At 69.9% G+C, this 114,260-nt stretch carries 98 protein-coding genes and 1 pseudogene (2 of these 99 cut by a window edge); 50 read left to right on the top strand and 49 right to left on the bottom strand.

The window, feature by feature from the left end; all coding sequences use genetic code 11:
- Window positions 1-100 (top strand): IS3 family transposase gene (locus CIK81_RS08060; RefSeq protein ID WP_241963872.1) (it extends 1,147 nt beyond the left edge of the window). Within the gene, window positions 1-100 belong to an annotated coding region that runs on past the window's edge; the region does not span the whole gene.
- Window positions 101-117: 17 nt separating this feature from the next.
- Here the strand turns inward: CIK81_RS08060 and CIK81_RS08065 are convergent.
- Window positions 118-279: pseudogene (locus CIK81_RS08065) on the bottom strand (TetR/AcrR family transcriptional regulator); the annotation flags it as partial.
- 181 nt (window positions 280-460) lie between these two features.
- Window positions 461-1,123, bottom strand: a complete 663-nt coding sequence (locus CIK81_RS08070) for a FadR/GntR family transcriptional regulator (protein ID WP_114306582.1) — start codon at window positions 1,121-1,123, stop codon at window positions 461-463.
- Window positions 1,124-1,325: 202 nt separating this feature from the next.
- Between CIK81_RS08070 and CIK81_RS08075 the strand changes: the two genes are divergently transcribed.
- Both CIK81_RS08075 and CIK81_RS08080 read left to right on the top strand, forming a co-directional pair.
- Window positions 1,326-1,715 carry a hypothetical protein gene (locus CIK81_RS08075; protein ID WP_096166865.1) on the top strand — a complete coding sequence of 130 codons (390 nt, stop codon included), beginning with the start codon at window positions 1,326-1,328 and terminating at the stop codon, window positions 1,713-1,715.
- Between the two features lie 307 nt (window positions 1,716-2,022).
- Complete coding sequence (locus tag CIK81_RS08080; protein WP_096166864.1) at window positions 2,023-2,988, top strand: RluA family pseudouridine synthase; 966 nt, start codon at window positions 2,023-2,025, stop codon at window positions 2,986-2,988.
- A 41-nt stretch (window positions 2,989-3,029) separates the two neighbouring features.
- Here the strand turns inward: CIK81_RS08080 and CIK81_RS08085 are convergent, their stop codons facing one another.
- The 5 genes from CIK81_RS08085 to CIK81_RS08105 form a co-directional block, all read right to left on the bottom strand.
- Window positions 3,030-3,404 (bottom strand): hypothetical protein, encoded by a 375-nt coding sequence (locus CIK81_RS08085; RefSeq protein WP_141393748.1) that lies wholly within the window; start codon window positions 3,402-3,404, stop codon window positions 3,030-3,032.
- Between the two features lie 71 nt (window positions 3,405-3,475).
- On the bottom strand, window positions 3,476-3,817 hold the full coding sequence (locus CIK81_RS08090) for a DUF6204 family protein (protein ID WP_096166862.1): 342 nt from the start codon (window positions 3,815-3,817) through the stop codon (window positions 3,476-3,478).
- Window positions 3,817-4,446, bottom strand: a complete 630-nt coding sequence (locus tag CIK81_RS08095; RefSeq protein WP_096166861.1) for a TetR/AcrR family transcriptional regulator — start codon at window positions 4,444-4,446, stop codon at window positions 3,817-3,819. Before CIK81_RS08095 ends, CIK81_RS08090 begins: the two co-directional genes overlap by 1 nt.
- Window positions 4,447-4,618: 172 nt before the next feature.
- Complete coding sequence (locus tag CIK81_RS08100; protein WP_114355605.1) at window positions 4,619-6,253, bottom strand: alkaline phosphatase; 1,635 nt, start codon at window positions 6,251-6,253, stop codon at window positions 4,619-4,621.
- Between the two features lie 137 nt (window positions 6,254-6,390).
- Window positions 6,391-6,630, bottom strand: a complete 240-nt coding sequence (locus tag CIK81_RS08105) for a PspC domain-containing protein (RefSeq protein WP_096166859.1) — start codon at window positions 6,628-6,630, stop codon at window positions 6,391-6,393.
- A 330-nt stretch (window positions 6,631-6,960) separates the two neighbouring features.
- Here CIK81_RS08105 and CIK81_RS18730 point away from each other — a divergent pair, with 330 nt between their 5' ends.
- Window positions 6,961-7,092, top strand: a complete 132-nt coding sequence (locus CIK81_RS18730; protein WP_255411060.1) for a hypothetical protein — start codon at window positions 6,961-6,963, stop codon at window positions 7,090-7,092.
- 118 nt (window positions 7,093-7,210) lie between these two features.
- Window positions 7,211-7,963, top strand: a complete 753-nt coding sequence (locus tag CIK81_RS08110; protein ID WP_096166858.1) for a phosphatase PAP2 family protein — start codon at window positions 7,211-7,213, stop codon at window positions 7,961-7,963.
- Window positions 7,964-8,033: 70 nt separating this feature from the next.
- Here CIK81_RS08110 and CIK81_RS08115 read toward each other — a convergent pair whose 3' ends face one another.
- The gene (locus CIK81_RS08115) at window positions 8,034-8,459 is read right to left on the bottom strand and encodes a VOC family protein (RefSeq protein ID WP_114355606.1); all 426 of its coding nucleotides are present in this window, start codon (window positions 8,457-8,459) and stop codon (window positions 8,034-8,036) included.
- Between the two features lie 532 nt (window positions 8,460-8,991).
- Between CIK81_RS08115 and CIK81_RS08120 the strand changes: the two genes are divergently transcribed.
- The 6 genes from CIK81_RS08120 (at window position 8,992) to CIK81_RS08145 (ending at window position 17,721) form a co-directional block, all read left to right on the top strand.
- A complete protein-coding gene (locus CIK81_RS08120; RefSeq protein ID WP_114355607.1) occupies window positions 8,992-11,904 on the top strand; it encodes a LamG-like jellyroll fold domain-containing protein in 2,913 nt (970 codons plus the stop codon).
- Window positions 11,905-12,332: 428 nt separating this feature from the next.
- Entirely contained in the window at window positions 12,333-13,331 is a 999-nt protein-coding gene (locus tag CIK81_RS08125; RefSeq protein ID WP_114355608.1) for a LacI family DNA-binding transcriptional regulator, read from the top strand.
- An 80-nt stretch (window positions 13,332-13,411) separates the two neighbouring features.
- Window positions 13,412-14,644 (top strand): extracellular solute-binding protein, encoded by a 1,233-nt coding sequence (locus CIK81_RS08130; RefSeq protein ID WP_096164442.1) that lies wholly within the window; start codon window positions 13,412-13,414, stop codon window positions 14,642-14,644.
- 49 nt (window positions 14,645-14,693) lie between these two features.
- Window positions 14,694-15,833 (top strand): ABC transporter ATP-binding protein, encoded by a 1,140-nt coding sequence (locus CIK81_RS08135; RefSeq protein ID WP_114306506.1) that lies wholly within the window; start codon window positions 14,694-14,696, stop codon window positions 15,831-15,833.
- A complete protein-coding gene (locus CIK81_RS08140) occupies window positions 15,830-16,765 on the top strand; it encodes an ABC transporter permease (RefSeq protein ID WP_114307186.1) in 936 nt (311 codons plus the stop codon). The genes CIK81_RS08135 and CIK81_RS08140 overlap by 4 nt, the downstream gene beginning before the upstream one ends.
- Entirely contained in the window at window positions 16,765-17,721 is a 957-nt protein-coding gene (locus tag CIK81_RS08145) for an ABC transporter permease (protein WP_241964076.1), read from the top strand. The genes CIK81_RS08140 and CIK81_RS08145 overlap by 1 nt, the downstream gene beginning before the upstream one ends.
- A 96-nt stretch (window positions 17,722-17,817) precedes the next feature.
- Here CIK81_RS08145 and CIK81_RS08150 read toward each other — a convergent pair whose 3' ends face one another.
- The 4 genes from CIK81_RS08150 to CIK81_RS08165 all read right to left on the bottom strand — a co-directional run bounded on the left by CIK81_RS08150 (window position 17,818) and on the right by CIK81_RS08165 (window position 20,691).
- Window positions 17,818-18,615: a VOC family protein gene (locus CIK81_RS08150; protein ID WP_096197996.1), complete on the bottom strand. Its 798-nt coding sequence runs from the start codon at window positions 18,613-18,615 to the stop codon at window positions 17,818-17,820.
- Between the two features lie 246 nt (window positions 18,616-18,861).
- Entirely contained in the window at window positions 18,862-19,623 is a 762-nt protein-coding gene (locus tag CIK81_RS08155; RefSeq protein WP_241964077.1) for a helix-turn-helix transcriptional regulator, read from the bottom strand.
- A 21-nt stretch (window positions 19,624-19,644) separates the two neighbouring features.
- Complete coding sequence (gene arfB, locus CIK81_RS08160) at window positions 19,645-20,085, bottom strand: alternative ribosome rescue aminoacyl-tRNA hydrolase ArfB (RefSeq protein ID WP_096197995.1); 441 nt, start codon at window positions 20,083-20,085, stop codon at window positions 19,645-19,647.
- Window positions 20,086-20,115: 30 nt separating this feature from the next.
- Window positions 20,116-20,691 (bottom strand): 1-acyl-sn-glycerol-3-phosphate acyltransferase, encoded by a 576-nt coding sequence (locus CIK81_RS08165; RefSeq protein ID WP_114307185.1) that lies wholly within the window; start codon window positions 20,689-20,691, stop codon window positions 20,116-20,118.
- A gap of 414 nt (window positions 20,692-21,105) precedes the next feature.
- Between CIK81_RS08165 and CIK81_RS08170 the strand changes: the two genes are divergently transcribed.
- The 6 genes from CIK81_RS08170 (at window position 21,106) to betC (ending at window position 30,286) form a co-directional block, all read left to right on the top strand.
- Window positions 21,106-21,420 carry a 4a-hydroxytetrahydrobiopterin dehydratase gene (locus CIK81_RS08170; protein ID WP_096197993.1) on the top strand — a complete coding sequence of 105 codons (315 nt, stop codon included), beginning with the start codon at window positions 21,106-21,108 and terminating at the stop codon, window positions 21,418-21,420.
- A 62-nt stretch (window positions 21,421-21,482) separates the two neighbouring features.
- On the top strand, window positions 21,483-23,150 hold the full coding sequence (locus CIK81_RS08175) for an ABC-F family ATP-binding cassette domain-containing protein (protein ID WP_096197992.1): 1,668 nt from the start codon (window positions 21,483-21,485) through the stop codon (window positions 23,148-23,150).
- Window positions 23,151-23,374: 224 nt separating this feature from the next.
- A complete protein-coding gene (locus CIK81_RS08180) occupies window positions 23,375-24,367 on the top strand; it encodes a TAXI family TRAP transporter solute-binding subunit (RefSeq protein WP_096164450.1) in 993 nt (330 codons plus the stop codon).
- Window position 24,368: 1 nt separating this feature from the next.
- Window positions 24,369-26,369: a TRAP transporter permease gene (locus CIK81_RS08185; RefSeq protein WP_096164451.1), complete on the top strand. Its 2,001-nt coding sequence runs from the start codon at window positions 24,369-24,371 to the stop codon at window positions 26,367-26,369.
- A gap of 250 nt (window positions 26,370-26,619) precedes the next feature.
- Complete coding sequence (locus CIK81_RS08190) at window positions 26,620-28,641, top strand: BCCT family transporter (RefSeq protein WP_114355609.1); 2,022 nt, start codon at window positions 26,620-26,622, stop codon at window positions 28,639-28,641.
- Window positions 28,642-28,723: 82 nt separating this feature from the next.
- Complete coding sequence (gene betC, locus CIK81_RS08195) at window positions 28,724-30,286, top strand: choline-sulfatase (RefSeq protein ID WP_114329433.1); 1,563 nt, start codon at window positions 28,724-28,726, stop codon at window positions 30,284-30,286.
- Between the two features lie 208 nt (window positions 30,287-30,494).
- Here betC and CIK81_RS08200 read toward each other — a convergent pair whose 3' ends face one another.
- A complete protein-coding gene (locus tag CIK81_RS08200; protein ID WP_096164454.1) occupies window positions 30,495-31,376 on the bottom strand; it encodes an SDR family oxidoreductase in 882 nt (293 codons plus the stop codon).
- A gap of 122 nt (window positions 31,377-31,498) precedes the next feature.
- Between CIK81_RS08200 and CIK81_RS08205 the strand changes: the two genes are divergently transcribed.
- On the top strand, window positions 31,499-32,413 hold the full coding sequence (locus tag CIK81_RS08205; protein ID WP_096164455.1) for an NADP-dependent oxidoreductase: 915 nt from the start codon (window positions 31,499-31,501) through the stop codon (window positions 32,411-32,413).
- A gap of 137 nt (window positions 32,414-32,550) precedes the next feature.
- On the opposite strand, the gene CIK81_RS08210 is transcribed toward CIK81_RS08205, so the two are convergent.
- From CIK81_RS08210 to betT, 3 genes are read right to left on the bottom strand one after another with little or no spacing between them, the layout of a single operon-like run.
- Window positions 32,551-34,143 (bottom strand): GMC family oxidoreductase, encoded by a 1,593-nt coding sequence (locus CIK81_RS08210; RefSeq protein WP_096164456.1) that lies wholly within the window; start codon window positions 34,141-34,143, stop codon window positions 32,551-32,553.
- 46 nt (window positions 34,144-34,189) lie between these two features.
- Window positions 34,190-35,674, bottom strand: a complete 1,485-nt coding sequence (locus tag CIK81_RS08215) for an aldehyde dehydrogenase family protein (protein WP_114355610.1) — start codon at window positions 35,672-35,674, stop codon at window positions 34,190-34,192.
- Window positions 35,667-37,919 carry a choline BCCT transporter BetT gene (gene betT / locus CIK81_RS08220; RefSeq protein WP_096164458.1) on the bottom strand — a complete coding sequence of 751 codons (2,253 nt, stop codon included), beginning with the start codon at window positions 37,917-37,919 and terminating at the stop codon, window positions 35,667-35,669. The genes CIK81_RS08215 and betT overlap by 8 nt, the downstream gene beginning before the upstream one ends.
- A gap of 375 nt (window positions 37,920-38,294) precedes the next feature.
- Between betT and CIK81_RS08225 the strand changes: the two genes are divergently transcribed.
- The 4 genes from CIK81_RS08225 (at window position 38,295) to CIK81_RS08240 (ending at window position 40,875) form a co-directional block, all read left to right on the top strand.
- Complete coding sequence (locus CIK81_RS08225; RefSeq protein ID WP_241964078.1) at window positions 38,295-39,359, top strand: tellurite resistance/C4-dicarboxylate transporter family protein; 1,065 nt, start codon at window positions 38,295-38,297, stop codon at window positions 39,357-39,359.
- Window positions 39,360-39,549: 190 nt separating this feature from the next.
- Window positions 39,550-40,227: an endonuclease gene (locus tag CIK81_RS08230; protein ID WP_114355611.1), complete on the top strand. Its 678-nt coding sequence runs from the start codon at window positions 39,550-39,552 to the stop codon at window positions 40,225-40,227.
- 181 nt (window positions 40,228-40,408) lie between these two features.
- On the top strand, window positions 40,409-40,618 hold the full coding sequence (locus tag CIK81_RS08235; RefSeq protein WP_217990148.1) for a DUF3072 domain-containing protein: 210 nt from the start codon (window positions 40,409-40,411) through the stop codon (window positions 40,616-40,618).
- A 38-nt stretch (window positions 40,619-40,656) separates the two neighbouring features.
- Window positions 40,657-40,875, top strand: a complete 219-nt coding sequence (locus CIK81_RS08240; RefSeq protein ID WP_096164461.1) for a DUF2945 domain-containing protein — start codon at window positions 40,657-40,659, stop codon at window positions 40,873-40,875.
- A gap of 66 nt (window positions 40,876-40,941) precedes the next feature.
- Here CIK81_RS08240 and CIK81_RS08245 read toward each other — a convergent pair whose 3' ends face one another.
- From CIK81_RS08245 to CIK81_RS08255, 3 genes are all read right to left on the bottom strand, one after another.
- Window positions 40,942-41,262 carry a putative quinol monooxygenase gene (locus CIK81_RS08245; protein ID WP_096164490.1) on the bottom strand — a complete coding sequence of 107 codons (321 nt, stop codon included), beginning with the start codon at window positions 41,260-41,262 and terminating at the stop codon, window positions 40,942-40,944.
- A 195-nt stretch (window positions 41,263-41,457) separates the two neighbouring features.
- Window positions 41,458-42,978 carry an MDR family MFS transporter gene (locus CIK81_RS08250; RefSeq protein ID WP_114307183.1) on the bottom strand — a complete coding sequence of 507 codons (1,521 nt, stop codon included), beginning with the start codon at window positions 42,976-42,978 and terminating at the stop codon, window positions 41,458-41,460.
- A 46-nt stretch (window positions 42,979-43,024) separates the two neighbouring features.
- Window positions 43,025-43,810, bottom strand: a complete 786-nt coding sequence (locus CIK81_RS08255) for a SurA N-terminal domain-containing protein (RefSeq protein ID WP_096164463.1) — start codon at window positions 43,808-43,810, stop codon at window positions 43,025-43,027.
- Window positions 43,811-43,951: 141 nt separating this feature from the next.
- Here CIK81_RS08255 and CIK81_RS18005 point away from each other — a divergent pair, with 141 nt between their 5' ends.
- A complete protein-coding gene (locus CIK81_RS18005; protein ID WP_141393695.1) occupies window positions 43,952-44,371 on the top strand; it encodes a hypothetical protein in 420 nt (139 codons plus the stop codon).
- A gap of 130 nt (window positions 44,372-44,501) precedes the next feature.
- Here CIK81_RS18005 and CIK81_RS08265 read toward each other — a convergent pair whose 3' ends face one another.
- The 15 genes from CIK81_RS08265 to CIK81_RS08335 all read right to left on the bottom strand — a co-directional run bounded on the left by CIK81_RS08265 (window position 44,502) and on the right by CIK81_RS08335 (window position 62,958).
- Window positions 44,502-45,350 carry a sugar phosphate isomerase/epimerase gene (locus CIK81_RS08265; protein ID WP_096164465.1) on the bottom strand — a complete coding sequence of 283 codons (849 nt, stop codon included), beginning with the start codon at window positions 45,348-45,350 and terminating at the stop codon, window positions 44,502-44,504.
- A 186-nt stretch (window positions 45,351-45,536) separates the two neighbouring features.
- Window positions 45,537-46,718, bottom strand: a complete 1,182-nt coding sequence (locus CIK81_RS08270; protein ID WP_096164466.1) for a Gfo/Idh/MocA family protein — start codon at window positions 46,716-46,718, stop codon at window positions 45,537-45,539.
- Between the two features lie 183 nt (window positions 46,719-46,901).
- Entirely contained in the window at window positions 46,902-48,371 is a 1,470-nt protein-coding gene (locus tag CIK81_RS08275; protein WP_114355613.1) for an MFS transporter, read from the bottom strand.
- 615 nt (window positions 48,372-48,986) lie between these two features.
- Complete coding sequence (locus tag CIK81_RS08280; protein WP_096164468.1) at window positions 48,987-49,997, bottom strand: transglycosylase family protein; 1,011 nt, start codon at window positions 49,995-49,997, stop codon at window positions 48,987-48,989.
- A gap of 306 nt (window positions 49,998-50,303) precedes the next feature.
- Window positions 50,304-51,212: a macrolide 2'-phosphotransferase gene (locus CIK81_RS08285; RefSeq protein ID WP_096164469.1), complete on the bottom strand. Its 909-nt coding sequence runs from the start codon at window positions 51,210-51,212 to the stop codon at window positions 50,304-50,306.
- A gap of 290 nt (window positions 51,213-51,502) precedes the next feature.
- Entirely contained in the window at window positions 51,503-52,885 is a 1,383-nt protein-coding gene (locus CIK81_RS08290) for a TerC family protein (RefSeq protein ID WP_096164470.1), read from the bottom strand.
- A gap of 275 nt (window positions 52,886-53,160) precedes the next feature.
- A complete protein-coding gene (locus CIK81_RS08295) occupies window positions 53,161-53,487 on the bottom strand; it encodes a plasmid stabilization protein (RefSeq protein WP_096164471.1) in 327 nt (108 codons plus the stop codon).
- Window positions 53,488-53,611: 124 nt separating this feature from the next.
- Window positions 53,612-54,718, bottom strand: a complete 1,107-nt coding sequence (locus CIK81_RS08300) for a Vms1/Ankzf1 family peptidyl-tRNA hydrolase (RefSeq protein WP_096164472.1) — start codon at window positions 54,716-54,718, stop codon at window positions 53,612-53,614.
- A 246-nt stretch (window positions 54,719-54,964) separates the two neighbouring features.
- Window positions 54,965-55,921, bottom strand: a complete 957-nt coding sequence (locus CIK81_RS08305; RefSeq protein ID WP_096164473.1) for a RimK family alpha-L-glutamate ligase — start codon at window positions 55,919-55,921, stop codon at window positions 54,965-54,967.
- Window positions 55,922-56,096: 175 nt separating this feature from the next.
- Window positions 56,097-56,918, bottom strand: a complete 822-nt coding sequence (locus tag CIK81_RS08310; protein ID WP_096164474.1) for an ABC transporter ATP-binding protein — start codon at window positions 56,916-56,918, stop codon at window positions 56,097-56,099.
- Entirely contained in the window at window positions 56,915-58,030 is a 1,116-nt protein-coding gene (locus CIK81_RS08315) for an iron chelate uptake ABC transporter family permease subunit (RefSeq protein ID WP_096164475.1), read from the bottom strand. Before CIK81_RS08315 ends, CIK81_RS08310 begins: the two co-directional genes overlap by 4 nt.
- Window positions 58,027-59,073: an iron ABC transporter permease gene (locus CIK81_RS08320; RefSeq protein ID WP_096197001.1), complete on the bottom strand. Its 1,047-nt coding sequence runs from the start codon at window positions 59,071-59,073 to the stop codon at window positions 58,027-58,029. Before CIK81_RS08320 ends, CIK81_RS08315 begins: the two co-directional genes overlap by 4 nt.
- 33 nt (window positions 59,074-59,106) lie before the next feature.
- Complete coding sequence (locus CIK81_RS08325; RefSeq protein ID WP_096164477.1) at window positions 59,107-60,144, bottom strand: iron-siderophore ABC transporter substrate-binding protein; 1,038 nt, start codon at window positions 60,142-60,144, stop codon at window positions 59,107-59,109.
- Window positions 60,145-60,443: 299 nt separating this feature from the next.
- Window positions 60,444-61,424, bottom strand: coding sequence for an AraC family transcriptional regulator (locus CIK81_RS08330; RefSeq protein ID WP_096164478.1), 981 nt, complete (start codon window positions 61,422-61,424; stop codon window positions 60,444-60,446).
- A gap of 160 nt (window positions 61,425-61,584) precedes the next feature.
- A complete protein-coding gene (locus CIK81_RS08335) occupies window positions 61,585-62,958 on the bottom strand; it encodes an NtaA/DmoA family FMN-dependent monooxygenase (RefSeq protein WP_096164491.1) in 1,374 nt (457 codons plus the stop codon).
- A gap of 191 nt (window positions 62,959-63,149) precedes the next feature.
- Here CIK81_RS08335 and CIK81_RS08340 point away from each other — a divergent pair, with 191 nt between their 5' ends.
- The 5 genes from CIK81_RS08340 to CIK81_RS08360 are packed head-to-tail and all read left to right on the top strand — an operon-like array spanning window position 63,150 to window position 69,726.
- Window positions 63,150-64,805, top strand: coding sequence for an ABC transporter substrate-binding protein (locus CIK81_RS08340; protein WP_241964079.1), 1,656 nt, complete (start codon window positions 63,150-63,152; stop codon window positions 64,803-64,805).
- A 1-nt stretch (window position 64,806) separates the two neighbouring features.
- A complete protein-coding gene (locus CIK81_RS08345; RefSeq protein ID WP_096164479.1) occupies window positions 64,807-65,928 on the top strand; it encodes an ABC transporter permease in 1,122 nt (373 codons plus the stop codon).
- Window positions 65,925-66,815, top strand: a complete 891-nt coding sequence (locus CIK81_RS08350) for an ABC transporter permease (protein WP_096197000.1) — start codon at window positions 65,925-65,927, stop codon at window positions 66,813-66,815. The genes CIK81_RS08345 and CIK81_RS08350 overlap by 4 nt, the downstream gene beginning before the upstream one ends.
- Window positions 66,812-68,434 (top strand): ABC transporter ATP-binding protein, encoded by a 1,623-nt coding sequence (locus CIK81_RS08355; protein ID WP_199586328.1) that lies wholly within the window; start codon window positions 66,812-66,814, stop codon window positions 68,432-68,434. Before CIK81_RS08350 ends, CIK81_RS08355 begins: the two co-directional genes overlap by 4 nt.
- Entirely contained in the window at window positions 68,431-69,726 is a 1,296-nt protein-coding gene (locus CIK81_RS08360) for an acyl-CoA dehydrogenase family protein (protein WP_096164481.1), read from the top strand. The genes CIK81_RS08355 and CIK81_RS08360 overlap by 4 nt, the downstream gene beginning before the upstream one ends.
- A 64-nt stretch (window positions 69,727-69,790) precedes the next feature.
- Here CIK81_RS08360 and CIK81_RS08365 read toward each other — a convergent pair whose 3' ends face one another.
- Complete coding sequence (locus tag CIK81_RS08365) at window positions 69,791-70,441, bottom strand: mismatch-specific DNA-glycosylase (protein WP_096196998.1); 651 nt, start codon at window positions 70,439-70,441, stop codon at window positions 69,791-69,793.
- Window positions 70,442-70,540: 99 nt separating this feature from the next.
- Between CIK81_RS08365 and CIK81_RS08370 the strand changes: the two genes are divergently transcribed.
- Entirely contained in the window at window positions 70,541-71,137 is a 597-nt protein-coding gene (locus CIK81_RS08370) for a thymidine kinase (protein WP_096196997.1), read from the top strand.
- A 245-nt stretch (window positions 71,138-71,382) separates the two neighbouring features.
- Window positions 71,383-74,862, top strand: a complete 3,480-nt coding sequence (locus CIK81_RS08375) for a GH92 family glycosyl hydrolase (protein ID WP_096196996.1) — start codon at window positions 71,383-71,385, stop codon at window positions 74,860-74,862.
- Window positions 74,863-75,131: 269 nt separating this feature from the next.
- Here CIK81_RS08375 and CIK81_RS08380 read toward each other — a convergent pair whose 3' ends face one another.
- From CIK81_RS08380 to CIK81_RS08395, 4 genes are all read right to left on the bottom strand, one after another.
- Window positions 75,132-75,956 (bottom strand): TIGR02206 family membrane protein, encoded by an 825-nt coding sequence (locus CIK81_RS08380; protein WP_241964080.1) that lies wholly within the window; start codon window positions 75,954-75,956, stop codon window positions 75,132-75,134.
- Between the two features lie 471 nt (window positions 75,957-76,427).
- A complete protein-coding gene (locus tag CIK81_RS08385; RefSeq protein ID WP_114355615.1) occupies window positions 76,428-78,545 on the bottom strand; it encodes a fructose-specific PTS transporter subunit EIIC in 2,118 nt (705 codons plus the stop codon).
- A gap of 64 nt (window positions 78,546-78,609) precedes the next feature.
- Window positions 78,610-79,566 (bottom strand): 1-phosphofructokinase family hexose kinase, encoded by a 957-nt coding sequence (locus CIK81_RS08390; protein ID WP_114355616.1) that lies wholly within the window; start codon window positions 79,564-79,566, stop codon window positions 78,610-78,612.
- Window positions 79,563-80,369: a DeoR/GlpR family DNA-binding transcription regulator gene (locus tag CIK81_RS08395; RefSeq protein WP_241964081.1), complete on the bottom strand. Its 807-nt coding sequence runs from the start codon at window positions 80,367-80,369 to the stop codon at window positions 79,563-79,565. The genes CIK81_RS08390 and CIK81_RS08395 overlap by 4 nt, the downstream gene beginning before the upstream one ends.
- 257 nt (window positions 80,370-80,626) lie before the next feature.
- Between CIK81_RS08395 and CIK81_RS08400 the strand changes: the two genes are divergently transcribed.
- Window positions 80,627-81,792, top strand: a protein-coding gene (locus CIK81_RS08400) for an IS3 family transposase (RefSeq protein WP_241963936.1) whose coding sequence is annotated in 2 segments (ribosomal slippage) — window positions 80,627-80,911 and window positions 80,914-81,792 — 1,164 coding nt in all. Because the reading frame shifts where the segments join, the coding sequence is not laid out codon by codon here.
- 182 nt (window positions 81,793-81,974) lie between these two features.
- Window positions 81,975-82,505 (top strand): phosphoribosyltransferase, encoded by a 531-nt coding sequence (locus tag CIK81_RS08405; protein WP_096165965.1) that lies wholly within the window; start codon window positions 81,975-81,977, stop codon window positions 82,503-82,505.
- A gap of 41 nt (window positions 82,506-82,546) precedes the next feature.
- Here the strand turns inward: CIK81_RS08405 and CIK81_RS08410 are convergent, their stop codons facing one another.
- Entirely contained in the window at window positions 82,547-84,118 is a 1,572-nt protein-coding gene (locus tag CIK81_RS08410; RefSeq protein ID WP_199586329.1) for a glycoside hydrolase family 10 protein, read from the bottom strand.
- Window positions 84,119-84,206: 88 nt separating this feature from the next.
- Window positions 84,207-85,304, bottom strand: a complete 1,098-nt coding sequence (locus tag CIK81_RS08415) for a DUF808 domain-containing protein (protein ID WP_096165963.1) — start codon at window positions 85,302-85,304, stop codon at window positions 84,207-84,209.
- Between the two features lie 236 nt (window positions 85,305-85,540).
- Between CIK81_RS08415 and CIK81_RS08420 the strand changes: the two genes are divergently transcribed.
- Together CIK81_RS08420 and CIK81_RS08425 are read left to right on the top strand one after the other, a co-directional pair.
- Entirely contained in the window at window positions 85,541-86,188 is a 648-nt protein-coding gene (locus CIK81_RS08420) for an NAD(P)-dependent oxidoreductase (RefSeq protein WP_096165962.1), read from the top strand.
- Window positions 86,189-86,556: 368 nt separating this feature from the next.
- On the top strand, window positions 86,557-87,735 hold the full coding sequence (locus tag CIK81_RS08425; RefSeq protein ID WP_241964082.1) for an MFS transporter: 1,179 nt from the start codon (window positions 86,557-86,559) through the stop codon (window positions 87,733-87,735).
- A 15-nt stretch (window positions 87,736-87,750) separates the two neighbouring features.
- On the opposite strand, the gene CIK81_RS08430 is transcribed toward CIK81_RS08425, so the two are convergent.
- Together CIK81_RS08430 and CIK81_RS08435 are read right to left on the bottom strand one after the other, a co-directional pair.
- On the bottom strand, window positions 87,751-88,065 hold the full coding sequence (locus CIK81_RS08430; protein WP_096165960.1) for an acylphosphatase: 315 nt from the start codon (window positions 88,063-88,065) through the stop codon (window positions 87,751-87,753).
- Window positions 88,065-90,542, bottom strand: a complete 2,478-nt coding sequence (locus CIK81_RS08435; RefSeq protein ID WP_096165959.1) for a phosphoketolase — start codon at window positions 90,540-90,542, stop codon at window positions 88,065-88,067. Before CIK81_RS08435 ends, CIK81_RS08430 begins: the two co-directional genes overlap by 1 nt.
- A 394-nt stretch (window positions 90,543-90,936) precedes the next feature.
- Between CIK81_RS08435 and CIK81_RS08440 the strand changes: the two genes are divergently transcribed.
- Window positions 90,937-91,722 carry a PepSY domain-containing protein gene (locus CIK81_RS08440; protein WP_114355617.1) on the top strand — a complete coding sequence of 262 codons (786 nt, stop codon included), beginning with the start codon at window positions 90,937-90,939 and terminating at the stop codon, window positions 91,720-91,722.
- Window positions 91,723-91,847: 125 nt separating this feature from the next.
- On the opposite strand, the gene CIK81_RS08445 is transcribed toward CIK81_RS08440, so the two are convergent.
- A complete protein-coding gene (locus tag CIK81_RS08445; RefSeq protein WP_096165957.1) occupies window positions 91,848-93,020 on the bottom strand; it encodes an amidohydrolase in 1,173 nt (390 codons plus the stop codon).
- Between the two features lie 85 nt (window positions 93,021-93,105).
- Here CIK81_RS08445 and CIK81_RS08450 point away from each other — a divergent pair, with 85 nt between their 5' ends.
- The 5 genes from CIK81_RS08450 to CIK81_RS08470 all read left to right on the top strand — a co-directional run bounded on the left by CIK81_RS08450 (window position 93,106) and on the right by CIK81_RS08470 (window position 96,445).
- Window positions 93,106-93,975, top strand: a complete 870-nt coding sequence (locus CIK81_RS08450) for a PPK2 family polyphosphate kinase (RefSeq protein ID WP_158541969.1) — start codon at window positions 93,106-93,108, stop codon at window positions 93,973-93,975.
- Window positions 93,976-94,134: 159 nt separating this feature from the next.
- Window positions 94,135-94,632, top strand: a complete 498-nt coding sequence (gene tpx / locus CIK81_RS08455; protein ID WP_096165956.1) for a thiol peroxidase — start codon at window positions 94,135-94,137, stop codon at window positions 94,630-94,632.
- 155 nt (window positions 94,633-94,787) lie between these two features.
- Window positions 94,788-95,168, top strand: a complete 381-nt coding sequence (locus CIK81_RS08460) for a DUF488 domain-containing protein (RefSeq protein ID WP_096165955.1) — start codon at window positions 94,788-94,790, stop codon at window positions 95,166-95,168.
- Window positions 95,169-95,247: 79 nt separating this feature from the next.
- Entirely contained in the window at window positions 95,248-95,484 is a 237-nt protein-coding gene (locus CIK81_RS08465) for a hypothetical protein (RefSeq protein WP_141393724.1), read from the top strand.
- A gap of 73 nt (window positions 95,485-95,557) precedes the next feature.
- Window positions 95,558-96,445 carry a sulfite exporter TauE/SafE family protein gene (locus CIK81_RS08470; protein ID WP_096165953.1) on the top strand — a complete coding sequence of 296 codons (888 nt, stop codon included), beginning with the start codon at window positions 95,558-95,560 and terminating at the stop codon, window positions 96,443-96,445.
- 157 nt (window positions 96,446-96,602) lie between these two features.
- On the opposite strand, the gene CIK81_RS08475 is transcribed toward CIK81_RS08470, so the two are convergent.
- The 4 genes from CIK81_RS08475 to CIK81_RS08490 all read right to left on the bottom strand — a co-directional run bounded on the left by CIK81_RS08475 (window position 96,603) and on the right by CIK81_RS08490 (window position 101,733).
- Complete coding sequence (locus CIK81_RS08475) at window positions 96,603-97,085, bottom strand: pyridoxamine 5'-phosphate oxidase family protein (protein ID WP_096165952.1); 483 nt, start codon at window positions 97,083-97,085, stop codon at window positions 96,603-96,605.
- A gap of 251 nt (window positions 97,086-97,336) precedes the next feature.
- Window positions 97,337-98,326: a DUF2382 domain-containing protein gene (locus tag CIK81_RS18755; protein ID WP_096165951.1), complete on the bottom strand. Its 990-nt coding sequence runs from the start codon at window positions 98,324-98,326 to the stop codon at window positions 97,337-97,339.
- A 250-nt stretch (window positions 98,327-98,576) separates the two neighbouring features.
- Window positions 98,577-99,365 carry an alpha/beta fold hydrolase gene (locus tag CIK81_RS08485; RefSeq protein WP_096165950.1) on the bottom strand — a complete coding sequence of 263 codons (789 nt, stop codon included), beginning with the start codon at window positions 99,363-99,365 and terminating at the stop codon, window positions 98,577-98,579.
- A 139-nt stretch (window positions 99,366-99,504) separates the two neighbouring features.
- Window positions 99,505-101,733: an NADP-dependent isocitrate dehydrogenase gene (locus CIK81_RS08490; protein ID WP_096165949.1), complete on the bottom strand. Its 2,229-nt coding sequence runs from the start codon at window positions 101,731-101,733 to the stop codon at window positions 99,505-99,507.
- A 370-nt stretch (window positions 101,734-102,103) separates the two neighbouring features.
- Between CIK81_RS08490 and CIK81_RS08495 the strand changes: the two genes are divergently transcribed.
- The 8 genes from CIK81_RS08495 (at window position 102,104) to CIK81_RS08530 (ending at window position 111,975) form a co-directional block, all read left to right on the top strand.
- On the top strand, window positions 102,104-102,658 hold the full coding sequence (locus tag CIK81_RS08495) for a bifunctional 2-polyprenyl-6-hydroxyphenol methylase/3-demethylubiquinol 3-O-methyltransferase UbiG (protein ID WP_096165948.1): 555 nt from the start codon (window positions 102,104-102,106) through the stop codon (window positions 102,656-102,658).
- Window positions 102,651-103,988: a histidinol dehydrogenase gene (gene hisD / locus CIK81_RS08500; protein ID WP_096165947.1), complete on the top strand. Its 1,338-nt coding sequence runs from the start codon at window positions 102,651-102,653 to the stop codon at window positions 103,986-103,988. The genes CIK81_RS08495 and hisD overlap by 8 nt, the downstream gene beginning before the upstream one ends.
- Window positions 103,989-104,272: 284 nt before the next feature.
- Complete coding sequence (locus CIK81_RS08505; RefSeq protein ID WP_096165946.1) at window positions 104,273-105,355, top strand: LacI family DNA-binding transcriptional regulator; 1,083 nt, start codon at window positions 104,273-104,275, stop codon at window positions 105,353-105,355.
- Entirely contained in the window at window positions 105,352-106,653 is a 1,302-nt protein-coding gene (locus CIK81_RS08510; protein ID WP_114305902.1) for a sugar ABC transporter substrate-binding protein, read from the top strand. Before CIK81_RS08505 ends, CIK81_RS08510 begins: the two co-directional genes overlap by 4 nt.
- 1 nt (window position 106,654) lies before the next feature.
- On the top strand, window positions 106,655-107,611 hold the full coding sequence (locus CIK81_RS08515) for a carbohydrate ABC transporter permease (protein WP_241964083.1): 957 nt from the start codon (window positions 106,655-106,657) through the stop codon (window positions 107,609-107,611).
- Complete coding sequence (locus CIK81_RS08520; protein ID WP_096165944.1) at window positions 107,611-108,429, top strand: carbohydrate ABC transporter permease; 819 nt, start codon at window positions 107,611-107,613, stop codon at window positions 108,427-108,429. Before CIK81_RS08515 ends, CIK81_RS08520 begins: the two co-directional genes overlap by 1 nt.
- Window positions 108,430-108,728: 299 nt before the next feature.
- Window positions 108,729-110,084 carry a glucoamylase family protein gene (locus CIK81_RS08525; protein WP_114355618.1) on the top strand — a complete coding sequence of 452 codons (1,356 nt, stop codon included), beginning with the start codon at window positions 108,729-108,731 and terminating at the stop codon, window positions 110,082-110,084.
- Window positions 110,071-111,975 carry a glycoside hydrolase family 3 protein gene (locus tag CIK81_RS08530; protein WP_241964084.1) on the top strand — a complete coding sequence of 635 codons (1,905 nt, stop codon included), beginning with the start codon at window positions 110,071-110,073 and terminating at the stop codon, window positions 111,973-111,975. The genes CIK81_RS08525 and CIK81_RS08530 overlap by 14 nt, the downstream gene beginning before the upstream one ends.
- Here CIK81_RS08530 and CIK81_RS08535 read toward each other — a convergent pair.
- On the bottom strand, window positions 111,938-112,348 hold the full coding sequence (locus CIK81_RS08535) for a DUF3054 domain-containing protein (protein ID WP_096165942.1): 411 nt from the start codon (window positions 112,346-112,348) through the stop codon (window positions 111,938-111,940). The genes CIK81_RS08530 and CIK81_RS08535 overlap by 38 nt on opposite strands.
- 159 nt (window positions 112,349-112,507) lie before the next feature.
- On the opposite strand from CIK81_RS08535, the gene CIK81_RS08540 reads away from it, so the two are divergent.
- Both CIK81_RS08540 and hisB read left to right on the top strand, forming a co-directional pair.
- Window positions 112,508-113,641, top strand: a complete 1,134-nt coding sequence (locus CIK81_RS08540; RefSeq protein WP_096165941.1) for a histidinol-phosphate transaminase — start codon at window positions 112,508-112,510, stop codon at window positions 113,639-113,641.
- A protein-coding gene (gene hisB, locus CIK81_RS08545; protein ID WP_114355619.1) for an imidazoleglycerol-phosphate dehydratase HisB crosses the window boundary here: on the top strand, window positions 113,638-114,260 show its 5' portion. Its footprint extends 4 nt past the window's final position; the window shows 623 of its 627 coding nt (coding positions 1-623); the start codon lies at window positions 113,638-113,640; its stop codon lies off the right edge, out of view. Before CIK81_RS08540 ends, hisB begins: the two co-directional genes overlap by 4 nt.

The following is a 114,260-nucleotide window of genomic DNA, read 5'->3' on the forward strand; positions in this document are numbered from 1 at the left end:
CGGCGAGATCGGAATGATCCCGCCCGTCGAGCTCGAGGACACCTACCATCACAACAACCCCGCACCGGCACCCGCCGACGCGGCACTTGCGAGCCTCTAACAAACCCGGGGCGATTCAAAGGCACTGACGAGATCCGCCTTGGAGGAGAAGTTGTTGTAGAGGCTCTTCCGTGCGACCCCGGCCTCAGCGGTGATCGTATCGATCCCCGTGGCGTGCACTCCGTCGGCGTAGAAGAGCCGTGCCGCGGCAGCAAGCAGCCGCTCTTTCGCAGTCCCCATACCTGTGCACCTCCGCAGTAGGCAGACCAGTCTACCTACCGGAGAAGCTGTCCGGGCGCAGGGTCGATCCTCCGCACCTGCGACGGGAGCGTGGGCCGGAACCCGGCTGCATACGAAGGGTCGGCGAACCAGCCTGGGCCCGGTCGTCTCGTCGGCCGGCGCCGGACCCTGTGGTCGTGTCCTACTCCATCTTCAGCGTGAGCAAGTGCGTTCTCGCCAGCGCTGATGCTGTCTGACCGTCGCGGTCGGCGATCGCCTCGAGGATGGCGGTGTGTGCGTGCTGATCGACGTCGCTCCCCAACGTGCCCCGCAGGCGCAGCAGCTCGATCATGGCTTGCCTGCTGCGCGGGGTGAAGCTGTCGAACAGGTCGACGATGAGCGGATTGTGCGATGCCGTCACGACAGCTCGATGGAACGCGATGTCAGCGTCGACGTGCGCGTCAATCTCAGTTCGCTGACTGTCACGCTCAGCTGCGGCATGCCTGATCGCGCGCAGCTCGACGGGAGAGCGTCGCTCGGCGGCGAGAGCGGCGGCTTCGACTTCGACCGCGATGCGGGCCTCGATCACCGAGTTGATGTCTGCCATGCGCAGCGCAACGCCCCAGTCCTCGACGATGTCGAGCGCATCGACGAAGACGCCGGCTCCTTGCCGGGTGGACAGCACCCCCTGTCCTGCGAGACGGCGGATGGCTTCGCGCACGGTCGATCTGCCGACTCCGAGCTGCGGGCCGAGCGTGCTCTCTCCGGGAAGCTTCGATCCCAGCGGCCACTCGCCCGCCCGAATCCGGTCGAGGAGCAGATCTGCCGCTTGCTCTGCGAGCGGGACGCGTGTCACCTGTGCCATGAACCCTCCACCGCGCTACTTGTCTGAGAAGTCGTGCAGAGCCTAGCTCATCTGTGCATGGGGGCATCGATGCGCGGCGGTGCCGACCGGGGAGGATGCGGATGGCTCGTCGCGACAGAAGCTGGTGCAGTTCAGGTTCACCGTGTAGACACCGTCCTGAACGCCAGGCCTGCGTCCTGGCAGCGCTCAGGGAGGTCTTCATATGTGCGATGAATCCGTCGTCCCCTCGTTCCAGCCGACCGACGAATGGCGCGAGGACTGGCCGTACGGTGTGTCGACGTCCGTGCAGGTCCTGGCGTCCGTCACCGGCCCGGCTGCGACTCGCGCGGTGCAGAGTTTCCTGAAGCCCCTCACGCACAACCCGGACGCCGATGTGCCCGACGGCGTCAGCCTCTACTACCAGGGTGGATTCACCGTGGAGTCCACGCCGCCGGCCGCTGGCGGCGCCTGGAAGATACTCCTGACCTCGGCCGGCGAGGACGGGTTCGACTCCCTCGAGAGTGCAGCGGACGACCTCACGGCAGCGCTGCGGGCGACGCCCGGCGAGGTGCAGCTCGCCTGGCACGAGTTGCCCGCCACCCAGGTGGACTGACCCGGGAAGCCACTCTCCGCCTGCGAGGGCAGCGCAGAGCGGTTCGCGCCATCGCCCGCATCGTCGGCCGGCACCTGCATCGTCGGCCGGCGCCATCGCCCGCATCGTCGGCCGGCACCTGCATCGTCGGCTGGCGCCGCGCCGAGGTGCGGGAATGTGGGCTACGGTGCCGTCGGAGTCGTCGGCACTGCGGCCCCACGTCGGGGCAGGGGTATGAGGTGGAGTGAGGGTGTCTGAGGCAGAGGGGCGTCCGGTGCGGGGACGTCAGGACGGGGTCGACGTGCGGCCCGCACAGCCTGGAGCTGCCGTGGCGCAGGAAGAAGCCACCGGGCAGGGAGGCGCCGGACGGAGCGAGCAGGCCCGCACGATCACCGTCGACAGCGAGCACGCCGGCCGACGGTTGGACAAGTTCTTGCGTTCGCGCCTCAAGGGCGTCCCGGCGGGATTGGTGTTCAAGCTCCTGCGCCAGGGAAGACTGCGCGTCAACGGGCGCAAAGAGCAGCAGGGGTACCGCCTGCAGACGGGCGATGTCATCGATGTCCCGGCGCTGCGGATCGACGACGCCGCCGTGCCGCGCGGCGCAGTCCCGGCATCGCTGATCGACCAGCTCCGGGGCACCGTTCTCCACGAGGACCAGGACCTCCTGATCATCGACAAGCCGGCCGGTGTGGCGGTCCATCGGGGCACCGACGTCTCTGCCGGGGTGATCGAAGCGTTCCGTCAGCTCCGACCCGGACTGCCCGCGCTGGAGCTCGGCCACCGATTGGACCGCGATACGTCGGGCGTGCTCGCCATGGCGAAGAGCCCGTCGGCGCTGCGGTATCTCCACACGCTCCTGCGCGAGCGGGAGGACGAGATCGAGCGCCACTACCTGGCCGTCGTCGCCGGGAGCTGGCCGTCCGACATCGAGGTCCTGGACGCACCGCTGCGGCGCGAGGACGCCCGTGTCGTCGCCGATGCAGATGGTCAGCGCGCCGAGACCCGTGTCTGCGTGAAGCAGCGCATCAGAGATCGAGCCACCCTCGTGGGCGTCCGCCTGCTGACCGGGCGGAAGCATCAGATCCGCGTCCACCTGCAGCACGCGGGGCACCCCATCGCGGGCGACGACCGCTACGGGGACCGTCGCTTCAACCATCAGGTGGCGAGACTCGGCGGAAGCGGGCTCCACCTGCATGCCGAGAAGCTCGTCATCCCCCGCGCCGACGGCACGGATCTCGTGGTCACAGCGCCGATGCCTCCGCGCTGGGAGCAGCTGCTGAAGGCCGGCCTGTGACCGACAGCCTCATCTGCAACGCGTCCTGGGGTCCGAGGTGGTCACAAGGGCTCGGCCACAGGGATGAGGAGCGTGCGCAGCTGTGCGATCTGTTCAGGCGGCAGACGTTCGAGAAGCCATTTCTCCGCGGCGTCGTCGGTGAGACTGATTGCGTCGTCGACGAGCGATCTTCCGCTGTGGGTCAGCTGGAAGTGACCCTCCTCCGTGCACTGAACCCATCCGAGCTTCTCCAGGGGACGGACTCTTCGAATTGTCTGCGATCGGGGTGAGCGCAAACGGTTCGCGAGTACCGCACGATCGATGCCCACGGAGCCGATTGCTGTGAGCGCCCGAAGGTCATCGATGGTGATGCCGATTCGGGACAGCTTGGCGTCCATGGCCGAAGCGATGGCGGCCTGTGCGTCCGTGAGCAGCATCGTGCTCTCGAACCCCCTCGACCTGCGTGCGCCCGAGGGATTCTCGTGATCGTGCTCCGGCGGTTCTGTCATCAGTATGAGTGCCCTTTCCTGAAGCGCATGTCGTCGACGCAAACGGCAGTGGTGTCGACGATTCGCCCTTGGTATCCACGGTTCTCCAGATCGGTGGCTGCGCTGTCCTCCACCTGGAGCCTGGCGAGGAGCTCTGCATCGACCGGGTTCGGTTCGTCGACGACGACTTCATACCGGAACTGATATCCGACGAGCTCCGGGCCGTACAGGAATGTGCCCTCCGGGCTGAAGCGCGCACTGAACATTCCGTGGTTGCCCTGTTCAGCCAGCAACCGCGTGCGCTGGTCCGATGTCAGGCCCATGAATCTGCCCCAGACGGTCATCCGATAGGTGCGTTCCATCAGCGATCATCCGTTCTCGTGGCTCGGTCAAATGTCGTGACGATCTCGTTGGCCGCCTCGTCCGCCGATGTCGGCAATGCGCCCGCCGTGAGGTGCGCCGCGACGGCATCCACCGTGGAGCGGAGCATGTAGGCCATGAGCCATGGGTCGAAGGCCCGCATCTCCTCGCGGCGTTGTCCGTCTTCGAACAGCTCGATGATGCCCCGGAGCGAGTCCTTCCCTCGGGAGTCGAAGCGGTCGAGGTCGAAGCGGCTCTGATAGCGCGCCACTGCGATCAATGCACTCGTCTGGAGTGGCTGGTCCGTGCAGAACTGCAGGTATGTGCGAATGTAGTCCTCGAGTCGTCTTCTGCTCGCGGCGGAGCTGGCCAGCACCGCATCGATCGACGGGCCGATCTTCGAGATGACGTTCAGTGCGACGGCTTCGGCGAGTTCCGCCTTGTCGGCGAAGTTGCTGTGGACTGCACCCCTGCTGTAGCCGGCATGCTCAGCCACTGTGCGGAGCGACGTATCGGAGACACCGAGCTGAGCGAACAGTTCGGTCGCGGCGTCGATCAGCCTGCTGCGCGTCACTTCTCGGCTTTCGTCGCGCGACATGCGGACTCGTGTCTGCGGGGTCTGGCTCATCATGCACTGGACGATACCACGTGGTATCTGGATGCCAAGTGGTATGTGCTGGGGTGTGGAGTGGCCCGTCGGGCAGTGGAGCTGATCGGACAGCTGGTAGCGGACCTCTCGCGGTCGTTCGTGTGATGTCCCCGGACCGCTGGCGCCCTAGGGCGTCGCGCCGCTCGGCGCGAGGTCAGCGCTGCGGCGTCAGGGTCCGGGTGTACTGCACGTCACCGTTGGCATCGATCAGCTCCACGGTGAACGACTCGCCCTGCGGGGCGATCTCGACCCGGCCGAAGAACTGGCCGGTGCCGTCGCGCGGGGAGCCCATCGCCGGGCCGGCCTTCTGGAAGTCCACCTCGGGCCCGAACGTCCCGTCCATCTCGTTGGGACCGAAGGAGCCGGAGTTGATCGGACCGGCCACGAACTCCCAGAACGGGTCGAAGTCCGTGAAGGCGGCCCGGTCGGGCGAGTAATGGTGAGCGGCGCAGTAGTGGACGTCGCCGGTCAGGAACACGACGTTCCGAGTCTTCTGCGCCTTGAGGCCCGAGAGCAGGCGGGCGAGCTCGAGCTCCCGCCCCAGTGGCGCGCCGTTCTCGGCGTTGGCGATCGACTCCTGGCCCTCCCCGTCGGGGACCACGATGCCCAGGGGGAGATCGGCGAGGATCACCTTCCAGGTGGCCTGGGACCTCCGCAGCCCCTTCAGCAGCCACTGCAGCTGCTCCTCGCCGAGCATCGGCGTCGACTGCTGCTCGAGGCCGTCGGTGTTCTCGCTCTTGTGCGTCCGCATGTCGAGCACGAACACGTCCAGGTCGGGACCGCGCTCGATCAGGCGGTAGATGCGCTCCGGCTCAAAGCCGCTGCTGGGCGACAGGGCGCGCACGTCGGCGATCGGCTGGTACTCCTGCCAGGCGCGTCGACCGCGAGCGGCGAGAGTGTTCACGTCACGGATCGTGTAGGCGTCGTCCTCGAGCACCTCGCCGGGCCACCAGTTGTTGGTGGTCTCGTGATCGTCCCAGGTGGCGATGACCGGCACCTCGGCGTACATCGCACGGATGTTGTCGTCCAGGAGGTTGTAGCTGTGGCGGCCGCGGAACTCCCGCAGGGTCTCGGCGACCTTCGCCACCTCCTCGGTCACCACGTTGCGCCACACGGCGCCGTCCGGCTCCTCCAGGGTCTCCGCGATAGGGCCGTCGGCGTAGATCGTGTCGCCGGCGTGGAGGAGGAAGTCCGGTGCGAGCGTGCGCATCGTCTCGTAGCCGAACATGCCGCCGACGTCGGGATTGATGCCGTACCCCTGGCCGGCGGTGTCCGCCGTCCACACGAAGGTCTGCGCGCCGTCGGAGCGCTTGCCGGGGGCCGTGCGGAAGCGCCCGGCGCCGACCTCGCTGCGTCGGCCGTGCTCGTCCTCGAAGAACAGTTCGGTCTCGAACGCCGTTCCGGCGGGCAGGCCCTCAGCACTGATCCGCGCCGTGAAGTCGGTGTCCGCGGCGGCCCACGGCCCGCGGAGGGAGATCGGCTGCCCGTCGGCGCCTGCTCCTCTTGCGCGGCGTCGGCCGCCGGTGGGGAGGCGCTCGCCGTCCGCATCGAGGGCGTGCAGCACGGCATAGAGGCGTCCCTCGCCGGAGGCGCGGGACCAGAGCACCGCGGAGCTCGAGGTGACGTCCCCGGTCTGCAGACCCGAAGGCAGGGTCAGGCGGGAGCCCGCGGGACCGGAGGGCGTGCCCGGTGCTGCGACCGCGGAGCCGGTGGGGAGTGATGTGGCCAGGGCTGCGGCGGCCGCGCCTTTCAGCACGGCCCGACGGTTCGGCGACGAGGAGATGTCCATCGCTCCAGTGAACGGCAGCCCCGTGACGAGCCGGTGGCGTCAGGATGACGGCAGGGAGACGAACCGGAGCCGGGTCGCTCGGACCCGGCGCGGTTCGGCGTGACCGAGCGCGCTGAACCTGTGGGCCTCCCGGTACGTCAGCTCCCGAGGACACGCTCCGCCGGGATGCTGCCGTCCTGCCAGGGAGTGAGGATCCAGACCGCCAGATATGCGCCGACGCCCAGCACCGGAAGCAAGAAGGAGGCCAGGACGAGTGCACGCACCAGCCACACGTTCAGCCCGAGCTTGTCGGCGATGCCTCCGGCGATGCCGCCGACGAGTCGCCGCGGTCCGCGTCGGAAGCCGAGGCCGCGGAGGGAATCAAAGAAGTTGTTCATGTCGGCCACAGTACGCAGGCGCGGCGGTCGCCGCAGTAGGGATGGCCCCAGGATCAGGATGAGGAGAACCGTAGAGATCCCCTGCACCACACAGGTCATCATCGTCGAGGCGCTGCGGTCCGTGCAGGAGGAGGGCTGGCTGTGACGGTCGACGAGCTGATCGAGCTGATCGAGCTGATCGAGCTGATCGAGCTGATCGAGCTGACGGAGCTGACTGGGCTGACCGAGCTGTCGGGGTCGTAGCCAGCGAGTCTGCGGGCACGTAGGGTCCCAGCATCTGGAGCGGCCGCACGGGCGCTCCGCGAGCGACACGGAGAAGGAGTGATCGACATGCTGAACTGGCTGATGCGACTCCGACGAGCGAGCGGGGATGCGAGGGCGGTGAGCCGCGGCCCGGAGGCGGTCGGCAAGCGCGCCGGCCGCCGCACCGCGCACGGGCTGCTGCGGCGGCTGCTCCGCTAGACCTCGGCAGGGGTCCGTGACACGGCCCGCAACGGGCGGCTCCTGAGGGCCGCCGTCGGCCGTGACCTACGGCGACTCCGCTGAACACATGGGCGTCGGAGACTAAGCTGAACACCCGATGGTCTCCGACGCCTCTGAACATCCCGAGCCCTCGATCGATGACACTCTCGATCGTGGTCGTATCAGCGCCCCGAACGTGACCTGGACCGGCCTGCTCACCTCGGCGCCGGCTCTAGCCGCAGGCCTGATCTTCGTCATCCTCATCGCGTCGGGCCCGATGGAGCGCTGGGACTACCTGCTCGCTCACCGCTGGCTGCGGAACTATCAGCCCGAACTGCTGTGGTTCGCCCAGAACGTCCTGGACCGTGTCGCCAGCCAGGCCATCTGCCTGCCTGTGCTCTGCGTGACAGCGATCGTCCTCGCCCGTAGGCGGAGGTCCTGGCGACCGATCAAGGTCGCTCTGCTCGCCGAGTTCGCCTTCCTCGCAGGCGTCGGCGGGATGAAGGTCGTCTTCGCCCGGCCCGTGACGTACTCCCGAGAGCCCGGTTTCTTCGAAGGCGGCCTGATCGACATGGGCGCCAAGGGCATCAGCTTCCCCTCCGGTCATGCGGCGGAGTCGATCCTCATCTTCGGTGCGGCCGTCTACCTGCTCGCCCACTACAGCGCGGCGTCCCCGCGACTCGTGCGCCGCCTGCGCTGGGTGGTCGCCCTGATCGCCCTGAACTCGGTGGTGGTCTCGTTCCTGCTGGGCTGGCACTGGATGAGCGACCTCCTCGGCGGCCTCCTCCTGGGCGGGTTGCTCCTGCGGCTCATCACCCGGTGGGACGAACGCGGACGTGAGCGGCAGGGCGATGCGGCCGTCGGTGCGTGAGCGGTCGGCGGTGCACGAAACTCGCTGAGGCGACCTGTGCGCCCACCGGGGCGGCGGGGCGGCGGGCGAGTCAGCCCAGCGGCTCGGCGAGCGCGACGATGATCCCCTCCGGGCCACGCAGATAGCAGAGCCGATATGCCTGCTCGTACTCCACGATCTCGCCGATCAGCTCCGCTCCGTGCTGGAGGAGCTGCGCGACGGACTCCTCGACGTCCTCGACCTCGAACATCACCGAGCGGTACCCGAGCCCGTGGGGCTCGTCCTTCGGGCGCTCGACGCCGACGGCGGCCGGAGTGGCGAACTGCGAGAGCTCGATCCTGCCCGTCCCATCGGGCATGGCGAGCATGGCGATCTCCGTGCGCATCCCGGGAAGTCCCGTGACGCGCTCGGCCCATCGTCCGCTCACCTCTGTGCGCCCTTCGAGCTCCATACCCAGCGCGGTGAAGAAGCGGGCCATCGCGTCGAGATCCTCGACGATGATTCCGACGTGGTCCATGCGTCTCATGCCCATGGCGCAGAACGTAGCACCGCGGGGGCTCCGAAGGCAGTACCGGCAGAGGCAGGGGCAGTGGCAGGGGGCGGCTGCCGTCGCCGCTTGACGGGACGGCCGCGGCGGCGGCGACCACAGCACGGTGAACGACCAGGGGAGCGCCAGCGGGGGCACGATGACGATTCGTGGAAGTTCTGGGGGAGTGCCGGGCAGATGACGGGCTGGGTACGGAGGGTCGCCTGCGCGCCATCTGCCCGCCCACGAAGGTTCGCATCCTCGGCACGCCACGGTGGTCCTGGCTCCATAGCGTCGTGCGCGGCCCGTCCACTCCTCACTCCTGGAGCCCCTATGTCCGCCACCTCCTGGCGTTCTGCCCCGCTCACCCTCGCCGTGGCCGTAGCCCTCGGCCTGACCCCCCACCCTCACCTCCGCCGCCCATGCCCTCCCCGCCCTCGCCATCTCCGCCCCCGCGCATCCGGCCGCCCCCACGGCCCGAGACGCCCTGCCGTCGGCCGCCGTCGAGGCGCCCGAACCCGACGTGCTCGACGTCGACATCGCCGATTCCGGTCTCCAGGAGCAGACCTCGGATCGCACCGTCACGCCGTTCGGCCCCGAGCCGACGATCGCCGAGGACCCTGCGCTCGGCCGCGAGGTCGCCTCGTACGACGGCACCGGCGCGACCCGGTACGACTTCGCCGACGGCTTCGAGCGCACCGCCCACGCCGTCACCCTCGAATGCACCGTCCGCTTCGACGACGGCCTCACCACCGGCACCGACGAGTCCACCGGCAACTTCTGCGGAGCCAAGGAGGCGGGCGGCTACTCGCTGACCGCCTACGGCTCGACCCTGAAGATGGTCGTGAACATCGAAGGGACCTACTACTCCGCAGGCACCGAGATCGACGAGGGAGTCTGGTACCACGTGACCGGGACCTGGGACGGCGAGACCGTCGCGCTGCACCTGAACGGCGAGAAGGTCGCTGAGACCCCGACGGAGGGATCGACGGTCACGCCGCCGACGGCCGCCGCTCGGCAGTTCTTCCTCGGTGCGGACACCAACAGCACCGGGTCCCCGCAGTTCCACGGCACCGTGTCCGTGGCCGATGCCGGCATCTACTCGCGCGCACTGACCGCGCAGGAGGTCACGGCCCGCTACGCCCGCAGCTTCGCGGACCGGTCGACCGAGCAGGTGTCGTTCACCCCGACGAGCCCTGCCGAGGGTTCCGAGCTGACCTCGCCCACCACGCTCGCGGGCACCCTGGAGAACCCTGAGCTGCTCGCCGCCCCACTCACCTACACCCTGGACGGCGCCGAGAGCGCGCTCGGGGACGAGGTGGGCCCCGGGCTGAGCGCCGGCGATCATGTCCTGGCGTGGTCCGGTCTGGACGCCTTCGGCGAGGAGATCACCGGGGAGATCACCTTCTCCTCGTCCTCGATCCCCGTCGGTGCCGGTGCCTCCCAGCGGCCCGGCGCTCGATCGGCCCAGCTGACCGCCACCGCGGACAGCCCCACCGGAGACGATCTGCGCACCACCTTCCTCGAGGGCGACCTCTCCTCTGCGACGGGCACCGAACAGGGCGTGATCACTCCCGCCGACATCGCCGACGACGGCTCCGTGCCCGGCGACGTCGAACTCCAGGACGCCGCCTCTGTCGAGGACCCGCTGGACCCCACCGATCGTGAGGAGCTCGAGAGCCCGGTCAGCCAGCAGGTGCCCGCCCTGCGCACCGAGATCCCGTTCACGCAGGCCGGACAGACCGTCCTGTGGCGAGGTCAGGTCGACCCCGCCCGCGAGGTGCGCCTGCTGCTGCTGAACGAGGAGACCGGAACGTACGAGCAGGTGGACGCCGCACGAGGCTCCTCGGACGCCGCGACCGAGCTCAGCGCTCCGGCCGCGGCGGAGCACGGAACCAGCGGCACGGTGCACGCCCTCGTGCTGGGCACCGATCCGTTCGCCGACGATCTCGACGAGCCGGTGCGCGACGGCTTCGAGGACCCGGACAGCTACGACTTCTCCCTCCTACACCTCACCGACACCCAGTACCTCTCCGAGGGCGCCACCGAACGGCCCAGCGCCGAGGAGCGGGAGGTCTGGGCAGACGCCTACGAGGACTCCTACCGCTGGGTCGCCGAGCACGGCGAGGAGCACAAGCTCGCCTATGTGGCCCACACCGGCGACATCATCGAGAACTGGAACACGAACAACGAGGACCGGGCCAAGGCCACCGAGGAGTTCGAATTCGCCTCCCGCACCCAGGAGATCCTCGAGGACACCGGGGTGGTCCACTCCGTCCTGCCGGGCAACCACGACAACCGCGGCGGCAACGACATCGGACAGGACAGCCTGTACAACGAGTACTTCGGGCCCGAGCGGTACGAGGCGCTCGCCGAGCAGCAGTCCTGGAAGGACGCCGGCGCCGAATATCACCCGTGGAAGCCAGGGGACAACGAGAACAGCTACACCCTGTTCAGCGCCGGCGGCCAGGACTTCATCGCGCTCAACCTCGGCTACCTGGTCACCGAGGAGGAGACAGCCTGGGCGAGCGACGTGCTCGACCAGTTCTCCGAGCGCAACGGCATCCTCCTCACCCACGCGTACAACAAGCCCAGCTCCGAGGAGGACGGCCGCGGCGGCTCGTTCTCCCAGGACGGCGCCATCATCCGCGAGCAGCTGCTCGAGAAGCACTCGAACGTCGCCCTGGTGCTGTCCGGCCATGAGCACGGCGTGAGCATCGGAGTGCGCACCGACGTCGGCGATCCCGGGAACAACGTGGTCGAGCTGCTGGCCGACTACCAGTTCTACGAGGTCGGATCGGACCAGCTGGGGCTGACCGAGACGGGCGGCTACGACCAGGACACCGGCCTGCGTTTCGGGGCGGCATTCTTCCGCCTGCTGCAGTTCGACCTCGACCGTGGAGAGGTCTCGGTCGACACGTACTCGCCGCATCTGGACGAGTTCGGTGCCACCGAATACGACACGAAGGACCGGTACAACGGGCATGAGGACGACTTCCGCCTGCCGGTCCAGTTCCAGGGCCGCACCACCGGCTTCACCACCGATGCGTTCCTCGGCCTCACCCCGAGCGACCGGGTGATCGACGAGCTCACCCATGCGTCCGGCGAGCAGGCGACAGCGATGTGGCGGGGCCTCAGCGCGGGCAGCCCGTACGGATGGTTCGCGGTCAGCCGTGACGAGTCCCGGGCCGTCGGCGCTCAGGAGCTGCGGACCCTTGCGCTGAAGGGCGAGGACGCCGAGGGCATCGTGCAGCTGGGCGCCTTCAGCACCTCCGCGAAGAAGCGCGCCACCCACCCTGCTGATGCTGATGCTGATGCTGATGCTGATGCTGATGCTGATGTCGACGAGGCCGACGCCGACGAGGCCGACGCCGACCTCGAGGCCGGCTCCGACGCTGACACGCGGAACGAGGAGGATCCCGAGAGCACCGAGTGACCCGAAGGGGTCCGCGTCGCAGCGATCGCGTCGGATCCAGCCGCCGGAACTGCACGGGGCCCGTCGTCCACTGGGGCGACGGGCTCCGTCGCGTCGGCCGACGGTCGGCCCTCGTCTGGTCTGCTCTCGTCTCGTCCGGCTTCGTCTCCTCTCATCTCGTCTCATCTGGTCTGCTCTCGTCTCGTGTGGATTCGTCGTGTCCGGCGTCGTCTCCTCCAGGCTCCTGGTCGTCCGCGAATGAAACGTGTTTCAGGAGTGATCTGTGCGTTCTCGATCCAGAAGGCGAGGACTGACCTGCAGGAACGGCGGCGCGGCGAGCGCTGCGAGAACCGATGCGTGAATGTGATTGACACCACGATGAAACGACTGCACTCTATGGTCATCGGCACCGAGGCCGATACCGGCGATCGAGTGCGAGGTGGGCGAGCATGCGCAGCAGCACCACGATCCGCGATGTCGCCGCCGCGGCAGAGGTCTCCATCTCGACGGTCTCCCGCACGATGGCGCATCCCGAGCTGGTCGCCTCCGGGACCCGTGAGCACGTGCTCGCCATCGCCCGCGATCTCCGGTACCGGCCGGCGCTCGGTCCGAGCACCGACAGGGCCCGCCCCGGGATGCTCGGCCTCGTCGTCCCCGATCTCGAGAACCCCTTCTTCGGCCTGATCGCCAAGGGCGTGCAGGCCCGCGCCCGATCCGCCGGGATGCTTGTGGTGGTCAGCGACATCGAGGAGGACGGCATGCTCGAGCGCACGATGCTCGAGTCGATCGCCTCCGGTGTGGACGGACTGATCCTGTGCTCGCCCCGCGGCGACGACGAGAACATCCTCGACGTCGCGCGGCGCGTGCCCACCGTCACCGCGAACCGCGAGGTCACCGGGGTTCCCAGCGTGATGTTCGACGAGGACCGCGGCATGACGTCCTCGCTGCGGCACCTGCAGGCGCTCGGCCACCGCCGCATCGCGTATGCGGGCGGCCCGCTGCAGTCCTGGACCCATCGCCGTCGCGCGCAGGCGGTCCATCGCTTCGCCGAGCAGGAGAGCGATGTCGGGCTGATCGACCTCGGCTCCTTCCAGCCCTACCTCAGCGGCGGCCTGGGCGCCGCCGATCAGGCGCTCGCCGCCGGCGTCACCGCGATCGTCGCCTTCAACGATCTGCTCGCCCTGGGCATCCTCGACCGGCTCGCGCAACGCGGCGTGCGGGTCCCGGAGGACATGAGCGTCACCGGGATCGACAACGTGTCCGCGGCGACGTACGTCCGCCCGCACCTGACCACGGTCGATGTCCCGCGTGTGCGCATGGGGCGCACCGCCGTCGACCTGCTGCTGTCGACCATGCACGACGGGGCGCCCGCCCCGTCCCCGATCCTCCCGGCCGAGCTGATCGTCCGGGATTCCACCGCTGTCGCACCGGTCGTCGTCGACCGGTGACCATCCCCGCGTCGGCCACGGCCTGCGCATCCGGCTCCCGCCACGCCGCAGTGACGGGACATCACCAGGAGGAACCCGTCATGCGCACCACCCTTCGCCCCACCCTCACCCGTCGCACCGCGACCGTCGGGCTCGTCGCCGTCGGCGCCGCCGCGGGTCTGGCCGCCTGCTCCGCCCCCGGCTCCGGCGGGGGAGAGTCCGACGACGCTCCGGACGAGGAGATCCCCGAGACCCCGTCCGAGGCCGTCGCGCTGAACATCTTCGACGTGGCCGGTGCCCAGAAGGAGCTCGGTCCGATGATCGAGAAGTGGGCCGAGGACCATCCGGAGATCGTCTCCTCGGTGAACTTCGAATCCGGCGACGCCCCGTCCCTCGTGGGCCAGATCAAGCCGCAGGTGGACAGCGGCCGTCTCGAGGTCGACCTGGTCCTGACCGGCAACGACGGTCTGTCCGCCGGGATCGGCTCGGACCTGTGGATCCCGCTGATCGACTCCTACGGGGACCGCCTCGGCAACCAGGACACCTACCTCGAGGCCGCCGCCTCGATGCAGGAGCTCGCCTCCGGCTACGGCATCGTGCTCTCCTACTACCCGTCGGGTCCGCTGCTGCAGTACAACCCCGACAAGGTCGACGAGGTCCCCACCACCCCCGAGGACCTGCTGGCCTGGGCGAAGGAGCACCCCGGTGAGTTCGGCTACGCCCGCCCCGCGAACTCCGGGCCCGGCCGCACCTTCCTCATGGGGCTGCCGTACATCCTCGGCGACTCGGATCCCAAGGACCCCGAGAACGGCTGGGAGAAGACCTGGGAGTACCTCAAGGATCTCGGCCAGTACGTCGACAACTACCCCAGCGGCACCGGTCAGGTCATCTCCAACATGGCCGACGGCAGCTGGAACATGATCCCGACGACCACCGGCTGGGACATCAACCCCCGGGCCACCGGGCAGCTTCCCGCCGAGTACGAGGCCGCCGCGTTCGACGAGTTCACCTGGGTCACCGACGCTCATTACGCCGTCATCCCGGTCGGCCAGAGCGCGGACAAGATCTCCGCCCTGCTCAACCTGCTCAACGGCATCCTCGAGCCCGAGTACAACGCGATGGCCTACGACGAGGGCTACTTCTACCCCGGCCCCGCCGTCGAGGGCGCCACCCTCGACCTCGCTCCCGAGGAGAGCCAGAAGGTCGTCGAGGAGTTCGGTCGCGACTGGTACGACGAGCTCATCGACTCCGCCCCGCAGGAGACCCCGCTCGAGCCGGACCTCATGGTCAAGGCCTTCGACCTCTGGGACCGCGAGGTCGGCAGCCAGGGCTGAGCGCGCATCCGCGACCGGACGACCACCGCAGAAGGAGAGGCGCGACGAGATGACCACGTCAGCCGAAGAGTTCGACACCATCCGCATCGAGAACGTGGGCAGGCGATTCGGGGGCACCACGGCCCTCCAGGGCTTCGACCTGACCGTGCAGCGCGGCGAGTTCATCGCCCTGCTGGGCCCCTCGGGCTGCGGCAAGTCCACCGCCCTGAACTGTCTGGCGGGGCTGCTCCCGCTCACCGACGGGTCGATCCACGTCGGCGATCAGCGAGTCGACGTGCTGCCCCCGGAGAAGCGCGACTTCGGGATGGTGTTCCAGAGCTACGCCCTGTTTCCGCACCTCACCGTGGAGAAGAACGTGGCGTTCGGTCTGCAGATGCGCGGGGTCTCCCGCAGCGAGACCGCCCGCCGGGTCGCCGAGGCACTGCGCCTGGTGCGCCTGGAGGACCAGGCCAAGAAGCTTCCCGGCCAGCTCTCCGGCGGCCAGCAGCAGCGCGTCGCGATCGCCCGCGCGGTCGTCATCGAGCCGCGCGTGGTGCTGATGGACGAGCCGCTGTCGAACCTCGACGCGAAGCTGCGGCTGGAGATGCGCACCGAGATCCGGCGCCTGCACCAGACGCTGGGTCTGACCACCGTCTACGTCACCCACGACCAGGAGGAGGCGCTGTCCCTGGCCGATCGCCTGGTGGTGCTGCGCGCGGGGCGCGTCCAGCAGATCGGCACCCCGCAGGAGCTGCACGACAACCCCGCGAACTGGCACGTCGCCGACTTCATGGGATACCGCAATCTGCTGGAGGCCACGGTCTCCGCGGACGCCGACGGACAGGGCCGGGTGCGGATCCGGGCCGACGACCTCGAGCTCGTCGGCACCGCGGTGAATCCCACCGCGGCAGGGGAGACGGTGCGATTGGCCGTGCGCCCCACCGACCTGGTCGTGCAGGCTTCGCAGAGCGCGGCGGCCTCCCCGGTCAACACCATCGCCGCCGACGTCGAGATCGTCGAGTACCAGGGGCGTGACTACGCGGTCGAGGTGCGCACCACCGGAGGACGCACCCTGCACGTGCGCTCCGACCACGCTCCCGAGGTGGGCACGAAGGTGCTGCTCACCGTCGATCCGTCGCGGGCGCTGGTCTATCAGGAGGATCTCGACACCGCGACGACCGTCGCCCATGACACGGCGGTGCCGGCATGACCGCCTCGGCGGTGGGCGGCACGAAGCAGACCCGCGGCACCGCCAGCCTGCGCCACCGTCTGGCCGACCGCGGCATCGACTCCCAGCTGCTGCTGATGGTGCCGGCGATCGTGTTCATCCTGGCGCTGTTCGTCTACCCCTTCGCCTACGGCTTCGGGCTCACGCTCCAGCCCACCGAGGACACGGTGGACACCTGGGGCGGTGGGATCCTGGCGAATTACGTGCGCTTCTTCGGCGATGCGTTCACGGTCGAATCGGTGTGGCTCACGGCGCGTCTGGCGATCCCCGCCGCGCTGTTCAACGTGCTGGTGTCGATCCCGCTGGCGATCAAGCTCAAGCCGAAGTTCCGGGGCAAGCAGCTGATCTCGACGCTGCTGGTCCTGCCGATCACCCTGGGCACGGTGCTCACCGCGCAGGGCCTGCTGATCTTCGCGGGCCGCCAGGGCTGGTTGAACCACACGCTGATGAACCTCGGGATCCTCGATCAGCCGCTGACGCTGGTGCACAACTACATCGGCGTGCTGCTGTCGCTGATCATCTCGGGATTCCCCTTCGCGTTCCTGCTGATCTCGTCGTACCTCTCGGGGATCGACCCGTCGCTGGACCGGGCGGCCCGCGCGCTCGGGGCGGGCTGGGCGCAGCGATTCCTGCGCATCACCCTGCCGCTGCTCGCGCCGGGGCTGGCGACCACGTTCATCCTCACCTTCGTGCTCGCCTTCAGCGTCTTCCCCTCGGCGACGCTCGTCGGCGACCCGAGCGGATCCACCCGTGTGCTCGCCGTGGTCGCGTACCGCTTCTTCGGTGAGCAGTTCGACTATCCGATGGCCTCGACCGTCGCGATCATGATGGGCCTGGCCGAGCTGGCCGTGGTCGCGACCGTGCTGCTGGGCCGTTCATTCCTGTACAAGGGCTCGACAGGGGGCAAGGGCTGATGACCATGCAGAACGTGGAGAGCGCTCCGCACGAGGACGCACCCACCACCACCGAGGTCGGGCCGCTCACCGCGCCGACCCCTCCGGCCCCGAATCCGGCGGCCGACCGCATCCCCGGCGACCGCGCGCTGTCCGCGCAGCCCAGCACCTGGGTGGCGTGGGCCGGCATCGCCGCCTTCCTGATCTTCCTGCTGGGAATCCTGATCAGCGTCGTCATCGACTCCTTCGGCACGGCCTGGTTCGCCAAGTGGCTGCCCGAGGAGTTCACGGCCGGCTGGTACTCGGAGGCCTGGTCCCGCTTCGAGCTGGGCCACGTCATCCTGGTCACGCTGGTCGTCGCGATCTCGGTGGTGGCGCTGTCGATCCTCATCGGGGTGCCCGCCTCCTACACGCTCGCCCGGCGCCAGTTCCCCTTCAAGAAGGCGGTCACGGCGCTGTTCCTGCTGCCGGTGATCATCCCGCCGATCACCTTCGGCATCCCGTTGGCGACCGTGATGTACAACTTCGGGCTGGGCCGCACGGTGCTCGCCGTGATCCTCGTGAACCTGGTGCCCTCGGTGCCGTTCGTGATCATCACGATGACCCCGTTCATCGAGCAGATCAATCCGGCGATCGAGAACGCCGCCCGCATGAGCGGAGCCCGGATGCGCCACGTGTTCGTGCGCATCCTGGGCCCGATCCTGGTGCCCGGGATCCTCGCTGCGGCGATCCTGGTGCTGGTGCGCACCGTGGGGATGTTCGAGCTGACGTACCTGGTCTCCGGACCGGGAACGGACACCCTCGTGGTCTCCATCTTCCGCGCGATGACATCGGCCGGCGGTTCGGAGCCGCGACCGCTGGTCTCGGCGATGGCGTTCCTGTACACCGCGATGATGCTGATCACCCTGATCATCGCGCTGCGCTTCGTGAACCCGACGCAGCTGGTCGCGCGCGTCAGCGCCGGGGACGACGACTGACGCACGGCAGGGGCGACTGACGCGCTGCGGGGACGGCTGACGCACGGCAGGGGCGCCCGGATGCCCGGGCGCCCCTGCCGTGCGTCGACGCGGAGTTCAGCCCTCCGGGACGGCCTCGCTCATCGCGCTGATCTGGAACGATGCTCCGCACGGATCGGCGATGGTCGCGATCCGTCCGAAGGGGGAGTCGACCGGACCGTCGAGCACGGTGCCGCCGAGCTCGGCCACCTTCGCCAGAGCCGGCTCGGAGGCCTCGACCCCGAAGTAGACGCGCCAGCCGGCGGCGGCCTCGGGCATCACCCCGGTCGCATCGCCCAGTCCCCAGCTGGCCTGCTCCCCGGGGCCGTTGGTCCAGTACCGGAACGAGGTGTCCTCCATGGGGTCGCTCATGGGTACGAGGTTCGCGTCGAACACCTCGGTGTAGAAGGCATCGGCCGTGTCGAACTGGTGTGTCATCAGCTCGAACCACACGGGGGATCCGGGGCCGCCGGTGAACTCGAAGCCCTGATTCGTTCCGGACTGCCACAGCCCAATGACCGCCCCGGTCGCATCGAGGGCGACGCACATCCTCCCGAAGTCGCTGAGCGAGTCCGGCGGCATCACGAGGGTCCCGCCGGCGGCGGTCACCTTCTGGGCGCGCGAGTCGACGTCGTCGACCTCGAGGAACACACCCCATTCGGCCTCGAGAGGCTTGCCCTCCGGGCAGGTCATCCCGGTGACGTCCATGAGGCCGCCGACGAGCGCGCCCTCCCGGCGGATCAGGTGGTAATGGTGGAAGTCCTCGCCGAGGTCCTCGAACTCCCAGTCGAACAGGCCTGCGTAGAAGGCCTTCGCGGCGGGCAGGTCGGTGACGCTGAGATCGGTCCAGGTGCTGGTGCCGGTGGTGCGGGTCATGTCTCCTCCTGAGATGGTGGGCTCGCGGGCCCGGGCTGCTGTCTCCACGCTAGGAGCCGGCGTCGGCGAAGGATTGTCCGATCGTGCGCACCTTGCTCGAGCCTCGAGCCCGGCGTGGCGGCGTGGCGGCGTGGCGGCGTGGTGACGAGCTGGCGTGCTCGGGTCATGCGTTCGTGCAGCTCGACAAGCTCTATGCATCGCGGACGGCTCTCTGCATCGTTGACGCCTGCGTGCATCGCTGACGGCTCAGCGCCTGCAGAGGCTCGGCAGCGCGGTCAGCAGCGGCGGCCGGGTCATCTCCGGGAGTGTGAAGCGCAGCGTGACCTGCTCGGGCTGCGTGAGCGGCAGGGGGTGGACGGCGACCATCGGGGCCGAGGGAGCCAGCTGGTCCCACGCATCGGCGTGCATCGGCACGGCGAAGCCCAGCAGGAAGGGCGCTCCCGGGCGTAGCGGCAGCTGCACCGTGGAGGAGCCGGAGATCAGCGTGCCCGAGTGCGGCAGCCCGATCGGCGCCGGATGCGGATACCAGCCCACCCAGATCGAGGCATCGCCGCGCGGGCTGAAGGCGGGCGGGAGCTCGATCTCCGCATGCACTGTCCCGGTCCCCGGCCGGAGCAGCGAGAAGGGCCGGGGAGGTGTGTCGCTGATGCGCTCAGCGAGGCGGCGCAGCTGGGCCGGAGGCACTCCGACGGTCTCCCGGAAGCGGCGGGTGAAGCTGGAGAGCGAGGTGAACCCGACGGCGGTCGCCACCTCGATCACCGCCTCGTCGTCGGTCAGCAGAAGGCGCTTCGCGGTATCGATCCGGAGGGCGGTGAGGTACTGGCCGGGCCCGATCCCGGCGTGCCGTGTGAACAGGCGCGAGAAGTGGAAGGGGCTGTATCCGGCGTGGTCGGCGAGATCGCTGACGCTGAGCTCCGCGGGCCGCTCCCGGGCGAGCGCGAGTGCGGAGGCCAGTGCAGGCTCCGTCGGGGGCGGCACGGGCATCGTCGGTGCAGTGAGCGGGGTCACACTCTGAGTGTACCGAGAGGGTCAGTCGATCCCGGGGCGCCGACGGTTCTGCTTGGTCTCGGAGCGACGCTTCTTCGAGGCCAGGCGCCGACGCTGGGAACCCCGGGTCGGCTTGGTGGGCCTGCGCACCACGGGAGGGGCGACCGCCTCGCGCAGGAGCGCGGCGAGCCGCTCGCGGGCGGCCACCCGGTTGCGTCGCTGGGAGCGGTGCTCCTCGGCGCTGATGATCAGCATCGTGCCTGCCAGGCGCGGGGCCAGGGCGGCCAGCACCCGGTTGCGCTGGGTGTCGTCCAGGGCCGTGGTGGTCGCCAGATCGAGGCTCAGCTGCACTTTGGAGTCGGTCGTGTTCACGCCCTGCCCGCCGGGCCCAGAGGAATGCGAGAACTGCTCGAGCAGCTCGGCGGTGGGCACGATCAGGCCTCCCGGTGCGCCGGGGCCAGGGCCCACCTGCAGATCCTCCATAGGACGAGTCTGCCGTACGGCATGAGGACCTCAGTCCTCCTCGCACTCCTCGCGCAGCCGGGGCTCGACCCGGCGCTCGGGGTGATGGCCGCTCTTGTCGGAGTAGAAGGCGCGGATGCGGTCCATGTCAGCGCTGATGTCCCCGGTGAGGGCGAACGTGGGGCCGAGGCCCGTGGTCATCGACGTGCGATCCACGAAGCCGAGGGTCACGGGCATCCCCGTCGCCCGGGCGATGCGGTAGAAGCCCGACTTCCAGCTCGTGTTGCCTTGGCGGGTGCCGTCCGGCGTGACGACGAGGCAGAAGGACTCCCCGGAGCGGATCCGGTCCACCACCTCGGTGACGACGCGGCTGGGATCGGCGCGGTCCACGGGGATGCCGCCCAGCGCGCGCATGAGCGGATTCCGCCATCCCGTGAACAGGGTGTGCTTCCCGAGCCATCGGAAGGTGATGCCCAGGCGCCAGGCGATGGCGAGCATGAACACGAAGTCCCAGTTCGAGGTGTGCGGGGCGCCGACCAGCACCGAGGGACGGGACGGCGCCGGCTCGGACGCCAGCCGCCATCGGCTGACCGTCCAGAACGCGCGAGCGAGGAGGCGGCGACACATGAGTGCAATGTAAGCCACAGCGGCCGCTCGAGCGTCATCGTCGGTGCGCTCGCCGTGACGCCAGGAACCGGCCGAGCGGTCAGGCCGGGTGCTCGGTGCCGTCGTCGGGCGTCTCGTCGCCGGTCTTCGTCGCGGTGCCGTCGTCCGTGGGCCGGGCATTGGGCAGGCAGCCCCCGAGATCGATGCTCTGCTGCAGCATCACGGGGGCGGCGAGGCCTTCGCCGCCGCAGGAATCGACGCGGTGCGCACCAAACAGCTCGTCATGGAAGCCGCGAAAGGGGCCGACGGGCCGGCGGGGAGTACGCAGCGCTGGGGCTGACGTGGGTCGGGGCCGAGGTGATGGATGCACCGCCCGGTCCGACGCGAACCGGGGCAAGGGTGGACCCACCACGGTTCCGGGAGCACGATGGGGTCATGACGGATCCGAAGCAGCCCCTCACCTCGTCCGAGATCTCCGACGCCGGGCTCACCGGCTGGAAGCAGGTCGAGGACACGATCACCGCGCAGTTCTCCACCGGGGACTTCGCGACCGGCCTGACGTTCGTGAACCGGATCGGCGACTCCGCGGAGGCCGCCGATCACCATCCGGACATCACCCTCACCTACCCCTCCGTCGCGATCACGCTGACCAGCCACGACGTCGGCGGCATCACCAGCCGGGACGTGAACCTCGCGCGCACCATCACCGAGCACGCCGCAGCGCTCGGGATCTCCACCGACGAGTCCTGACCATGCCGATCATGCCCTGACAGCGGTCGGGGCGAGCACCCCGGTGGTGGGAGAATCGCTGTATGACCGCAACCCTCGTGGCCCATGGCCTGGCCGGCGGGTACGGCCACCGCACCCTCTTCGACCACCTCGACCTGACCGTCGCTCCCGCCGACGTCGTCGGAGTGGTCGGTGCGAACGGCGCCGGGAAGTCGACGCTGCTGCGGCTGCTCGCGGGGGTCGACGCACCGCAGGAGGGGACCGTCTCCCTGTCTCCGGCGGATGCCTTCGTGGGCTGGCTCCCCCAGGAGCATGAGCGGGTCCCCGGGGAGAGCGTCGCCCAGTACATCGCCCGGCGCACCGGATGCGCCGAGGCCACGCGCGACATGGACGCCGCGGCCGCAGCGCTCGCAGAGACGGAAGCCACGGGTCCGGGAGGCGCTGATCCTGCCGACGTCTACGCGACCGCGCTGGACCGCTGGCTGGCCAGCGGCGCCGCGGACCTCGAGGATCCGGCCCCGGCGGTCCTCGCCGACCTCGGGCTCGAGGTGGGCCGCGAGGACGTCCAGCAGACCCTGATGACCACGCTCTCGGGAGGGCAGGCCGCCCGCGTGGGCCTGGCCGCCCTGCTGCTGTCCCGCTTCGACGTCGTGCTGCTGGACGAACCCACCAACGACCTCGATCTCGACGGCCTCGAACGGCTCGAGGCGTTCGTGCGCGGGCTGCGCGGCGGAGCGGTCCTGGTCAGCCATGACCGCGAGTTCCTCGCCCGCTGCGTCACCCGGGTGCTCGAGCTCGACCTCGCCCAGAGCAGCAACCAGGTCTACGGCGGCGGCTATGAGTCCTATCTCGAGGAACGGGCGACGCTGCGCCGCCATGCGCGAGAGCAGTACGAGGAGTTCGCCGACAAGAAGGCAGGGCTCGTCGCCCGCGCCCGCACCCAGCGAGAATGCTCCAGCCAGGGCGTGCGCAACGCGATGAAGAAGGCTCCGGACAATGACAAGATCCGCCGCCGGGCGCAGTCCGAATCCAGCGAGAAGCAGGCGCAGAAGGTGCGGCAGATGGAGAGCCGGATCGCGCGGCTCGAGGAGGTCGAGGAGCCGCGCAAGGAGTGGCAGCTCGAGTTCTCGATCGGGGCGGCACCCCGCTCGGGATCGGTCGTCTCCACGCTCTCCGGTGCCGTGATCCGTCAGGGAGATTTCACCCTCGGCCCGGTCTCCCTGCAGGTCGACGCGGGGGACAGGATCGGGATCACGGGCCCGAACGGGGCCGGGAAGTCCACGCTGCTGCGCGCCCTGCTGGGCCACCGTGCGCCGGACGACGGCTCAGCGCGCCTCGGAGCCGGGGTGCAGATCGGTGAGATCGATCAGGCGCGCTCGCTGCTCGCCGGGTCCCGTCCGTTGACCGCGGCCTTCGAGGCGCAGGTCCCGGAGATGTCGCCCTCGGAGGTGCGCACCCTGCTGGCGAAGTTCGGACTGCGCGCGGATCACGTCGGGCGCCCGGTCGACGAGCTCAGCCCGGGGGAGCAGACCCGCGCGGCCCTCGCGCTGCTGCAGGGCCGGGGCGTGAACCTGCTGGTGCTCGACGAGCCGACCAACCACCTGGACCTCCCCGCCATCGAGCAGCTTGAGCAGGCACTTCAGGCGTACAGCGGCACACTGCTGCTGGTGACCCATGACCGGCGCATGCTCGCCACGGTCCGGACGGATCGACGGTGGCGGGTGGAGGACGGTCAGGTGCGCGAGGTCTGAGGCGCCGGTGGGATCTCTCGGCCGTCGTCGTCCGCCGAACCCATCGTGCCCTGGGGAAAGAGTCCGAAACGTTATGACGTGACCGTGTGGAAACCGGAGCGCTCGGTGCGTGATCTGTGATGTGATCGAACATCCCTGACGAGGCGGTCGGGACCCGTCGACGACGTCGCCGATAGGTCCGGTCACATCCTCGTCGCTGCGCGTACTCACTGAGGAGAAGACCCATGAGGATCGGACGACGGACATTCGCCACGCTGGGCCCGGTCGCGGCGCTCGGACTGCTCGCCGCCTGCGGGAGCGAGGACTCGGGAGGTTCCGCAGGAGGGGACGAGGAAGACTTCGTCACCGACCTGACCTTCGGCACCGGTGGCACTGGGGGCGTGTACTACCCGCTGGGCGGCGAGTACGCCACTATCTACGAGGACAGCATCGATGGCGTGACGGTGAATTACACCGACAGCGGGGCCTCGGTGGAGAACATCGGCAAGATCTTCCAGGGCGAGTGGCAGCTCGGGATCGTCCAGAGCGACACCGCCCAGACCGCGGTCACCGGGACCGGCGAGTTCGAGGGCGCGAAGGTGGACAACGTCGGCTGGATCGCTGCCCTCTACCCCGAGGCCGCGCACATCGTCGCGCTGGCGAGCAGCGGATTCGAGAGCCCGGAGGATCTCAAGGGCAAGCGGATCGCCGTCGGCGACGTCGGTTCCGGCACCCGCGCCGCCTCTGACGCCATCCTCGCCGCCTACGGCATCGAGGAAGGCGACTACGAGCCCTTCGAGCAGGACTTCGCCAGCTCGCTGGACCTTCTGCGCGACAACAACATCGACGCCTCGATCTTCGTGGTCGGGACCCCGACCGGCTCGCTCGGCGACCTCGCCGCGACCAACGAGGTCACTCTGATCTCCATGGACCAGGAGAAGGCGGATGAGGTGGCCGGCGAGACCTCGTTCGACGCCTACACGATCGAGCCCGATTCCTACGACTTCCTCGAGGAGCCGGTCATCACTCTGTCCGTGGCGGCGACCCTGGTCGCCTCCACCTCGCAGGTCAGCCCCGAGCTGGGCTATGACCTCACGGCGGCCACCTTCGAGCACGCCGATCAGATCACCCTGCCGCAGGGAGACCTGATCACCCACGACTTCGCCCTCTCGGGTCAGGGCGATGTCCCGCTGCACCCGGGCGCCGAGAAGTACTACAAGGAACAGGGGCTCATCTGACATGACCTCCGCAGACCACGAGCACGCACCGGGGTCCTCGGAGCTGGAGGTCGACGAGGTCGCCACGGCCGAGGCGGAGGAGCGTGCGCAGGAGGTGCTGCGCGAGCACGACTCCTCCAGCCGGTTCCGCACCCACCTCGGGGTCTGGGCCTGGATCGTCGGCGGTCTGTCCGTCGCGCTGACGCTCTTCCATCTCTACACCGGGATCTTCGGATCGCGCCCCTCGCTGATCCAGGGCGCGGTCCACCTGGCCGGGGCCACTTCGATCATCTTCCTGCTGTACCCGGCCAGCAAGCGTCTCTCCCTCGAACGGCGAGGAGTGCCCTGGTACGACGCGATCCTGGCGGTCGCCGCCCTCGCGGTGAACCTGTACATCGTCGTCCAGTACACGCACCTGACGAGCAACATGGTGCAGATCCTGGGCTTCAGCCAGCTCGACTACATCGTCGCGACCCTCGGGATCGTGCTGGTGCTGGAGGCGACGAGGCGCTGCGTCGGGGTGCCGATCGTGCTCATCGCGCTGGCGGCGATAGGCTATTCGACCCTGATCGTCGGGCAGTCGTGGGAGAACTTCGCCGTCGGCACGTTCTTCACCGCCCGCTCCGGCATCTTCGGCACGCCGATCCAGGTCTCCTCGACCTTCATCTTCCTGTTCCTGCTGTTCGCCGTGGTGCTGATCCACACGAACATCGGGGTGTTCTTCAACGATCTGGCGTTCCGCGCCACCGGCCGCTTCACCGGTGGACCGGCGAAGGCGGCCGTCGCGGCCAGCGGGCTGCAGGGCATGATCTCGGGCTCCTCGGTGGCCAACACCGTGGCCTCGGGCTCGTTCACTATCCCGATCATGAAGAAGGCCGGGTTCCGCCCGCACTTCGCCGCGGCGACGGAGGCGACCGCGTCCACCGGCGGCCAGATCATGCCGCCGATCATGGGCGCCGCCGCGTTCATCATGGCCGAGTACACCGGGATCCCGTACAGCGAGATCATCATCATCGCGATCATCCCGGCCCTGCTGTACTTCCTCGGCGTCTTCCTGTCGGTGCACTTCGAGGCCAAGCGGTCAGGCATCAAAGGGCTCCCGCTCGCGCAGCTGCCGACGTGGAAGTCCCTGCTCAAGAGGATCGACCTGATCCTCCCGTTGATCGTCATCGTCTACATGATGCTGTCCGGCTTCTCGCCGGCGCGTGCTGCGCTCTGGGGCGTGGGCGTCGCCTTCGTGCTGAGCTTCGCGCGGAAGTCGACCCGGATGTCCTTCGCGGGGATCGTGAAGACCCTGGAGGCGGCCGCCCGCACCGCGCTGCCGGTGATCGCGGCCTGCGCCACGGCGGGCATCGTCGCCGGCACGGTCACCGGAACCGGCCTGGGCGGTCGCCTCGGCAACAGCGTCATCGACCTCGCCCAGGGCAACTTCCTGCTGGTGCTGTTCTTCACCATGCTGGCCAGCCTGGTGCTGGGAATGGGACTGCCGACGACGGCCAACTACGTGGTCACGGCCACCGTCGCCGCACCGATCCTCTACAACAACTTCGACGTCCCGCTGATCTCCGCGCACATGTTCGTCTTCTTCTTCGGCATCCTCGCGGACATCACCCCGCCGGTGTGCCTGGCGGCGTACGCGGGCTCCGGGATCGCGAAGTCGAATCCGCTGCGCACGGGCGTCACGGCCCTCAGGTTAGCCATCGCCGGCTTCCTGATCCCGTTCGTGTTCGTCCTGGAACCGTCCCTCCTGCTCGAAGGAACGGTCGCGGAGCTGATCCCGGCACTGGTGACGGTGATCCTCGGAATGGCGGCGATCGCCGGCGGTCTCGCCGGGTTCCTGGTCACGAGAGCCGGAACCGTGGAACGGGTGCTGCTGATCGCCGGCGGCGTGCTGATGGTGTACCCCTCGATACCGGTCTCCGCTGTCGGCCTGGTCCTCGCGGTGGTCGTGGTGGTGCTGCAGGTGATCAGGCGCCGCCGCGGCGCAGACGGCCCCGGGACGGCGGAGACAGCCATCGCCTGAGCGTCCGGAGCCCTCGCCGTATGCGGCATCGGGGGAGCGAGTGAGGCACCGGGAGAGGCACCAAGAGAGGCATTGAGCACCCTCCGACGCCCCGGGCGTCGGGCCGTCTGGACGAAAATCCCACGCTGTATACAGTGAGAACACAGGTTGTACCTGGCAGACGTCTTCACGGCCGTGCCCTTCGTCGTAGGGGCGGCGCGGGCCGCTGCCTCAGCCTGCCCAGTCCCCGAGCGAACGGAGTTGCGTCGCGATGAGCGATGACGAGCAGGATGTCGGCCGACGGAGCACGGTGCGGAAGGAGCGGGCCGAACGGCCTGCAGGCCATCCGCTGGCGAGCATCGACTACTCGCGGCCCCAGTACCCCCATGACATCCACCCGGCCCTGGTGCCGGGTATCGCCATCGATGAGCAGCGTCGCCGCTACAGCGTGGACAAGGTCGTGTTCGGCGTGGCCGGCGTGCTCACGGTCGCGTTCGTGATCTGGGGCATCGTCGATCCGGCGGGGGTCGGCGAGGTCGCCGACATCGCCTATGCCTGGACGATGACGCACCTGGGCTGGCTGTTCAACGCCGTCGCGACGGTGGTGCTGGTCGCCCTGCTGATCCTGGCCTTCTCCCGCTACGGGAAGATCCCGCTGGGCAAGGACGGCGAGAAGCCCGAGTTCTCCACCTTCTCGTGGGTGGCGATGCTGTTCGCCGCCGGCCTCGGCATCGGCGTGATGTTCTGGGGGCCCTCGGAGCCGCTGACCTACTTCCTGACCCCGCCGCCGCTGACGAACGACCCCGAGACGGTCGAGGCGATGCACATGGCGCTCGCCCAGACCTATTACCACTGGGGTTTCCACGCCTGGGCGATGTATGCCCTGGTGGGAGGCGCTGTCGCCTACGCCGCCTACCGGCGTGGCCGTACCCTGCTGATGTCCTCGATCTTCGAGCGGCTGTTCGGCAAGAAGCTCACCGAGGGCTGGGCGGGTCAGCTGGTGGACATCTTCGCGATCATCGCGACCCTCTTCGGCACCGCCGCGGCCCTCGGGATCGCAGTGCTGCAGATCGGCGAGGGCGTGGTGATCGTCTCCGGCGCCTCGGAGCTGACCAACACCGTGATGATCTTGATCATCGGCGTGCTCTCGGCCGGCTTCGTGATCTCTGCCGTCTCCGGCGTCTCGCGCGGGATCCGCTACCTGTCGAATATCAACATCGTGCTCACGATCGGCTTCGCCGGGATGCTGTTCATCCTGGGGCCGACCCTGTTCCTGCTGAACCTGCTGCCGTCGGCCGTCATGGAGTACGCCGGATCGCTGTTCGCGATGATGGCGCGCTCGGCCTCCTGGGGCTCGGACACGCTGGACTTCCAGTCCACCTGGACCGTCTACTACTGGGCCTGGTGGATCTCCTGGTCGCCCTTCGTGGGCATCTTCATCGCCCGCATCTCCCGAGGCAGGACAATCCGCCAGTTCCTGCTCGGCGTCATCGGCATCCCGTCCTCCCTGCTGTTCGTGGCCTACGGGATCATGGGCGGCACTGCGATCTCGATGTACCGCGAGGGCAAGCTCGGGGAGCTGGACTCGGTGAATCCGGCACAGGTGCTGTTCTCGATGGTGGAGAACCTGCCGCTGTCCGGCGCGCTCCCGGTGCTGATCATGATCATCCTCGCGATCTTCTTCATCACCGCCGCGGACTCCGCCTCCGTGGTGATGGGCATCCTCACCACGCGCGGCAGCCAGAACCCGCCCAAGCTGATCGTCGTCTTCTGGGGCCTGGTCATGGGCGGGATCGCCGTGGTCATGCTGCTGCTGGGCGACGAGAGCGCCCTGGAGGGGCTGCAGTCGCTGGTGATCATCACCGCCGTGCCCTTCGCCCTGGTGATGCTGCTGATCATCATCGCCTGGGTCCGCGAGCTGCGCACCGATCCGCTGACCCTGCGCCAGCAGTACGCGGAAGTGGTGGTGAGCAACGCCGTCGTCGACGGGGTGGATCGCTTCGACGACGACTTCAGCCTGCAGGTGATCCGTGCCAAGCCCGGTGAGGGCGCAGGCGCGGATGTCGACTCCACCCATGAGGACTACACCGACTGGTACCAGCGCACCGATGAGGAGGGCGATCCGGTCGGCTTCGACTTCGCGACCGGGGAATGGGCCGACGGGTGGAGGCCCGAGACCGGGGAGATCGAGACAGTCGCCTCGGACGAGCACGACGAGCACGACGAGCACGACGAGCACGACGAGCCGTCGTCCGACGGCGGCGCATCGCCGGCGTCCCCGCTGAAGGAATGAACCGGTCCCCGCAGCAGGATGGAGACGGGCGCCGCCGCGCCGCACCGACTGCGTCGACCGCATCGACCATGAAGGAGGAACCGTGACCACGAGACCGAATATCGTCGTCATCCAGGCTGATCAGATGGCCGCCCAGGCGCTGGGCGCGTACGGCGACACCGCCGCTCGCACCCCGCACATCGACGAACTGGCGGCCGACGCCGCCGTCTTCGATCGCGCCTACTGCAACACTCCGCTGTGCGCGCCCTCGCGCGCCTCGATGATGACGGGGCGCATGCCCTCGGACATCGACTGCTACGACAACGGTTCCGACTTCGCCGCGTCGATCCCCACGTTCGCCCATCATCTGCGCGCCGTCGGCTATCACACGGCGCTGGTGGGGCGGATGCACTTCATCGGCCCGGACCAGCACCACGGATTCGAGCAGCGCCTGACCACCGACGTCTACCCGGCGGACATGGACATGGTCCCTGACTGGCAGCGGGACCTCGGCGACCGGCTGCAGTGGTACCACGACGCCGATGCGGTCCACACCGCCGGCGTCTCCCAGGCCACGGTCCAGCTCGATTTCGACGACGAGGTGGGCTTCCGCGCGCTGCGTCATCTGAACGACCGGGTGCGCGCCGACCAGGCGGCGGGGGAGCGGGTGCCGTTCCTGATGGTCACCAGCTTCATCCACCCGCACGACCCCTACGAGCCGCCGCAGGAGCACTGGGACCGCTTCGCGGACGTGGACATCCCCGCCCCGCGGCACCCGGAGGTCCCCGATCCCGCGCAGGACCCGCACAGCCACCGGCTGCGCGCGATGAGCGGCTTCGACCAGCGCGAGACCAGCGACGAGGAGGTGCGCCGGGCCCGGCGCTCCTATTACGCCGCGGTCAGCTACATCGACGACCACATCGGTCGGATCCGGGAGCGTCTGGAGAGCCTGGGCCTCTGGGAGGACACGGTCGTCGTGGTCACCAGCGACCACGGCGACATGCTCGGCGAGAAGGGGCTGTGGTTCAAGATGTCGCCCTACGAGGAATCCTCGCGGGTGCCCCTGATCATCCACGGACCCGAGGACCTCGTGCCGGCCGGCCGCTACGCGAACCCGGTCTCGCTGCTGGACCTCATGCCCACGCTGCTCGAGCTCGGCGGGGCCGACGGCGCCGCCTCCGCGGCGGCCGAGGCGACCGCCCCCGCACGGCAGGGACTCTCCCTGCTCGAGTCGGCCCGCCGTGAGCGCAGCGGCACCACCGGTCCGGCGGACCGCGACGTGATCATCGAATACCTCGCCGAGGGCACGCTGCGTCCGCAGCTGACGCTGGTGCGCGGCCGACACAAGTTCGTGGTCTGCCCCGGGGACCCTGATCAGCTGTTCGACCTGGACACCGATCCTCACGAGCTCCGCAGCATCGCGGCCGATCCCGACCAGGTCGAGCTCGTGGCGGACCTGCGCGCAGCGGTCGGGGCGCAGTACGACCTCGACGCCCTCGAGGAGAAGGTCCTGGCGAGCCAGGCGCGACGCCGTCTGGTCGCACAAGCCCTCCAGAACGGCCGCTCGCGTCCCTGGGACTACGAGCCGGACCCCGAGCAGCGGTACGTCCGCGGCGACTTCTGGGGAGCTCTCGGCTACGGGCAGATCCGCACCGCCGGGCGCTGACCAGGAACGAGTGGACGGCAGCGGGGCCGAGGTGACCGTCCGGGACCGGATGGCCGCCCCGGCCCCGCTGTCGTCCCACCGAGGTCCGGAGACCGGCCGCCGTCTGCGTCGGGCCGGGAGACCGGTCCACGTCGGATCACCGCTCCGCGTCGGCGCCGCGGGACGGGTCGATGTCGGATCAGCGCTCCGTGCCGGCGCCGGGGACAGCTCAGTCGCGGCGCCAGGAGGCCACGCGTGCCCTGAGCGCCCAGAAGAGCATCCTCGACATCGCGGCCGGTCCGTAGCGGACCCCGTCGGAGTAGGGCTTGTCCGAGCGCAGCGCGGCATCGGCCCCGCCGTCGATGAAGACGATCTGTCCGGCCATGAACGAGTTCTCGGCGCTGATCATCCAGCTGATCGCGTCGGCGACGGCCTGCACGGGGCCGGGGAACCCGAGGGGCTGGGGGAGCGCGGCGCTGAGCATCCGCACCTCGTCCGGCGCGGCGAGCAGCTCGTCCCGTGCGGTGTCGGTCTCGACCACTCCGGGCGCGACGACGTTCAGGACCACGCCGGTCCCGGCCCACTCCTCGGCGGTCGCGGACTGCCGCACCCACCGGTTCAGCGCGATCTTCGAGGACCGGTACAGCATCCCGCCGCGCCCGGCGGCCACAGCGCGCTCGGCGGCGGCGCCCGCAGCTTCCTCGTCGCCGCGCAGGCACGCGGTGATGACGTCGTCGTCCCCGGCGGAGAGCGAGGCCGCGGAGGAGACGATCACGACCCGGGGCTGCTCCTTCAACCGCAGCAGGGGCCGCAGCCCGGCGAGCACGGAGAGGGTGCCGAAGTAGTTCACGTGCACGGCGTCGGCCGAGGCCTCGGTCAGTCCGGCCACCAGGGCCAGACCGTCCAGACCGCCCGGCGCGCGAGCGGCGATCTCCTTCATGAGCAGATCGCGGCCGCTCTCGGTGCCGAGGTTCGCCCGCACGTCCATCTCGGCGCCGAGGCCGCAGCGGAGCACGCGGCCGCCCTGCTCCTCGAGCGTTCGCGCCGTGTGCTCGCCGATGCCGGAATCGGCTCCGGTGACGACGTAGGTCCGTCCCTCATGGCCGGGCATGATGCTCCCCCTCGTGCTCCCGAACGGCGTCACGATGGTGGGACGCCTCACCCTCGAGGCTACTCGGCTTCCGGTCCCAGGAATGTGAGTGCTCCCCGCGGAGTTCTCCTCGTATGCGTGCAATGACCTATACCGAATACGGCGACCCTTCGACCCTCGAGCTCACCGATCTCCCGCAGCCGAAGGTCGGCCCCGGGAACGTGCTGATCCGCGTGGAGCGCGCGGCCGTGAACCCGGTGGACTGGAAGGTGATGGCGGGCGGCCTGGACCAGATGCTCGACGCCGTCTTCCCCGTGATCCCCGGTTGGGACGTGTCCGGGGTGGTCGAGCAGGTCGGCCCCGACTCCCCCGAGTTCGCCCCCGGTGACCGCGTCGCCTCCTACGGGCGCACCGACGTGGTCCACGGCGGCACCTTCGCCGAGTTCGTGGCGCTGCCCGCCACCTCGGTCGCGAAGATCCCGGACGGCGTGGAATTCGAGATCGCCGCCGGCCTTCCGCTGACGGGGCTGACCGCTCTGCGCTCCGTCGAGACGCTCGAGCTGAGCAGCGATGACACGGTGCTGATCCATGCCGCGTCCGGCGGGGTCGGATTCCTCGCCGCGCAGCTCGCGGTGGAGGCCGGTGCCCGCGTGATCGGCACCGCTTCCTCGCACAACCACGAGAAGCTGCAGGCCATCGGGGTCACCCCGGTGAACTATGGAGAGGGCCTGGTCGAGCGGGTGCGCGAGATCGCCCCCGAGGGCGTGAGCGCCGTGGCCGACTTCGTGGGCGGTGTGCGCGAGGAGACGCTCGCACTGCTCACCGAGGGCGGGCGGCACATCTCGATCGCCGATCCGTCGGTCGAGGAGCACGGCGGGCGCTGGCTGTGGGTGCGGCCCGACGGCGCACGCCTCGCCGCCCTGCTGGAGAAGGTCGCCGACGGCGCCCTCGAGGTGACGATCGACCGCACCGTCCCGCTGGTCGAGGTCGCGGAGGCCTTCGAGGCCAGCATGTCCGGCACCGCGAACGGCAAGATCCTCATCGACGCGACCCGCTGAGCCGCATGGTCCGCTCGACAGCGTGACGCGCGGAGCAGGACGGCACGGGACGACGACGGGCGGCCCCCTCGCTGGAGGGGGCCGCCCGTCGTCGTCTCAGCGCGCCCGCCGCAGCGGCCCCGGCGGAATCAGCAGGATCAGGCGCCGTGCTCGCCGCGGATCAGATCCGCCGCCCGCTCGCCGATCAGCATGGTGGTGATGTTGGGGTTCACCGCGACCAGCTGCGGCATGACCGAGCCGTCGACCACGCGCAGGCCCTTCACGCCCTTGACCCGCAGCTGCGGATCAAGGGGCGACATGTCGTCGTCCACCGCGCCCATCCGGCACGAGCCGGCGGGGTGGTAGACCGTGTTGTGGGTCTTGGAGACGTAGTCCGCGATCTCCTCGTCGGTCTGCACGTCCTCGCCGGGGAACAGCTCACGGCCGCGGTAGGCGTCCATGCCGGGCTGCGAGATGATCTCGCGAGCCTTGCGGATACCGGCGACGGCGACGGCCATGTCGTGGCCCTCCTCGTCGGTGAAGTAGCGCGGATCGACCTTCGGCTTGTCGCGGTAGTCGATGGTGCGCAGACGCACCGTGCCGCGCGAGCGGGCGTGGGTGACGTTCGGCGTGAGCGCGAAGGACTCCGGCGAGGTGGGGTAACCCTGACGGCGGGTGTGCATGTCGAAGGGCACCGAGCCGTAGTGCATCATCAGGTCCGGCAGGTCCAGGCCCTCCTGGGTGGGGCTGAAGATGCCGATCTCCCACCACTGGGTGGACTCGCGGGTCATCTTCTGGCTGGACTCCCAGGAGATCACGGCCTCCGGGTGGTCCTGCAGGTTCGAGCCGACGCCGGGGGAGTCGACGCGCACGTCGATGCCCACCTCGCGCAGATGGTCGGCCGGGCCGATGCCCGAGAGCATCAGCAGCTTCGGGGAGTCGATCGCCCCCGCGGAGAGGATGACCTCGCGCCGCGCGTGCATGATCGAGGAGCGGTCGAAGGCGTTGTCGATGTACTCCACGCCCGTGGCCCGCTGGTCCTCGTCGAACAGCACCCGCATCACCTGCAGGCCGGTGAGGACGTGCAGGTTCTCGCGCTCGAGGTTCGGGTGCAGGTAGGAGACCGAGGACGAGGCGCGGGTGCCGTCGGCCTGGCGGTTGACCTGGAACCAGTTGGCGCCGTTGACGACGGTCTCGAAGTCGTTGAACGTGGCCTTGGGGATCCCGGCCTGCTCACAGGCCTCCAGCAGCGCGACGCCGACGGGATCCTCGGGCGGGACGTCCATCAGGTGCACGGGACCGTCGGTGCCGTGGCCCTCGCCGGTGCGGGACATGTTCGTCTCCAGGCGTGCGATCAGCGGCATGATCGTCTCGGCGTTCCAGCCCTCGGCGCCCAGCTCCTCCCACAGGTCCATGTCCTCCGCCGGCGGGTGGAAGGCGATGCACGAGTTGTGCGAGGAGCAGCCGCCCAGCACCTTCGCGCGCGCATGGCGCATGAAGGAGTTGCCGTTCTCCTGCGGCTCGATCGGGTAGTCCCAGTCCAGCCCGGACTCGAGCAGCTCGGGCCAGCGCTTGAGCTGCAGCACCTCCTGGTGCTCGAGATCGGAGGGGCCGGCCTCGAGCAGGGCGACGTCGACGCTCGGATCCTCGCTGAGGCGCGAGGCCAGCGCCGCGCCGGCGGAGCCGCCGCCGACGATGACGTAATCGAACTCGGAGACGGGGTTCTCGGACATGAGGTCCTGGGTGGACATGGCTTCTGCTTCCTGTCGACGGATGAGGGGATGGGCGAGGGGCTGATCAGCCCTTGCGCGGGAACCAGCCGGAGACGGCCGGCTCGGTGTTCTGGTAGATGTGCTTGGTCTCGGTGTACTCCTCGAGACCGGTGGGGCCGAGCTCGCGGCCGACGCCGGACATCTTGAAGCCGCCCCACTCCGCCTGCGGCAGGTAGGGGTGGTAATCGTTGATCCAGATGGTGCCGTGGCGCAGACGCCGCGAGACGCGGTTCGCGGTCCCCGCATCCGAGCTCCACACCGCGCCGGCCAGGCCGTACTCGGTGTCGTTGGCGATCGAGATCGCCTCCTCCTCGGTGGAGAAGGTCTCGACGGTGATCACCGGGCCGAAGCCCTCCTCGACCACGGCCGGGTTGTCGGAGCTGCAGTCGTCCAGCACGGTCGGGGCGTAGAAGAAGCCCTGCTCGTGCTCCGGGCCGCCCCAGTTGCCGCCGGTGCGCAGGCGAGCCCCGGCCTCGATGCCGCGCTGGACGTAATCGGTGACCTTGTCGCGGTGCTCCTTCGAGACCAGCGGGCCGGTCTCGGCCTTCTCGTCCAGCGGGCCGCCCATGACGATGCCCTCGGCGCGCTGGACCAGCTCGTCGACGAACTTCTCGGCGATGGTGTCCTGCACGATCAGGCGAGTGCCCGCCGAGCAGACCAGCCCGGAGTCCAGGAAGCCGGCGTTGAGCGCATTGTCCAGCGCCGCCTCGTAGTCGGCGTCGGCGAACACCACGTTGGGGTTCTTGCCGCCCAGCTCGAGGGCGACCTTCTTGACGCCCTGCGCAGCCGCCTCGGCGATCTTGCGACCGGTGACCAGGCCGCCGGTGAAGGAGACCAGGTCGATCTCCGGGTGGGAGGACAGTGGAGCGCCGACCACGCCGCCGTCGCCGAGCACCAGGTTCGCCACCCCGGCCGGGAGGCCGAGCTTGTCGAGCACGTCCAGGATCAGGATCGTGGTGTGCGGGGTGAGCTCGGCGGGCTTGATCACGAAGGAGTTGCCTGCGGCGAGGGCCGGGGCGATCTTCCACGAGGCCTGCAGCAGCGGGAAGTTCCACGGCGTGATCATGCCGCACACGCCGATCGGCTCGTGCACCACGCGGGAGATGACGCTGTCATCGCCGGCGTCGACGAGACGGCCGGGGTTCTGGTCGGCGATCTTCCCGAAGTAGCGGAAGCAGGCGGTGATGTCGTCCATGTCGCCCTCGGCCTCGACCAGGCGCTTGCCGGTGTCCAGCGCCTCGGCGCGGGCGAACTCGTCCTTGCGGGCCTGCAGCGCATCGGCGACGTGCAGCAGGAAATCGCCGCGCTCGGACGCGGGCTTGTCGGCCCAGACGCGCGAGTCGAAGGCCCGACGGGCCGCGAGGATCGCACGCTCGACGTCCTCGGCGCTCGCCTCGGAGACGATGCCGACCTCGGACTGGTCGGCCGGGCAGGTGACGGTGCGGGTGGCACCGGTGGAGGAGGGCACCCACTGACCGTCGATGAACAGGGTGGCGGAGGTGTCAGTCATTGTTCTCCTTGGTCCCGATCTCGTCGGAGACGAGCGCGGGGTCGGTGGGATGGTCGTCCGTCGGGTCGATCTGATCGGTGTCGATCCAGGTCTCCGGCGCGGTGACCGGGATGGTGCCGGTCGCGGTGCCGATCTCCTGGCTCATCGTGAGATACATGATGTGGTGGTCGTAGGAGTCCAGGACATCGGTGATCACCTGCTCCTTCGTGTACCCCATGATGTCCCGTCCGCGGGAGCCGAGCATCGAGAAGATCTCGATGCGGTAGTAGACGTCCCGCACGGTGGAGAGGTTCGCGGCGAAGCTCGGCACCGAGTAGGCCACCGGGTAGGCCTGGTATTTGAAGTCCTCGGCATCCCGGAAGGAGACCACGAGGTCCACGAACGGGACCGAGCAGTCCGGGTGGTCCCCGCGATGGCAGGAGACGTCGGCTCCGAGCTTCGCGAGCTCGGCCGCGACCTCCTCGACCGCGGGAGCGGCGACGCTCTCGACGTATTCGCGCGCCTTCGCCTCATCGGCGTAGGACATGCGCATGTGCAGCCGCTGGCGCCACGATCCGCGCTCACCGGTCCCGGCGTCGCGCACGCGGCTGGTGAGCATCGCCGGCAGGGCCGCGCGGCGCGACTCGAGGTTCATGCTCTCCGTGCGCAGCACCTTCCACAGGCTGAACATGACCAGGTAGATGAGCACCGACAGCGGCAGGCCCACCATCACGGTCGCGGCCTGCAGCGTGTACACACCGTTGATGAACAGCATGACCAGCGTCAGGGCGCCGGTGATCACCGCCCACACGATGCGCAGCCAGGGCGCCCCGTCGGAGTCGGTGGTCGAGGCCTTGGACGTCATGTTGGCCATCACCAGCGAACCGGAGTCCGCCGAGGTGACGTAGAAGAACAGGCCGGTGACCAGGGCGACCGCGGTGGTGAAGGTGGCACCGGGGTACTGCTGCAGCAGGTTGAAGAAACCGGACTCGGGCTGGTTGATCGCGAGGTCCAGGAACTCCGCGTCGCCGAAGAAGCTCAGTGCCGCGTTCCCGAAGATCGACACCCACAGCAGGATGAACGAGAACGGGATCAGCAGCACGCCGACCACGAACTGACGCAGCGTGCGGCCACGGGAGATCCGCGCGAGGAACAGGCTCACGAAGGGCGCCCAGGCGATCCACCAGGCCCAGAAGAACAGGGTCCAGTCCGCCATCCACTGGTCCGAGGAGTAGCCGGCCTCGGCGGCGCCGTCGGTGTAGGCGAAGGTGTTCATCATCATCGACGGGAACCGGGAGAAGAAGTCACCGATGTTCTGCACCAGGGAGTTCAGCAGCTCATGGGTGTTGCCGGAGAACAGCACCCACAGCATGAGGATGATCGCGAGGATGACGTTGAGCTCGGAGAGCCGGCGGATGCCCTTGTCCACGCCGGAGACGGTGGACAGGATCGTGATGAACACGGCCAGCGCCATCAGCGCGATCTGCACGCCGAGGGAGTTGGGGATCCCGAAGAGGGCGGAGAGGCCGAAGTTCAGGAAGACGACGCCGATACCCAGGGAGACCGAGATGCCGAAGATGGTGCCGATCGTGGCACCGATCTCGGCGACGTGGCCCACGGGGCCGTGGATCCGCTTCCCGAAGATCGGGGCCAGGGCGGAACGGATCGACAGCGGCAGGTGGTAGCGATAGGCGAACAGTCCGAAGGCCATGCCCATCAGCGCGTACATCGCCCAGCCGGGGATGCCGTAGTGGAAGATCGTCCAGATCGGCGCCATCCGTGCCGCCTCCTCGGAGCCGGCCGGGACGTCCGGCGGGGTGAGGAAGTTGGTGGCGGGGCCGGAGATCCCGAAGAACATGAGGTCCACGCCGATGCCGGCGGCGAAGAGCATCGCCGCCCAGGTGAACAGATTGTACTTCGGCACGGAGTGGTCCGGGCCCATCCGTGTCCCTCCGACCTTGGAGAACGCGACGATCAGCACGAACAGGACCACGAGCGTCGCGGTCAGCACGTAGTACCAGCCGAAGTTCGTGGCGACCCAGCCCATCGAGCCGAAGATGACGGTCTCTGCCGTGTCCGGCCAGATGGCCGCGAAGAGCACGAAGGCGACGATGAGAACGGCGGTGCCCACGAACACGGGCCAGTTCACGGGGGAGGGCGTCGGTGCGGTCGCAGAGCTGCTCGGTGATCCCGATCCGCGTCCACCGGGGTCCCTCCCGGCTCCGGGGGTCTCCAGGGGGCGCGGGATCTTGGCAGCCTCTGCCATCTCGGTCCTTTCGATCGACGTGCGAGCGCTGCGGACCGGTTCGCACGAGCGAGCTGGCCCGGCGGTGGGATGGTGCCGGCAGCCGTGAGCTCCCCTCAGGCTGCAGACGGTTCATCACCCTAGGTAAGTCCGCAGTGGAGCGTCCACTGCCTGGCCAGAGGGGTGACTGAACAGTCAGGAGTCGTGTGCGAGAGCGCACGCCGGGCGCCGAACCGCCTGGTGCTGGCCATAGTCTGCGCCAGCACGGAGGGCCTGTCCAGATGCCGGAGCGGCCCGGATGCCAGAGGGCCCGGGCCGGCGGGGCTGGTGCGGTCGGCGGGGGCGGTGAGGTCGTGAGGGTGGTCGGGATCCGGCCCACTGGGGACACAATGGAGTGTGACCAGGACGCCTCCCACCCTTGCCCGTCGGACCGACAGCGCGATCGCCGGACTCTCGCCGGGCTATTTCGCGCTGGTGATGGCGACGGGAATCGTGGCGGTCGCTCTGCGCGAGGCGGGCTGGCCGGTGACCTCGCGCGTGCTTCTCGGGGTGGCCGCGTTCGCCTACGTCGTGCTCGTCGCCCTGTACGTGACCCGGGCGGTCCGGCACGGCCGACGGATGCGGCAGGACGCCGGCAACCCGGAGACGGCCTTCGGCTACTTCACGATCGTCGCCGGCACCGGCGTGATCGCCGTCGGCATGCAGGGGAACGGGGTCGACGGTCTCTCCGTCGCGCTGCTGGCCGTGGCCGCCACGGTCTGGCTCGTGCTGGGCTACGTGCTGCCCTGGCAGGTGCTCATGGCCCGCGACGGCCTGCCGATCCTGGCCCGGACCAACGGCACCTGGTTCATCTGGTCCGTCGGCTCGCAATCCCTCGCGGTCGGGCTCTCGAGCCTCGCTCCGGCGAACCCGCGCTCCGCCGACCTGGTCGGCATCCTCACGGTGCTGTTCTGGTCCGTCGGCACGATCCTCTACGTCGGGATCGCGGTGCTGGTGATCCTCCGGGTCGTGCACCACGGCATCACCCCGCAGCAGTTCGAGCCCCCGTACTGGGTGGCGATGGGGGCCCTGGCGATCTCGGTGGTCGCCGGGGCGAGCATCGTGGACATGGGGCCGGTCCCGATGGTCGACGCCGCCCGCGGTCTCATCGGAGGCACCGTCGTCATCTTCTGGTGCTTCGCGGCGTGGCTGGTGCCGCTGCTGGTCGGCGCCGGGATCTGGCGTCACGCGATCCACCGCGTCCCGCTGCGCTACAGCCCGTCCCTGTGGTCGATGGTGTTCCCGCTGGGCATGTTCGCCGTCGCCTCGATGCGGCTGGGACGGGTCGAGCATCTGCCGCTCGTGGAGACCATCGGGAACGGTTTCCTCCTCGTCGCCGTGCTGGCCTGGGTCCTGGTCGCCGCAGGCCTCGTGACGCAGCTGGTGCGCGGGGTGCGCGGGGCTCGCGGGCAGCACGCCTGAGCCGCGGCACGACGGACCCCGCGCCCGCATCTCGGGCGCCCCGGTGCGCCAGCGTGTGCTGCCCCCGGCTCACACGCATGCCGCCCTCGGCTCACACGCATGCCGCCCTCGGCACTCGCGCACGCTGCAGTGGCGACCCAACGCCCGCCGCAGTAGCGTGACCGGACCGCCGCGCAGGGAGGAGCTCGAGATGACCCGATCGCATCGACAGATCGCCGCCGCACTGCTGGAGGACCACGGCACCACCTACGCCCACCAGGCCGGGATCCGCCTCGCGGACAAGCCCTCGCCGCTGTATCGGCTGCTGGTCCTCGCCACCCTGCTGTCCACACGGATCGATGCCGACATCGCCGTGGCGGCCGCGCGGGAGCTCTCCGCCGCCGGGTTCCGCACCCCGCAGCGAATGCTCGACGCCACGTGGCAGCAGCGGGTCGACGCACTGGGACGAGGCCACTACCGCCGATACGACGAGTCCACCGCGACGCGACTGGGCGACGGGGCCCAGCTGCTGCTCGACACCTATCGCGGGGATCTGCGATCGCTGCGCAGCGCCGGCGACGGCCCGCAGGGAGTGCTCGAGCGGCTGCAGGACTTCCCGGGCATCGGTCCCACCGGAGCGGCGATCTTCGTGAGGGAGGCGCAGGGGCTCTGGCCCGAGCTGGCGCCGTTCTTCGACCGCAAGGCCCTGGACGGTGCTCGCCGACTCGGCCTGCCGGAGGACCCCGAGACGCTGGACACGCTGATCGACCCGGCAGATCGTGCCCGTCTCGCCGCTGCCCTGGTGCGTGCCGCGCTCCGGAAGGCACGGCCCGCGGACCTGACGGACGAGGACCGCGCCGACCGACCGAACGGCCCGTCGGGCTTGTGACGGTGGGCGCTGGAACGCGTCGGCAGTAGCATGCGACCACGATCAGGAGCCGCCGGCGACCGGTGGCCGACGCCGTAGGAGGTTCACGATGACAGAGCCGACGCCCGCTGACCGACAGGACCCCGGGACGCAGACCCCGGACGACGCAGCGACGACGCAGCCGAACCGCCACGAGGGGGAGATGATCGGCGCGACGGGGGATGCCCAGGGCGATCCCGCGCTCGAGAAGGACCCCGAGGAGTGGGTCAGCGGCGACGACCCGATGACCGCCTCGCAGAAGTCCTACCTCGACACGCTCGCCAAACGGGCGGGGGAGACGCTGCCGGCCGATCTCACCAAGGCGGAGGCCTCCGAGCACATCGACCGCCTGCAGGGCCGCGACGGCGGCTGACCGGACCATGGGCGAGCGAGGTTCAGGAAAGGACGACCATGGCACAGCGATTCGACGTCGGTGATCACGTCACCTGGAATTCGGAGGCAGGGCACGTCTCGGGGCACGTCACGAAGGTGCACACGGAGGACTTCACCTACAAGGGGCACAAGCGTCGTGCCTCGGCCGACGAGCCCCAGTACGAGATCGAGAGCGACCGGACCGACCACATCGCCGCTCACAAGGAGGATGCGCTGCGCCTCGTCGAGGACGACTGACGCGCAGCGGGGCGGGGCACAGCGGTCGCAGACCGTGCCCCGCCGCCACGGCGATCGAGGACGAGGTCAGTCGACCTGCAGCTCGCCCATCGGGCCCCATCCGTCGCCCTCGACCTGGTGGGAGACGATCTGTGGAGTGGCCGCGAGGTACTGAGGGAAGTCCTCCTGCATGGCCTTGAAGTGGGCGGACTCCACATGCGGGCCGGCGCCCTCATCGGTGAACGCCTCGATGAGCACGTAGGTGTCGGGCTCCTTCACGCTGCGCGACCATTCGAACCAGAGGTTGCCCGGTTCGGCGAGTGTGGTCTCGGTGAACTCGCGGGAGATCTCCGGCCACTGGTCGGCGTACTCGGGCTTCACGGGGAACTTCACGTTAATCAGGATCATCATCAGGTCCTTTCGGTGCGTGCGGGTGAGCACAGCCTGCTCCACCCGCCTGGCGTACGGTCGTCTGATTCTCGCAGGAGCGGGCCAGCCTGCGGGAGGCCCACGGCGACGGCGAACAGGACACCGAGGTCGACAGCTGCGGCCCGTCCCTTCCTGCGTCGGCAGGACGAGACGGGCCGCAGCTGTTCTCCGGGGTCAGCCCTCGGTGAGGCCCTCCTCGCCCGGCCCCGAGCGGCCGGTGGTCACCGTTCGCGGGCGCAGCGAGCGGATGAAGAAGGCGCCGATGAAGCCGAGCACGCCGATGCAACCGGCCACGATGAACGCGACGTTCACGCCATGGATCGGGCCCTGCGCACCGTGGGTCGCCGGGTCCAGCGCTGCCGAGGTCATCACCGTCACCAGCACCGCGGTGCCGACGGAGGCGGCGATCTGTCGCAGCGTGTTGTTCAGCGCCGTGCCGTGCGGGATGAGGTGCTGGGGCAGCTGGTTCAGCGCGGCCGTGGTGACCGGCATGATCACCATGGCCGTGCCGAACATGCGCACGCCGTTGACGATGGCGATGTACGCGAAGGTCGTGGTGGGGGTGAGCACCGCGAACATGAACGTCGTGACGGTGACCAGTCCGAAGCCGATGATGGCCAGCCAGCGGGCTCCGAAGCGGTCGAAGATCCGCCCGGTCACCGGCGACATCAGGCCCATGACCGCAGCACCCGGCAGGAGGACCAGCCCGGAGGACATCGCGGAATGGCCGGTCATGTTCTGCATGTACAGCGGGATCAGGAGCATCCCGCCGATCATCGCCATGAACACGAGCATGCCCAGCGCGGTGCCGAGGGTGAACATGCGGTACCGCAGCACGCGGAACTCGAGGATCGGCTGCTCAAGACGCGTCTGGCGGAGGATGAACCACACCAGGGAGACCATGCCGACGGGGAGGGAGATGAGCACCTCGGTGCTCGCCCATCCGGTGTTGCCTGCGGTGCCGAGCCCGAAGAGGAGGCCGCCGAAGCCGAACGTGGACAGGATGATCGAGACGACGTCCAGGCGCGGGAAGGTGCGCTCGGTGACGTTCTTCAGGATGAAGTGGGCGACGATCATGTCGATGATCGCGATCGGCACCAGCATGATGAACAGCGTCTGCCACGGCAGATGGTCCACGATCCAGCCGGACAGGCTGGGCCCGATCGCGGGGGCGAAGGCGATCACCAGTCCGAAGGTGCCCATCGCGCTGCCACGCTTCTCGAGCGGGAAGACCGCGAACAGGATCGTCTGCATGAGCGGCATGATGATGCCGCCTCCGGACGCCTGGACGACGCGACCGAGCAGCAGCACCGGGTAGACCGGCGCGAGGGCGCAGATCACGGTGCCCACGGTGAAGAGCCCCATCGCGGTGAAGAACAGCGTGCGGGTGGTGAACTTCTGGATCAGGAATGCGGTGATCGGGATCATGATCCCGTTGACGAGCATGAAGATCGTCGTGACCCACTGCGCCGAGTTGGCGGTGATGTCGAAATCCCGCATGAACGCGGGCAACGCCGTATTGAGCAGCGTCTGGTTCAGGATGACGATGAACGCTCCTGAGACCAGGGTCGCCAGCACGACGTTGCGGTTGAACGGGGCTGGTTTTCCGCTCGCCGTCGTCACATGAGGCCTCTCTGTTCGGTTCCGGGGAGTGCGTCGTGCGGCCCCGGTGCGAGGGCCGACCGACCCTCGCACCTTAGGCGCGATGTTGCACCGACTGCAACATTCGGAGCCGAGCTCCTCAGAGGTTGATCGTCACATCACCCTTCTCCTTGAGATCCGCCGCGAGCTTCGTGGCGGCCTCGCCCTGCTGCTGCGAGACGGTCTGCTGGGCGAGCTGGTCCTTGACGTCCTCGAAGGGCGGGATCTCGGACTCCTGGCCGCCGGCCTGGTCCTGCTGAGCGACCAGCTCGTCATACTGCGCCTTGAGCTCCTTGTCGGAGGGCTCCTTGATGTCGCTCTCCTGCTCGACATACGTGGTCAGCGCGTACTGGGAGGCGGCGTCGGCGCGCACGTCCTTCTCGTCCATGCCCTGCTCCTCGAGGGCCTGGACCACTTCGTCGGCGGATCCCAGGCCGTTCTGGGCCGCGATCTCCTCGAGGGTCGCGTCGATGTCCTCGTCGCTCGCCGTGATCCCGGAGTCGTCCGCCGCCTGCTGCAGCAGCTCGTTGTCGACGAGCTGACCGGCGACCTGCTTCTTCAGCTCGTCCTGGTCGGTCTCCTGACCGGTGGACTGCTGCTGCATGGCGGCCTGCTGGAACTGGGCCTCGTAGGTCTGGACGAACTGGTCCTTGGTGATCTTCTCGCCGTTGACCTCCGCGACCACGTCGGGGACGTCGGAGACGTCGGCCTCGGGGGCGGCCTGCTCGGCGCCGCCGCCATCGCTCGCGGCCGGCTGTGCGCCGCCGCCATCGCTGGCGCCGGACTGGGCGGCCTGGTCGTCACTGCATCCGGTGAGCGCCACGACTGCGGCGAACGAGACCGCCACGAGCGAGCGGCGGATCTGAGAGGTGCTGGGGACCTTCACTGTGCCTCCTGGGGTTGAGCGGCGACGGCGACGCTACGCCCCGAAACCTGGAATCGCGTTGCGGAATCGACCAGGTCACGGTCAGGAACAGGCATTCCGTGGGCTGTCTCTCGCCGCTCTTCGGACGTAGGCTCACGAGGCATGGCACTCATTCTTCCGACGGACTGCGGCAACTCCCCACGGATGGCGCTCGTCGCCGAACTCATGGCGGCCTGGGCATCCGGGGAGCATGCACCGGTGCAGGAGTGGCTCGCCGAGGGCAGTCGCTGGACCCTGGTCGGCACGGCTGACCAGGACGATCGCGAGGCCCGCGGTGGTGACCAGAGCGCCGCCGACGAGACGTCGCGTGGGGGCTCAGCAGTGGTGCCCGCACCGTTCGAGGCCGAGACGGGCGAGATCCTCAGCGTCCTGAATCACGGCCGGCTCGCCGCGTGCGACGGCTTCCTGATGCGGGGCGAGGAACGCGTGGACTTCTGCCATGTGATCCGGTTCGCGGGCACCGGGAAGACGTCCCGGATCCGTGAGATCCGCACGTATCTCCAGCCATCCGACGCGTCCTGAAGGGCGATGCTCCGTCGCGGCGCGTCACCCGTACGGCCCTCCTGTCGGATCTTCGGTGACGGCAGCACGATGCCCGGCGCCACCCGCCGACGCGGGGGACCGGGCATCGTGTCGCGCCGTGGGGGAGCGCTCAGTACCCGATCGAGGCGAGGTACTCGCGGGACTCCCGGATGCAGTCGATCGGGTCGCGGCCGTAGGTGTCGTCCTGCTCGATGAGGAAGTACTCGGCACCGGCCTCCTCGGCGGCAGGCAGCAGCTCGGGCCAGTTCATGTTGCCCTGGCCCACCTCCGCGAACTGGGCGAGGGACAGGAAGACGCTGTAGAACTCCGTCATGTCCATGTCCTGCGCCTCGAACCTCTCGACGGTCTCCGCAGGCAGCGGGGCGATGCGGAAGTCCTTGACATGGATGAGCTTGCAGGCGCCGGAGTAGGCCTTGAGCATGTCCAGCGGGGCCATGCCTCCGCGCTGGACCCAATGCAGATCCACCTCGAACAGCAGGGACGGGGCGACGCGGCGCACGATGTCGAAGATCCGCTCGCCCTCGAACTGGATGAGGTCCACGTGGTGATTGTGGTAGCACAGCGTGACGCCCTGCTCCGCGAGGCGGGCGGCGTAGGGCTCCACCGACGCGGCCCACTCCTCGCAGGCCTGCTTGGAGGTCATCGCCGAGAACGGCATCATGCCGATGCGCAGGAAGCGGGATCCGGTCCGCCGGCAGGCGTCGACGGCGCGGTCGAACTCGGTCTCCAGGGCGAAGCCGTTGCCGCCCGGCGCGATCGAGGCGCTCATGGCGGCGGTCTCCACCCCGAAGTCGGCCCGGCCGCGCACGAGATCCTCGATCAGCTCGTCGGTCATCTCCACCTGGGAGACCTCGACGGCGTCGATGTCGAGCTCGCGCACCTGGCGCAGCACCTCGTACATCCCCTTCTCGTTGATCTGGTCCTTGAGCATCATGAGCTGGAGTCCGAGGACGGGCATGGTCTCTCCTTCGAGGGTCGTGTGGGCCGTGAGGGCCGTGAGGTTCGTGAGGGTGCAGCTGCGTGTGGGCGGAGCGGGGAGGAGCCGACGTCGGGCACGTCGGCGACGGGCCTGTCGGCGCCGGCTCCTCCCCGCGTCGTCGATCAGCGACCCGTGATCACGCGTGTTCGCGGGTCGGCGGGGCGATCAGGACCGGGCCGGGAACTTCCCCTCGTCCTTGATGCGCTTGTTGAGCTCCGCGAGGTACTCCTCGGCGGGGTAGTCGACCAGGTCGATCTCCCGTCCGGTCCACGCGGACAGCTGCATGCCCGAGGCGAGGCGCACGCCGTTGATGCCCTCGGTGCCGTCCGCGATCAGCGGGGTCCCGTCGTTGACGTGGGCCGCGAAGTTGGTGAGGACGTCGATGTGCTGCTGTCCCCAGACCGACTCGTACTCCTTCTCCTCGACGGTGTACACGTCGGAGGGGTCCATCTCGCCGCGGAAGAGCTTGGCGACGTCCTGCATCGTCATTTTGTCGCTGAGGGACCGCTCGTCCTCCGAGAGCCGGGTGATCGTGACCTTCTTCGAGGCGTCGACGACGACCTTGCCCTTGTCGAACAGCATCTCGAGTCGGTCCGTGCCGATGATGTCGTTCGTGGAGGTCATGAAGTGACCCGTCGCGCCCTCGCCGAAGTCGACGACGGCATTGACCTCGTCCTCGGTGGCGATGTCGCGCTGGAAGCCGAAGGCCAGCTTCGCGAAGACCTTCTTCGGGGTGCCGCACAGCCACTGCCACAGATCCAGCTGGTGGGGAGCCTGGTTGACCAGGACTCCGCCGCCCTCGCCGCCCCAGGTCGCACGCCACGCCGACTGGTCGTAGTAGCCCTGCGGGCGCCACCAGGTGGTAATGATCCATGAGGTGTGGCGCAGCGCCCCCAGCTCGCCGGATTCGATCAGCGCCTTCAGATCCGTGTAGACGGGGTTGGTGCGCTGGTTGAACATGATGGCGAACGTGGTCTCGGGGTGAGCGGCTGCGAAGTCGTTCATCTCCTCGACCTGCTTCGTGTACACGCCGGCCGGCTTCTCGGTGAGGGTGTGGATGCCCTTGCCGATCGCGGTGATCGTCATCTCGGGGTGCAGGAAGTGCGGGACGGTCGTGACGACGGCGTCGACCTCCCCGGAGTCCAGCATCGCGATGTAGTCGTCGTAGAAGGGGACACCTGCGTGCTTCTGGGTCGCGAGCTCCTTCTTAGCCGGGTCGTTGTCCGTGATGGCGCCCAGGGACATCCCGGGGATCCTGCCGTCGGCGAGCAGACCGGCATACATGCCGCCCTGCGCCCCCAGCCCGATGATCCCGAGCCGTACGTTGTTCTCTGTCTTCTCCGACATGGTGACTCCTGTTCGTCTGTTCGTCTGTTCGTCTGTTCGTCTGTTTGTCAGTTCGCTTGGCGGCTTGGCCGCTTGCTCGTCGTGAATGGTTGAGGGCCCGTGTGCGGGCCGGGACGGGGTGGGAGACGCGGCGGCCGACGCCCGGCCGACGACCGCCGCCGGCCTGGACGGGCCGGCGGGGGCTCAGGCCTGGAGGCCCTCGTCGGCGTGCTTGCGCTCCAGTGTCGCAACATTGTCGTTGACGCGCTTCTTGGACAGGGGGTACCAGAAGGCGAACGTGAGACCCGCAAGCGCGAAGATGATCGCCGGGAACAGGGTGGCCAGACCGTAGATCCCGTCGAGCACCGCCTCGCTCTGCTGGACACCACCGGACTGATAGCCGATCGCGGCGAGCGCCCAGCCGGCGAGCCCACCGGCGAAGGCCTGGCCGAGCTTGCGGGCCCAGGAGTACAGCGCGTACACGGTGGCGTCGTTGCGCTCCCCGGTGCGAATCTCCTGGTAGTCGATCACGTCGGTGATGAGGGCCCAGATGAGCGGGTTGATGCAGGCGATGCCGAGCTGCATGACGGCATAGCCGAACGTGAAGACGATCGAGCTGTCGGTGCGCAGCACGAACAGGATGACCCCGGCCACGACCGCGATGCCCATGCCGAACACCCCGAACTCCTTCTTGCCGAACCGCTTGCCGAGCATGGTCGCGAAGGGCACGAGCAGCAGCGTGGGGAGAAGCCCGGCGAGGTTCACGACCGAGAGCAGCGAGCCGTGGTTGAAGTACTCGTTGAACACGTACGGCATGATCGCCATCAGCATCATCATGCCGATCAGCATGAGCAGTGCCCCGGCGACGATGCCGGTCAGGGCCCGGTTGGTGATCAGGGTTCCCATCGTCTTCGCGAACCCCATCCGTTCGCCCTGGGGCTTCGGTGGGGTGGCGATGCGCTCCTCGACGTTCACGAAGCACAGCAGGTAGCAGAACACCGCGAGGACGGCGCAGACGATCGCCGCGAACATCATCCGGTTGCCGGAGAGCTCCGACCGGCCGTCGATCTGCACGTAGACGACCAGGGGCAGGATCACGGAGATCGCGAGGTTCGCGAGAGTGCCGCCGAGGGAGCGGAACACGGAGAGCGAGGACCGTTCGCCGGGCTTGTTCGAGATCACCGAGGCCATCGAGCCGTACGGGATGTTGATGAGGGTGTAGAAGACCGAACCCCACAGGATGTACGTGACGATCATCCAGGCCAGACGAGCACCGTAGGCGCCGTCCTGCAGGAATGGGCTGAACATCAGCACGGCTGCGACGGCGACCGGGATCATGATCCGCAGCAGCCAGGGCTTGAAGCGTCCGGTGCGGCCGGGTCGCAGGGTGTCGATGAGGCGTCCGGCACCGACGTCGGTGAAGGCATCGAGGATGCGAGCCAGGAAGAGCAGCGTGCCGACGTGCCCGGCGTTGATGCCCATGACGTTCGTGTAGAAGATCATGAAGAAGGAGGACTGCAGGAGGAACGTGAAGTCGTTCCCGAAGTCCCCGAACATGTAGCCGATCTTGTCGCGGAAGCTGAACGGCCGCTTCGCGGGTGCCGGGGCCTGCCCGGACTCTGCCGACGCAGGAGGCCGCGCGGGACCTGCCAGGGGTGGGGGAATGGTGCTCATCGTCGTGCTCCTTCGGTCTCATCGTTGAGGGGCGTCGCGGCCTGCGCACGGGGTGCGGAAGGCGGCGCAGGTTCGCCGGTCGCCGTGGCTGCGAGAGCCGGACGGGTCGAGTGGAGCGAGTCTTGCGGCGGCCTGTGAAACTTTGTCGTTCTTGCCGCGAGTTGCAGTCCGTGACTGTCCTGTGACTCCGACGGGTGCCGGAGCGCTCGCGGAGAAAGGCTTCTGACCTGCGGTTGCCGTGATTGTGTTGCCGGTCACAGGCTGCCGTGCGGCGTCGCCGCCGTGCCGCATGGTCAAAGTTGCCGTCGGTTGCAGGATGGGTCCTGGGTCCTGGGTCCTGGGTTCAGCGGGCCGGGGGCCTGTAGGCCAGAGGCCAGGGCCTGGAGAGCTGGAGGCCTGGGTGTCCAGACGGCCGGACGTGTGGACGGTCCGGCGTCCTGCGTCGCGAAGGAGGACGGGGAGCGAGGGGGGAGAAAAGGAGGCGTCGGGAGGTGGACGACGGACGGCCGGGCCACCCTCGCGGGTGACCCGGCCGTCCGGGATGTGCGGTGCGTCCGCGTCAGCGACAGTCAGCCGCCGGTGCGTCCGCGTCAGCGGCCCTCAGCCGCTGTCTGCTCAGTACAGGTTGAGGAAGCTCTGGAGGACCTTCGCGGTGTCTCCGTCGATCGAGTCGGAGCCGTCCTGGGCGGCGCCGACCTCGTGCTGCAGACCGGCGACGGTGTCCGCGCCGATCTCGCCGTCCTGAGACGTGCCGGCCCAGGCCTGGAGCGCGAGGGTGGTCTCCTCGTTCATCTCACCGGTCTGCTCGACGCCCAGCCAATCCTGCAGCGCGGTGACCGTCTTGGGGCCGACCTTGCCGTCGACCTCGAGGGTGCCGGCCACGGAGAGGTCGCCGCTGGCCTTCGAACCGGGCTCACCGGCGGACTGCTGCTCCGGGGCCTGCTCGGCCTGCTGCTCGGAGTTGTCCGACTCCTGGGTCTCGGCGGGCGCCGGCTCCTCGGCCTGCTGCTTCTGCTCGGTCTCCTTGGTGAAGCCGTTCTCGTCGCAGTTGTTCGGGATGCCATCGCCGTTGCAGCTCCAGTCGCCCTGCTCCTCGGCGGGCTCCTGACGCTCGGTGGAGCGGTCGGACTTCTGGTCGCTCTCGCGGGCCGACGTGCCCTGCTGCTGATCCTGCTGATCGTCGGAGTTCTGGTTGTTCTGCTCCGAGCCGCTGTTGTCCTCGGCCTCGGGGGCGCCGGAGGTGTCCGAGCCGCCGGAGAGAGCCGAACCGCAGTTCGGCCATGCGCCGGCACCCTGGCCCGCGAGAACCTTCTCGCCGACAGCGATCTGCTGGCTCTTGGAGGCCTGGTCAGCGCTCGGGGCGTACTGCGTGCCGCCATAGCCCTCCCAGGTGTCCTGCGTGAACTGCAGGCCGCCCTTGAAGCCGTTGCCGGTGTTGATGGACCAGTCGCCGCCGGACTCGCAGGCTGCGACCTCGTCCCAGCCGGAGGCCGCGTTCGCGGCGCTGCCGGTGGCGAGCATGCCGCCGGCGACGACGGCGCCGCCGGCGAGGGTGACGACGGAGCGCATCAGGGAGCGGCGCATCGGGGAGGTGGCTCGGTGGGTGTTCATGGTCTGACGGGACATGGAGAACGTCCTCTCGAAGATCTCGCGGATCTCGCCAGCCTCGCATCGGGCCGGGCGTCTCCGCGTCGCGAATCTCGCGGCTGTGGAACGTCGGCCACGCTAGGGCCGGGGTCCCCCCATGGGGCAAGGCCCGCGCCGAGACCTGACGGAGGCTTTACGTTCGCGTTGACGGGAAATGACGATGAGTTGGACGACGCTCGATGCTGTGGCCTGGGGCGATACCGTGTTTGCGCATGGCGATGCAGGTGGCGCGTCATGGGTCACGACATGTTCCTCAGGTCACGGAACGATTACGGTCGACGTGACTCACGCCTCTGTGGATGGGTTCAGGGCGGTCGCGGCGGCCTCGCGGTGGGCCGGGTCCTCGGTCTGGAGCGCATAGATCCCATATCCGACGGCGCCGGCCGCGAACATTTCGGTGCAGTGTTCGGCGAGGCGCGGCCAGACCTCGCCGCCGCCGCGCACGTACTGCTCGACCGCGATCTCGAAAGCCTCGGACGGGGCGCTGACCTGGAGAAACATGAGGTCCTTGGCTGGATCGTCGATCGCTGCCGTGGTCCAGTCCAGGATCCCGGAGATCCGCTCGTCCTGGACCAGAGTGTGCCCCGGGTAGATCTCGCCGTGCGTGAGCGTGGTGCGCGTGGGCCAGAAGGAGTCGTCGGCGACCCAGGCGTTCCAACGATCCCACAGCTCCGGGGCGATCTCGAAGGAGGCCGCGACGCGGTCGAGGTCGCGCCGCCAGTTCTCTCGCACCTCGGCCGGGGAGTGCACGTCGATGCCGGTGGCCGCGGCGATGTCAGGGTCCACGGCGTGCAGCTGCGCCACGGCGTCCCCGAGGGAGGCGGCGTAGGCAGGCGAAGCCATGTCGATGTTCCAGGTGAGAGTGCCGTCACCGCCGACGGTGAGCCCGGGGATCCCGGGCAGCAGCGGGTAGGCGATCAGCTGCGGGGTGTGGATCCGCCAATCCGGCACGGGTACATCGAGCCGCGGAGCCACCGTCTCCAGCAGGCGCCCCTCGACATCGGCGCGCTCGAGCACGTCGCTGCGGCGTGGGATGCGCAGCACCCAGTCCTCGGTCCCGGAGCGGGCGAACGCGACCCTGAAGTCCAGCCCGACCTCCTCCGTGCGGAGGGTGGAGCCGTCGAGCTCGAGCCCGTGAGCGGAGGCGAGCTCGAGGAGGTCGTCCAGATCTGTCGGCGGTGTCGGTGAGGTCATCGCTCAAGTCTGGCATCTGCCGCAGCGGCGGGCGATCGGAATACCGCGAGGGGGCGCGAGGCGTTGCCTCCTGTCCTCCCACCCTGGCACCTGTCGTGGTGCTCGAGGCCGGGCGGCGGCCCCGTGCGCCGTCAGAATGCTGACGGTGCCCGGCCAGAGACTCCGGATGATGAGTGCCTACCTGGTCGCGCAGGTGCAGCTCGTGCTCGCGGTGCACGATGACTCCGCTGACCGTCTGCCGACGCCGCCCCTGCGAAGGTCTGTGGGGCGGCGTCGGCACGTCGCGGGGCTCAGGCCCTGTAGGCGGCGCGAGCCTGCTCGCGCTCGAGGCGCTTGGCCTGCTTCTTGGCGTGCACCTTCTCCTGCTCGGCAACCGTGATGACGTTGTCGTTGGGATCCTTCGCGACCAGGCCGTCGGGACGGGTGACGACCAGGCCCTCGGGCTGCTCGTCGGACCTCTCGCCGAGCTCGTTGAATCCCACGCGCTGGCGATGCACCTTGTGGGCGTCCGCGAGCAGCTCGACCACGTTGCGCTCGGCGACCACCATGTCCTGGAACTTGGCGGGCAGGCCGTCGATGATCCGCTCGTGCTCGAGCATGCGCTCGTACATCTCGTCGCGGCGGTGCTCGAAGCTCTCGTAGGTCATCTCCACATAGGCGACGGCCTCGCTGTGCGCCTTGTTCACGGCGGCTTGGGCGCGGCCCTTCGGGGACAGCAGCGAGACCAGCACCGTCACGGTGAGCGTGACGATGATGACCGTGAGGGACAGGCCGGTGGTCACCTCGGGGACGCTCACGTGCTCGCCGCCGTTGATGAACGGCAGCTCGTTCTCGTGCAGGGCGTGCAGGACCAGCTTCACGCCGATGAAGGCGAGGATGATCGAGAGGCCGTAGGAGAGATAGACGAGCCGGTCCAGCAGGCCGTCGATGAGGAAGAACATCTGGCGCAGGCCCAGCAGCGAGAATGCCGTCGCGGTGAACACGATGAACGTGGTCTGGGTGAGGCCGAAGATCGCCGGGATCGAGTCGAGGGCGAACAGCAGGTCGGTGCCGCCGATGGCGACCATGACCAGCAGCATCGGAGTGAGGACGCGCTTGCCGTTCTCGATGGTGAACAGCTTGTCGCCATCGAACTCGTCGCTCGCCGGCAGAACCTTCTTGACCAGGCGGACGAAGATGCCGTCCTTCTGCTCCTCGTCCTCGTCGGCGTCCCCGCTGACCTCGTCGATGATCATCTTGACCGCTGTGTACAGCAGGAACGCTCCGAAGATGTAGAACGCGAACGACAGACGATCGATCGCCACGGCGCCGATGGCGATCATGCCGCCACGGGCGATGATCGCGAACGCGATGCCGAACAGCAGCACCTTCTGCTGATCCTGACGGGGCACCGCGAAGGCGCCCAGGATGATGAGGAAGACGAAGAGGTTGTCGACCGAGAGCGCCAGCTCGGTGACCCAGCCGGCGAAGAACTCGGTGCCCATCGTGGGGCCCCCGACGACGAACACCGTGATCCCGAACAGGAGCGCGATGCCTTGGTAGATCCCGGTCCAGAGTGCGGCCTCGCCGATCGTGGGGATGTGCGCCTTGCGGACGTGGAAGACGTAGTCGAAGGCCAGGAGACCGAGGATCAGGACGATCGTCAGGATCCAGATGACAGGGGGGACGGACATAGTGCTGCTTTCGGGTCGCGGAATGGACCCGGGTCTCTCCACCTGCCGAGACCCCCGACAGGCCGCTGCGCCCGGAGTGCCGACGGCGGCCCTCGTGATGACGTGCACAGCGTGGCGGATACTCCCCCGTTGCCATCGAAGAGTCTACACAGCCGCCTCGAGAGCGTCTGAAGGCCCCGTCGGCGCCGTAGAGCAAGCAGCAGAGCCCGCAGATCCGGGCGTGGGAGCATCCACGCGCCGGTCCTACGGGCTCTGCTGCCGGTCCGGTCCCGGCGTCAGCGGTCCTCGACCGCGTCCTTCAGCTCGTCCTTGTCCATGGTCGAGCGGCCCTCGACGCCCTGTCGCTTGGCGTCCTCGTAGAGCTGGTCCTTGGTGCGGCCCTGCGGGCCCGAGTGGGAACGCTCCCCGCCGCGCTCCGACGGGGACTTGTCCTGTGTGGAGGTCTTGCTCGACTCCTCGGACTCACCCTCCTGGGCACGCGTCTTGTTGACCGTCCGGGCGGCGATCTCCTCGGCCTCATCCTCCGATCGTCCCTGATCGATCTGGCTCTTCTTGACGTGGTCGTACTGACGCTCTCGCTTGGCGTTCCATGCTTCCGGCATGTCGTCCCACCTCTCTCGATCCGTGGTCCCGGCGTGCGCAGCATCCGCGCGGATCCTGCTCCTCCATCGTGGGCGGCGACGTGCGGCCCGTCGAGGAGTCGGACCGGACGGTCCTGCCGCGCCGTCACTCCCGTCGGGAGTCTCCCGTCATGCTGCCGATGCTGTTGGAGGGCGTGCTGTCATCGCGCCAGCGCAGCAGCGCCCCGACGCCTTCGGGGATCCCGGCCGCATCCTCCGGGAGGGCGGAGACGGCGGCATCGGTGAGCAGCGACTGTCGCAGCAGCTCCTCGATACCGGCGGGGGCGTTCCCGGTGACGAAGATCAGCTCCTCCACCTGGCCTCTGCCCAGGGCCTGGGCCACTTCGGCGGAGCCGCCGACGGACGCTCCGTCGCGGGCCTGGCTCTCATGGAACCGCTCCGCCAGATCCTGCTGACGGTCGGCGACGAACTGCTCGGTGGCGCGCACCAGCTCCTCGCGGAACGAGCCGCGGTCGAAGGCGACGCCGCGGGTGCCGCCGGGGACCTCGATCACCCGCTCCCGGCTCTCCCGGCCCAGCGCGTCCTTGAGCAGACCCACCGCCCGGACGTCGCCGCTGAGCATGAGCATGTCGGGGGAGTGCTCGCGCAGCAGCCTCTCGACGGTCGAGGCCACGGCATCGGCATTGCGCTCCCAGGAGTCCTCGACCCGTGCCTCGAAGTTGCTGCCGCGCCACCCGTGCTGGGTGCCTCCGCCGGCATGCGCCTTGTGCAGCTCGTCGTGGCCGCCCTCGACGTGGGCGTCCTCACCGAGGTCGTTCGGTCCGTGCGCGATCGAGGGGTTGTCCGGGGCGCGCAGGTGGAGATCCGCTCCGGCGCGGTCCACGACGATCAGGAGCTGGCTGACGGCGAAGGGGATCAGCTGCATCAGGGGCAGCAGCTGGGGGTGGTCGCCTCGGTGCGCGGATTCCTGCAGCGGCGGTGCCGCCAGCACGCGATCCACGAGGATCTCCGCATCGGTGGCCAGGACGGTGCGACCGTTCCGTCCGCCGACGGGCGACGGGGCCAGGACGGTCTCCTCGATCTGCTCCAGGATCACGTCCGGCGTGCCGGAGGAGGAGAGCTCCGAGCGCATCCGGGCCCAGCGGGCCTCCAGCTCGCCGGCGGCGTTCGGATCGGTGCGGGTCGTGTCCAGGTGGACCGATGTGATCGGGCCGGGGGTTTCGAGGGCCGACTTCAGCCAGGGCAGTTTCACGGATGACCTCCTGCGTGCTGGACGTGCGGGGACCGAGCTCCCAGCTCGGCCTCATTGCGCCGCGTGGGTCATGTCACCTTTCCATGCGGGAGGGTCAGCCGCAAGCGCAACGGCGAAGCGTCCGACGATTCGTCCGACGACCCGACCGACGACTCGACGGATGACCCGACCGACGACGCGACCGGTGAGCCGACCGGCGAGCCCGATGTCAGGCACCAGCTCCCGGGCGGTGGGGTGCTCGCGCCGTCAGCGGGCCTGCTCCGCCTCGTGCAGAAGGCCGCCGAGGTAACGGGCGATGCGACGTGCGGCGGAGACCTCGAGACCCGCTTCGACGTCCGGGTTGTAGTTGGTGTTCGTGTTGACGTCGTACGTGACGGTGCGCCCATCGGTCGTCGTCATGTACTCGATGCCGGCGATCTCGATCCCGAGGTCCGTCAGCAGGGCTGCGTATCGCTGGATCAGCGGGTCCTCGGCACTGACCTCGGGGCGGAGTCGGAACATCGGCTCGGGGGCGACGCCGTCGTCTCCTGCGCCGGGCAGGGCGCAGGCCTCGGCGGGGCACAGCTCGAACCCGCCGGCCGAGGTGTCCACGCGGACCGCGCAGACGAACTGCCCGCCCACGAACTCGGCGCGCGTGATGGCGGGCTCGGAGGCGACCAGCAGCTCCTGCAGCAGGGTGATGCCGTCGGCCGCCTGCTCGAAGTCCTCCCCACGCACATAGGCGGCGAAGGACCCGTGGTCATCGAAGCGACGCACCCCGAGGCCCTTGCCGCCCTGGTTGTGCTTGGTGATGAAGGGCGCCTCGATGTCCTGCGCGGCGCCGATCAGGCCGTCGCGGCCGAACACCGCGATGGTGCGGGGCACGTCGAAGCCGGCGCGTCGCAGGGTCGCATGCTGGATGACCTTGCTGACCTCGAGATCGGCGACATGCTGCCCATTGACCACGCGTCGGCCCCAGGAGGCGGCCCAGGCGGTGATCGACCGCGCCGCGTCCTTCGCGAGGGGAGCGCCGCGGGTGTGCGAGGAGGCGCTGAGCCGGGACCAGATCACGCCGCGCGGCGGTTCCGCGTCCAGGTCGAGGGTTCCGTCGCCGAGGTGCCATTCCACGAGCGGGACCCCCTCGGCCTCGAAGGCGCGACGGAACGGCGGGATCCACTCCGGGTTGTCGTGCAGCACGTGCACGGCGGCGGACGAGCTGGACATCAGTTCTCCTTGGGGGCTTCAGAAGGCGGACTATCAGCCTAGTGGCCCGAGGGGTCGAGCGCGGCAGGAGCCCCGATGGCCCGCCCAGCGCGCCGAGACGTGCCGCGGAGGGAGGGGGCAGCTGCTGCGCTCGAGGCCGCTGGGGTCGCGGTGTCCCCGCGCCCCGGCGTTCCGGTCATCGGCTGCTCTGCGGTGCGGGTCGGACGCGGTGACGGCCGATGGGGAGCACCAGGGGGAGCCCGGAGACGGGGTCGTCGATGACCCGGCTGGTCAGACCGAACACCTCCTGGACGCCCTCCTCGGTGAGGACCTCGGCGGGCGGGCCGCTGGCTCGGACTGCGCCCGCGGAGATCATGACCAGCTGGTCGCTGTACCGTGCGGCGAGATTCAGGTCGTGCAGCACCATGACGATCGTGATCCCGCGCGCGCTGTTCAGGTCCGTCAGCAGATCCAGCACCTCGACCTGATGACTGACGTCCAGGAAGGTGGTGGGTTCGTCCAGCAGCAGCACATCGGTGTCCTGGGCGAGGGCCATGGCGATCCAGACCCGCTGGCGCTGGCCGCCCGAGAGCTCGTCGACCGGGCGGTCCGCGAGCTCGGCGGAGCGGGTCGTGTCCAGCGCCGCCGCCACGGCCTCGTCGTCCGCAGCGCTCCAGCGGGAGAAGATCCCCTGGTGGGGGTGGCGCCCCCTGCCCACGAGATCCGCGACGGTGATCCCCTCGGGAGTGATCGGGGACTGCGGGAGCAGGCCCAGGGTGCGTGCCAGCTGCTTGGCGGGCATGCGGTGCACCTGCTCCCCGTCCAGGAGCACCTGTCCGCTGCGCGGGGTGAGCAGGCGCGACATGGAGCGCAGCAGGGTGGATTTGCCCGACGCGTTGGCTCCCACGATCGAGGTGACCCTGCCGGGCAGCACCGACAGGTCGAGGCCCTCGATCACGGTGCGGTCGCCGTAGCCGAGGGTCAAGTCCTCCACGCGCAGGGTGTGGTCGGTGGTCATAGGGAGCTCCCTCGACGGTTCACGCGGATGATGAGATAGATCAGGTACGGCGCTCCGAGCACGCCGGTGACGACGCCGACCGGATAGCGGGTGCCGGTGGCGTACTGGCCCACGAGGTCCGCGCTCAGCACCAGCAGTGCGCCGACCAGCGCGGCGGGCACCAGGGCGGAGGAGCCCGGGCCGACGATCCTCGCGGCGATCGGCCCGGACAGGAACGCGACGAACGCGATCGGCCCGCACGCCGCGGTGGCGAAGGCGATGAGGCCGACGGCGGACACGACGACGATCAACCGGGTGCGGTCGACCCGCACGCCGAGCGCCTGCGCGGCGTCGTCCCCGAGCTCGGTGACGCGCAGTTCCTTCGCGCGCGACAGCAGCACGGGGGAGAGCACCACGAGAGCGCCGAGCACCGGCAGCGCCTGGTCCCAGGAGGTGTTGTTCAGGCTGCCGGTGAGCCAGCGCAGCGCTTCCTGCAGATCCCATTGCCCGGCCTTGGACAGCACCCAGTCCGTGACCGACTGCAGCATCGCCGCGATACCGATCCCGACCAGGATCAGCCGGGTCCCGGCCACCCCTCCGCGATACGACAGGGCATAGATCAGCACGGCCACGCCGAGCCCGGCGAGGATCGCGAGCAGGGACACGGCCGTGCCCGAGAGCCCCAGGATGACGATGCCGAAGGCCGCGGCGGCGCTCGCCCCGGAGGAGATCCCGATGATGTCCGGGCTGGCGAGGGGGTTCCGCAGCATGGTCTGGAAAGTCACCCCGCCCAGCCCGAAGCAGGCTCCGGCGAGCGCCGCGAGCACCGCTCGGGGCAGGCGCAGGGTGCCCACGGTGAAGGATGCGCCCGGCACGTCCTGGCCGGCGAGCACCCGCACCACATCGCTCGCCGGGTAGACGGTGCGCCCGACCATGAGGGAGAGGCAGAACACGGCGAGGATGAGCAGCGAGAGCACGCCGATCGTGGCGAGCGCACGGGCACGGCGACGGCGTCGGACCGTGCGCACCCGGTCGAGGGTCCGCCCGGCGGGCACGGTCGAGGTCGAGGGCAGGGTTGAGGGCGAGGGCGCGGATGAGCTCGCGGCGGTGGCGTCGCGGGTGGTGGTGCTCATAGGCCCGTCAGCTTCTGCCGGCGCACGATGGCGAGGAAGAACGGGGCACCGAGGAGCGCGGTGACGATGCCGACGTCGAGCTCGGCGGGTCGCGAGACGATCCGACCGAGCACGTCGGCCGCTGTCAGCAGAGCAGCACCGGTGACGGCGCTGAAGGGCAGCAGCCACCGGTGGTCCACACCGATCAGCAGTCGGCAGGCGTGCGGGACCACGAGGCCGACGAATCCGATCGGCCCGGTCACCGCGGTCGCTGCGCCGCAGAGCACCACGGCGCCGAGCGCAGCGACCGCCCGGGTGAGCCCCACGCGCTCGCCGAGACCGGCGGCGAGCTCGTCGCCGAGGGCCAGGGTGTTCAACCCGCGGGCGCTGAGCAGGGCCAGGGCGAGCCCGGCGAGGAGGAACGGCGCCACCTGCTGCAGCGAGGCATAGGTGCCGCCGCCGACGCCGCCGATCTGCCACGAGCGCACGCTGTCGCCGATGTCGGAGCGTGGAAGCACGACGGCACTGATGAAGGAGGTCAGGGCCGCTCCGGTGGCGGCTCCGGCCAGGGCGAGCTTGAGCGGGGTGGCGCCGCCCCGGCCGAGGGAGCCCAGCACGTACACCAGCACCGCGGTGGCCGCGGCGCCGACGATCGCGACCCAGATGTAGCTCGAGGCGGCGGTGAGCCCGAAGTGGGCGATGCCGATCACCACGGCGAGCGAAGCCCCGGTGTTGATGCCGAGGATCCCCGGATCCGCGAGCGGGTTGCGGGTCACGCCCTGCATGACGGCCCCGGAGACGCCGAGGGCGGCCCCGGCGGCCACGGCGAGCAGGGTGCGGGGGATGCGCTTGGCGACCGCTGCCGGGCCGAAGCCGTCGGTCGAGCCGCCGAGCGCGGCGAGGATGTCGTCGAGGCCCACGTCGCGCGAGCCGATGGTCACCGAGAGCGCCAGGAGGGCGGTGAGGGCCACCAGGGTGATGAGCAGCCAGAGCGTGCGAATCCGGGACCCCCGCCGCAGCAGAGCGGCGGTGGTCCCGGGCACGGCGGTCGCGGTACGTGTCATGGCAGGAGCGTCAGGGACGACGGAGAGGCCCGATCAGGCGCTGGCCGAGGCCGCGCGGTCCAGCTCGGCCAGGTAGTCCTCGAGGATGTAGGAGATCGCCAGCGGCGTCGGATTCGCCGCCGTGCCCAGGGGGCTGTCGCCGGGGAGGTTCACCACGGCGCCGTGCTGGACGGCAGGCATCTGCGAGAGCAGCGGATCGGCCGCGAGCGCCTCGAGCAGCGAGTCGTCGCCGTAGGTCACGATGATCTCGACGTCCGAGAAGGTGTCGGCCTGCTCGGCGCTCACCGTCGAGGAGAACTCGTCGGTCTCCTCGGAAGCGGCCTTCACGCTCGGGGCGATGGTCATCCCGAGGTCCTCGAAGAACATGGTGCGGGTGTCGTGGGCGGTGTAGAAGCTGACCTCCGAGAGGTCCGTGGTGTCCACGTGGGTCAGGAACATGACGTTCTTCCCGGCGATCGCGGGGTGCGCGGCCACCGCCTCCTCGATCTGCGCCTCGAGCTCGGCGATCAGCGCCTCGCCCTCGGAGGCCATGCCCATGCCGGTGGCGTTGGCCGTGATCATGTCGCGCCAGGAGGTGCCCCAGGCGGTCTCGGGGAACGGGACGGTCGGGGCGATCTGGGTGAGGGCGTCGTAGTCCTCCTGCGTGAGGCCGGAGTAGGCCGCCAGGATCACCTCGGGGGCCGTGTCCGCGACGCCCTCGAAGTCGATGCCGTCGGATTCGTCGAACAGGATCGGGGTCTCCGCCCCGAGCTCATCGAGCTTCGCTGTCACCCACGGGAGCACGCCGGCGCTGTCGTCATCGCCGAAGTTCGCGGCCGCCATGCCGGCGGGCACCACGCCGAGAGCGAGCGGCACTTCATGGTTCGCCCAGGCTACGGTGGTGATGACCTGGGGCTTCGCCGGGATCGTCGTGGTCCCGAAGGCGTGCTCGAGCGTGATCTCGCCCTGGGCGCCGCCTGCGTCGGAGGCGCCGGAGACGGCATCGGTCGCCTCGTTCGAGGAGCAGCCGGCCAGGACGGCGGCGAGGACGGCGGCGGAGCCGGCGAACGTGCGGCGTGAGAAGCGGGGCATGGTGGCCTTTCAGGAGGTCCTGCACAGGGTGCAGGGCGGGCCGTAGCCCGCGGTGTGCTCGGAGCGATCCGCGGCGGGGTCGGGCTCCGCGGAGAGCCCGGCTCGAGTGCTGCCGACGGACTGCCACTCCGCGGGCACCTCGATGCGCTAAGGATTGCCTCACCATACTAAGCGGGAAGGGTTCGTGTCCGCAATCGCGCAGAACCGACAGATCCTGGCGCAGATCGGACAAGAGCGGGCCGGCTCGGACGCCGTGTGAGCTGTTGCGCCCAGGAGTGCCCGGGCGCGGTCGATGCGGTTCAGGGGGCGTGCGAGGGTGCGGCCGGCTCCGGCGTGCTCGCGCCGAGCGGCGGGGACTCACGGCGGTGCTGGCCCGGCGTCAGCCCTGTGACCCGCCGGAATGCCGCCGTGAAGGCGCTCGTCGAGCGGAACCCGACCCGGAGCGCGACCTCCTCGATCGTCTCCCCTGCGGCGAGCAGCGCGACGGCGCGCTGGGCCCGGGCGGTCGACACCCAGGCTCGGAAGCTCATGCCGGTGGCGGCCTCGAAGGTGCGGGTGACTGTGCGCGAGCTCACTCCCAGTCGCCCGGCCCACTGCTCGAGCGTGGTCGCATCGGCCGGGTCCGTGCTCAGCGCGTCGATGATCGGGGCCAGCAGCGGATGGTCCGGCACCGGGAGCAGCAGCTCGTGCTCCGACGGGGCGAGCACGTCGAGGATCATCGCGTCGGTGACCTCCCGGGAGCGGGGCCTGAGGTGCTCGGAGATCAGGCGATCCAGCAGCAGGCGCAGCAGGGGCGTGATGTCCACCGCTACCGGAGCGGTCGACGGAGGATCGACGCGTGCCGTCGAGAACTGCGCAGCCCGGTGCCATACGCCCGCGGGGGTGAAGCCGCTGTGCGGCATCCCGGCCGGGATCCAGAGCCCGACCCCGGGCGTGATCGTCCAGACCCGGCGGCCGATGGTCGCCGTCGAGACCCCGCGCTCGTTCCACAGCAGCTCATGCGTGGGGTGGGAGTGCTCGGCCCAGAAGGTGTCGCGGGCGATGATCTCCTGCCCGCCGAGGATCGTGTACGGGACGTCGACGCTCCCCGCCGCATAGCTCGGGAGCCGGCGGCTCTCCGCGGCGCGCGAGGCGGCGACCGCGGAGGACCATCGTGCAGCGGCGCCCGAGGAAGCGGCCGCCCCGTCGTCCCGGGAGCGTGTCGGGCTCGTGCCCGGCTCGCCGGGCACGGCGCCCGCGTCGGGGTCTCCTGCACGAGCGCGCGGCCCGGTCCTCACCATGGGGACACCGTACCGGGGGTCACCGGGCGCAGCGGTCCCACGGCGCCTCGAGCGGCGGCTCGAGGCGCACTGCGGCCCCGGGCTCGAGCCGGGTCTCGAACCGGGGTTCGGACCCCGGCTCGACCCGGGCGGTGAGAGGTCCGTCCGTCCAGTGCGGGCCTCAGACGCCGACGTCGGCGAAAGCGCCCCGGAAACGAGCCGCGGGATGCGTCGCGGGCAGCGTGTCGGTGCCGGTCAGCTGGCTGCGCAGCGTGCCGTTCCGCTCCGGCAGGCGGCCGCGTTCGCGGAGGATCGGTGAGACCAGCTCGGCGAAGTCCTTCACGGTGTCGTAGGAGTGGTACTGGCGCAGGTTGATGCCGTCGATGCCGTCCACGTCCAGCCAGTGCTCGATCGCGTCGGCCACGACCTCCGGGGTCCCGGCGACGAAGAAGCGGTCCTGCCAGGCCTCGTCCACGGCGTCGAGCAGCTCACCGATGGTGGAGGCTCCGCCCTTGCGGCCGACGGGGGTGTCGGCGGGCAGCCCCTCGATCTCGAGCGCCTCGGCGATGGTTCGGTCGCGGGGATGGTCCAGGGCGCGGATCGGCACCGACTGGTGCACGAGCATCCCCTCGGCGGAGCGGTGCTCCTGGTACTGCGCGAGCTTCTCGTCGACCTCCTGCTGGGTGCGTCCCGTGATCACTGCGGCCTGCACGACGAACTTCGGGTCCGCGGGGTCCCGGCCCGCCTCCTCCGCGGCCGCGCGCACGGCGGGGACCGTCCGCTCCAGCAGCGGCCCGTGGGTGAACACCACCTCGGCGTTCTGCCCCGCCCGGACGGCACCGGCGGGGGAGGCCGTGGCGAGGATCAGCGTGGGGGTGCGCTGCGGCGACGGCTCGGAGAGGTGAGGGCCCGCCACCGAGAAGTTCGTGCCCTGGTGGTTGATGCGGTGCACCTTGGAGGGGTCGGTGTAGACGTTGTGCTCGGCGTCGCGCAGCACGGCCCCGTCGTCCCAGGAGCCCTCCCACAGCTTGTAGAGGACCTCGAGGTACTCGTCGGCGATCTCGTAGCGGTGATCGTGGTCGATCTCCTCGGCGAGCCCGAAGTTCCGGGCGGCGTTGGGCAGGTACGAGGTGACGATGTTCCAGCCCACACGGCCGCCGGTGAGATGGTCGAGTGTGGACATCCGCCGCGCGAAGGAGAAGGGCGGCTCGTAGCTGGTGGAGAAGGTGATCCCGAAGCCGAGGCGCTCGGTGACCGCGGCCATGGCCGGCACGACCATCATCGGATCGTTGTTGGGGATCTGCATCCCCTCGCGCAGCGCGGTCTCGGCGGAGCCGCCGTACACGTCGTAGGCACCGACCACGTCGGCGATGAAGATCGCGGTGAAGCCTCCGTCCTCGGCGAGGCGCGCGAGCTCGGTCCAGTAGGTGACGTCCGTGTAGCGGTGCCGGTTGTTCCCGGGCAGCCGCCAGAGGCCATGGGTGATGTGGCCGACGCAGTTCATCTCGAACAGGTTGAGGATCAGCGGCTTGGGGGCCACGGGAACTCCGATCATGGGGTGGTCGATGTCATCCCGCACGATCCGCGCTCGGGGCCGAGGTGCGCATCTCCCGTGAACCAGCGTGACGCGACGACGCCGACGGCGCTCCGGACAGCGCGGTCGAGTTCGCGGGGGTTCACACTTCTTTGGCTGCCCCAAGGGCGCGCTTATGGTCCAAGGAGACCGATCCGACCGAGGAGACGACTGTGCGACGACGACCACTGGCCGCAGCGCTCGCCGCTGCCTGCGCGGGCACGCTGCTCGCCGCGTGCGGTGCGGCGGGGGCCACCGACTCGCTGCCTGCAGGCACGAAGGAGGGCGGCGAGCTGGTCTACGCGACCGATCGTGAGCCGACCTGCCTGGACCCGCACAACAACGGGGACATGCCGCAGACCTACATCGCACGCCAGTACCTCGATTCGCTCGTGTCCATGCAGGCCGACGGCAGCGTGGTCCCCTGGCTCGCCGATTCGTGGGAGATCTCCGAGGACGGGCGGACCTATGACTTCACCCTCAAGCAGGGTGTCGAGTTCACGGACGGCGAGCCGTTCGACGCCGAGGCGGTGGTCGCGAACTTCGAGCAGATCATGGATCCTGCCACGCAGTCCTCGACCGACCTGCTGTACCTCTCGCCGTACTTCGACTCCGCCGAGGCCGTCTCGGAGCATGTCGTGCGGATCCATCTCAAGCGCCCCTACTCGCCGCTGCTGACCGTCCTCTCCCAGGCCTTCTTCGGGATCGAGTCCCCGAAGGCCATGGCGCGGGGGCTCGAGGAGAACTGCCAGTCCCCGGTCGGCACCGGACCGTTCGTCGTCAGCGAGTGGAAGCGCGGCCGCGAGGTCGTCATGCACCGCAACGAGAACTACACCTCGGCGCCGGCCGATGCGAAGCACCAGGGGCCCGCTTACCTGGAGAAGGTGACCTGGCGGTTCCTCAAGGACAACACCGCGCGCTTCGGCGCCCTGCAGTCGGGCCGGGCGCACGCGATCTTCAACGTCCCGCCCGAGTCCGTGCCCACGGCCACCGCTGATCCGACGATCGCCACCGACGACTTCGTCCACGCCGGCGTGCCCTTCTCCCTCGACCTCAACACCGAAGGGCCGGCGCTGTCCGACGTCCGGGTGCGCAAGGCGGTCGTCCACGCCTCCGACGCGCGCGGGATCGTCGAGAGCGCCTACGCCGGCGTGTTCCCGTACGAGGGCAACTCGATCTCCTCGGGGACCCCCACCTACGACGAGACCCTTCAGGAGCCCTACCCCTACGACGAGGACACCGCGAACGCGCTGCTGGACGACGCGGGATGGACCGGCCGCGACGAGGAGGGATACCGCACGAAGGACGGGAAGACCCTCACCCTCCGCCTGCCGTACAACTCCGATCCGGGCGAGACCCCTCCGGCCGACCTCACCATCTATCAGAACTTCCAGGCGATGGAGAAGCGCGTCGGCGTGGAGGTCGAGCTCATCCCGGCGGACGCCGCGACCATGACGGCGGTGAAGCAGGACCCGACCAAGTACGACATCCAGGGCCGCTACTGGAACAGCCCCACCCCCAACGTCATGTACATCAAGTACTCCCAGGAGACCCTGGACATCGACAACGGGCAGAACGTGTCGCGGGTCGCCGACGAGGAGCTCGACGAGACCCTGCTCGAGGCCGCCGCCACCACGGACCCCGCGGAGCAGGACGCCCTCTACACCGCGGCCCAGGAGCGCCTCACCGCGCAGGCCTGGCACATCCCGCTGTATCCGATCCAGACCCGCCTGGCCACCCGCTCCGACCTGGTCGAGGGCATCTGGATCGAGCCGAGCGAGGGCGAGCCCGTCCTCCACGACGCCTACCTCCTGCGAGAAGGGCTCTGAGATGACCGTGCACACCCGTGATGAGACAGCGTCGGCGTCGGCCGTGGGCGGTGCCGCGCCCGCGACGGCACCCGGTGTCGTACCCCCGCTCGACCCCACCGCAGGATCCGACCCAGCGCCCGGATCCGACCCCGCGCCGGGATCCGGCGCGGGCACGCAGCGTCCCGGTTCCCGATGGCGCGCTCTGGCACGGCGCGCGGCCTCACAGCTGGGATCGGCGGTCCTCCTGCTGTGGGCGGTCGCGACCATCGTGTTCTTCCTCCAGCACATGGTCCCCGGCGACCCGGCGCTCGCCATCCTCGGCGGCGCCTCGTCGAACCCGCCCCCGGAGACCGTCCAGGCAGTCCGGGAGCAGTACGGCTTCGACCAGCCGCTCCTCGTGCAGTACGCCGCCTTCCTCGGTGGGCTCGTGCAGCTGGATCTCGGGGAGTCGTACACGATGAAGGAATCCGTGGTCACGGTCATCGGCGAGCAGATCGTGCCGACGCTCCAGCTGACCGCCTCCGCGCTCGTGCTCGCCTGGGTCATCGCCCTGACGCTGACCCTGGTCAGCGCCGGCCGCTCGGGCCTCGCGGGCCGGATCGGCTCCTCGATCGAGGTCGTCTTCGCGGCCCTGCCCCACTTCTGGCTCGGAGTCGTCCTGCTCGTGGTCTTCGCCGTCGTGCTGCAGTGGCTGCCGGTCGTGGACGGCGGCCCGCTGGGTCTGATCCTGCCCGCGGCGACCCTCGGCATTCCGCTGGGCGGGTTTCTCGCCCAGGTCACCCGGGACGAGTTCGACGCCGCGCTGCGCCAGCCGTTCGTGCTCTCGGCCCGCTCCCGCGGCGCGACGCTGCACGACGTGCGCTGGCGCCACGTCCTGCGCCACGCGGCCCTGCCCGGCATCGCGCTGTCCGGCTGGGGGCTCGGCTCGCTGATCTCCGGCGCCGTCGTGGTCGAGGTGATCTTCTCGCGTCAGGGCATCGGCCAGGTGCTGGTCTCCGCGGTCACCTCCCAGGACCTGCCACTCGTGGTCGGCGTGACCTTCGTGGTCGCCCTGGTCTACGTGGTCGCCAACCTCCTCACGGATCTCGCCTATGTCGCGGTCGACCCCAGACTGCGCGCCTCGATCGGACGTGCCTCATGACGATCCTCGCCCCCGCTCCCGAGGACACCGCCCCCGCCCAGGCCCCGCAGGCGGCATTCCGGCCCGCTCGCCGCACCCCGCTGCACAGCCCCGGCTTCTGCCTGGCCCTCGGTGCGGTCGCAGTCGTCGCGCTCGCGGCGGTCGCCCCCGGTCTGCTCGCGCACCAGGACCCGCTCGAGATCCACCTCGCGGAGAGCTTCGACGCCCCGAGCCTCCAGCACCCCTTCGGCACCGATCAGTCCGGTCGCGACGTGTACAGCCGGGTGGTCCACGGTGCCGGGCAGTCGTTGGTCATCGGCCTGGGGGCCACCGCGATCGGACTGCTCGGCGCGCTCGCCCTGGGACTGGCCGGCGGCCTGGGCGGTCGGTTCGCGGACGTCGCCGTGACGCGGGTGATCGAGGTCCTCTACGCCTTCCCCGGGATACTGCTCGCCCTGATCCTCATCGCCGTCTACGGCAACAGTGCGATGACCCAGATGGTCGCGGTCGGCGTGGCGTCGATGCCCGGCTATGCGCGGATGGTGCGCGGCCAGGTGCTGTCGGTGAAGGGGTCCCTGTATGTCGAGGCCGCCCGCTCCCTCGGGCACTCGCCGCTGAGGATCCTGCTGCGCACGATCCTCCCCAACACCTTCCGACCGCTGACCGTGCTGATCACGCTGGGCATCGGCCAGGCGATCGTCTGGGCCGCAGCGCTCGGCTTCCTCGGCATGGGTGTCCAGCCGCCCACCGCCGAATGGGGAGCGATGCTCAACGCCGGCCGCAACTACATCCAGATGGCCTGGTGGATGGACTTCTTCCCGGGCATCACGATCGTCCTGTTCACCCTGTCGCTGACCGTGATCGGCCGTCACCTCCAGCGCGCCACCGATTCCGGAGCCGCCCGATGAAGCCCCTGATCACCGCCGAGAACCTCGCGGTCTCCTTCGACGGCACGCCGGTCGTCCACGACGTCTCCTTCACCCTGCGGGCCGGCAGCTGCCTGGGGATCGTGGGGGAGTCCGGCTCGGGCAAGTCCGTCACCGCACGCAGTCTGCTGGGGCTGAACGGCGAGAACGCCACGGTCACCGCCACCACGCTCGACATCGGCGGAGACCTGCGCGCCGCCACGGAGGAGCAGTTCCGCCGACTGCGGGGGAGCAGGATCGGGTACGTCCTCCAGGACGCCCTGACTTCGCTGGACCCGATCCGACGGGTCGGCGCCGAGGTCGCCGAACCGCTGCGGCTGCACGGCGTCCCGCGCGCCGAGCGCCCCGGTCGGGTGCAGGATCTCCTCGCCGCCGCCGGGATCCCCGAGCCCGAGCTGCGGGCACGTCAGCTGCCCAGCGAGCTGTCCGGCGGGCTGCGCCAGCGTGCGCTGATCGCCGCCGCGCTCGCCCTGGACCCCGAGATCCTCATCGCCGACGAGCCCACCACGGCGCTCGACGTCACCGTGCAGGCCGAGATCCTCTCGCTGCTGGAGGACAGCCTCGCGCAGGGCCGCTCGATCATCCTGATCAGCCACGACCTCGCAGTGGTGGAGCGCCTGGCCGATCACGTGCTGGTCATGAAGCACGGTCGGGTGGTGGAGCAGGGCCCCACCCACGAGGTCCTCACGCATCCGCAGCACGAGTACACCCAGCGTCTCCTCTCCGCCGTCCCGTCGGCGCACTCCCGCGGGGAGCGACTGTCGGACACCCCGCCGCAGCCGCTGCAGATCCGGTCCGCAGCGATCCCGCGCCCCGCTGAAGCGGGCCCGGTGCTGTCGGTCCAGGGGGTCACCAAGCGCTATCGCGGGCCCGACGGTCGCCACCGCACCGTGGTCGACGACGTCTCCTTCGACCTCCACGCCGGGGAGACCCTCGGGATCGTGGGGGAGTCGGGCTCGGGCAAGTCGACCACCGCCTGGATGTCCCTGGCCCTCACCGCGCCATCGGCCGGTCAGGTCCTGCTCGACGGCCGGCCCTGGTCCGGGCTGCCCGAACGGCGCCGTCGCGGGCGACGACGGCGGATCTCCGTCGTCCACCAGGACTCCCTGGGATCCTTCGACCCGCGGTGGACCGTCGGCCGGATCATCGCCGACGCCCTCCCCGGCGACGTCCCCCGTGCGCAGCACGCGAGCCGTGTCGAGGAGCTGCTGGACTCCGTCGGCCTCACCGGTGCCCACGCGGTCCGGCATCCGCTGTCCCTCTCGGGCGGGCAGCGTCAGCGCGTGTCGATCGCCCGGGCGCTCGCGACCGGCCCGGAGATCCTCGTCCTGGACGAGCCGGTCTCCGCGCTGGACGTATCGATCCAGGCGCAGGTCCTCGACCTGCTCGTGGACCTCCAGCGCACTCTGGGCACCGCCTACCTGTTCATCTCCCACGATCTCGGCGTCATCCACCACCTCAGCGACCGCGTCCTCGTGATGCAGGGCGGGCGCATCGTGGAATCCGGAAGCGCCGACGACGTCTTCTTCGCCCCTCAGCACGACTACACCCGGCAGCTCGTCTCCGCGCTGCCCAGCCCACGACTCGAGGAGATCGCATGACCTTCGCTTCCGCCGTGTCCGCCGACACCGCATCCCCCACCGCACCGATGCACGCGGAGTCCCCCGCAGCTCCTCCCTATGCCGAGCTGAGGGAGCGCTTCGCCCCGGTCCTCGCGCACATCGCCGAGGGCGCGGTCGAGCGCGACCGCACCCGGCGCCTGCCCCACGAGGAGGTGCGGGCGCTCGCCGAGGCCGGCTTCACCGCTCTCACGGTGCCCACCTCGTACGGTGGCTCCGGCGCGGACATCGAGACGTTCTTCCGGCTGCTCATCGACCTCGGCGAGGCGGATTCGAACCTCCCGCAGCTGCTGCGGGCGCACTTCGCCTTCGTCAACGACTTCCTCATCGGCATCGAGGAGGGCGACCCCGCCGACTGGTTCACGCGGATCGCGCAGGGAGCGGTGTTCGGCAACGCCAGCCATGAGCGCAGCTCCGCCGTCGTCGGCGACCTCGCGACCACCGTGACCGCGACGGACGGCGAGTACCGCCTCTCGGGCGAGAAGCACTACTCGACCGGCTCGATCTTCGCGGACTGGATCAACGTCTCGGCCCGCACCCCGGACGGCGGTCGTGCCCGCGTCACCGTGGGCAGCACCGCTGCGGGCGTGGACATCCGCGACGACTGGGACGGCTTCGGGCAGATCCTCACCGGCAGCGGATCCACCCTGTTCACCGACGTCAGCGTGCCGGCCACCCACGTGCGGGTGCTCGAGGGACGCGGAGACGGAGCCCCGACCACGCAGACCTCCTTCCTCCAGCTGGTGCTCCTGGCCTCTCTCGCGGGCGCCGGGCGGGCGGCGCTGCGCGACGGGATCGACTTCGTCCGCTCCCGCACCCGGGTCTACTCCCAGGGCAGCGGCGCGAGCGCAGCAGCCGATCCGCTGGTCCAGCAGGTGGTAGGACGTCTCTCGGCGAAGGTGGCCTCGGCCCAGGACGCGGTCCTCGCCGCGGCGCGGGCCCTCGCAGCCGCGCAGGCCGCAGTCGGCACCGAGGACCATGAACGCCTCACCGATGCGGCCGAGCTGCGCACCGTCCAGGCGCAGATCACCGCGGTCGAGGACGTGCTGTCCGTGACCACCGAGCTGTTCGAGGTGGGCGGTGCCTCGGCGACGTCGCGGGGCCGCTCGCTGGACCGCCACTGGCGCAACGCCCGGACCCTCTCCTCGCACAACCCGGTGATCTACCAGGAGCGGGCCATCGGGGACCGCCTGCTGAACGGGACGGACCTGCTGTACTTCTGGTCGACGGGGCAGGAGCGCACCGGCGGCACGACGCAGACCGCGAGCCGGTGAGCGCTCGGCCGCCCGTCGGCCCCGATCCTCGGCCAGCTGCTCGGCGGGGTCCTCCGCCGGCTGCTCAACCGGCGTTCTCCGCCGCCAGCCCGGCGCTGCGGGCGACCTCGCGCCAGCCCTCGGCGAGCGAGTCGACGGTCGCATGCGCGTTCAGCCCGCTGGGCTGGGGCACCACCCACAGCGCGACGTCCTCGGGCCATCCCGGCACCGTCGCGGGGTCCTGATGCCCCAGCTGCGCGCGGGGCAGGGCGAACGCGGTGCGATAGGCGGTGATCCCGGAGATCGCGACCGCTGCCGGCCGCAGCTCCCGGGCGCGGCGCACCAGCTGCTCGCCGCCCGCGCGCAGCTCGTCCTTCGAGAGCTCGTCGGCCCTCGCCGTGGCGCGTGCGACGAGATTGGTCATGCCGATGCCGCGCTCCTGGAGCTCGTTCTCGTCGTGCTCTGCGAGACCTCGCGAGGCGTCCACCAGGCGGGAGGTCAGCCCGGCACGGTGCAGCGAGGGCCAGAACCGGTTCCCGGGCCGAGCGAAGGGCGCGTTGACCGCCGCCGTCCACAAGCCCGGGTTGATGCCGACGATCAGGAGGCGCAGGGTCTGCCCGCACGCCGGGTCGGGCTGCACCTCGTCCAGCGCCGAGCCGTCGGACCCGGCGAAGAGGGGCAGGTCATCGCGGGTCGGCTTGCGACCTGCCAGGGGGGAGACGCGCCGGATGCTCATTCGGAGACTGTATCGGGGCGCGGTGAGGCGGGGCGGGGGTGGCTTGGTGGGGAGGGCGGGCTCCGCTGCCCCGGCGCACCGCGCGCGTACCCTGACGCCATGCGCCCCTCCACGGCAGGTCGACTCCACGTCATCGCCGGCCCCATGTTCGCCGGGAAGACCGAGGAGCTGCTGCGACGCGTCCACCGGGCGCGACTGGCCGGACAGCAGGTCGAGGTCTTCGGGCACCGGCTCGATGATCGCGGTGGCGCGGACCGCCTGAGCACGCACATCGGGCGCAGCGAGCCTGCCAGGATGCTCGAGCAACCCCAGGAGCTGCTGGACGCCCTGGGCGGGGAGAGACCGGATCTGGTCGCGCTGGATGAGGCGCAGTTCTTCGGGCCCGGCCTCGTTCCGGTGCTCGACGAACTGCTCGTCGGCGGCATCCAGGTGGAGGCCGCCGGACTCTGCGTCACCTACGACGGAGGCCCCTTCGAACCGGTGCCCACCCTGATGGCGCAAGCCGAGGAGGTCGTGAAGCTCACCGCCGTATGTGTCGTCTGCGGAGCGGATGCGGCATTCCACGTACGGCGGCACGACACCCCGCAGGAGGGCGATGCCCTGCAGGCCACGGCCGCGCAGATCGGCGGCACGGAGTCCTACCAGGCCCGCTGCCGCGCCCATCGCCACCCCGGAGCCTCGCCCCGGCGCACATAACGATCGCCCACGGAGCCACGCTCGGCGGCACGCGGAGATTCCCCGCGGAACCCGACTGGCCGCCCTGGCAACACGACGCGGTGCGGTCGTCGACCGAGCAGCATGTCCGGCTCCTCGCCGTCCAGTGATCCTCGGTGGTTTCGCCCCGACGACACCGCAGCCGGCGGGCTCCCGTGAGCACCCGCGGCCGTCCCACCCCATGTCGGACACCCCGGCGAGCGGCCGCGGTCGATACTGTGGCGCGCATGATCGTCACCGCAGACCCCGGCCCCGTCGGCTCGCCCACCAGCAAGGACTCGGCGGGCTTTCTCGCGACCTCCGCGCTGCGGTACACGGTCGGTGCCGGAGAGGCCGCCGAGCTGCCGCTGCCGGAGCTCGCCGATGCGCCCTCGCCCGTCGGCCGCACCATCGCCGCCGGAGACGTGCTGCGCTTCTTCCTGTTCCCCGAGCTCGATGCGGGCCAGACCTGGGGCGCGACCCATGTGTCGCTCGACCTCGTCCTCACGGACGGATCCCGCCTGTCCGAGTTCGAGCCTCGGGACCAGTACGGCACGACGGCCACCGCCCGCGGCCTCGGCGAGGGCAAGATCCTGTACGCCGACCAGTGGAACGACGTGCAGGTACCGCTGGATGCCGCCGTGGGTCGCACGATCGCCGAGGTGCTGCTGGTGGCCGACGTCCCCGCCGGCTCCGACGCCGACGCTCCGGACTCCTCCGATCCTGACGCCGAGGAGCAGAGCGCCGAGGAGGGCCCCACGGTGCATCACTACCCGGGCCTGGAGGATCCCCTGCCGGATGACGCTTCGGGCGACGCGGGGCACCTGACCCTCGCCACGCAGGTGAACCTCGCCGCGCACGAGGATCTCGAGGAGGACATCGACGTCGAGGAGCTCGATGCCGGAGCCCACGAGGCCGAGACCGCTGCCGCCACTGCTGCCGACAACGAGGCGGACGTCGAGGAGCAGAACGGGCCGACCGAGCCGGTGGAGTTCGTCGGCTGGGTCGACGGCCCCTATCTCGGTCCGCTCCCCGCAGACCCCTCCCGGGAGGATCCGGTGGCGTGGGTGGACACCCGTCGCGGCACCTATGCCTCCGGGGACTTCTCCCGTGGCAACAACCTCCCGCTGACCGCAGTGCCCAACGGCTTCGCGTTCTTCACCCCGGTCACGGACGCCCGCACCCGGCGCTGGCTGTACGAATACCACCGCCGCAACGGCGAGGACAACCGCCCCCGCCTGCAGGGCATGGCCATCTCCCACCAGCCCAGCCCCTGGATGGGAGACCGCAACCAGTTCGTGCTCATGCCCCTGCAGGGCGAGTCGCCCGATGCCACGCCGGCCGCACGCGCTCTCGGCTTCGACCACGCCGAGGAGACCGCCCGCCCCGATCTCTACGAGGTGGCGCTGGACGGCGGCACCTCCCTGCGGCTGGCACCCACCGACCACGGCGCGATCTGCGAGATCGACTTCACCGCCGATGCCGGCACGCCGCATCTGCTGCTCGAGGGCGTCGACGAGAACAACCGCATCGATGCCGCCGGTGCGGTGTTCGACGGGCGCCTGCGTGCCTGGGTCGACTCCGGCCTCACCGAGGGCTACGCCCGGGCCGACGGTGCCACCCGGATGTTCGTGCTCGCCGAGGTCGATCCCGCGCCGCTCTCGGTGGCCGGCGCTCAGGGCGACTCCACCGGCAGTGTGCTCACCTTCGCGGAGGGGACGGAACGCGTCACGGTGCGCCTGGTCACGAGCTTCATCGGCCTCGATCAGGGGCAGCGCACCTTCGCCCAGGAGGTCGAGCGCCGCAGCTTCTCCCAGGTGCGTGAGGCCGCCCACGGTGCCTGGACGGAGCGTCTGCGGGTGATCGAGCCGGGCACCGCGACCGCGCCCCAGCTGCGCACCCTGTACGGGAACCTCTATCGGCTGAACCTCTACCCCAACTCCCAGTGGGAGAACGCGGGCACTGCGACCCGGCCCGAGCCCGTGCATGCGAGCCCGGTGCGCCCCACCAAGGGCAGGGCGACGGACACCCGCACCAACGCTCAGGTGCTGCCCGGAGCGATCCACGTGAACAACGGCTTCTGGGACACCTACCGCACCGCGTGGCCCGCCTACGCCCTGCTCTATCCCGAGCTGGCCGCAGAACTCGCCGACGGCTTCGTGCAGCAGTACCGCGAGGGCGGCTGGATCGCCCGCTGGTCCTCTCCGGGATACGCCGACTGCATGACCGGCACCAGCAGCGACATCGCCTTCGCGGATCTCGCCGTCAAGGGAGTCGCCCTGCCCGACCCGCTCGGCGCCTACGAGTCCGGGCTGCGCAACGCCACGGTCGCCCCCGAGCAGACCGAGGTGGGCCGCAGGGGCAACGAGCGGGCCGTGTTCACCGGCTACGTCGACACCGACACCTCCGAATCGGTCTCCTGGACGCTCGAGGCCCATATCAACGATTTCGGTCTCGCCGCCCAGGCGGAGCTGCTGGCCGACGCCACCGAGGACGAGCAGCACGCCGCGCAGCTGCGCGAGGAGGCCGCCTACCTGCGGGCCCGGTCCGCGAACTACCTGCTGCTGTTCGATCACGGGGTCGGCTTCTTCCAGGGTCGGCGGGCCGACGGCGCATTCGCGCAGAGCCCGGAGGAGTTCGATCCGAGAGTCTGGGGCGGGGACTTCACGGAGACCGACGGTTGGAACTTCGCCTTCCATGTCCCGCACGACGGCGAGGGCCTGGCATCGCTCTACGGAGGCCGGGAGTTCCTGCGTGCGAAGCTCGACGAGTTCTTCGCGACCCCGGAGCGTGCCGATCTCCAGGGCACCTACGGCCACGTGATCCACGAGATGGACGAGGCACGGGCGGTGAGGATGGGCCAGTTCGGCGTCTCCAACCAGCCCTCCCACCACATCCCCTTCCTCTACCACCACGCCGGCGCACCGCAGAGCGCCTCCCAGGTGGTGCGGGAGGTCCACCGTCGGCTGTTCGTGGGCGAGCAGATCGGTCAGGGATACCCGGGGGACGAGGACAACGGCGAGATGAGCGCCTGGTGGCTGCTCACCGCACTGGGCCTGTATCCGCTGCAGCTGGGCACCGGCCGGTACCACCTGGTGGCGCCGCTGTTCGACCACGTGCACGTCAAGCCCCTCGGGGGCGAGCCGTTCACCGTCGTCGCCGAGACCCGCGGCGACGGCGACGACGACTGCATCACGGGATACACGCGCGACGGTGCAGAGCATCGCGGTGCCTGGATCGACCATGAGGACCTCCGAGGGCGCCTGCACGCCCGCCTCGGCTCCCGGGCCGACGCCGAGGCCACGGCCTGGGGCGTCGTGCCGCCCTCGGCCACCCCGACCGGGCACTACCCCCACCCGCTGCGGGACCTGTTCCGCACCGATCCCTCGAACCCGCTGCAGGACGACGACTCGCGCACCGAGCAGACCTGGCCCGGCTCGAGCGCGACGATCGACCTCCCCGAGCTGGGCGAGCCGCTCGCGGCACGATTCCTCACGCTGACCTCCTCGGCGGAGGAGGGCGGCGACCCGATCGCCTGGCGGCTCGAGGGCTCCCAGGACGGCGAGACGTGGGAGTTGCTGGACGAGCGCTCCACGCAGAGCTTCCGCTGGCGTCGGCAGACCCGCCCGTTCCAGATCCCGGCCCCGCGCGGATTCACCCACCACCGCCTGGTCATCACCACGGCACAGGGCCCCCTCCGCCTCGCGGAGATCGAACTGCTCGCCTGACCGCCTGGCCACGCCATCGCCTTACCACCTGACTGCCCGATTGCCTGACCACCTGACCCGCCCACTCTGTGTGGCTGCCCGGTCCGCATGGCCTGCGTAATCGCCTGACCTGCACAGCCGCCTGACCTGCACCCTTCCAGACGCTCGCTTCGGCCCGCCACGAACCGGCGCCCGTTTCGCGATGTCGCGGACGGGCCGCTGGTGAGGTCATCTGGCCATATCGCCAGTGCGCCTCACCAGCGGCCCGTCCGTGACGCGCGGCGGGCGCGTCAGATCGTCGCGGCCTGTGGCGGGCGCCTGACATCGTTGGCTACGTGTCCGGCGACAGGTGGTTGGCGCAGCAGTCCGCCGCGGCCGGTGAGCGGGGCAGGGGAATGACGGTTCAGCAGTACCCATGGCCAGGTCATCAGCGCCCACACCGCGGCGATCAGCACCGCTTCGACGACGAGGTACTGCGGCCACGGCCCCAGCAGGTCCAGGATGCTGGGGCCCGAAGGCGCATGATTCAGGTAGCCGTAGTTCGCGCCGCTGAGGGCATTGCCGGTGGCGGCGAACCCCGCCCAGAGCAGCGTCACCCCATAGGCGACGCCGTAGCCGCGCCAGGTAGGTCGGTATCGCTGCCCCCAGATGAGCGTGACGGGGATGAGCACCCCGCTGAGATGGGCGATCCAGTACTCGGCGAACTCGAGCGGCACCGAGACGAAGTAGTTCACATCGGGCGTGAGCACGGACTGAAGGTTCAGCGTGAGCCCCCAGAAGTAGGTGACCACGATCAGCCAGCGAGCACGCGTGATCAGGGCGACCGCACCGAGGAACCGCAGGGCGTCCGAGAGATGCAGCGGCAGGGACTCCTCCAGGTTCCACGCCCACGGTGTGAATCCCCAGGCGGTCCAGAGCACGGAGTTCACCAGGAGCGCCCAGCCCGCGCTCCGCAGCGCACGATCCACGGTGAGCGGGTCGCCGCGCCGCGCCCAGACCACGACGAGGATCCCGGACGCCACGAGCAGCACGAGCATCGACACGTGCGCGGAGCCGTAGGCGGGCATGTGGCCGAGCGGCCCGTCCGCCCGCAGCACGCCGGTGGTCGTGCTCATGGCCGCACCGCCCTTCACGCCACGCTCGACTCCGAGGTCTGACCCGTCCTGTCCGGCCCTCGCCGGTGCGAGGCCCCGCACCAGGGCACGCACAGCATCCGCTCTTCGCGGCGACGTTCCTGGGCAGAGCATACGAGAGCGCCCCGCCGAGGCGGGGCGCTCTGCGCGATGTCGGAGGGGCAGGACGTCCAGGAGGTCATGGCCTCAGGAAGTCATGGCTCCGGAAGGTCAGGGCTCCGACAGGTCATGCCCCCCGGAAGGTCATGACCCCAACAGGTCACGACCACGCACGGAAGCGGATCGGAGATCATGAGATACGGGACGCCGGGACGCCGGGACGCCGGGACGCCGGGACGCCGGGACGCCGGGACGCCGGGACACCGGGACGCCGGGACACCGGCGAAGCCGGCCCGCCCGCGAGGTCGGGCCACCCGGAGGGCGACCAGACCGAGGGACGGGCCGACAGGTCGATCAGGCGGCGACCTCGGCAGCCTCAGTGGCCGCGGTCTTGCGGCGCCCGAGCTCCTTGAGCACAGTCACCGCGGCGGCGGCCACCAGCGTCCCGGCGAGGATCGCGAGCAGGAAGCCCCAGACCGGGGAGATCGCGAAGACGACGAAGACGCCGCCGTGGGGTGCCTGGGAGCCGACGCTGAACGCCATGATCAGCGCGCCGGTGACGGCGCCGCCGGCCATGGTGGAGGGAATCACCCGCAGCGGGTCCGCCGCGGCGAAGGGGATCGCGCCCTCGGAGATGAAGGCGGCACCGAGCAGCCAGGCGGTGGTGCCGTTCTCGCGTTCGACGGGGGAGTAGAGCTTCCGGCGCACCACGGTGGACAGCGCCATCGCCAGCGGCGGGACCATGCCGGCGGCCATCACCGCGGCCATGATCTGGAAGGACGCCTCGGTGCCCTGAGACAGACCCGCGGTGGCGAACAGGTAGGCCGCCTTGTTGACGGGGCCGCCCAGATCGAAGCACATCATGAGCCCGATGATCACGCCGAGGAGGATGGCGGAGGACCCGGACATGCTGGTCAGACCGTCCTGCAGAGCAGTCATCAGAGTGGCCAGGGGGCGGCCGAGGAACAGCAGCATGAGCCCGCCGACCACGAACGTGGTCACCAGCGGGATGATCACCACGGGCATGAGCCCTGCGAGCCACCGCGGCGGCGTCAGCGTCGTGAACCACAGGGCGATCAGACCCGCCAGCAGACCGGTGATGAGCCCGCCGAGGAAGCCGGCGCCGACCGCGACGGACACGGCCCCGCCGATGAAGCCGGGGGCGATGCCGGGTCGCCCGGCGAGACCGAAGGCGATATAGCCGGACAGGGCCGCCACCAGGAAGCCCATCCCGAGATCGCCGAGGGTGAAGAAGACGGCGCCGAGGTAGAGGGCGAGTCCGGCGCGCTCGGTCTGCACCGCGCCGGTGGCGCTCTCGTACGTCTGGTGGTCCGGCAGCGAGGTGAGGGAGAAGCTCGTCGCGACGTCCTGGGCGACGAAGGCGACATCGAAGCCCGCGACGAGGAACCCGAGCGCCATGAGCAGGCCGCCCGCGGCGACGAACGGGATCATGTAGGACACACCGGTCATCACGGCGCCCTGGATCCGACGGGGCCAGGACTGCTGGTTCGCCGCGGAGGAGCTGCTGCTGCTGCTGCTGGACTCTCCGTTTTTCGCAGCACTGCCGGAGGTCGGCACTCGCCGCGTGGACGGGTCCGTCGTCGCGGCGACTGCTTCGTCGATCATCTCGGAGCCATGGGAGATGGCGCGCTTGACCGGATGCTCGACGAGGGGGAGCCCGGCGAAGCGCTCGCGGCCGGAGATGTTCACGTCGGCCGCGACGATCAGGGCGCTCGCCGCAGCGATCTGCTCCTCGGTGAACGGCGTGATGCCGCCGGAGCCCTGGGTCTCGACGTGCAGCTCGACGCCCTTGTCCTTGGCGGCGTTCTCGAGGGACTCCGCTGCCATGTAGGTGTGGGCGATGCCGGTGGGGCACGAGGTGATCGCCAGCAGCACGGGCTGACCGCTCGCAGTGGCGCTGGCCTGTGCCTCATCGGTGCCCAGTGCCGCATCGCCCTGTGCCGCATCGGTGCCCTGTGCCGCATCGCCCTGTGCCGTGTCGTCGTGGGCCGTATCGGGTGCGGGTTCGATGACACCCATCACCAGGTCCGAGACCTCATGGGGCTCCTTCGCCGCGCGCAGGTCCGCGAGGAACTCCGGACGGATCAGGGCCCGGGAGAGCTGGGCGAGCAGCTTGAGGTGCTGATCGTCGGTGCCGGCTGGGGCGGCGATGCCGATGATGAGATCGGCAGGCCCGTCGGCCGATCCGAAGTCGACCGGCTCGGCGAGCCGCAGGAACCCGAGCGCCGCCTCGTGGACGGCGTCGGTGCGGCAGTGGGGGATCGCGAAGCCGCCGGGCATGCCGGTGGCGAAGGATTCCTCGCGCTTGAGCAGACCAGCTTCGAGTCCGTCGCGCTCGGCGCGGCCGGTGGCGGAGATGAGGTCTGCCATCAGACCGATCACGGCCTGCTTGTCACCCGGAGGGGCGACCTCCAGACGGACCAGTTCGGGGGTCATCAAAGGGCCGGGCATGGGTTCTCCTTCGAACGGGCTCACCCGCGACAGCGGGTGAGGGACTGCGGGATGAGAAGACGGGTCAGAGCCGGACGACGCGGTCCGCGGTGACGTGGACCTGGTCGGGGCGAGGGATGGTGGTGCCGGGCAGGCCGACGGCGGCCGTCCCGTAGGCGAGCGCGCGGGCCAGGCTCCGTGCGGGGTCCTCGCCGAGCTCGCGAGCGATGAGATAGCCGGCGGTCGCGGAGTCCCCGGCCCCGACGGTGGAGACCACCGGTCCGGACGGGGACGAGGAATACCAGGCCGAGCCCTCGGTGGCGAGCAGTCCGCCGGCCGCGCCGAGCGTCACCAGGACGGCTCCCACTCCGCGCTGGTGCAGGTCGAGGGCGGCGTCGCGCACGCCGTCGAGGTCGCCGTCCTCGGCCTGCTGCTCGAGCAGGTTCCCGTCGACGCCGAGGATCTGCCCCAGCTCCTCCGCATTGGGTTTGAGGAAGTCGGGAGCCACGGCGGGAAGCGCCGCTGCCAGGGCCGTGAGAGGCGCATCGGAGGTGTCCACGCCGACCCAGGCACCTTGGGAGCGGATCGCCGCGACCAGGCGCACGTATTCGTCGGCGGGCAGGCCGGGAGCGAGCGATCCGGAGAGCATCACGCTGTCACCAGGGCTCACGCACTCGCTGAGCAGGGCCTCGAGGGCGTTCACCTCGGCGGTGGTCAGCTGCGCCCCGGGCTCATTGAGCTTGGTGGTGATCTGCGGGGTCGAGAGCACCGTGAGGTTGGTGCGCACCGCTCCCGCGACCGGGCTGGTGCGATGGGGCAGGCCCTCGGCCTCCAGCAGCGAGAGCAGAGGGTCGCCCGACGCTGCGGGGAGCACCGCGGTGACGGCGAGCCCGGCTCGGTGCGCGCCGAGCGCGACATTGATGCCCTTGCCACCGGGCTGCGTGCTGTCGGCGCCGATCCGATGGACCCCTCCGGGGGTGAGTGGGCCGCCGAGATCGACCGTGCGATCCAGCGAGGGATTCGCGGTGAACGTGATGATCATGCGGGGATCACCTCGACCCCGGCCTCGGACAGCAGGTCCATGAGGTCCTGCGGCAGGTCCGCGTCGGTCACCAGCGCGTCGACGTCGGCGAGGGCGGCGAAGGTGACGAGGCGGCGGGCACCGACCTTCGAGGAGTCGGCGAGGATCACGCGCCGTGCCGCGGAATGGACCATCGCGCTCTTGACCGCGGCCTCGTCAGGGTCCGGCGTCGTGAACCCCTCCCCGTCCAGGCCGTTGCAGCCGAGGAAGACGACCTCGGGGTGCAGAGCTCGGATCGCATCGACGGTGGCGGAGCCGACGGCGGCCTCGGTCGTGGGCCGCACCCGACCGGGCAGCACGTGCACCTCGAGGTCGGTGTGGGCGAGTGCTCCCTGCACGATCGCCGGGGCGTTGGTGATCACGGGGCCGCGACGGCCGGCCAGGTGGGGGAGCAGCTCAGCGGTGGTGCTGCCGGCATCCAGCAGCACGGCGGCCCGGGCATCGGCGGGGAGCAGTGCTGCGGCAGCATGGGCGATGCGGCGCTTGACCTCGATGTTCGTGGTCCGACGGGACTCGAGATCCGGTTCGACCTCGGTGGTGCGCCGGGGCACGGCCCCGCCGTGCACGCGGACGAGGAGCCCCCGCTCGGAGAGCTGATCGAGATCCCGGCGCACGGTCTCGGTGGCGACCTCGAACTGCGTGGAGAGGTCGGTGACGGCGACACGGCCCGTGCGGTCCAGGATGTCGAGGATCTGTCGCTGGCGTTCGCGGGCGTACAAGGGGTCACCTGCCTCATCGAAGGGGAGCTCGCCCGGCCCGAACATGAACGGGAGGGAGCCGATGCCAGAACATTACGTCAAGAACCCACACAAAACAACACCCATCTCATGTGGGAATGGGTGGGTTAGTAGGGGGAGTGCAGAGTGCAGAGTGCCGAGCGCTCAGGGCCTCGGGGTCCTGTGAACCCGCCGACGGATTCGACGTCCCGGCCGACGGCCGAACCCTGAGGCTGGGACTGATGCACGATCAGGTGTCACATGATCTGTGGCGCCGTGCGGCGTTGCAGGGAAGGATGTGCGCCATGCCCGCTCCCTATCCCAAAGAGTTCCGTGAGGACGTCGTCCGCGTCGCGAGGAACCGTGAACCCGGCCAGAAGCTCTCCGTGATCGCGAAGGACTTCGGGATCTCCGAGTCCTGCCTGACGAACTGGATGCGCCAAGCGGACGTCGAGGACGGCAACCGGCCTGGGAAGACCCGTGAGGATTCCACCGAGCTGCGCGAGCTCCGACGCCGGAACCGGCTGCTGGAGCAGGAGAACGAGGTGCTCCGCCGTGCTGCTGCATACCTGTCCCAGGCGAATCTGCCGGGAAAATCCTCTACCCGCTCGTGAGCGAGCTCGCCGCCGACGGGATCCCCGTTGCGGTGTCCTTGCGGGTCCTGAAGCTCTCCCGTCAGCCCTACTACCGCTGGCGCAAACAGCAGGTCACCGAGGCCGAGCTGGTCGAGGCCTATCGAGCCAACGCGCTATTGGACGCTCACCGCGACGACCCGGAGTTCGGGTACCGATTCCTCGCCGGCGAAGCCGCTGAGGCTGGTGAGGTCATGTGCGAGCGAACCGCGTGGCGGATCTGCCACGACAACCAGTGGTGGTCCGTTTTCGGGAAGAAGCGCGCCAAGAACGGGAAACGTCCGGGACCGCCTGTCCACGATGACCTCGTCCAGAGGGACTTCACTGCCGATGACGTCAACGAGCTGTGGCTGACCGACATCACCGAGCACTGGACTGATGAGGGCAAGCTCTACCTCTGCGCGATCAAGGACGCCTTCTCCGGCCGGATCGTCGGCTACTCCATGAGTGACCGGATGAAGGCCCGCTTGGCGGTGAACGCCCTGGCCAACGCGGCAACCCGGCGCGGCGACGTTGCTGGCTGCATTGTTCACTCAGACCGCGGGTCGCAGTTTCGATCCCGGAAGTTCGTCCACGCCCTGAACCAGCATCACCTCATCGGATCCATGGGCCAAGTCGGTGCTGCCGGTGATAACGCGGCGATGGAATCCTTCTTCGCGCTACTCCAGAAGAACGTCCTGGACCGGCGCCGTTGGCGCACCCGTGAGGAACTCCGGATCGCGATCATTACCTGGATCGAACGGACCTACCACCGCCGCCGGCGTCAGGCCCGCCTGGGCCGATTGACCCCCATCGAATACGAGACCATCATGAACCCGACCGTCACCCTGGCGGCCTAAACCAAGCTGACACCTGATCGTGCATCAGTCCCGTGGCCCGGGGCCCTGTGTGCCTGTGTGCCTGTGTGCCTGCGTGCCTGTGACAAGGAACCGGCGGACCGGTCCCACGATCCACCCGATCAGCGACGGCCGATATCATCGGAGATCTCTGCGTCGATCGCACCCCGAGGAGAAGAGATCTGATGTCCCAGGCCTACCACGCCGACTCGTCCGAGCTGTCGACCAAGGAGGTCCTCAGCTGGGAGCTGTTCGGCACCGCCTCGAGGGAGCTCGCGCAGACCATCGCCGATTCGGCGTTCGACCCGGAGATCATCATCGCCGTGGCGCGTGGCGGTCTGCTGCCGGCCGGATCCCTCTCTTACGCACTGGGCCTGAAGCTCTCCGACGCGATCAACGTCGAGTTCTACACCGACGTGCACGAGACGCTGCCGGATCCGGTCCTGCTCGCCCCGATGCTCGACACCGAATCGATCAAGGGCAAGCGCCTCCTCGTCGTCGACGACGTCGCCGATTCCGGTCGCACGCTGGCCCTGGTGCTCGATCTGCTGCGCGAGCAGGGCGCAGACGCCCGCAGCGCCGTGCTGTACGCGAAGTCCGCCTCCGTCGTCTCCCCGGACTTCGTGTGGCGCCGCACCGACGAGTGGATCGTCTTCCCGTGGTCGGCCGAGTCGCCCGTGGTCCCGAACCCGGGCGTGGTCCCCGGGAACGCCTGACCGTCGGGCGCTGATCCGCGTCCGAGCCGGCGCGGACCGGCTCAGCCGCGGACCTGCACTGCCTCCGACGGGTCGCTCTGCCGCCAGGTGCGGTCGTAGGCGGTGACGACGTAGTACCCGCTGCCGTCGGCGCCCTCGTGCACCAGAGCCTGGGAGGTGCGGCCGGCGCGCACCGTCGCCACCAGGTTGCGCCCGTCGGCGAGCTCGTCGGCCCCGGCCGTGGCCGACGGCAGACGCCAGAGCGCATAGCTGGTCGCAGCGCGACCGCGCCAGCGCACCTCCACGCCGTCCTCGACGTTCCGCGCGGCCAGGACCGTCGGCGCCTCAGGAGCCTCGCCGGGGATCCCCTCGATCACGGGGACGATCGCCGGATGCGTGTAGTGGCGCTCGACGAGGTCGTCGACCGCCCCGACGGCGTCATCGCGCAGGCTCGCGGCGCTGAAGTAGACGTTGCCGTCGATCGGTGCGAGGGTCTGCGTGAGGTCGAGGTGATCGCCGAGCTCGGTGGCCTCCGGGAAGGTGCCGTCGATCGCCTTGTAGGCGGCCTCGCCGATGTAAAGGGCCACGCCCGTGCCCTCGACCTTGTCGGCCCACCAGCGCGCCAGGGTCTCGTAGTCGGCCGCGGGATGCCCGATCTCCCAATAGATCTGCGGGTTGATGTAGTCCACCCACCCCTCGCGCACCCAGCGCAGGGAGTCCGCGGAGATGATCTCGTAGCTCTCCGAGCCCGAGGTGTCCGAGCCCTCCGGGTCGCTCGTGGCGTTGCGCCAGATGCCGAACGGACTGATCCCGAACCGCACCCAGGGCTTCTCGGCCCGGATGCGCTCGTGCATCTCGCTGACCAGCAGATCGATGTTCCCCCGCCGCCAGTCCTCGATCGATTCGGTCCCGTCCGAATGCGCGGCGAAGGTGTCCTCGTCGGGGATGGTCTGCCCTTCGACGGGGTACGGGTAGAAGTAGTCGTCGAAGTGGGCGCCGTCCACGTCGTACCGGGAGACGGCGTCCATCATCGCGTCCTGCACGAAGGCGCGGACCTCGGGCAGGCCGGGGTCGTAGTAGAGCTTGCCGCCGAACGGCCAGACCCAGTCGGGGTGCACTCGCGCCGGATGGTCCTCGACCAGGTCCGGCTCCTCGGTCATCGCGACCCGGTAGGGGTTGAACCACGCGTGGTATTCGAGGTTGCGCTCATGGGCCGCTTCGATCTGGAAGGCCAGCGGGTCGTAGCCGGGGTCCTCACCCTGGGTGCCCGTGAGGTACGTCGACCACGGCTCGAACGAGGAGGGCCAGAATGCGTCGGCCGTGGGGCGCACCTGCGCGATCACCGCATTCAGCCCGAGCTCCTCGGCGAGGTCGAGCCAGGTCAGGTACTCCTCCTTCTGCTGCGCGACGCTGAGGCCGGGCGCGGAGGGCCAGTCGATGTTCTCGACGGAGGAGAGCCACATGGCACGGAACTGCCGGGCGGGCGGAGGAACAGGATCATCCGCCGCGGCATCGCCGGCCGACGGAGCAGCTGGGTGTGCGAGAGCGGGGACGGAGCCCGCGCTGGCCGTGAAGGCAGTGGCCCCGGCGCCCGTGCTCAGGCGCAGGAAGGTGCGGCGATCAAGAGGAAGCACGGCGGCGCGATCTCCTTCGGCGGTGACAGAGGTCACTCACCGTGGCACAGGTCTGCGCCTCGGGCAAGGCGGCTGCGCTGCGCCGGCCCTACTCCGTCGGCGCGGTCCCCTTGCCTGCCGTCGTGCTCGGAGAAGCCGTCCCGTCGGGCGTGCCGGTTCCCTCCGCCGCGCGCGTCGGTGATTCGTCCGCGCTGCGTCCACCGTGGTTCTCGCCGGCGTCCCCGTCCTGCGAGTTCTTCAGCGTCCGATCGTCCTTCTCGCCGTGGTGCCCGATGGGCAGCAGGTGCAGGATCGCGACGACGACCCCGCCGATGAGCAGACCGAGCACGAAGGAGAAGGCCGTGTTGAGCAGCCAGCCCAGCACGGCGCCCACACCGGCCACGCCGCTGACGGACTCCTCGAGATGGTGGACGAACCCGTAGGGCTGGGCGAGCCCCAGGTCGTGGGTGCCGACGAGCAGAATGTGGCCGCCCACCCAGAGCATGGCGACCATGCCCACGTAGCTGATCACGGTCATGACCGTGGGCATCGCCCGGACCAGGCCGTTGCCGAAGCGCTGCTTGAGATCCGATTCGGCGTCCGACGCCATCGCCAGGCCCACGTCGTCCATCTTCACCAGGACCCCGACCGCGCCGTACACCAGAGCGGTGATGCCGATCGCGACGACGATGAGCACGGCGGCCTGCTCCCACACCGAGGTGGGGGCGAAGGAGTTCATGGAGATGACCATGATCTCCGCCGAGAGGATCAGATCGGTGCGCACGGCGCTGGAGACGATCCTGCCCTCCGCATCGGCACCCTGCGAGGTCGCCGGCTCCTTCTTCGGTGCGCCGCGCACCAGCTCCCAGACCTTCTCAGCGCCCTCGAAACTGAGGTAGAGGCCACCCAGCATGAGGATCGGCGTCAGCGCCCAGGGCGCGAAGGCGCTCAGCAGCAGCAGGACAGGCAGGATGATCAGCAGCTTGTTGCGCAGGGAACCCTTGGTGATCCGCCAGATGATCGGCAGCTCCCGCGCGGGCTTGATGCCTCGCACGTACTGGGGAGTCACCGCGGCGTCATCGATCACCACGCCCACCGCCTTGGCACTCGCCTTCGCGGAAGCGGCGGCGACGTCGTCGGCGCTGGCGGCGGCCAGGCGAGCGAGTGCAGCGACGTCGTCGAGCAGTGCGGCGAGTCCACCGGCCATCAGAGGGTCCTTCCCCAGGGATCGGCCACCCCGCGGCGGCCGAGCACAGGATATAGGGCGCCTCCCGCCTGACTTGCCGCCTGACTTGCCGCCTGACTTCCCGCCTCACTTCCCGCCTGACTTCCCGCTTCATACCCGGCCATCGCGACCGCGCGCGACCCGGACGGCATTCCACCAGCAGTGAACCTGATGGTCCGGCCCTCGACGGCATCGCATGCCGGTGCAAAGGTGGGGGTATGGATATTGCACTCATCGGAGGACACGGCAAGGTCGCACTGCTCGCGGAGCCGCTGCTCGTGGACGCGGGTCACACCGTCCACGCAGTGATCCGCAACCCCGAGCAGACGGCAGAGATCGAGGCCACCGGCGCGAAGGCCGTCGTGGCGGATATCGAATCGCTCGACGACGCGGGCTGGGACGAGCTGCTGCGCGGCAAGGACGCAGTGGTCTGGGCCGCCGGCGCCGGCGGCGGGAACCCGCAGCGCACCTGGGCCGTGGACCGGGACGCGGCGATCGCGTCGATGGACTCGGCTCAGCGCGTGGGGGCCACCCGGTACCTGATGATCAGCTACTTCGGGGCGAGCCTCGAGCACGGCGTTCCGGAGGACGAGCCGTTCTTCGCCTACGCCGAGGCGAAGGCACAGGCTGACGACCACCTCAAGGGCACCGGTCTCGAATGGACGATCCTCGGGCCGTCGGGGCTCACCCTCGAGGAGCCGACCGGACGGATCGACGCGACCGCGACCGAGAGCAGCACCGTCTCCCGCGGGAACGTCGCCCGGACGATCCTCGCCGCGCTCGAGCGTCCGGCGACCGTCGGGAAGTTCCTCACCTACAACGACGGTGAGCAGGAGATCGGCGAGGCGTTCGACGCCGCCGTCTGATCTCCAGCACCTGAACACCAGCAGGTGAGGATCGGGCCGGCGTCGATCGGGTCGGACCGCGGGCGGTCCCGACCGAAGTCGGCTGCGGCCTCGGCTCCGGCCGACGGCCGCAGACCCGCCTGACCGCGGATGGCTCCGGCAGCGCACAGCGCGCCCGGGGCCATCCGCCGTGCGCAGGCGCCACGCCGTGCGCACGCGCCATGCCGCGTGCAGGCGCCCCGCCGCAGCCCGCGCCGTGACTGAGCGCGCGGCCCGTCCGAGCAGGAAGCTCCCGCGCCCTCGCGAGGCTCGGGGACTCGCCTGTTCAGCCATGAGCCCGTACGAGCAAGTCGTCGCCCGTGCCGGGCCGAGATCGAGGAGGAGCAGCAGTGGACAGCGCACGCCGATGGAGTGGGGTCGTCGCCCTCGCCCTGGGGATCTTCGTGCTCATCACGATCGAGGAGCTGCCGATCGGGGTGCTCAGCGTGATGGCGCCGGAGCTCGGGATCAGCGAGGGGCTCGCGGGACTCTCGGTCACCGTGCCCGGCGTGCTGGCCGGTGTCGTGGCTGTGCTCACCCCGGTGATCGTGCGGGGGATGGACCGCCGCCTCGTGCTCGTGCTGGCCCTGTCCTCGGTGGTGATCTCCTGCGCGCTGAGCGTGGTCGCCCCGAACTTCGCGGTGCTGCTGCTGGCCCGACTCTTCGCCGGGGTCTCCATCGGCCTGTACTGGGCGGTGCTCGCGATCGTCGCGCTCGGCCAGGTCGAGGCGAAGCACAGTGCGCGGGCCCTGACCGTCGCCTTCAGCGGCGCCGGCGCTGCCCTGGTGCTCGGCGTGCCGATGGCCGCATGGATCGGGTCGCACGTGGGATGGCGGGCGGCCTTCGCCGTGGTGGGCCTGATCGCCGTGCTCGTCGCCGTGCTGATCCTGCTGCTCGTGAAGCCGGTGCGCTCGCCGGTGAAGGTGACCCCGGCGATGATGCTCGCCGCCAGTCGTGCGCGCGGCGTGCGCTATGCGATCGTGCTGACCTCGCTGGTGGTGGTCGCCCAGTTCATCACCTACGCCTATGTCAGCCCGATCCTGGTCGCGCGGGCCCAGGTGCCGGTCACCGACATCGGTGTGATGCTGCTGGCCTTCGGCATCGCCGGGCTGATCGGCAACTTCGCCGTCGCTCCGCTGCTGACCCGCAGCGCGCCCTGGGGCGTGCTGGTGGTCTCCTCCGGCGTGGGGATCTCCCTGCTCCTCGTGCTGCTGCTGATGCACACCCCGGCCTCGGCGCTCGCGATCATGCCGCTGTGGGGTCTGTTCGTCGGAGCGATCTCGGTGGCGATCCAGGCCTTCGTGGGCTCCCAGGCCGCCGAGGTCATCGAGGAGGGCACCGCGCTGAACAGCGCCGTGTTCAACGTGGCGATCGCCGTGGGCGCCCTGGTGGGCGGGCTGATCATCGACCGCGCTGGGCAGACCTCGCTGATCGTCACCTCGACGGTGATGGTGCTCGCCGGAGCGGCTGTCGCCGCGAACTACCTGCGCGGCGGCGTCGCCGGGCTCAGACACTCCGAGTCCGCCTGAGCGCGCGGGCAGCGATCAGCCGGTGACGCGGAAGCTCGCCGCGCCTTTCGGGGCCTGCGGGCGCACCTCGGTCCCGCTCACCTGTGCCCCGGGCGGGCCCTCCCGCAGCCAGTCGAGCATCGACCCGACCGCGTCGGACGACCCTTCGACATCCGCCTCGACGGAGCCGTCCCACAGGTTCCTCACGGTCCCGACCACGCCCAGACGCTCCGCCTCGGACGCGGCCGCCATGCGGAAGCCGACGCCCTGAACGCGTCCCTGCACCCGCACGAGACGACGTAGGACGCCGTGGTCCGCCGAGTCGCCGGCGGTCGGAGCAGGTCCTGTCATCAGTTGTCGCCTCCGGTGTCCTGGGCCTGCGCCGGGGCGCCGCCGGCTGCGTGGTCGGCGGTGTCGTCCCACTGCCACTGGGCGATGTGCGCCGGGTCCTCGCCGTGCTCGTAGGCGTGGGCGCGGGCTCGGAGTCTGGCATCGACCATCTGCTGCCGAAGACCCGCATACCGTGTGGCCAGGCCCTCGACCCGGTCGATCACATCCATCACGAGGTGGTAGCGGTCGGAATCGTTGAGCATGAGCATGTCGAAGGGCGTGGTGGTGGTGCCCTCCTCCTTGTAGCCCCGCACGTGGATCCGGGAATGCCGATCGTGACGGTAGGCCAGGCGATGGATCAGCCACGGATAGCCGTGATAGGCGAAGATCACCGGGAGGTCCTCGCCGAAGACCCCGTCGAAGTCCTGGGGCGAGAGGCCATGGGGATGCTCGGTGTCCTCCTGCAGACGCATCAGGTCCACCACGTTCACCACCCGCACCTTCAAGGAGGGGATCTCCTCGCGCAGGATCTTCGCGGCCGCGAGCGTCTCGATGGTGGGGATGTCCCCGGCGCAGGCGAGGACCACATCCGGTTCCTCGCCGTCCACCTCGGTGCCGGCCCACTCCCAGATGCCGAGCCCGCGGGCGCAGTGCACGGCGGCCTCGTCCAGGCTCAGCCAGTTCGGGTTCGGCTGCTTCCCGGCCACGACCACGTTGACGTACTGGCGAGAGCGCAGGCAGTGATCGTAGGTGGACAGCAGGGTGTTCGCGTCCGGCGGGAGGTAGACCCTCACGATCTCGGCCTTCTTGTTGACCATGTGATCGATGAACCCGGGATCCTGATGGCTGAAGCCGTTGTGGTCCTGCCGCCACACGTGCGAGCTCAGCAGGTAGTTCAGCGAAGCCAGCGGCCGGCGCCACTCCAGCTCGTTGGTGACCTTCAACCATTTCGCGTGCTGGTTGACCATCGAATCGACGATGTGGATGAAGGCCTCGTAGGAGGAGAAGAGCCCGTGCCGGCCCGTGAGCAGGTACCCCTCGAGCCAGCCCTGGCACTGGTGCTCCGAGAGCACCTCCATCACGCGGCCGGAGCGTGCCAGGTGCTCGTCGCGGTCGTGCGGCTCGAAGTCAGCGTTCCACTGCTTGTCGGTCGCCTCGTACACGGACTGCAGGCGGTTGGACGCGGTCTCGTCGGGACCGAAGATCCGGAAGTTGTCCGGGTTGTCCCGGACGACGTCCCGCAGCCACCCGCCCAGCACCTTCGTCGCCTCGGAGACCGAGGCGCCGGGTCGATCGACCTCGACGGCATGGTCGCGGATATCGGGCAGACGCAGCGGGATCAGCACGGAGCCGCCGTTGGTGGCGGGGTTCGCCGACATCCGCTGCGCCGACGCCGGAGCAGTGCTCGCGATCTCCTCGAGCAGGCGGCCGTCCTCGTCGAACAGCTCCTCGGGACGGTAGGAGCGCAACCACGCATCGAGGTCGGCGAGGTGCTCCTCGGTGTCGCGGGCGCTGGCGAGCGGCACCTGATGGGAGCGCCAGGAGCCCTCGGTGACCTGACCGTCGATCGTCTTCGGGCCGGTCCAGCCCTTCGGCGTGCGGAAGACGATCATCGGCCAGGCGGGCCGTTCGGTCTCGCGGCCGTGCGCGGCGTCCTCCTGCGCCCGCTGCTTGATCTCGGCGATCTGGTCCAGCGCCTCGTCGAGGACGGCGGCGAAGCGCTCGTGCGCCGCCATCGGGTCCTCGTCCTCGAACCCGCCGGTGAAGAACAGCGGGGTGTGCCCGTAGCCGCGCAGCAGCGCTTCGAGCTCCTCGTCGCCGAGACGGGCCAGCACGGTGGGATTGGCGATCTTGTAGCCGTTCAGGTGCAGGATCGGCAGCACCACGCCGTCCTGCTGGGGGTTGGTGAACTTGTTCGAGTGCCACGACGTGGCCAACGGACCGGTTTCCGCCTCGCCATCACCCACCACGGTGAAGGCGATCTGGTCGGGCCTGTCGAACATCGCGCCGTAGGCATGGGAGAGCGAGTATCCGAGCTCGCCGCCCTCGTGGATCGACCCGGGGGTCTCCGGCGCCACGTGCGAGGGGATGCCGCCGGGGAAGGAGAACTGCGTGAACAGGCGGTTCAGCCCCTCCTCGTCCTGGCTCACGGCGGGGTAGACCTCGCTGTAGGTGCCTTCGAGGTAGGTGGCGGCCACCAGTCCGGGCCCGCCGTGCCCGGGGCCGGTGATGTACATGGCGTTCAGGCCGCGCTGCCGGATCGCCCGGTTGGCGTGGGCGTACAGGAACGTGAGCCCCGGCGTGGTGCCCCAGTGCCCGAGCAGACGGGGCTTGACATGCTCGCGCTGCAGCGGCTTGCGCAGCAGAGGGTTGTCCTTGAGATAGATCTGCCCGACCGACAGGTAGTTCGCGGCCCGCCACCAGGCATGGATCCGCGACAGCTCGTCGCCCGAGGGCGGATCGGCGGGGGAGTTCGGCCAGCTCGTGGTGGTGGTCATGGCGCCTTCCTGCTGCGATGGACATCAGGGTCCCCCGGAGGGTTCTCCCCACCGTAGGGGGAGCCGGGGGAGAGCGGAAGGGCCGACGGTCCTGCTCGGCCGCGCGACCGAGGGACGCCGGGGCGCGAAGCCACCGCGGGAAGCCAGGACACGGAGCAGCCGCGCGACGCCACGGCGCGGAGCACGCCACAGCGCGGAGCAGCCGCGGGAGGCCAGGCCGCGGAGCGCGCCAGTGGCGGAGCACGGGTGCCGACGTTCGGGGAGCGCCGGGTGAGAGCTGCATGAGGCCTCGATGAGAGTGTTCTCAGAGTGCTCGACCGTTGTTCAGCAGCGCCATAGCCTGGGCATATCGACCGCACATCGGGGCAGACGCCCCTCGAGGAGGAGACTCGCCATGACCCGCACGATGCGCCTCGGCACCACCACCCGCACCACGACTCGCGCCGCCGCCCTGGGTGCGCTCGTGATCGCCCTGGCCGCCGGATGCAGCGGCGCCGACGATGCCGGTTCGCCCGCGGACGGCGACTCCGACACCTCGACGAGCGAGGACAGCGGCGCGAGCGACACCGGGGGCGCGGCGGCCGACGACGGCTCTGCCTCCGATGGTGGTTCTGCGTCCGACGGAGATTCTGCGTCCGACGCGGGCTCTGTGACCGACGGCAGCGCCTCGGACGCCGGCGGGTCCGGTGACGCAGGTGGAGAGGCCGGCACATCGGACCCGGCGGGCGCCCCGCTGCCCGAGGACGCCGACCTCGCGACCGAGCAGCTCGCGATCTCTGCTGAGGACGCGGTGTCCATCGCCGTCGAGACCGCCGGCGGAGGCGAGACGGAATCCGTCTCGATCGACCACGACGACGACCACGGCTGGACCTGGGAGATCGAGGTGCGGACGGATGGCCAGGAGCACGACCTCGACATCGACGCCACCACCGGCGAGGTCCTCGAGCACGACCAGGAGCGGGACCGCGTGGAGGACCCGGCCGTCGACGTCACCTCCCCGATGACCCCGCAGCAGGCGATCGAGATCGCCCTGCAGGAGCGCGAGGGTCGGGTCTCCGGCTGGGAGCTGGATGCGGATGACGGCGCCATCCGCTACCAGATCGAGCTCGAGACCTCCGGGGACGACGACGTGGAGATCGACGTGGACGTCGAGACCGGTGACGTGCGCATCGACGACTGAGCGGGAGCGCCCGGCCCGCACTCTCGGGAGCGCCCGGCCCGCACTCTCCGGTCCGGGCGGGCGCTCGAGTCGGATGCCCGAGGGCGCGATCTCTGGACGCGCCCACCGGGACGCTCATCGAGCGCTCAGCGCGCGGCGATCACGGGCTCCCCGGACTCGTCGCGGTGCATGACCTGGCGTCCCTGCTGCCATACCCGCAGGGTGCGATGGCGGGTGTCCAGCGGGTCGCCCTCCCACAGCACGAGGTCCGCGTCCTTGCCCACCTCGATCGAGCCGAGACGCTCCTCGACGCCGAGCACCTCGGCGGGATTGAGCGTGATCGCGCGCAGCGCATCGTCCGGGGCCATCCCGTGCTTGACCGCGAGCGCCGCCTGGTGGACGAGGAAGTCGATCGGCACCACCGGATGGTCCGTGATGATCGAGACCTTCACCCCGGCCGCGGTGAGGATCCCGGGAGCCTTCGGCGTGCGGTGTCGCACCTCGACCTTCGAGCGGGAGACGATCAGCGGCCCGTACAGCACCGGCACCCCGGCGGCGGCGACCTTGTCGGCGATCTGGTACGCCTCCGTGCCGTGGTCGAGCACCAGCTCGAAGCCGAACTCCTCGGCGATCCGCAGCGCGGTGGCGATGTCGTCGGCCCGATGCGAGTGCTGGCGCCATGGGATCTCGCGGCGCAGCACGCGAGCGAGCGCCTCGCTCATCAGATCGGGGTCGCGATCGGACTCGTCCTTCGCCATCCACGCCTGGGCCTTCGCGAACGCCTGCCGGATGGTGAGCGCCACCCCGAGACGGGTCGACGGGGTCTGCTGGCGATCGCCGTAGATGCGCTTGGGATTCTCGCCCAGTGCCGCCTTCAGCCCGGAGGGGCTGCGCAGCACCATGTCGTCCACGACGCGGCCGTGGGTGCGGATCGCGACGGCGAGCCCACCGATGGGGTTCCCGGAGCCGGGGTTGACGTTCACGGCGGTGACGCCGCCGATGATCGCGTCGTCGAAACCGACCTCCACGGGGTTGATCGCGTCGATCGCCCGGGCCGCGGCCATCACCGGATCGGTCATCTCGTTGGTGTCCTGCCCGGCCCAGCCCTCGCCCTCCTCGTCCACGCCGAGGTGCACGTGGGCGTCGAGGAAGCCGGGCAGCAGCCAGCCGCCGTCGGCATCGATGACCAGAGCGTCCTCGGGGACCGGGACATCCGGTCCGGCGGCCGTGATGCGGCCGTCCTCGATCAGGACGGTGCCATCGAAGGCGGGGGAGGCGACGGGATGGACGTGGGCATCGATGAGGGCGGTGATCGTCATGCCTCGACACTCCGCCGACCGATCGGTGGAGTCAAGTGCACGCGGAACCCGGTGTGAGCGCCCCGCCCGCGTTAGCCTGCACCTCATGTCGAAGAAGACCGCTCCCGCAGACCAGAAGCCCCGAGGCTTCCCCATCGCGTCGGACTGGACGGGGGACGTCACCGAGCTCGATCCGCACGCCACCCCGGGCTTCACGGCGAAGAAGGCCCAGGGCAAGAAAGTGCTTGCCGCACGGAACGAGCTCCTCTCCGAGCTCCAGGAGCGGCTGTACGCCCAGCACCACGGCCAGGACGGCGGGCGCTCCGTGCTGCTGATCGTGCAGGGCATGGACACCTCCGGCAAGGGCGGCATCATGCGTCACGTGGTGGGTGCCGTGGACCCCCAGGGCGTCGACATCACGGCGTTCAAGGCCCCCACTCGCGCCGAGAAGCGCCATGACTTCCTGTGGCGGATCCGCAGGCATGCGCCGGCGTCCGGGATGATCGGCGTGTTCGACCGCTCCCAGTACGAGGACGTGCTGATCCACCGGGTCCGGGGCTGGGCCGACGCGCAGGAGATCCGCCGCCGGTACACCGCGATCAACGCCTTCGAGCGTGAGCTCACCGAGGCCGGGACCGTGGTCGTGAAGGTCATGCTCCACCTCTCCCGCGCAGAGCAGGGGGAGCGGCTCAGGGAGCGTCTGGAGCGTCCGGACAAGCAGTGGAAGTTCGCTCCCGGCGACGTGGACGAGCGCGCGCGATGGGAGGAGTACATGGAGGCGTACACGAGGGCGCTGCGTGCCACCTCGACCGTGGGGAGCCCATGGACGGTGGTCCCGGCCGATCGGAAGTGGTACGCCCGGCTCACGGTGCAGCAGCTGCTGCTGGATGCGCTGCGCGGGATCGACCCGCAGTGGCCACCAGCCGATTTTGACGTGACCGAGCAGATCGAACGCCTCGCGGAGACCACCCGCTGACGCTCTCCGGAGGTCTCTGCGGTGACCGCAGCGATGGCCTGGCGATGCCTCCGGCGTGCACCTCCCCGGGAGACGTCGGTTCGCGGTCCCACCAGGCAGCATGGTCCATGCTCCAGGGGGCGGCTTGTGCCGCTGGGGTCTGCGGATGATGATGGGGGCATGGCTTCCATTACTTTCCACAACGATCCCGTCTCCACTGTCGGCGAGCTGCCGGCCAAGGGCTCGGCGCTGCCGACCTTCGAACTGGTCGGCCAGGACCTCGCCCCCGTCGCTAGCTCCGACCTCGCCGGCAAGCGCGTGGTGCTGAACATCTTCCCCTCGCTCGACACCGGCACCTGCGCCATGAGCGTACGGAAGTTCAACGAGCTGGCCGCAGGGTTCGAGAACACTGTCGTCGTCTGCGTCTCCAAGGACCTCCCGTTCGCCCAGGCCCGCTTCTGCGGTGCCGAAGGCATCGAGAACGTCGTCACGGGCTCCGCCTTCCGCTCCTCCTTCGGCGAGGACTTCGGCGTCACCATGGCTGACGGCCCGCTGGCCGGACTGCTCTCCCGCGCGGTCGTCGTCACCGACGCCGAGGGCACGATCGTCTACACCGAGCAGGTGGGCGAGGTCAGCGAGGAGCCCGATTACGAGGGCGCGAAGGCTGCGTTGGCCTGATCCGCACACGGTGATCGTGAGCACGGGAGGAGAACGAGCAGCTGGGCCCGGCAGTGCCAGGACGCTGCACCACCCGTGATCCAGGGCCCGGCCCGCGCTGCACAGCGCGCGCCGGGCCCTCTCTCATCCGCACAGGAGAAGACAGGAGAGTGGGCATGAGCACGATGAAGGTCTCGGTGGAGCGGGTGCAGGACGTGCTGGACGACGAGGGCTCGGCGACGGGCGAGTTCCGGGTGCTGGTGGACCGCCTCTGGCCCCGAGGCATCAAGAAGGAGCGTCTGGACCATGACGCCTGGAACAAGGACGTCGCCCCCAGCTCGGATCTGCGCAAGGCCTTCCACAGCGGAGAGCTGGGCTTCTCGACGTTCTCCGAGCACTACAAGCGTGAGCTCCAGGACAGCGATGCGCCCGAGGACCTGCTCAACCAGGCCCGCAGCCGGCATGCCCGGAACATCGTGCTGCTCTTCGCGGCGAAGGACACCGAGCACAACCACGCCCAGGTGCTGCAGGAGGTGCTGCAGGACCTCGCCGACTGAGCGGGAACCGGCCGGGACCGTCGGCCCGGGACCAAGGTCACCGGGCCGACGATGAGGCGCTTCTAGCGTGGGGGAGCAGGTGGCCGAGCGATCGGCGACCTGGCTCCACCCCGCGATCACGAAGGACTTCCCCATGTCCGTGGCCCTCACCGCCGCCCGTCGTCCCCAGCTCGACCTCGAGGGTGCGCTCACCCTCGCCCAAGAGACCGTCATCCGTGACACCCTTCCCCTGGTCGGTGCGGAGGCCGGGATCCCGGAGGAGCGGGTGCACGTGGAGCTGTTCGCGCCGAACGACTGGCTGCTGCCGGGCCGCTGATCCGGCATAGGGGGCGCGACCGGGCCGTGGACCTCCCACCGCGGGGCCGATCAGATCAGTAGGGTCGTCCGTCGTGGAACCCCTCAGTATCGTCGTCCTGCTCGTCATGGGCACCATCGCCGGCGCCATCAACGCCGCCGTCGGCTCCGGCTCGCTGCTCACGCTCCCGGTGCTCATGGCCATCGGCATCCCCCCGGGCGTCGCGGTGCGGACGAACACCGTGGGCATGTTCTTCTCGACGCTGGGCTCGTGCGTCGGATACCGCCGCGAGATCGTGGCCGAGAAGCAGCACATGCCCCGGCTCCTGGCCACGGCGACGGTCGGCGCCACGGTCGGCGCGATCCTGCTGCTCGTCTCCCCGGCCTCGGCCCTCGACGTCGTCGTGCCGGTCCTGATCGTCCTCGCCCTGCTGCTGGTCGTCTTCCAGAAGCGGATCACCCGCGCACTGCGAACCCGGAAGGGCCGCGGCGGCGCCCCCTCCGCGGACGATGCGCCGAGCGGTGCGGCACCGACCGAGAGCGCGGGCAAGCCGGAGAGCGCGGAGAATGCGGTGAGCGCGACGGGAGCGATCGACGCGTCGTCGGAACGCAGCCCGCTGCAGTCCAAGGGGCTCCTCGGCTCCCTCGGTGCCGCGTCGGTGTACGGCGGCTATTTCACCGCCGCGCAGGGTGTGCTGTACCTGGGGATCCTCGGCGTCTTCACCGGGCGCACCATGGGATCGGTCAACGGGATCAAGAACCTCATGAGCCTGGGCGTGAACCTGGCCGCCGCGGTCGTATACGTCGTCGCGTTCTTCCTGATCGACGCGGAGATCGTCTGGATCGGCAGCGCGGTGATCGCCGCAGGATCACTGCTGGGAGGCTTCTTCGGAGCGCACCTGGCCAAGCGGATGCCGGAATGGATGCTCCGCGGTGTCATCGTCGTCGTCGCGCTGGCGGCCCTGATCCGACAGTTCGTCTGAGGAGTCGACCTCTGTCCGGGCTCCGGGCCTTCTCGGATCCGGTGCGGTCACCTCAGACCCTCCGGCCGACGTGCCATGGGGAACGCGCTGGTCGCGTGCGGGCGAGCATCCGCCCCCAGCACGGATGCCGCCCAGCACGGATCTCACAGCACTGATGTCACAGCTCGGTGGTGCCGCTCGTGCCCTCCGGCTTCTTCCCGGTGACCTTCGCCGTGACCATCGCGGCGAGCACCGCAGGTGCTCCGCCCGGCTTCCCCCAGAACTGGGCGGAGTCACCGTGGATCCGGATCAGACCCAGCCGGGGGTCGTCCACACCGTCGAAGAAGGCATCGACGGCGCCGTCCCACAGCGCCTCCGTCTTCGCGCGGTCGGTGACGAACTCGACCGTTCCGGAGAGCGAGAGCCACGATCCTGGCTTGGAGAAGGCGACGTTCACGGCGGGGTTCGCCCGCAAGGCGTCGGCATGGTCGCTCTCGAGGTCGACGAACAGCCACACGTCAGCGTCGTCGGAGACCTCCTGGACCGTCATCGGGTGGGCGACGAGCTTGCCGTCGGCCGTATTCGTGGTGAGCATGACGATGCGCTCGGAGCGCATCACCGCTACGACATCGGACTGCGAGACCGTCTCGTGGGTGGACATGGTGTACCCCTCCTGGCTGTGTTCGCGTGCTGTGAATGCGTGCTGCAAATGGATGCTCTCTCGACCGTAGACCCGACGGTGCGGCCCCGTCACTCGTCCCTACCGGCCGGGAGACCGTGCCGGTTCCGGCTCGGCGCGATGTCGATCCGGCGGGCCCGGAGGCGGTGTGGATGCAGAGCGAGGGACGCACCGCAGACGCGGCGCGCCCCTCGCTCGCTGCTCGTCCGTCGCGGCCGACGGGCCTGGCGAGATCAGCTCTCGCGGAAGGTTCCTTCCTCGCCTTCGACGTCGAGCTCCTCATGGGCGGTCTGGGTGGTTACCTCCTCGGTGTCCGTCACGGAGCGCTTGCCCACGTTGACCTGCTCGGTGGCGACGGTCTCGGTCTCGACCACGGGGCGTTCCTCGTGGAGTGTCACCTCGACATCGTCCTCGGAGATCCGGCCGCCGGTCTCGCCGCTCGCGGGCACGCGCTCGACGACGACCTCTTCGCGCTCGACGGGCACCTGCACGGTCTCCGTGTCGGTGACGACGTGCTTGCGCAGCCGCACCTTGCCGGTCTCGACCCGCTCAGTGCCGACGTTGGCACGCTCCTCATGCAGCGTGATCGACTCGCCGCCCTCACCGGCACCAGCACCGTCGTGGCGCTGCTGACCGGCGTCGCCGGCCCGATCCCGTGCGGTCTCCTGACCGGGACGAGGAGCACCTGCCCCGGCAGCGCCCTCGGAAGCACCGGTGCGCTCGTGCTGCCCGGTTCTCGTGCCCGCCCCTGCTCCGAGATCTGCGCCCGCGCCCGCGCCTGCCGCCCCGGCGGCTCCGGTCGTGCCGGTGCCCGGACCGGTCTGGCCCGGCGATGCCGGACCGTTCGCGCCGTCTCCGGCACCTCGGCCCTGCTCCGCGGTGCGGCCCTCCCCGTCGGCGGCGGCGCGGTCGTCCGTGACGCCGTAGTAACGGTAGAGCTCATCCTCCTCCTCGACGGAGATCGCGCCGTCGGGATCGATCTGCGGAGCATCCTTCACGAAGGACTTCTCGTAGGGGACGCGAATCCTGCCGTCGGCGTATTCGGCCTCCGTCAGGGGGATGAAGGACTCCTTCGTCCCGAAGAAACCGGTATTGACCGTGACCCACGTCGGCTCCTGGGTGCCGTCATACAGGTAGACCTGGCCGACCTTCCCGATCTTGTCGCCGCTCGAGTCGACGACCTCTGCGGACTGCAGGTCCTGGATTGTGCCGTTGAACGCCATGATGGTTCCTCTCGGTCTGGAGACCACGAGGGCGAGTGACCCGACCTCATGCTTCTGCCCCGTTTTATCCCATGAGACCTGCGTCACCGACGGGAGTTCGTGGTTCCGCCATCGGAAGTTCGCCGAACGGATGCCCGTGCCCTGGGCAGATGCCGGCGGAGGGCGTGAGGACGGCAGTTCCCCGACCGGTAGGTCAGCTGGTCCACCGTGAGCACCGCGCCGGCTGCGAGCCGCCCACGGCGTCGACGCCTCACCGGAGGAAGGGCAGCACCCGGTCGAGGATCGGCCCGGGCGGCGACAGCGTGCCGCCGTGATCGCGACCGGGCAGCGGCACGAACTCCGCATCGGGCATCAGCGCCGCGGCCCGCTGTGAGTCCTCGAAGCGCGGGTGGTCCTCGGTGCCGGCCATCCACAGCGTCGGGACGCTGCAGGCGGCGAGCATCTCGTCCGGAACTCCGCCGGTGGCGTCCGTGGCAGCGAGCAGCGCGGCGATGGCGCGGTGGTCGGCCGCGAGGAATGCGGTGCGGGTGGCACGGGCGCGGTGCGACGTGACGTCGGGCCCCAGTCCCTGACCGGTGCAGAATCCTTCCATCCCCTCGTGGCGCACGGCGTCGATCACGCCGGGGAAGAAGACGGAGTCCACGGCGCCGTGCTGCGGTGAGGCGGAGCCTCCGAGGCTCACCAGCCGTGAGACGCGGCCAGGATGCTCGAGCGCCGCGAGGAGCGCGATGCGGGCGCCGAGCGAGTACCCGAGCAGGGCAGCACGTCCGGTCTCCTCGGCGTCGAGCACTGCCATCAGGTCGGCCACGAAGTTCTCCTGCGTGTAGGCGGCAGGTTCGTGAGGCGCACCGGAGCGGCCATGCCCACGCAGATCCATCCTGATCACGGTGTGCTCCGCGCTGAGCGGCTCGAGGTAACCCAGTCCGCGCCAGATCGCGCGGGAGAGCACGGAGCCGTGCAGCAGGACGAGTGCCGGACCGGAGCCTGTCACGTCGTAGCGCAGATCGATGCCGTCCACGGGGGAGGGGATGACGGGCACGGTTCTCCTTCGCCGGCTGGTGGACGAATCTCGGTGCACAGAAGGCAGGCAGGGACGGACGCACAACGGCGGCCCTTCACCATGACGTGAAGGGCCGCCGTCCTCGGTCAGCGGTGGCCGAAGAAGGCCGAGGCCGCCGTCACAGCGCCGCGGAGATCTCCTCGAGGATGCGGTTGAACGTCTTCGACGGGCGCATCACGGCCGAGATCTTCTCCAGGTCCGGGCGGTAGTAGCCGCCGATGTCCGCCGGCTTGCCCTGCACGGCGATCAGCTCGTCGGCGATGGTCTGCTCGCTGTCGGTGAGCTCCTTCGCAATCGGACCGAAGGCGGTCGCGAGCTCGGTGTCCTCGGACTGCTGGGCCAGCTCCTGCGCCCAGTACATGGCCAGGTAGAAGTGGCTGCCGCGGTTGTCGATCGAGCCGAGCTTGCGCTGCGGGGACCTGCCCTCGTTCAGCAGCGTCTCGGTCGCACGGTCCAGGGCGTCGGCGAGCACTCGGGCACGCTCGTTGTCCGCGGTGCGGGCGAGGTGACGCAGGGACTCGGCCAGCGCCAGGAACTCCCCGAGGGAATCCCAGCGTAGGTAGTCCTCCTCGACCAGCTGCTGGACGTGCTTGGGGGCCGAACCGCCGGCGCCCGTCTCGAACAGGCCGCCGCCGTTCATCAGCGGGACCACCGAGAGCATCTTGGCGCTGGTGCCCAGCTCCATGATCGGGAACAGGTCGGTCAGGTAGTCACGGAGCACGTTGCCGGTCACCGAGATGGTGTCCTCGCCGCGGCGCACGCGCGCCAGGGTGTGCTCGGTGGCCTCGATCGGGTTGAGGATCTGCAGGTCCAGACCCTCGGTGTCCTCCTCCGCGAGGTACTTGTCGACCTTGGCTCGGACGTTGCGGTCATGGGCGCGGGCCTCGTCGAGCCAGAACACGGCGGGCATGCCGGACTCGCGCGAGCGGCGCACCGCGAGCTGCACCCAGTCGCGGATCGGGGCGTCCTTGGCCTGGCAGGCGCGGAAGATGTCGCCCGCGGCGACCTCCTGGGTCATGAGCGCGGAGCCGGAGGAGTCGCGCACCTCGACCCGACCGTCGGCCGAGATCTCGAAGGTCTTGTCGTGGGAGCCGTACTCCTCGGCCTTCTGCGCCATGAGGCCGACGTTCGGGACGGTGCCCATCGTGGTCGGGTCGAAGGCGCCGTTCTTCTGGCAGTCCTCGACGGTCGCCTGATAGACGCCGGCGTAGGAGGAGTCCGGGATCACCGCGAGGGTGTCCTGCTCGGCATCGTCCTTGTTCCACATGTGGCCCGAGGTGCGGATCATCGCGGGCATCGACGCATCGACGATCACGTCGGAGGGGACATGGAGATTGGAGATGCCCTTGTGGGAATTGACCATCGCCAGGTCCGGCCCGTCGGCGAGGTCCTGCTCGATCGCGGCCTTGACGCCGGCGCGCACGGACTCCTCGAGATCATCGACACCGGCGAGGATCCCGCCCAGGCCGTTGTTGGGGGACAGGCCGGCGGCGGCGAGCTGGTCGCCGAACTGGGTGAACAGGGTGGGGAAGAAGGCGCGCACGGCGTGCCCGAACAGGATCGGGTCGGACACCTTCATCATGGTGGCCTTGAGGTGCAGGGAGAACAGCACGTCCTGCTCCTTGGCGGCGGCGATCTGCTCGCGCAGGAAGGCGTCCAGCGCCTCGGCGCGCATGACCGTGGAGTCCACGATCTCGCCGTCGAGCACCGGCAGGGAGGCCTTGAGCACGGTCTCGGTGCCGTCGGCGGCGACGTGGACGATCGACAGGGTGTCCTCGCCCTCGAGCACGACGGACTGCTCGTTGGAGCGGAAGTCGTCCCCGGTCATCGTCGCGACGGAGGTCTTGGAATCCTTGCTCCACTCGCCCATGCGATGAGGGTGCACCTTGGCGAAGTTCTTCACCGCGAGCGGTGCGCGGCGATCGGAGTTGCCCTCGCGCAGCACCGGGTTCACGGCCGAGCCCTTGACCGAGTCGTAGCGGGCGCGGATGTCCTTCTCGGCATCGGTCTCGGGCGACTCGGGGTAGTCCGGCAGGGAGACGCCCTGCTCCTGGAGCTCAGTGATCGCGGCCTTGAGCTGCGGGACGGAGGCGGAGATGTTGGGAAGCTTGATGATGTTGGCCTCGGGCGTCTTCGCCAGCTCGCCGAGCTCGGCGAGGGCGTCCGCCTCCCGCTGGTCCTCGGGCAGGAGGTCGTTGAAGGCGGCGATGATGCGGCCGGCCAGCGAGATGTCACGGGTGGTGACGTCGATCCCGGCGGTGTCGGAGAAAGCATCGAGGATGGGCAGGAACGATGCCGTCGCCAGCATCGGTGCCTCGTCGGTATGGGTGTAGATGATGCGCGCCATGTGTCGCGGGGCTCCCTCGGTCGGTGCGGCAAGTGTCTTGACGTCAAGACTAATCGACAGCGAGTCCGATCTCGCTGGATCGATCCGGATACCCCCACGGTACGTGACGAGCTCGTCGCGGTGCGCTGCGCTCAGGCGTCGGCGAGGGTGCGGCGGGAAGCCTCGGGAAGCCTCGGGAAGCCTCGGGAAGCGCCGGACCGAGGAGCGCGATGGCGACCGTCAACGGCTCGGGCGGTGAAGGAGATGCCGTCCTCCCTGGACCGACGAAGGCTCCGCGGTGTGAGGAGGCGCCCGGCGGTCGCGGCGGAGAGTCGAGTGCCCGAGCGCAGGGGCACCGGCCGTACCCTCCCAGGAGGACCGAGGAGGCTGGATGGACTGGGACGAGCGCTACGCGATCTACGGCCGACCCTTCGGCGAGCAGCCGAATGCGTTCGTGCAGCAAGTGATGGACGACGACGGCTTCGCCGAGGTGCTCGGCAGCGCCTCGCGCATCCTGTGCCCGGGAGACGGGTATGGACGGAACGGGCTCGCCCTGGCTCAGCGCGGGCATCGCGTTCTCGGACTCGACATCTCCGCGACGGCCACGCGCGACGCCCGAGCCCGCGCGATGGAGACCGCGGCCGACGCCACGTTCCTTACCGCGGACCTCTCCGGCCCTCCGTATCCCCTCGCGCCCGACGACGTCTTCGACGCGGTCGTCTCGGTCTGGTTCCGTCTGCCGGAGCGCAGCGCCCGGAAGGCCTGGAACAGAGCGGCCATCGGGCACTTGACGTCTCGGGGAGCCCTCGTGGTCGTCACCGGCGGGAAGGTGACGACCATCGACGCCGAGATCGCCGAGTGGGGGAACGGCATCGCCTGGGAGGACCACTCCACGGCCGAAGAGATCCGACTGATCGGCCAGCTCGTAGACTGCCCGCATGCCTGATCCCGCCCCGTTCCTCGCCGTGACCGACCTTCGCGCGCGCACCCTCACCGCCGCCGAGCTCACGGCCGCCCTGCCTCGCGCCGAACTCGACGTCGACTCCGCGGCCGCCGCCGTGCGCCCCGTGATCGAGGACGTCGCCGCGCGGGGCGCCGCCGCCGTGCTCGACGCCTCCGAGCGCTTCGACGGGGTGCGGCCGGAGCATCTGCGGGTTCCGCAGTCCGAGCTGCAGCGCGCCCTGGACGAGCTCGATCCGCAGATCCGCACCGCCCTCGAGGAGTCCGCGGAGCGCGTGCGACTCGTCGACTCCGCCCAGTCGCGACCTGAGGAGACGGTGGAGGTGGTGCCCGGGGGCACGGTCTCGCAGCGTTGGGTGCCGGTGCGCCGGGTGGGCCTGTACGTGCCCGGCGGGCGAGCGGTGCTGCCCAGCTCCGTGGTGATGAACGTGGTGCCGGCCCAGGTCGCCGGGGTCGAGCAGATCGTGCTCGCCTCCCCGCCGCAGAAGGAGTTCGGCGGCCTGCCGCACCCCACGATCCTCGCCGCCTGCGCCCTGCTGGGGGTGACCGAGGTGATCGCCGCCGGCGGTGCGCAGGCGATCGCCCTGCTCGCCCACGGCGGCGACGATCTCGGGGACGGCGCCGCCCTCGAGCCGGTCGATCTCGTCACCGGCCCCGGCAACGTCTACGTGGTGGCCGCCAAGCGCCTGGTGCGCGGCACGGTCGGCATCGACGCGGAGGCCGGCCCCACCGAGATCGCGATCCTCGCCGATTCCACTGCGGATCCCGCCTTCGTGGCCGCGGACCTCATCTCCCAGGCGGAGCACGATCCACTGGCCGCGAGCGTGCTGGTCACGGATGACGCAGCCCTCGTCGGCGCCGTCGAGACGGAGCTCGCGCGGCAGGTGCCGCTCGCCCTGCACCGCGAGCGCATCGAGGAGGCGCTGCGTGGCACGCAGAGCGGAGCCGTCCTGGTCGACGGGGTGGAGCAGGGGCTCGCGGTGGTGGATGCCTATGGCGCCGAGCACCTCGAGGTCCAGACGGCCGACGCCGCCGCCGTGGCGGCGCGGGTCACGAACGCCGGCGCGGTGTTCGTGGGCTCGCACAGCCCCGTGAGCCTCGGCGACTACGCCGCCGGGTCCAACCACGTGCTGCCCACTGGAGGCAGTTCACGCTTCAACGGCGGTCTGGGCGTGCAGACCTTCCTGCGCGGCATCCACGTCGTCCACTACGACCGCGACGCACTGGCCGGCGCCCGCAGCGCCGCGACCACGCTGGCCGCCGCCGAAGGCCTTCCCGCCCACGGGTCGGCCATCGACATCCGCTTCGAGAGGTGAGCGGCGGGTCCCTCCCGCAGGAGACGTGATGCCGGATCCGGCGACGACCGGCCGCTGTCGACCGCCCGACGTCCCCTGATCCTCCCCACCGACCGGCAGAACGGCCCCGCACAGCGCGGGGCCGTTTCGCGTGGGGCGACCTCTTGCTCTTCGTGGATGTAAGCGCATACAGTGTGATCCTGACTGTAAGCGCTTCCATTGAGGGGGCGTCGACAGGCCCGGTGGCTGCCGACAGAGTCGTCCACCGCGCGAGCACTCGATGACGAGCATGAGGAGGCCCGACGATGGCAGAGCGTTCCGTGACGTCCGGCCCGACGATCTACGAGGTTGCGGCCCGCGCCGGTGTCTCGATCGCGACCGTGAGCCGCACCTTCTCCGACAGCTCGAAGGTCGCGGCCCGCACCCGGGATGCCGTGCTCGATGCCGCCCGCGAGCTCCACTACGTCCCCGCGGCCGCGGCCCGGGCGCTGGCCGTGCGGCGCAGCAAGGCCCTCGGGGTGGTGCTTCCTCATATCGATGGTCCGTACTACGCCGAGCTCCTGGTCGGCTTCGAGATCGCGGCGTCCGAGCTCGGACTCTCCGTGGTCCTCGCCCTCGCCGGGCCGCAGGAGCGACGCTCCGCCGCGGTGCTCGACCTGCTGGGCCGGGTGGACGGTGTGGCCTTCATGGCGCGAGGCGGCGCCGACGATGCGGCGGTGCTCGAGGTCGCCGGCGTGCGTCCCACGGTCAGCGTCGCCCGGGGGAGGGTCGACGGCGTGGATGCGTTCTACGCCGAGAACCGCGGCACGGCACGCGAGCTCACCGAGCACCTGATCCAGCACGGTCACCGACGCATCGGCTTCGTGGGCCGCCCCGAGGAGGGCTCCGACATCGGTCGCCGCCATCGCGGATATCTCGAGGCCCTCGATGCGGCCGGGCTCGCTCCCGCCGCACATTTCGCGGTCGCGCCGGTCGAGCACGCCGGGCTCGAACTCGCCGACCAGCTCCTCGCGGAGCAGCGCGACGACGCCGGAGGCCTCACCGGCCTGGACGCACTGGTCTGCGGGAACGACGAGCTGGCGATGGCGCTCGTGGCCCGCATGGCAGATGCAGGGATCGACATCCCCGGGAGACTGGCCATCACCGGCTGGGACGACACCGTCACCGCCCGCTACCTCACCCCGGGGCTGACCTCCGTGCGCCAGGAGGTCGCAGAGCTCGGCGCGCTCGCCGCCCGTCGCCTGGCCGCACGCATCGGCGGGGAGCCCGAGCAGGGCCCGGTCACCGTGGCCTCCACTCTCGTGCTGCGCCGCTCCTGCGGCTGCGATCCCGCCGCGCCCCTCACCTTTGCCCCGATCACCGACATACCGACGAAGGAGTCGTCATGACGATCACCCCCACCACCTCGCGTCTCTCGCGCCGGCACTTCGCCGGGCTGGGCGCCGCCGGCACTGCGGCGCTGCTCGCCGCCTGCGGCCGTTCGGAGGAGGACAAGAGCGGCTCCTCGGCAGCCGCCGAGCCGGTCGCCGAAGGTCCTGCGACCGGCTCGCTCACCGTCTGGGCGATGGGCGCCGAGGGCGAAGCCCTGCCCGAGCTCCTCAAGGGGTTCGAGGAGGAGAACCCCGACGTCTCGATCAAGGTCACGCCGATCCCCTGGGACTCCGCCCACGACAAGTTCACCTCGGCGATCGCCGCGGGCACCGCCCCGGACGTCGCCCAGGTCGGCTCCACCTGGATGGCCGAGTTCGTGGGCCTGAACGCGCTCGAGCCCACACCGGATCTCCTCGAGACCGACGATTACTTCCCAGGAGCGCTGGACTCCGTGACCGTCGACGACGTCGTCTACGGGGTGCCGTGGTACGTGGAGACCCGTCTGGTCTTCTACCGCAAGGACATCGCCGAGCAGGTCGGAGTCACCGAGCCTCCCACGGACTGGGAGGGCCTGTTCGAGATGGCCCGCGCGCTGCAGGGCGGCCCCGACGGGACATGGGGCATCGCGCTCCAGCCCGGCGGCGACGGCTCCTGGCAGACGGTGCTGCCGCTGTGCTGGTCCAACGGGGGCGACGTCGTCTCCGAGGACGGCGGCGAGTTCACCTTCGAGACCTCTCAGAACGAGGAGGCGCTGGCGTACTACCAGTCGTACTTCACCGAGGGGATCTCGGACCCCTCGCCCGCCGAGGGCACGACCGAGCAGGATTTCGTCTCCGGCGCGGTCCCGATGTTCATCTCCGGTCCGTGGATGATGGCCGCCGTCGAGGACCTGGGCGGCGAGGGCTTCGCCGATAAGTACGGGGTGTTCGTCATGCCGGAGAAGGAGAGCAGCGCGAGCTTCCTCGGCGGCGCGAACATCGGCGTCTTCCAGGGCACGAAGAACCGCGACGGCGCCTGGAAGCTGGTCGAGTACCTCTCCCGCCCTGAGGTCCAGGTGGAATGGTTCACGCAGGTCACCGATCTGCCGGCGCTGCAGAGCGCCTGGGAGGACGAGGCCGTCTCGGCGAACGAGAAGTTCGAGGCCTTCCGGACCCAGCTGCAGAGCGCCTTCGCTCCGCCCACGATCGCCACGTGGGAGCAGGTCGCCGCCCGCTTCGACGCGCAGATCGAGCAGGTCTGCAAGCAGGACCTCGCACCGAAGGACGCCCTGGCGACCACGCAGTCCGAGGCCCAGGGCATGGGAACCGGGGGCTGACATGTCCACCCAGCCGATGACCCCCACCGCGCCGCCCCGTCGGCGCAGTGGGAACGACGGAGCGTCTGCACGCCGACGGGGCCACCGATCCGCCGCCGAGGCCCGGGCGGGTCTGCTGCTCTCGCTGCCCTTCGTCCTGCTGTTCGGCGTGTTCATCGCCTGGCCGGTGGTGCAGTCGATGTTCATGTCGTTCACCGACATGCGCATCTCGGACATCCGCACGCCCTTCGCGGTGGACTTCGTCGGCGTCGACAACTACGTCACCGCGTTCCAGGATCCCGTCTTCCGCCGGGCCGCAGCGAACACCGGAGTGTTCGTGCTCGGCGGCGTGCCCCTGACGATCATCGCCGGGCTCGCGGCGGCCGTCGCCCTGGACCGCGGCGTCTCCCGGCTGCGCAGCGTGTTCAGGATCGGCTTCTACACGCCGGTGATCACCTCGATCGTCGCCGTCGCAGTGGTCTGGCGGTTCCTGCTGCAGCCGGACAACGGCCTCGTGAACACGGTGCTGGGCTGGGTCGGCATCGACGGCCCGAACTGGCTGGGGGACGAGCGCACCGCGCTGCTGTCCCTGATCGTCATGGCCGTCTGGCGGAACTTCGGCACCTCGATGGTGATCTTCCTGGCCGGCCTGCAGGCGGTCGACCGGGGACTGCACGAGGCCGCCGCCCTGGACGGCGCGAACGCCTGGCAGCGGTTCCGGAACATCACCGTCCCGTCCATCCGCCCGACGCTGCTGTTCGTGCTCGTCACCACCTCGATCGGGTACCTGCAGTTCTTCGAGGAGCCCTTCGTGATGACCGGGGGCGGGCCGTTGAACTCCACCATCTCGGCCTCGATGTACACCTACAACCAGTTCGGCTTCGGCAACTACGGCGTGGCCGGGGCGATGGCCTATCTGACCTTCATCGTCATCGGCATCGTCACCCTCGTGCAGTTCCGCCTGATGAGGGAGAAGTGATGATCGAGCGTCGCAGCCCGGTGCTGACCTACATCGTCCTGACGGTCTTCCTGCTCCTGGTGATCACCCCGTTCGTGTGGATGATCCTCGGCAGCGTCAAGACCCAGGGGGAGCTGCTGCGGGTGCCGCCCACCTGGATCCCGGAGGAGCCCACCTGGGACAACTTCCGTCGTCTCTTCGACCGGCCCTTCGCCCAGTACTTCCGCAACTCCGCCGTCGTCGCGATCGCCGTGACATTGGGGAACCTCTTCTTCAGCTCGATGTTCGGCTACGCGCTCGCGCACCTGCAGTTCCCCTTCAAGCGGGCGCTGTTCATCCTGGTGCTGCTGTGCCTGATGATCCCGGGCCTGGTCACGTTCATCCCGCAGTACGTCCTGGTGGTGAACCTGGGGCTCGCCAATACGATCCCGGCCCTGATCCTGCCCTTCCTCGTGCAGCCCTTCAGCGTGTTCCTCATGCGGCAGTTCTTCCTGGGCCTGCCCCGAGAGCTGCTCGAAGCCGGTCGGATCGACGGGGTCGGGGAGGTCGCGATCTTCTTCCGCATCTATCTGCCGCTGGCGGGCCCTGCCTTCGCGACCCTCGGGATACTCACCTTCCTCGGCTCCTGGAACAACTTCCTGTGGCCGCTGGTGGTCTCCTCCGACGAGTCCACCTACACGCTCCCGGTGGCGCTCGCGCTGATCTCCACCGGTCAGAACCAGACGGACTACGGACTGCTCCTGGCCGGTGCCACGCTCATCGTGCTGCCGATCCTGATCGTCTTCCTGTTCTTCCAACGCCACTTCATCCAGGGCATCGCGACCACCGGGATCAAATGATCCGCCCGGTCGTGGGCTGCGTGCCGCTCGCAGCCCTCCCCGCACGAGAACCGGTCCGACGTCGTACCCACCGCCTCGAGGAGGCATCGTGAACACCATCGCTCGCCGCACCCTGCTCACCGTCCCGCTGCTCGGGGCCGGCTCGCCCGCGCCGCCGCCCCGCCGTCGCCGCCTCCGCTCCCACCCTGTCGACGGCCGGCCCGCCCGCCCAGCGGCCGGGCCGCGCAGGCGGCTCCGGGCGCCGAGCGCGCGACCCGCTGCGCCGCTGGGCGCAGGACACCTGGCGCTCGCTGGACGCGATGACCGTGCGCTCCACGGGGCTCATCTCCGACGCCATCGGGGCCGACCTCGAGGGCCATTCGGGCAACACCTCACCGACCAACATCGGCGGCGGCCTGTGGTCCACCCTGATCGCTCGGGAGCTGCGCCTGATCACCCCCGGAGAGGCCCGTCACCGGATCTCCCGCACCCTGGGATCGCTCGAGACGATGGAGCACCACGGGCCCTCGGGCATGTTCTACAACTGGTACGACGAGACCGACGGATCGGTGCTGCGCAGCTGGCCCGGCACCGGCGAACCGGTGGTCCCCTTCGTCTCGAGCGTGGACATGGGCTGGCTCGGGGCGGCGCTGCACGTCGTCGCCGAGGCGGACCCCACCCACCGTCGACGCGCGAAGCGCCTGTTCGACGCGATGCGCTGGGACGTGTTCTTCGACCGGGACGTCGACGCCTCGCCCGGGCTGACCGTCGGCGGCTTCTGGAGCGAGGACCCCGAGCGCGAGGGCACTGAGCTGCGCCCGCTGATGGGCGATATCCGCGGGGCCGACGTCTGGTACCACTCCGAGCACCACTACGACACGGCCGTCTCCGAGGCCCGCATGGTCACCTACCTCGGGATCATGACCGAGCAGATCCCGGCCGGCGCCTACTACTCGACCTTCCGCACCTTCCCGCCGGGAGGGTTCAGCGCCGAGATGCCGCCCGTCGGTGAGTGGACCGAGCACGAGGGCGTGCCCGTCTTCGAGGGCGCCCACACCTACCGCGGCATGGAGATCGTGCCCGGCTGGGGCGGTTCCATGTTCGAAGAGCTCATGCCGGATCTGTTCGTGCCCGAGGCGAGCTGGGGACCCGGCAGCTGGGGGAGGAACCACCCGCTGCACGTGCGCGCCCAGCGCGAGCACGGCCTGGACGAGGCGGGATACGGCTACTGGGGATTCTCTCCCTGCTCGGACCCGCACGCCGGGTACCGCGAGTACGGGGTCGACGCCCTCGGCCTGAACCCCGCCGGCTACTTCTCCGACGCCGAGGAGACCGATTGGCATCACGACCAGCCCACCCCCGCCTTCGGCGACGGCGTGGTCACGCCGCACGCCGCAGCCCTCGCCCTGCAGTACGAGCGCGAGGAGGCGACCGAGAACCTCACGAGGATCGAGGAGGAGCTGGGCGCCTACGGCCCCGGCGGCTTCTACGACGCGGTCGCCGTCCGCTCCGGTGTCATCGCGACCCGGCACCTGTCCCTGGACCAGTCGATGGTCCTCGGCGCCCTCGGCAACGTGCTGCTCGACGAGCAGATCCACGAATGGTTCGGCACCGACGAGGTCGCCGCCAGCATCCGCCCCCTCATCGCCCAGGAGACCTTCCGTGCCCACGGCTGACCGCGCCCTGCCCCGGTTCCTCTCCGACTCGGAAGGCACCCGCTACCGGGACCTGAACCGCAACGGCGTGATGGACCCCTTCGAGGACCCGCGGCTGACGCCGGAGGAGCGCACCGAGGATCTGCTCTCCCGTCTCTCCCTCGAGGAGAAGGTGGGGCTGATGTTCCACACGGTCATCGAGACCGGAGCGGACGGCACGCTCCTGGAGACCCCTGGGGCGATCTCGAAATCGCCCACCTCGACCGTCGTGCTTGAGAAGTGCATGTCCCATTTCAACGTGCACGGGCTGGAGAGCGCCGGGGCCGCCGCCCGCTGGCACAACCGCCTCCAGGAGCTCGCCGAGCGCACCCCGCACGGCATCCCCATCACCCTCTCCACCGACCCCCGCCATGGCGGCGCGCAGAACGCCGGAGCCTCCTGGGTGACATCGTTCTTCTCCCTGTGGCCGGAGCCGTTGGGCCTCGGCGCACTCGCGGATCCCGAGCTCGTGCGCACCTGGGCGGACACGGTGCGCCGTGAATACACCGCCATCGGCATCCGCGCCGCGCTGCACCCCGTCGCGGATCTCGCGACCGAGCCGCGCTGGGCCCGGCAGCGCGAATGCTTCAGCCAGGATCCGGCGCTCGTGGCGGAACTGGTCACCGCGGCGCTCGCCGGCCTTCGTGGGGGCGGGCATTGTGCCGGGCCTGCCGTGCAGTCCACCGTGAAGCACTTCCCCGGCGCGGGCCCGCAGAAGGACGGAGAGGATGCGCACTTCCCCTACGGGCGCGACCAGGTCTATCCCGGCAGTCGCTTCGCGGAGCACCTGCTGCCCTTCCGGCGCGCCATCGAGGCGGGGGCCGACGCGATCATGCCGTACTACGGGCGTCCCGTCGGCCTCGAGATCGACGGGCAGCAGATCGACTCCGTCGGCTTCGGATTCAACAGGCAGGTCCTCACCGGACTGCTGCGCGAGGAGCTCGGCTTCGACGGCGTCATCGTCAGCGACTGGGAGCTGGTCAGCGACAACCACGTCGGCGATCAGGTGCTGCCGGCGCGAGCCTGGGGAGTTGAGGGCCTCAGCGCCTCCGAGCGCATGGCCCGCATCCTCGAGGCCGGGGCGGATCAGTTCGGGGGCGAGGAATGCACGCAGCTGCTGCTGGACCTCGTGCGGGATGGGGCAGTCGCCCCCGAGCGCGTGACCGACTCGGCCCGACGTCTACTGCGGGTGAAGTTCCAGCTCGGACTGTTCGACGACCCCTATGTCGACGAATCCGCCGCCGAGGCGCTCGTGGGTCGCGCCCATGACAGGCGCGCCGGCCATGAGGCGCAGGCCGCGAGCGTGGTGGTCCTGCACGACGACGGGCAGGTGCTGCCGCTGCTGGGCGTTCAGGGCCGGACCCGGATCTATTCAGAGGGCCTGCCCGAGGAGGTCGTGGCCCAGCTGGGGGAGCAGGTCCTCGCCCCGGCGGAGGCCGACGTGGCACTGCTGCGGATCGGCGCCCCGTTCCAGCCCCGCGACGACCTCTTCCTGGAATCCTGGTTCCACCAAGGCGACCTGGAGTTCCCGCCGGGTCTCGCGCACCGGCTGGCGCGGATCCGGGAGGAGTGCCCGCTGATCCTCGACGTGGACCTCGATCGGGCCGCGGTGCTCACCGACGTCGTCGGTCACTGCGATGCGCTGACGGGCAGTTTCGGGGTGTCAGGGGCGGCGTGGGCCGACGCGATCTCCGGGGAGGTGCCGGCTCGCGGACGCCTGCCGATCGAGCTGCCGCGGTCGATGGATGCTGTGCGCGCCTCGCAGGAGGACGTGCCCGGCGGCACCGAGGATCCGCTGTTTCCGGCGGGGCACGGTGTCGACCTCCGGGCGGTCGTCAGTCCTGCGCGGAGGGAGCATCCCCGACGCGGGTGACGGCCTGGGGACGGACCCGCTCGCCGCGGGTGGCGAACAGTGCGATCGCCCGCCAGCCGAGCATCAGCACCGCGGTGAAGATCGCGGTGGTGATGACGAAGCCCACCTCGGTGCCGGCCGCGAAGAGGGTGCGGATCGCCATACCGGCGGCGAGCGTGATCGCCCACACGAACACGCCGTGAGGCCAGATCCGGAACGGCGCGCGCCAGGTGCGGATCGCGAGATGGCCCAGCAGGACGCCGACGACGAACGGCCATGCCACCAGGAAGGTGTTCTCCATGGTCAGCGGCGTGCCGTGCTGCAGGAAGCCGATCGCGACGAAGAGGACGACGACCAGCAGGTCGCCGATCAGGGCACCCAGGGAACGGAACATCCCTCCAGCGTAATGGCGCGCGGGTCCCGGTTCTTCCAGCCTCGTGCGCCTGTGAAAGGGGCCACGTGACCGGGTCGTCGCACCGTCCCGGCGCATCGCGGGGTGTCTGGACGGTGGGCGGGGAAGTCGCTCCCACCTCGGCCTGACTACCATGGAGCCATGCCTGAGAACTCTGCTTCGACCCTGCCCGCCGCGGCGCTGCCCGCGCCGCGCGACGGTATCGCGGGAGCTGCACCGTACGGTGCGCCCCAGCTCGAGGTCGAGCATGCGCTCAACGTGAACGAGAACCCCTACGGGCCCTCCGCCGAGCTCGCTGAGGCCATCGGCCGCGCGGCGTCCGAGGCGGCACTGGGTCTTAACCGCTACCCGGACCGTGAGGCGCTCGGTCTGCGCGCCGACCTGGGTGCATACCTCGCCGTGGAGTCCGGCATCAGCGCACCCGCCCCAGAAGCGGTCTGGGCGGCCAACGGCTCCAACGAGATCATGCATCAGCTGCTGCTCGCCTATGGCGGCCCCGGTCGCACCGCGCTCGGTTTCACCCCGCACTACTCGATGTATCCCGAGTACGCGCGCGACACCTACACCGACTGGGTCACCGCGGAGCGTGGCCCGGCGCCCGAGTTCGAGCTCACGGCCGACGTCGTGACGGCGGCGATCACTGCGCACCGCCCCAGCATCGTCGTGCTGACCAGCCCGAACAACCCCACCGGCACCGCACTCGCACTCGACGTGGTCGCTGCTGCCGCCGCTGCTCTGGCCGAGACCCGAGGCCTGCTGGTGGTCGACGAGGCCTACGGCGAGTTCCGCCGCGACGGCGTGCCCAGCGCACTGACCCTGCTCGAGCAGCATCCGAACATCGTCGTCACCCGCACCATGTCCAAGGCCTTCGCCCTCGCCGGAGCCCGCCTCGGCTACCTGGTCGCCGATCCCGCGATCGTCGACACCGTGCGCGTGGTGCGCCTGCCCTATCATCTGTCGGCCGTCACCCAGGCCGTCGCCCGGGCCGCACTCGCCCATCGCGACGAGCTGCTGGGGAAGGTCGCCCTGCTGCGCAGCGAGCGCGACGCCCTGGCGCAGCACCTTGTCGAGCGCGGCCACAGCGTGGCCCCGTCCGACGCGAACTTCATCCTGTTCCGCACCTTCTCCGACCGTGACGCGGTGTTCGAGGCACTCCTCGACCGCAGCGTCCTCGTGCGAGCCGTCGGCCCTGCCGGCTGGCTGCGCGTGTCCATCGGCACGCCCGAGAACAACGCCGCATTCCGTACCGCCCTCGAGGAGGCCGACCCCCGATGACCGACACCACCACTTCTGCGCGCCCGTCCCGCACCGCGACCCTCACCCGCTCCACCCGGGAGTCGAGCGTCGAGGTCACGCTCGATGTCGACGGCACCGGCCAGGTCGACGTCTCCACCAGCGTGCCGTTCTTCGACCACATGCTCACGGCGCTGGGCACCCACGCCCGCTTCGACCTCACCGTCCGCGCGACCGGCGACACCCACATCGACGCCCACCACACCGTGGAGGACACCTCGATCGTGCTGGGCCAGGCGCTGCGCGAGGCGCTCGGGGACAAGAAGGGCATCGCCCGCTTCGGCGACGCGATGGTGCCGCTGGACGAGTCGCTCGCCCAGGCCGTCGTGGACCTCTCCGGCCGCCCGTACTGCGTGCACTCCGGGGAGGCCGAGGCCCAGGCCCTGCACCTCATCGGCGGCCACTTCACGGGCTCGCTGACCCGCCACGTGTTCGAGTCGATCGCGCACCACGCCGCGATCTGCCTGCACATCCGTCTGATCCAGGGCCGCGACCCGCACCACGTCGTCGAGGCCCAGTTCAAGGCGCTCGCCCGTGCGCTGCGCGCCGCCTGCGCCTATGACGAGCGCGTGCTGGACGTGCCGTCCACGAAGGGAGCCCT

The organism is Brachybacterium sp. JB7 (assembly GCF_003335205.1).
Taxonomy (GTDB): Bacteria; Actinomycetota; Actinomycetes; order Actinomycetales; family Dermabacteraceae; genus Brachybacterium; species Brachybacterium alimentarium.

Excerpts from the sequence above, each read along its gene's own strand:
- CIK81_RS08070 (WP_114306582.1), bottom strand. The coding sequence starts at position 1,123 with ATGGCACAGGTGACACGCGTCCCGCTCGCAGAGCAAGCGGCAGATCTG.
- CIK81_RS08075 (WP_096166865.1), top strand. The coding sequence starts at position 1,326 with ATGTGCGATGAATCCGTCGTCCCCTCGTTCCAGCCGACCGACGAATGG.
- CIK81_RS08085 (WP_141393748.1), bottom strand. The coding sequence starts at position 3,404 with ATGCTGCTCACGGACGCACAGGCCGCCATCGCTTCGGCCATGGACGCC.
- CIK81_RS08090 (WP_096166862.1), bottom strand. The coding sequence starts at position 3,817 with ATGGAACGCACCTATCGGATGACCGTCTGGGGCAGATTCATGGGCCTG.
- CIK81_RS08095 (WP_096166861.1), bottom strand. The coding sequence starts at position 4,446 with ATGATGAGCCAGACCCCGCAGACACGAGTCCGCATGTCGCGCGACGAA.
- CIK81_RS08100 (WP_114355605.1), bottom strand. The coding sequence starts at position 6,253 with ATGGACATCTCCTCGTCGCCGAACCGTCGGGCCGTGCTGAAAGGCGCG.
- CIK81_RS08105 (WP_096166859.1), bottom strand. The coding sequence starts at position 6,630 with ATGAACAACTTCTTTGATTCCCTCCGCGGCCTCGGCTTCCGACGCGGA.
- CIK81_RS18730 (WP_255411060.1), top strand. The coding sequence starts at position 6,961 with ATGCTGAACTGGCTGATGCGACTCCGACGAGCGAGCGGGGATGCGAGG.
- CIK81_RS08110 (WP_096166858.1), top strand. The coding sequence starts at position 7,211 with ATGGTCTCCGACGCCTCTGAACATCCCGAGCCCTCGATCGATGACACT.
- CIK81_RS08115 (WP_114355606.1), bottom strand. The coding sequence starts at position 8,459 with ATGGACCACGTCGGAATCATCGTCGAGGATCTCGACGCGATGGCCCGC.
- CIK81_RS08125 (WP_114355608.1), top strand. The coding sequence starts at position 12,333 with ATGCGCAGCAGCACCACGATCCGCGATGTCGCCGCCGCGGCAGAGGTC.
- CIK81_RS08130 (WP_096164442.1), top strand. The coding sequence starts at position 13,412 with ATGCGCACCACCCTTCGCCCCACCCTCACCCGTCGCACCGCGACCGTC.
- CIK81_RS08135 (WP_114306506.1), top strand. The coding sequence starts at position 14,694 with ATGACCACGTCAGCCGAAGAGTTCGACACCATCCGCATCGAGAACGTG.
- CIK81_RS08140 (WP_114307186.1), top strand. The coding sequence starts at position 15,830 with ATGACCGCCTCGGCGGTGGGCGGCACGAAGCAGACCCGCGGCACCGCC.
- CIK81_RS08145 (WP_241964076.1), top strand. The coding sequence starts at position 16,765 with ATGACCATGCAGAACGTGGAGAGCGCTCCGCACGAGGACGCACCCACC.
- CIK81_RS08150 (WP_096197996.1), bottom strand. The coding sequence starts at position 18,615 with ATGACCCGCACCACCGGCACCAGCACCTGGACCGATCTCAGCGTCACC.
- arfB (WP_096197995.1), bottom strand. The coding sequence starts at position 20,085 with ATGGAGGATCTGCAGGTGGGCCCTGGCCCCGGCGCACCGGGAGGCCTG.
- CIK81_RS08165 (WP_114307185.1), bottom strand. The coding sequence starts at position 20,691 with ATGTGTCGCCGCCTCCTCGCTCGCGCGTTCTGGACGGTCAGCCGATGG.
- CIK81_RS08170 (WP_096197993.1), top strand. The coding sequence starts at position 21,106 with ATGACGGATCCGAAGCAGCCCCTCACCTCGTCCGAGATCTCCGACGCC.
- CIK81_RS08175 (WP_096197992.1), top strand. The coding sequence starts at position 21,483 with ATGACCGCAACCCTCGTGGCCCATGGCCTGGCCGGCGGGTACGGCCAC.
- CIK81_RS08180 (WP_096164450.1), top strand. The coding sequence starts at position 23,375 with ATGAGGATCGGACGACGGACATTCGCCACGCTGGGCCCGGTCGCGGCG.
- CIK81_RS08185 (WP_096164451.1), top strand. The coding sequence starts at position 24,369 with ATGACCTCCGCAGACCACGAGCACGCACCGGGGTCCTCGGAGCTGGAG.
- CIK81_RS08190 (WP_114355609.1), top strand. The coding sequence starts at position 26,620 with ATGAGCGATGACGAGCAGGATGTCGGCCGACGGAGCACGGTGCGGAAG.
- CIK81_RS08200 (WP_096164454.1), bottom strand. The coding sequence starts at position 31,376 with ATGCCCGGCCATGAGGGACGGACCTACGTCGTCACCGGAGCCGATTCC.
- CIK81_RS08205 (WP_096164455.1), top strand. The coding sequence starts at position 31,499 with ATGACCTATACCGAATACGGCGACCCTTCGACCCTCGAGCTCACCGAT.
- CIK81_RS08210 (WP_096164456.1), bottom strand. The coding sequence starts at position 34,143 with ATGTCCACCCAGGACCTCATGTCCGAGAACCCCGTCTCCGAGTTCGAT.
- CIK81_RS08215 (WP_114355610.1), bottom strand. The coding sequence starts at position 35,674 with ATGACTGACACCTCCGCCACCCTGTTCATCGACGGTCAGTGGGTGCCC.
- betT (WP_096164458.1), bottom strand. The coding sequence starts at position 37,919 with ATGGCAGAGGCTGCCAAGATCCCGCGCCCCCTGGAGACCCCCGGAGCC.
- CIK81_RS08230 (WP_114355611.1), top strand. The coding sequence starts at position 39,550 with ATGACCCGATCGCATCGACAGATCGCCGCCGCACTGCTGGAGGACCAC.
- CIK81_RS08235 (WP_217990148.1), top strand. The coding sequence starts at position 40,409 with ATGATCGGCGCGACGGGGGATGCCCAGGGCGATCCCGCGCTCGAGAAG.
- CIK81_RS08240 (WP_096164461.1), top strand. The coding sequence starts at position 40,657 with ATGGCACAGCGATTCGACGTCGGTGATCACGTCACCTGGAATTCGGAG.
- CIK81_RS08245 (WP_096164490.1), bottom strand. The coding sequence starts at position 41,262 with ATGATCCTGATTAACGTGAAGTTCCCCGTGAAGCCCGAGTACGCCGAC.
- CIK81_RS18005 (WP_141393695.1), top strand. The coding sequence starts at position 43,952 with ATGGCACTCATTCTTCCGACGGACTGCGGCAACTCCCCACGGATGGCG.
- CIK81_RS08265 (WP_096164465.1), bottom strand. The coding sequence starts at position 45,350 with ATGCCCGTCCTCGGACTCCAGCTCATGATGCTCAAGGACCAGATCAAC.
- CIK81_RS08270 (WP_096164466.1), bottom strand. The coding sequence starts at position 46,718 with ATGTCGGAGAAGACAGAGAACAACGTACGGCTCGGGATCATCGGGCTG.
- CIK81_RS08275 (WP_114355613.1), bottom strand. The coding sequence starts at position 48,371 with ATGAGCACCATTCCCCCACCCCTGGCAGGTCCCGCGCGGCCTCCTGCG.
- CIK81_RS08280 (WP_096164468.1), bottom strand. The coding sequence starts at position 49,997 with ATGTCCCGTCAGACCATGAACACCCACCGAGCCACCTCCCCGATGCGC.
- CIK81_RS08285 (WP_096164469.1), bottom strand. The coding sequence starts at position 51,212 with ATGACCTCACCGACACCGCCGACAGATCTGGACGACCTCCTCGAGCTC.
- CIK81_RS08290 (WP_096164470.1), bottom strand. The coding sequence starts at position 52,885 with ATGTCCGTCCCCCCTGTCATCTGGATCCTGACGATCGTCCTGATCCTC.
- CIK81_RS08295 (WP_096164471.1), bottom strand. The coding sequence starts at position 53,487 with ATGCCGGAAGCATGGAACGCCAAGCGAGAGCGTCAGTACGACCACGTC.
- CIK81_RS08305 (WP_096164473.1), bottom strand. The coding sequence starts at position 55,921 with ATGTCCAGCTCGTCCGCCGCCGTGCACGTGCTGCACGACAACCCGGAG.
- CIK81_RS08310 (WP_096164474.1), bottom strand. The coding sequence starts at position 56,918 with ATGACCACCGACCACACCCTGCGCGTGGAGGACTTGACCCTCGGCTAC.
- CIK81_RS08315 (WP_096164475.1), bottom strand. The coding sequence starts at position 58,030 with ATGAGCACCACCACCCGCGACGCCACCGCCGCGAGCTCATCCGCGCCC.
- CIK81_RS08320 (WP_096197001.1), bottom strand. The coding sequence starts at position 59,073 with ATGACACGTACCGCGACCGCCGTGCCCGGGACCACCGCCGCTCTGCTG.
- CIK81_RS08325 (WP_096164477.1), bottom strand. The coding sequence starts at position 60,144 with ATGCCCCGCTTCTCACGCCGCACGTTCGCCGGCTCCGCCGCCGTCCTC.
- CIK81_RS08330 (WP_096164478.1), bottom strand. The coding sequence starts at position 61,424 with ATGGTGAGGACCGGGCCGCGCGCTCGTGCAGGAGACCCCGACGCGGGC.
- CIK81_RS08335 (WP_096164491.1), bottom strand. The coding sequence starts at position 62,958 with ATGATCGGAGTTCCCGTGGCCCCCAAGCCGCTGATCCTCAACCTGTTC.
- CIK81_RS08345 (WP_096164479.1), top strand. The coding sequence starts at position 64,807 with ATGACCGTGCACACCCGTGATGAGACAGCGTCGGCGTCGGCCGTGGGC.
- CIK81_RS08350 (WP_096197000.1), top strand. The coding sequence starts at position 65,925 with ATGACGATCCTCGCCCCCGCTCCCGAGGACACCGCCCCCGCCCAGGCC.
- CIK81_RS08355 (WP_199586328.1), top strand. The coding sequence starts at position 66,812 with ATGAAGCCCCTGATCACCGCCGAGAACCTCGCGGTCTCCTTCGACGGC.
- CIK81_RS08360 (WP_096164481.1), top strand. The coding sequence starts at position 68,431 with ATGACCTTCGCTTCCGCCGTGTCCGCCGACACCGCATCCCCCACCGCA.
- CIK81_RS08365 (WP_096196998.1), bottom strand. The coding sequence starts at position 70,441 with ATGAGCATCCGGCGCGTCTCCCCCCTGGCAGGTCGCAAGCCGACCCGC.
- CIK81_RS08370 (WP_096196997.1), top strand. The coding sequence starts at position 70,541 with ATGCGCCCCTCCACGGCAGGTCGACTCCACGTCATCGCCGGCCCCATG.
- CIK81_RS08375 (WP_096196996.1), top strand. The coding sequence starts at position 71,383 with ATGATCGTCACCGCAGACCCCGGCCCCGTCGGCTCGCCCACCAGCAAG.
- CIK81_RS08380 (WP_241964080.1), bottom strand. The coding sequence starts at position 75,956 with ATGAGCACGACCACCGGCGTGCTGCGGGCGGACGGGCCGCTCGGCCAC.
- CIK81_RS08385 (WP_114355615.1), bottom strand. The coding sequence starts at position 78,545 with ATGCCCGGCCCTTTGATGACCCCCGAACTGGTCCGTCTGGAGGTCGCC.
- CIK81_RS08390 (WP_114355616.1), bottom strand. The coding sequence starts at position 79,566 with ATGATCATCACGTTCACCGCGAATCCCTCGCTGGATCGCACGGTCGAT.
- CIK81_RS08395 (WP_241964081.1), bottom strand. The coding sequence starts at position 80,369 with ATGTTCGGGCCGGGCGAGCTCCCCTTCGATGAGGCAGGTGACCCCTTG.
- CIK81_RS08405 (WP_096165965.1), top strand. The coding sequence starts at position 81,975 with ATGTCCCAGGCCTACCACGCCGACTCGTCCGAGCTGTCGACCAAGGAG.
- CIK81_RS08415 (WP_096165963.1), bottom strand. The coding sequence starts at position 85,304 with ATGGCCGGTGGACTCGCCGCACTGCTCGACGACGTCGCTGCACTCGCT.
- CIK81_RS08420 (WP_096165962.1), top strand. The coding sequence starts at position 85,541 with ATGGATATTGCACTCATCGGAGGACACGGCAAGGTCGCACTGCTCGCG.
- CIK81_RS08430 (WP_096165960.1), bottom strand. The coding sequence starts at position 88,065 with ATGACAGGACCTGCTCCGACCGCCGGCGACTCGGCGGACCACGGCGTC.
- CIK81_RS08435 (WP_096165959.1), bottom strand. The coding sequence starts at position 90,542 with ATGACCACCACCACGAGCTGGCCGAACTCCCCCGCCGATCCGCCCTCG.
- CIK81_RS08440 (WP_114355617.1), top strand. The coding sequence starts at position 90,937 with ATGACCCGCACGATGCGCCTCGGCACCACCACCCGCACCACGACTCGC.
- CIK81_RS08445 (WP_096165957.1), bottom strand. The coding sequence starts at position 93,020 with ATGACGATCACCGCCCTCATCGATGCCCACGTCCATCCCGTCGCCTCC.
- CIK81_RS08450 (WP_158541969.1), top strand. The coding sequence starts at position 93,106 with ATGTCGAAGAAGACCGCTCCCGCAGACCAGAAGCCCCGAGGCTTCCCC.
- tpx (WP_096165956.1), top strand. The coding sequence starts at position 94,135 with ATGGCTTCCATTACTTTCCACAACGATCCCGTCTCCACTGTCGGCGAG.
- CIK81_RS08460 (WP_096165955.1), top strand. The coding sequence starts at position 94,788 with ATGAGCACGATGAAGGTCTCGGTGGAGCGGGTGCAGGACGTGCTGGAC.
- CIK81_RS08475 (WP_096165952.1), bottom strand. The coding sequence starts at position 97,085 with ATGTCCACCCACGAGACGGTCTCGCAGTCCGATGTCGTAGCGGTGATG.
- CIK81_RS18755 (WP_096165951.1), bottom strand. The coding sequence starts at position 98,326 with ATGGCGTTCAACGGCACAATCCAGGACCTGCAGTCCGCAGAGGTCGTC.
- CIK81_RS08490 (WP_096165949.1), bottom strand. The coding sequence starts at position 101,733 with ATGGCGCGCATCATCTACACCCATACCGACGAGGCACCGATGCTGGCG.
- CIK81_RS08495 (WP_096165948.1), top strand. The coding sequence starts at position 102,104 with ATGGACTGGGACGAGCGCTACGCGATCTACGGCCGACCCTTCGGCGAG.
- hisD (WP_096165947.1), top strand. The coding sequence starts at position 102,651 with ATGCCTGATCCCGCCCCGTTCCTCGCCGTGACCGACCTTCGCGCGCGC.
- CIK81_RS08505 (WP_096165946.1), top strand. The coding sequence starts at position 104,273 with ATGGCAGAGCGTTCCGTGACGTCCGGCCCGACGATCTACGAGGTTGCG.
- CIK81_RS08510 (WP_114305902.1), top strand. The coding sequence starts at position 105,352 with ATGACGATCACCCCCACCACCTCGCGTCTCTCGCGCCGGCACTTCGCC.
- CIK81_RS08515 (WP_241964083.1), top strand. The coding sequence starts at position 106,655 with ATGTCCACCCAGCCGATGACCCCCACCGCGCCGCCCCGTCGGCGCAGT.
- CIK81_RS08520 (WP_096165944.1), top strand. The coding sequence starts at position 107,611 with ATGATCGAGCGTCGCAGCCCGGTGCTGACCTACATCGTCCTGACGGTC.
- CIK81_RS08525 (WP_114355618.1), top strand. The coding sequence starts at position 108,729 with ATGACCGTGCGCTCCACGGGGCTCATCTCCGACGCCATCGGGGCCGAC.
- CIK81_RS08535 (WP_096165942.1), bottom strand. The coding sequence starts at position 112,348 with ATGTTCCGTTCCCTGGGTGCCCTGATCGGCGACCTGCTGGTCGTCGTC.
- CIK81_RS08540 (WP_096165941.1), top strand. The coding sequence starts at position 112,508 with ATGCCTGAGAACTCTGCTTCGACCCTGCCCGCCGCGGCGCTGCCCGCG.